Source organism: Rhodococcus sp. NPDC003383 (assembly GCF_053589115.1).
This window is the reverse complement of the sequence record NZ_JBSFRG010000024.1, coordinates 1-99,474: the sequence shown is the minus strand read 5'-3', so window position 1 is coordinate 99,474 and position 99,474 is coordinate 1. Positions and strand designations below refer to the sequence as shown.

At 68.5% G+C, this 99,474-nt stretch carries 84 protein-coding genes and 3 tRNA genes; 43 read left to right on the top strand and 44 right to left on the bottom strand.

Annotated elements, in window-relative coordinates:
* Nucleotides 1-196 precede the first annotated feature (196 nt).
* Nucleotides 197-1,432 (top strand): PucR family transcriptional regulator, encoded by a 1,236-nt coding sequence (locus ACWDTS_RS20225; protein WP_450110070.1) that lies wholly within the window; start codon nucleotides 197-199, stop codon nucleotides 1,430-1,432.
* 736 nt (nucleotides 1,433-2,168) lie between these two features.
* On the opposite strand, the gene ACWDTS_RS20220 is transcribed toward ACWDTS_RS20225, so the two are convergent.
* Both ACWDTS_RS20220 and ACWDTS_RS20215 read right to left on the bottom strand, forming a co-directional pair.
* Complete coding sequence (locus ACWDTS_RS20220) at nucleotides 2,169-5,426, bottom strand: protein kinase domain-containing protein (RefSeq protein ID WP_450110071.1); 3,258 nt, start codon at nucleotides 5,424-5,426, stop codon at nucleotides 2,169-2,171.
* A gap of 239 nt (nucleotides 5,427-5,665) precedes the next feature.
* Entirely contained in the window at nucleotides 5,666-6,262 is a 597-nt protein-coding gene (locus tag ACWDTS_RS20215; protein WP_450110072.1) for a TetR/AcrR family transcriptional regulator, read from the bottom strand.
* Nucleotides 6,263-6,308: 46 nt separating this feature from the next.
* Here ACWDTS_RS20215 and zapE point away from each other — a divergent pair, with 46 nt between their 5' ends.
* The gene (gene zapE / locus ACWDTS_RS20210) at nucleotides 6,309-7,343 is read left to right on the top strand and encodes a cell division protein ZapE (protein WP_450110073.1); all 1,035 of its coding nucleotides are present in this window, start codon (nucleotides 6,309-6,311) and stop codon (nucleotides 7,341-7,343) included.
* Nucleotides 7,344-7,422: 79 nt separating this feature from the next.
* On the opposite strand, the gene ACWDTS_RS20205 is transcribed toward zapE, so the two are convergent.
* Nucleotides 7,423-8,139: a GntR family transcriptional regulator gene (locus tag ACWDTS_RS20205; protein ID WP_197257758.1), complete on the bottom strand. Its 717-nt coding sequence runs from the start codon at nucleotides 8,137-8,139 to the stop codon at nucleotides 7,423-7,425.
* A gap of 167 nt (nucleotides 8,140-8,306) precedes the next feature.
* On the opposite strand from ACWDTS_RS20205, the gene ACWDTS_RS20200 reads away from it, so the two are divergent.
* From ACWDTS_RS20200 to ACWDTS_RS20170, 7 genes are all read left to right on the top strand, one after another.
* Nucleotides 8,307-9,299 carry a BMP family protein gene (locus ACWDTS_RS20200; protein ID WP_248676436.1) on the top strand — a complete coding sequence of 331 codons (993 nt, stop codon included), beginning with the start codon at nucleotides 8,307-8,309 and terminating at the stop codon, nucleotides 9,297-9,299.
* Nucleotides 9,300-9,329: 30 nt separating this feature from the next.
* The gene (locus ACWDTS_RS20195; protein ID WP_450110074.1) at nucleotides 9,330-10,856 is read left to right on the top strand and encodes an ABC transporter ATP-binding protein; all 1,527 of its coding nucleotides are present in this window, start codon (nucleotides 9,330-9,332) and stop codon (nucleotides 10,854-10,856) included.
* The gene (locus ACWDTS_RS20190) at nucleotides 10,853-12,010 is read left to right on the top strand and encodes an ABC transporter permease (RefSeq protein ID WP_450110075.1); all 1,158 of its coding nucleotides are present in this window, start codon (nucleotides 10,853-10,855) and stop codon (nucleotides 12,008-12,010) included. Before ACWDTS_RS20195 ends, ACWDTS_RS20190 begins: the two co-directional genes overlap by 4 nt.
* The gene (locus ACWDTS_RS20185; RefSeq protein ID WP_450118890.1) at nucleotides 12,007-12,933 is read left to right on the top strand and encodes an ABC transporter permease; all 927 of its coding nucleotides are present in this window, start codon (nucleotides 12,007-12,009) and stop codon (nucleotides 12,931-12,933) included. Before ACWDTS_RS20190 ends, ACWDTS_RS20185 begins: the two co-directional genes overlap by 4 nt.
* Before the next feature lie 27 nt (nucleotides 12,934-12,960).
* Entirely contained in the window at nucleotides 12,961-13,944 is a 984-nt protein-coding gene (locus ACWDTS_RS20180; protein ID WP_450118889.1) for an ornithine cyclodeaminase family protein, read from the top strand.
* On the top strand, nucleotides 13,941-14,417 hold the full coding sequence (locus tag ACWDTS_RS20175; protein WP_450110078.1) for a nucleoside deaminase: 477 nt from the start codon (nucleotides 13,941-13,943) through the stop codon (nucleotides 14,415-14,417). The genes ACWDTS_RS20180 and ACWDTS_RS20175 overlap by 4 nt, the downstream gene beginning before the upstream one ends.
* 134 nt (nucleotides 14,418-14,551) lie before the next feature.
* Nucleotides 14,552-15,619, top strand: coding sequence for an MBL fold metallo-hydrolase (locus ACWDTS_RS20170; RefSeq protein ID WP_450110079.1), 1,068 nt, complete (start codon nucleotides 14,552-14,554; stop codon nucleotides 15,617-15,619).
* A gap of 221 nt (nucleotides 15,620-15,840) precedes the next feature.
* Here the strand turns inward: ACWDTS_RS20170 and ACWDTS_RS20165 are convergent.
* Nucleotides 15,841-15,923: transfer RNA gene (locus tag ACWDTS_RS20165), tRNA-Leu, on the bottom strand.
* 203 nt (nucleotides 15,924-16,126) lie between these two features.
* Between ACWDTS_RS20165 and ACWDTS_RS20160 the strand changes: the two genes are divergently transcribed.
* The 7 genes from ACWDTS_RS20160 to pknB all read left to right on the top strand — a co-directional run bounded on the left by ACWDTS_RS20160 (nucleotide 16,127) and on the right by pknB (nucleotide 25,928).
* Nucleotides 16,127-17,419: a DUF3662 and FHA domain-containing protein gene (locus tag ACWDTS_RS20160; protein ID WP_450110080.1), complete on the top strand. Its 1,293-nt coding sequence runs from the start codon at nucleotides 16,127-16,129 to the stop codon at nucleotides 17,417-17,419.
* A 157-nt stretch (nucleotides 17,420-17,576) separates the two neighbouring features.
* Nucleotides 17,577-18,038 (top strand): FHA domain-containing protein FhaB/FipA, encoded by a 462-nt coding sequence (locus tag ACWDTS_RS20155; RefSeq protein WP_072809145.1) that lies wholly within the window; start codon nucleotides 17,577-17,579, stop codon nucleotides 18,036-18,038.
* Complete coding sequence (locus ACWDTS_RS20150; protein ID WP_450110081.1) at nucleotides 18,035-19,552, top strand: protein phosphatase 2C domain-containing protein; 1,518 nt, start codon at nucleotides 18,035-18,037, stop codon at nucleotides 19,550-19,552. Before ACWDTS_RS20155 ends, ACWDTS_RS20150 begins: the two co-directional genes overlap by 4 nt.
* Complete coding sequence (locus tag ACWDTS_RS20145) at nucleotides 19,552-21,000, top strand: FtsW/RodA/SpoVE family cell cycle protein (RefSeq protein WP_197257164.1); 1,449 nt, start codon at nucleotides 19,552-19,554, stop codon at nucleotides 20,998-21,000. Before ACWDTS_RS20150 ends, ACWDTS_RS20145 begins: the two co-directional genes overlap by 1 nt.
* Nucleotides 20,997-22,481 carry a peptidoglycan D,D-transpeptidase FtsI family protein gene (locus tag ACWDTS_RS20140; RefSeq protein WP_197257162.1) on the top strand — a complete coding sequence of 495 codons (1,485 nt, stop codon included), beginning with the start codon at nucleotides 20,997-20,999 and terminating at the stop codon, nucleotides 22,479-22,481. The genes ACWDTS_RS20145 and ACWDTS_RS20140 overlap by 4 nt, the downstream gene beginning before the upstream one ends.
* 1 nt (nucleotide 22,482) lies before the next feature.
* Nucleotides 22,483-24,027: a protein kinase domain-containing protein gene (locus tag ACWDTS_RS20135; protein WP_197257160.1), complete on the top strand. Its 1,545-nt coding sequence runs from the start codon at nucleotides 22,483-22,485 to the stop codon at nucleotides 24,025-24,027.
* Complete coding sequence (gene pknB / locus ACWDTS_RS20130; protein WP_450118888.1) at nucleotides 24,027-25,928, top strand: Stk1 family PASTA domain-containing Ser/Thr kinase; 1,902 nt, start codon at nucleotides 24,027-24,029, stop codon at nucleotides 25,926-25,928. The genes ACWDTS_RS20135 and pknB overlap by 1 nt, the downstream gene beginning before the upstream one ends.
* Nucleotides 25,929-26,013: 85 nt before the next feature.
* Here pknB and ACWDTS_RS20125 read toward each other — a convergent pair whose 3' ends face one another.
* Both ACWDTS_RS20125 and ACWDTS_RS20120 read right to left on the bottom strand, forming a co-directional pair.
* Nucleotides 26,014-26,676, bottom strand: coding sequence for an aminodeoxychorismate/anthranilate synthase component II (locus ACWDTS_RS20125; RefSeq protein ID WP_450118887.1), 663 nt, complete (start codon nucleotides 26,674-26,676; stop codon nucleotides 26,014-26,016).
* Nucleotides 26,677-26,697: 21 nt separating this feature from the next.
* Nucleotides 26,698-27,423: a DUF881 domain-containing protein gene (locus ACWDTS_RS20120; protein ID WP_248674575.1), complete on the bottom strand. Its 726-nt coding sequence runs from the start codon at nucleotides 27,421-27,423 to the stop codon at nucleotides 26,698-26,700.
* 101 nt (nucleotides 27,424-27,524) lie between these two features.
* On the opposite strand from ACWDTS_RS20120, the gene crgA reads away from it, so the two are divergent.
* Nucleotides 27,525-27,788 (top strand): cell division protein CrgA, encoded by a 264-nt coding sequence (gene crgA, locus ACWDTS_RS20115; protein WP_197257153.1) that lies wholly within the window; start codon nucleotides 27,525-27,527, stop codon nucleotides 27,786-27,788.
* An 80-nt stretch (nucleotides 27,789-27,868) separates the two neighbouring features.
* Nucleotides 27,869-28,312, top strand: coding sequence for a PH domain-containing protein (locus ACWDTS_RS20110; protein ID WP_197257144.1), 444 nt, complete (start codon nucleotides 27,869-27,871; stop codon nucleotides 28,310-28,312).
* Nucleotide 28,313: 1 nt separating this feature from the next.
* Here ACWDTS_RS20110 and ACWDTS_RS20105 read toward each other — a convergent pair whose 3' ends face one another.
* Both ACWDTS_RS20105 and ACWDTS_RS20100 read right to left on the bottom strand, forming a co-directional pair.
* Nucleotides 28,314-29,240: a rhomboid family intramembrane serine protease gene (locus ACWDTS_RS20105; RefSeq protein ID WP_248674574.1), complete on the bottom strand. Its 927-nt coding sequence runs from the start codon at nucleotides 29,238-29,240 to the stop codon at nucleotides 28,314-28,316.
* Nucleotides 29,241-29,251: 11 nt separating this feature from the next.
* Nucleotides 29,252-29,779: a peptidylprolyl isomerase gene (locus tag ACWDTS_RS20100; protein ID WP_307846616.1), complete on the bottom strand. Its 528-nt coding sequence runs from the start codon at nucleotides 29,777-29,779 to the stop codon at nucleotides 29,252-29,254.
* Between the two features lie 120 nt (nucleotides 29,780-29,899).
* On the opposite strand from ACWDTS_RS20100, the gene ACWDTS_RS20095 reads away from it, so the two are divergent.
* Entirely contained in the window at nucleotides 29,900-30,346 is a 447-nt protein-coding gene (locus ACWDTS_RS20095) for a hypothetical protein (RefSeq protein ID WP_248674572.1), read from the top strand.
* A 25-nt stretch (nucleotides 30,347-30,371) separates the two neighbouring features.
* On the opposite strand, the gene ACWDTS_RS20090 is transcribed toward ACWDTS_RS20095, so the two are convergent.
* Nucleotides 30,372-30,527, bottom strand: a complete 156-nt coding sequence (locus ACWDTS_RS20090) for a hypothetical protein (protein WP_197257138.1) — start codon at nucleotides 30,525-30,527, stop codon at nucleotides 30,372-30,374.
* Nucleotides 30,528-30,775: 248 nt separating this feature from the next.
* Between ACWDTS_RS20090 and ACWDTS_RS20085 the strand changes: the two genes are divergently transcribed.
* Nucleotides 30,776-32,719 (top strand): acyl-CoA dehydrogenase family protein, encoded by a 1,944-nt coding sequence (locus ACWDTS_RS20085; RefSeq protein WP_248674571.1) that lies wholly within the window; start codon nucleotides 30,776-30,778, stop codon nucleotides 32,717-32,719.
* A gap of 59 nt (nucleotides 32,720-32,778) precedes the next feature.
* On the opposite strand, the gene ACWDTS_RS20080 is transcribed toward ACWDTS_RS20085, so the two are convergent.
* Both ACWDTS_RS20080 and ACWDTS_RS20075 read right to left on the bottom strand, forming a co-directional pair.
* Nucleotides 32,779-34,074 carry a lipase family protein gene (locus ACWDTS_RS20080; protein ID WP_197257134.1) on the bottom strand — a complete coding sequence of 432 codons (1,296 nt, stop codon included), beginning with the start codon at nucleotides 34,072-34,074 and terminating at the stop codon, nucleotides 32,779-32,781.
* A gap of 140 nt (nucleotides 34,075-34,214) precedes the next feature.
* Complete coding sequence (locus ACWDTS_RS20075; RefSeq protein ID WP_450118886.1) at nucleotides 34,215-35,858, bottom strand: alpha/beta hydrolase; 1,644 nt, start codon at nucleotides 35,856-35,858, stop codon at nucleotides 34,215-34,217.
* Between the two features lie 136 nt (nucleotides 35,859-35,994).
* On the opposite strand from ACWDTS_RS20075, the gene ACWDTS_RS20070 reads away from it, so the two are divergent.
* Nucleotides 35,995-37,107 carry a hypothetical protein gene (locus ACWDTS_RS20070; protein ID WP_450118885.1) on the top strand — a complete coding sequence of 371 codons (1,113 nt, stop codon included), beginning with the start codon at nucleotides 35,995-35,997 and terminating at the stop codon, nucleotides 37,105-37,107.
* Nucleotides 37,108-37,132: 25 nt separating this feature from the next.
* Here the strand turns inward: ACWDTS_RS20070 and ACWDTS_RS20065 are convergent, their stop codons facing one another.
* The 4 genes from ACWDTS_RS20065 to ACWDTS_RS20050 all read right to left on the bottom strand — a co-directional run bounded on the left by ACWDTS_RS20065 (nucleotide 37,133) and on the right by ACWDTS_RS20050 (nucleotide 40,396).
* On the bottom strand, nucleotides 37,133-38,095 hold the full coding sequence (locus ACWDTS_RS20065) for a R2-like ligand-binding oxidase (protein WP_450118884.1): 963 nt from the start codon (nucleotides 38,093-38,095) through the stop codon (nucleotides 37,133-37,135).
* A gap of 41 nt (nucleotides 38,096-38,136) precedes the next feature.
* Entirely contained in the window at nucleotides 38,137-39,315 is a 1,179-nt protein-coding gene (locus ACWDTS_RS20060) for a Dyp-type peroxidase (protein WP_450110089.1), read from the bottom strand.
* Complete coding sequence (locus tag ACWDTS_RS20055; RefSeq protein ID WP_450110090.1) at nucleotides 39,308-39,820, bottom strand: copper chaperone PCu(A)C; 513 nt, start codon at nucleotides 39,818-39,820, stop codon at nucleotides 39,308-39,310. Before ACWDTS_RS20055 ends, ACWDTS_RS20060 begins: the two co-directional genes overlap by 8 nt.
* A gap of 81 nt (nucleotides 39,821-39,901) precedes the next feature.
* Nucleotides 39,902-40,396 carry a hypothetical protein gene (locus ACWDTS_RS20050; protein ID WP_450110091.1) on the bottom strand — a complete coding sequence of 165 codons (495 nt, stop codon included), beginning with the start codon at nucleotides 40,394-40,396 and terminating at the stop codon, nucleotides 39,902-39,904.
* 134 nt (nucleotides 40,397-40,530) lie between these two features.
* On the opposite strand from ACWDTS_RS20050, the gene ACWDTS_RS20045 reads away from it, so the two are divergent.
* The 3 genes from ACWDTS_RS20045 to ACWDTS_RS20035 are packed head-to-tail and all read left to right on the top strand — an operon-like array spanning nucleotide 40,531 to nucleotide 42,955.
* Entirely contained in the window at nucleotides 40,531-41,661 is a 1,131-nt protein-coding gene (locus tag ACWDTS_RS20045) for an FtsX-like permease family protein (protein WP_450118883.1), read from the top strand.
* Nucleotides 41,658-42,344, top strand: a complete 687-nt coding sequence (locus ACWDTS_RS20040) for an ABC transporter ATP-binding protein (RefSeq protein ID WP_197257120.1) — start codon at nucleotides 41,658-41,660, stop codon at nucleotides 42,342-42,344. Before ACWDTS_RS20045 ends, ACWDTS_RS20040 begins: the two co-directional genes overlap by 4 nt.
* A gap of 26 nt (nucleotides 42,345-42,370) precedes the next feature.
* Complete coding sequence (locus tag ACWDTS_RS20035) at nucleotides 42,371-42,955, top strand: TetR/AcrR family transcriptional regulator (RefSeq protein ID WP_197257118.1); 585 nt, start codon at nucleotides 42,371-42,373, stop codon at nucleotides 42,953-42,955.
* Here the strand turns inward: ACWDTS_RS20035 and ACWDTS_RS20030 are convergent.
* Nucleotides 42,952-43,866 carry an LLM class flavin-dependent oxidoreductase gene (locus ACWDTS_RS20030; RefSeq protein WP_450118882.1) on the bottom strand — a complete coding sequence of 305 codons (915 nt, stop codon included), beginning with the start codon at nucleotides 43,864-43,866 and terminating at the stop codon, nucleotides 42,952-42,954. The genes ACWDTS_RS20035 and ACWDTS_RS20030 overlap by 4 nt on opposite strands.
* A gap of 2 nt (nucleotides 43,867-43,868) precedes the next feature.
* Nucleotides 43,869-44,360 carry a carboxymuconolactone decarboxylase family protein gene (locus ACWDTS_RS20025; protein ID WP_197257116.1) on the bottom strand — a complete coding sequence of 164 codons (492 nt, stop codon included), beginning with the start codon at nucleotides 44,358-44,360 and terminating at the stop codon, nucleotides 43,869-43,871.
* 71 nt (nucleotides 44,361-44,431) lie between these two features.
* On the opposite strand from ACWDTS_RS20025, the gene ACWDTS_RS20020 reads away from it, so the two are divergent.
* Nucleotides 44,432-45,421, top strand: a complete 990-nt coding sequence (locus tag ACWDTS_RS20020; protein WP_248674559.1) for a pirin family protein — start codon at nucleotides 44,432-44,434, stop codon at nucleotides 45,419-45,421.
* 86 nt (nucleotides 45,422-45,507) lie between these two features.
* Here the strand turns inward: ACWDTS_RS20020 and ACWDTS_RS20015 are convergent.
* From ACWDTS_RS20015 to dnaA, 15 genes are all read right to left on the bottom strand, one after another.
* Nucleotides 45,508-45,580: transfer RNA gene (locus ACWDTS_RS20015), tRNA-Ala, on the bottom strand.
* 136 nt (nucleotides 45,581-45,716) lie between these two features.
* Nucleotides 45,717-45,790, bottom strand: a tRNA-Ile gene (locus ACWDTS_RS20010).
* 75 nt (nucleotides 45,791-45,865) lie between these two features.
* Nucleotides 45,866-47,089, bottom strand: a complete 1,224-nt coding sequence (locus ACWDTS_RS20005) for a DUF3566 domain-containing protein (protein WP_197257112.1) — start codon at nucleotides 47,087-47,089, stop codon at nucleotides 45,866-45,868.
* Entirely contained in the window at nucleotides 47,090-49,594 is a 2,505-nt protein-coding gene (gyrA, locus tag ACWDTS_RS20000; protein WP_197257110.1) for a DNA gyrase subunit A, read from the bottom strand.
* 172 nt (nucleotides 49,595-49,766) lie between these two features.
* The gene (locus ACWDTS_RS19995; protein WP_450118881.1) at nucleotides 49,767-50,576 is read right to left on the bottom strand and encodes an MHYT domain-containing protein; all 810 of its coding nucleotides are present in this window, start codon (nucleotides 50,574-50,576) and stop codon (nucleotides 49,767-49,769) included.
* Nucleotides 50,576-51,130: a GTP-binding protein gene (locus ACWDTS_RS19990; RefSeq protein ID WP_068159210.1), complete on the bottom strand. Its 555-nt coding sequence runs from the start codon at nucleotides 51,128-51,130 to the stop codon at nucleotides 50,576-50,578. Before ACWDTS_RS19990 ends, ACWDTS_RS19995 begins: the two co-directional genes overlap by 1 nt.
* A gap of 13 nt (nucleotides 51,131-51,143) precedes the next feature.
* Complete coding sequence (locus ACWDTS_RS19985; protein ID WP_072808921.1) at nucleotides 51,144-51,518, bottom strand: DUF742 domain-containing protein; 375 nt, start codon at nucleotides 51,516-51,518, stop codon at nucleotides 51,144-51,146.
* A gap of 13 nt (nucleotides 51,519-51,531) precedes the next feature.
* A complete protein-coding gene (locus ACWDTS_RS19980) occupies nucleotides 51,532-51,948 on the bottom strand; it encodes a roadblock/LC7 domain-containing protein (protein ID WP_068159208.1) in 417 nt (138 codons plus the stop codon).
* The gene (locus ACWDTS_RS19975; RefSeq protein WP_450118880.1) at nucleotides 51,945-55,580 is read right to left on the bottom strand and encodes an ATP-binding protein; all 3,636 of its coding nucleotides are present in this window, start codon (nucleotides 55,578-55,580) and stop codon (nucleotides 51,945-51,947) included. Before ACWDTS_RS19975 ends, ACWDTS_RS19980 begins: the two co-directional genes overlap by 4 nt.
* Before the next feature lie 330 nt (nucleotides 55,581-55,910).
* Nucleotides 55,911-57,947, bottom strand: coding sequence for a DNA topoisomerase (ATP-hydrolyzing) subunit B (gene gyrB / locus ACWDTS_RS19970; protein WP_450110124.1), 2,037 nt, complete (start codon nucleotides 57,945-57,947; stop codon nucleotides 55,911-55,913).
* Between the two features lie 158 nt (nucleotides 57,948-58,105).
* Nucleotides 58,106-58,996: an alpha/beta fold hydrolase gene (locus ACWDTS_RS19965; RefSeq protein ID WP_450118879.1), complete on the bottom strand. Its 891-nt coding sequence runs from the start codon at nucleotides 58,994-58,996 to the stop codon at nucleotides 58,106-58,108.
* A gap of 143 nt (nucleotides 58,997-59,139) precedes the next feature.
* On the bottom strand, nucleotides 59,140-59,706 hold the full coding sequence (locus tag ACWDTS_RS19960; RefSeq protein ID WP_197257105.1) for a DUF721 family protein: 567 nt from the start codon (nucleotides 59,704-59,706) through the stop codon (nucleotides 59,140-59,142).
* Nucleotides 59,703-60,920, bottom strand: a complete 1,218-nt coding sequence (recF, locus tag ACWDTS_RS19955; protein ID WP_450110100.1) for a DNA replication/repair protein RecF — start codon at nucleotides 60,918-60,920, stop codon at nucleotides 59,703-59,705. The genes ACWDTS_RS19960 and recF overlap by 4 nt, the downstream gene beginning before the upstream one ends.
* 25 nt (nucleotides 60,921-60,945) lie before the next feature.
* The gene (gene dnaN, locus ACWDTS_RS19950) at nucleotides 60,946-62,130 is read right to left on the bottom strand and encodes a DNA polymerase III subunit beta (RefSeq protein WP_197257103.1); all 1,185 of its coding nucleotides are present in this window, start codon (nucleotides 62,128-62,130) and stop codon (nucleotides 60,946-60,948) included.
* Nucleotides 62,131-62,699: 569 nt separating this feature from the next.
* Nucleotides 62,700-64,304 (bottom strand): chromosomal replication initiator protein DnaA, encoded by a 1,605-nt coding sequence (gene dnaA / locus ACWDTS_RS19945; protein WP_197257102.1) that lies wholly within the window; start codon nucleotides 64,302-64,304, stop codon nucleotides 62,700-62,702.
* A 622-nt stretch (nucleotides 64,305-64,926) separates the two neighbouring features.
* Here dnaA and rpmH point away from each other — a divergent pair.
* The 9 genes from rpmH (at nucleotide 64,927) to ACWDTS_RS19900 (ending at nucleotide 71,812) form a co-directional block, all read left to right on the top strand.
* Entirely contained in the window at nucleotides 64,927-65,070 is a 144-nt protein-coding gene (gene rpmH / locus ACWDTS_RS19940; protein WP_006550910.1) for a 50S ribosomal protein L34, read from the top strand.
* Nucleotides 65,071-65,091: 21 nt separating this feature from the next.
* A complete protein-coding gene (gene rnpA, locus ACWDTS_RS19935; RefSeq protein WP_197257101.1) occupies nucleotides 65,092-65,469 on the top strand; it encodes a ribonuclease P protein component in 378 nt (125 codons plus the stop codon).
* Entirely contained in the window at nucleotides 65,466-65,753 is a 288-nt protein-coding gene (gene yidD / locus ACWDTS_RS19930) for a membrane protein insertion efficiency factor YidD (protein ID WP_248674550.1), read from the top strand. Before rnpA ends, yidD begins: the two co-directional genes overlap by 4 nt.
* A 57-nt stretch (nucleotides 65,754-65,810) precedes the next feature.
* The gene (gene yidC / locus ACWDTS_RS19925; protein WP_450118878.1) at nucleotides 65,811-66,896 is read left to right on the top strand and encodes a membrane protein insertase YidC; all 1,086 of its coding nucleotides are present in this window, start codon (nucleotides 65,811-65,813) and stop codon (nucleotides 66,894-66,896) included.
* A 22-nt stretch (nucleotides 66,897-66,918) separates the two neighbouring features.
* The gene (locus ACWDTS_RS19920; protein ID WP_248674546.1) at nucleotides 66,919-67,467 is read left to right on the top strand and encodes a Jag family protein; all 549 of its coding nucleotides are present in this window, start codon (nucleotides 66,919-66,921) and stop codon (nucleotides 67,465-67,467) included.
* A gap of 112 nt (nucleotides 67,468-67,579) precedes the next feature.
* Nucleotides 67,580-68,260, top strand: a complete 681-nt coding sequence (rsmG, locus tag ACWDTS_RS19915) for a 16S rRNA (guanine(527)-N(7))-methyltransferase RsmG (RefSeq protein WP_450118877.1) — start codon at nucleotides 67,580-67,582, stop codon at nucleotides 68,258-68,260.
* Between the two features lie 679 nt (nucleotides 68,261-68,939).
* Complete coding sequence (locus ACWDTS_RS19910) at nucleotides 68,940-69,911, top strand: ParA family protein (protein WP_248674542.1); 972 nt, start codon at nucleotides 68,940-68,942, stop codon at nucleotides 69,909-69,911.
* Entirely contained in the window at nucleotides 69,908-71,059 is a 1,152-nt protein-coding gene (locus ACWDTS_RS19905; protein ID WP_450118876.1) for a ParB/RepB/Spo0J family partition protein, read from the top strand. The genes ACWDTS_RS19910 and ACWDTS_RS19905 overlap by 4 nt, the downstream gene beginning before the upstream one ends.
* Before the next feature lie 57 nt (nucleotides 71,060-71,116).
* On the top strand, nucleotides 71,117-71,812 hold the full coding sequence (locus tag ACWDTS_RS19900; RefSeq protein ID WP_450110105.1) for a GNAT family N-acetyltransferase: 696 nt from the start codon (nucleotides 71,117-71,119) through the stop codon (nucleotides 71,810-71,812).
* An 82-nt stretch (nucleotides 71,813-71,894) separates the two neighbouring features.
* Here the strand turns inward: ACWDTS_RS19900 and ACWDTS_RS19895 are convergent, their stop codons facing one another.
* The 4 genes from ACWDTS_RS19895 to ACWDTS_RS19880 form a co-directional block, all read right to left on the bottom strand.
* Complete coding sequence (locus ACWDTS_RS19895) at nucleotides 71,895-73,070, bottom strand: N-acetylmuramoyl-L-alanine amidase (RefSeq protein WP_450110106.1); 1,176 nt, start codon at nucleotides 73,068-73,070, stop codon at nucleotides 71,895-71,897.
* A 150-nt stretch (nucleotides 73,071-73,220) separates the two neighbouring features.
* The gene (gene trxA, locus ACWDTS_RS19890) at nucleotides 73,221-73,544 is read right to left on the bottom strand and encodes a thioredoxin (protein WP_450118875.1); all 324 of its coding nucleotides are present in this window, start codon (nucleotides 73,542-73,544) and stop codon (nucleotides 73,221-73,223) included.
* A 110-nt stretch (nucleotides 73,545-73,654) separates the two neighbouring features.
* Complete coding sequence (gene trxB, locus ACWDTS_RS19885) at nucleotides 73,655-74,623, bottom strand: thioredoxin-disulfide reductase (protein ID WP_450118874.1); 969 nt, start codon at nucleotides 74,621-74,623, stop codon at nucleotides 73,655-73,657.
* Nucleotides 74,624-74,885: 262 nt separating this feature from the next.
* Nucleotides 74,886-76,085, bottom strand: a complete 1,200-nt coding sequence (locus ACWDTS_RS19880) for an NADH:flavin oxidoreductase (protein WP_450118873.1) — start codon at nucleotides 76,083-76,085, stop codon at nucleotides 74,886-74,888.
* A gap of 97 nt (nucleotides 76,086-76,182) precedes the next feature.
* Here ACWDTS_RS19880 and ACWDTS_RS19875 point away from each other — a divergent pair, with 97 nt between their 5' ends.
* Nucleotides 76,183-76,737 carry a TetR family transcriptional regulator gene (locus ACWDTS_RS19875; protein ID WP_197256371.1) on the top strand — a complete coding sequence of 185 codons (555 nt, stop codon included), beginning with the start codon at nucleotides 76,183-76,185 and terminating at the stop codon, nucleotides 76,735-76,737.
* 9 nt (nucleotides 76,738-76,746) lie between these two features.
* On the opposite strand, the gene ACWDTS_RS19870 is transcribed toward ACWDTS_RS19875, so the two are convergent.
* Genes ACWDTS_RS19870 through ACWDTS_RS19850 form a run of 5 tightly spaced genes read right to left on the bottom strand, consistent with a single transcriptional unit; the run spans nucleotide 76,747 to nucleotide 85,026 of the window.
* Entirely contained in the window at nucleotides 76,747-77,442 is a 696-nt protein-coding gene (locus ACWDTS_RS19870; protein WP_450118872.1) for a hypothetical protein, read from the bottom strand.
* 55 nt (nucleotides 77,443-77,497) lie between these two features.
* Nucleotides 77,498-78,079 carry an RNA polymerase sigma factor SigM gene (sigM, locus tag ACWDTS_RS19865; RefSeq protein WP_450110110.1) on the bottom strand — a complete coding sequence of 194 codons (582 nt, stop codon included), beginning with the start codon at nucleotides 78,077-78,079 and terminating at the stop codon, nucleotides 77,498-77,500.
* 49 nt (nucleotides 78,080-78,128) lie between these two features.
* A complete protein-coding gene (gene murJ, locus ACWDTS_RS19860) occupies nucleotides 78,129-82,067 on the bottom strand; it encodes a murein biosynthesis integral membrane protein MurJ (RefSeq protein WP_450118871.1) in 3,939 nt (1,312 codons plus the stop codon).
* The gene (locus ACWDTS_RS19855; protein ID WP_450118870.1) at nucleotides 82,064-84,415 is read right to left on the bottom strand and encodes a DUF6049 family protein; all 2,352 of its coding nucleotides are present in this window, start codon (nucleotides 84,413-84,415) and stop codon (nucleotides 82,064-82,066) included. The genes murJ and ACWDTS_RS19855 overlap by 4 nt, the downstream gene beginning before the upstream one ends.
* Nucleotides 84,412-85,026 carry an NUDIX hydrolase gene (locus tag ACWDTS_RS19850; RefSeq protein ID WP_450110113.1) on the bottom strand — a complete coding sequence of 205 codons (615 nt, stop codon included), beginning with the start codon at nucleotides 85,024-85,026 and terminating at the stop codon, nucleotides 84,412-84,414. The genes ACWDTS_RS19855 and ACWDTS_RS19850 overlap by 4 nt, the downstream gene beginning before the upstream one ends.
* A gap of 75 nt (nucleotides 85,027-85,101) precedes the next feature.
* Here ACWDTS_RS19850 and ACWDTS_RS19845 point away from each other — a divergent pair, with 75 nt between their 5' ends.
* The 6 genes from ACWDTS_RS19845 (at nucleotide 85,102) to ACWDTS_RS19820 (ending at nucleotide 94,008) form a co-directional block, all read left to right on the top strand.
* Nucleotides 85,102-86,556: a CCA tRNA nucleotidyltransferase gene (locus tag ACWDTS_RS19845; RefSeq protein WP_450110114.1), complete on the top strand. Its 1,455-nt coding sequence runs from the start codon at nucleotides 85,102-85,104 to the stop codon at nucleotides 86,554-86,556.
* Between the two features lie 221 nt (nucleotides 86,557-86,777).
* Entirely contained in the window at nucleotides 86,778-90,866 is a 4,089-nt protein-coding gene (locus ACWDTS_RS19840) for a molybdopterin-dependent oxidoreductase (protein WP_450118869.1), read from the top strand.
* A 103-nt stretch (nucleotides 90,867-90,969) separates the two neighbouring features.
* The gene (locus ACWDTS_RS19835) at nucleotides 90,970-91,374 is read left to right on the top strand and encodes a TOBE domain-containing protein (RefSeq protein ID WP_248674534.1); all 405 of its coding nucleotides are present in this window, start codon (nucleotides 90,970-90,972) and stop codon (nucleotides 91,372-91,374) included.
* Nucleotides 91,371-92,156: a molybdate ABC transporter substrate-binding protein gene (gene modA / locus ACWDTS_RS19830; protein ID WP_450118868.1), complete on the top strand. Its 786-nt coding sequence runs from the start codon at nucleotides 91,371-91,373 to the stop codon at nucleotides 92,154-92,156. Before ACWDTS_RS19835 ends, modA begins: the two co-directional genes overlap by 4 nt.
* On the top strand, nucleotides 92,153-92,953 hold the full coding sequence (locus ACWDTS_RS19825; protein WP_450118867.1) for an ABC transporter permease: 801 nt from the start codon (nucleotides 92,153-92,155) through the stop codon (nucleotides 92,951-92,953). Before modA ends, ACWDTS_RS19825 begins: the two co-directional genes overlap by 4 nt.
* Entirely contained in the window at nucleotides 92,950-94,008 is a 1,059-nt protein-coding gene (locus ACWDTS_RS19820) for a sulfate/molybdate ABC transporter ATP-binding protein (RefSeq protein ID WP_450118866.1), read from the top strand. Before ACWDTS_RS19825 ends, ACWDTS_RS19820 begins: the two co-directional genes overlap by 4 nt.
* A gap of 12 nt (nucleotides 94,009-94,020) precedes the next feature.
* Here ACWDTS_RS19820 and ACWDTS_RS19815 read toward each other — a convergent pair whose 3' ends face one another.
* From ACWDTS_RS19815 to ACWDTS_RS19805, 3 genes are all read right to left on the bottom strand, one after another.
* Nucleotides 94,021-95,526, bottom strand: coding sequence for a DUF4185 domain-containing protein (locus ACWDTS_RS19815; protein WP_450118865.1), 1,506 nt, complete (start codon nucleotides 95,524-95,526; stop codon nucleotides 94,021-94,023).
* Nucleotides 95,527-95,590: 64 nt separating this feature from the next.
* Complete coding sequence (locus tag ACWDTS_RS19810; protein WP_248674530.1) at nucleotides 95,591-96,868, bottom strand: MFS transporter; 1,278 nt, start codon at nucleotides 96,866-96,868, stop codon at nucleotides 95,591-95,593.
* Between the two features lie 39 nt (nucleotides 96,869-96,907).
* Nucleotides 96,908-97,852 carry an NAD-dependent epimerase/dehydratase family protein gene (locus tag ACWDTS_RS19805; RefSeq protein WP_450118864.1) on the bottom strand — a complete coding sequence of 315 codons (945 nt, stop codon included), beginning with the start codon at nucleotides 97,850-97,852 and terminating at the stop codon, nucleotides 96,908-96,910.
* A 131-nt stretch (nucleotides 97,853-97,983) separates the two neighbouring features.
* On the opposite strand from ACWDTS_RS19805, the gene ACWDTS_RS19800 reads away from it, so the two are divergent.
* Nucleotides 97,984-98,700 (top strand): TetR/AcrR family transcriptional regulator, encoded by a 717-nt coding sequence (locus ACWDTS_RS19800; protein ID WP_197251834.1) that lies wholly within the window; start codon nucleotides 97,984-97,986, stop codon nucleotides 98,698-98,700.
* A 46-nt stretch (nucleotides 98,701-98,746) separates the two neighbouring features.
* Entirely contained in the window at nucleotides 98,747-99,355 is a 609-nt protein-coding gene (locus tag ACWDTS_RS19795; protein WP_248674526.1) for a YqgE/AlgH family protein, read from the top strand.
* Nucleotides 99,356-99,474 lie beyond the last annotated feature (119 nt).

Genomic DNA, 99,474 nt, shown 5'->3' with positions numbered 1-99,474 from the left:
GTGAACGTGTTGTGGGCGATGCTCCGCGACGAGGCGGTCTACCAGCCCGCGTCTACCGTCGCGGCGGCTTGACAACTTCATTGAGATTCCTCCTTGTCGAACGTGATGCACTTCACGTTACGGCCGGATCCATCGGAGAAGAATGTGCCTACGCTCAGTCTTTCCGGTTCGATATGTGCGATGGCACAATTTGCTCATGACCGGGGAATCCCCCGAGGTCATCGAACTGATGGGTGAGGTGGCCGAGGCGATGCTCGCCGAGCTCGACCAACTGGTCGAGGCGATGGACGCCGCCGTGGTCGACCTGACCCCCGCACTGGGTACGGATGCCGCGATCGCAGCGGACATGTCGGCGAGCAACCGCGCGAACGCACTGCGTCTGCTCACCACCCTCACCCGACGGGAAGGTGGAACCGCACCGATCGACGTCCCGCCCGAAGCGCTCGACATCGCCCGCACCGTTGCTCGACGCGGCATCGAATTCGACGTGATCTTCCAGGCCTACCGTCGCGGGCAGAACGTCGCCTGGCAACGCTACATGAAACTCGCCGCCGCGCTCGTTCCGGCGAGCCCTCTGCTGATGGAACTGCTGAACGCCTCCTCGCAACGCGTATTCGAGTACGTCGACCACGTCGTGGCCTGCGTCCTCGCCGAAGCGCAACGGGAGCGGGAACAGGTGCTCGGCGGCGCTCTCGCACGCCGCACCGAGACGGTCCGGCTGATCCTGGACGGCGCGCCGATCGACGGTTCCCGGGCCGGCGAACGACTCGGGTACGACCTCTCCCGTCGTCACACCGCGCTGGTGTTGTGGTCCCAACCGGTCGGCGAAATCCAGGGCGCTCTGGAGTCGGCTGCCACCGTCCTGGCGCGTGCCGTCGGTGCTCGCGGTCCCCTCACCCTCCCCGCGGGAACCTCCGCCCTGTGGGCGTGGCTGGGTACCGAGTCCGACGTCTCGTACGAGGCGATGCGAAACGCCCTCGCGCACGCGCAATCCCACATCCGCGTCGCGGTGGGCCCCACCCGACCCGGCATCACCGGATTCCGCCGATCACATGCCGCCGCGGTGTCCATCCAGCGGCTGCTGGCCGGTCACCCCGGCGGTGCCCGGCTCGCGCTGTACCGGGACCTGGAAGTCACCGCGTTGACCGCCCAGGACCCGGACCGCGCAACGGAATTCGTCACCAGCACGCTCGGACCTCTGGCGGCGGACACACCCGCGGCCGCCCGCCTTCGCGAAACCCTGCGGATCTACCTCGAGGAAGCCGACAACGCCCCGCGGGCGGCGGTTCGCCTGCACACGCACCGCAACACCGTCCTGCAACGAGTCGCCCGCGCAACCGAACTGCTCGGCCACCACCCCGGTGAACACCGATTGGCACTCATGCTGGCTCTCGAACTCACCCACCAACTCGGTCCCCGAATCCTGCAGTGAGCCGACCGAGCTCGAACAACCGGAGATCGACGGACGCCCTGCGGGCGGCTGCCCCCGACCGATCGGAGACCCTACGGGTCCCTGAGCTTGCTCCGGCCCCTTCCCCAACGCTGCCCGGTCGCCATGCCCCGATAGACCGTCTCGGCCAGCACTCGTAGCCCCACGTCGCGGCGGACGTGCGGCAGGTACTGGACCCGGTCGTTCGTGTCGACCCGCACGATCGGGTGCTCCACCACCAGCTGTGGAGACGAGGGTTACTGGCGCCCAGTCGGTTTCGAAACACGGGAATGGCACCCGGTTCGCAGCGTCGAAGCGCTGACGTCGGACTCTGGGAGACGAGCGACGACGCCCGCCCGATGCGCCACGGTCACCGGAACGGCCCGTGCCCACACCGAGGCAGACGGAGAACACCTCGAGCCCCTCGATCGGACCGCGGGTCGCGGGATCGAGGGGCTGCGTGGTCAGGACGTCGGATACGAACCTGGTGGCCAGGTGATGTGCGGGCCGGCGCGGAAGGCGCTCGCGGCTCGTTGCTCGTGCACGCCTCTGCGGGGCGTGTGGATAGAATCCACCGTACGGTGCATGACAGTGCCTATCTGTCGTGTGCCCAGACCCCGGTCGGTGTTGGTAGCACCTTCCGGGGTCGACCTGTATTCAGGCCGGTGCAGGGATGGTCCCACGGGTGGCGTCGAGGGTCAACTCGAACACGCGTTCGTGTCGCCGGAAAAACTCCCGATCACTCGCCGGAGTCGCGTTGCTCGGTGAACCACACCGCGATCTGGGAACGCCTGGCGAATCCGAGCTTCCCCAGAAGACGCTCGACGTGTCCCTGCGCGGTACGGAGCGAGATCGTCAGACGCTCCGCGATCTCCCTGTTCGTCAGTCCCTCGGCGACCAGCCCGGCGACCTCGAGTTCCCGCTTCGTCGGGGCACTTGCGAGGGGAGACTTCGACCCGGATCCGCCGGAGTTTTCCCCGAGCGCATACGCGACCGCGCCGGTGACGCCGAGCGCTTCGCCCTTCCGGCGAGCGGCCTCGAACGCCCTCGAACTCAGTGCATCACGCGCGGCACGCAGAGTCATTTCGTGGTTCTCGGCAAGACCGGGCACAACCACGGACGGACTTCCGATCGACTGGCTCAGGTGGTCGGCGGCCGCGGCCAGGACCACCGCGCGTTCGGCATTGCGATCCGCCATCGCGATCCATGAGAGCACCTGAAGGACCAAACTGATGTTGAGCCGTGGCGTGTACTTGCGCGCAATCCGAAGTGATTGCTGTAGAAGCTGTTCCGCGCGGTCGCGGTCGCCCTGACGCCACACCACGACCGCCAGTGCCCACTGCGCATACGATCTGTGTACGGACTCACCGCGAGCCTCGGTGATCTCGAGGGCACGCTCGTAGCAGCTGATCGCCAGGTCGGTCCGACCGACGATTTCGTAGGCCAGTCCCATGCCGATGCGGGGAACCACTTGGTAGAGGACATCGTTCAGATCCGTGAAGGTCGACAATGCGCCTTCGAACCATTCACACGTGCGCTGAAGGTCACCACTGAACAGGGTGCCGTAGGCGTCGCCGAGATCGAGATACGCCAGCAGGAGGGGGTCCGTCGTCCCTTCCGCCAACGCGCGCTCGTTCCGCATCACGATCACCGAGGCGTCCGAATCTCCCTGCAGCCCGGCCATCGCGCTTTCCACGAATGCCGCCTTCGCCCGGTCGACGCTCGGCTTCGCCACCGCCTGTTCCAGCATCCGGTGACACCAGCGACCGCACTCGCCGATGAGACTCCGCGAAAACCAATAGGGGAACAACGCCCCCGCCATCCGGACCCCGGCCTCCGGGTCGTCGGAGGCACAGAAGTCCAGCGCCTGCCGTATGTTGGCCAGTTCCGTGGTGAGCCGCTTCATCCAATCGAGCTGTCGCGGGCCGATCCAGTCGGCCTCCGCGTCCCGCGCCAGCTGCTCGTACCAGTCGCGGTACGCCCGTCGCAGATCCGCGAGATCACCTGCCTCGGATGCCTTCTCCTGTCCGTACTCCCGGATCGTCTCGAGCATCCGGAACCGCGCGACCGGACCGGACTGCTCGCGGATCAGGATCGACTTGTCGACGAGGTTGGACACCGCGTCGAAGACATCCTCCGCGGAGAACTCCGAGCCGCAGATGTGCTCGGCGGCATCGAGTTCGAACCCTCCGACGAACACCGACAGACGCGCCCACATCCGCTGTTCCAGCGGTGTGCACAGTTCGTAGCTCCAGTCGACGCACATCCTCAGCGTCTGTTGCCGCTCGGGTGCATCCCTGCTACCCCGGGTGAGCAGCGCGTAGCGGTCGCTGAGCCGCTGCAACACCTGCTCCGGCGATATCGCCCGCAGCCCGGCGGCGGCGAGTTCGATCGACAGCGGCAGGCCTTCGAGACGACGGCAGATCTTGGCGATCGTGAGCGCGTCGTCGTCACCGGCCACGAAGCCGGGCACCGCCGCGGCGGCCCGCTCGACGAACAGCGTCATCGCGTCGTTGCGGTGTCCTCGTGCCGGGAGATTCTCGAGATCGGGGATCGGCAGCGGCGCCAGCGGCAGCACCACCTCGCCGCCGATGCCGATCCGCTCACGACTGGTCGCGAGGATCCGCAATCCCGGCCCCGCGCGCAGCAGCGACTCCGCGACATGCGCGACCGCGTCGATCAGATGCTCACAGTTGTCGAGGACGAGCAGCACCTCCCGCTTCGCGAGGTAGTTCTCGAGGACCACCTTCAGCGGCGTGGTCGACTGATCGCGCAGACCGATCGCACCGGCGACCACGTCGACCAGGAGGGATTCGTCCTGCAGCTCGGCCAGTTCGACGAGGAACACACCGTCGGCGAACGCGGCGCGCATCTGATGGGCGATTCTCAGCGCGAGACGGGTCTTGCCCACCCCACCGACCCCGACCAGCGTCACCAGACGGGCGGTCGCCAGGAGGTTCTTGGCCTTCCCCAGCTCTTCGCGGCGGTCGACGAAGCTCGTCAGCTCCAGCGGAAGGTCTCGCGTGCGGCCGGTCCGCGCCGTCGGTGGCCGGGTGGCCTCTCCCGCCGTGCTCGAGGCGTAGACAGGAACTCCGGCACCCGCGCTCGCGGTCATGTCGTCCACGGAGAATCCGTGTGATCGTTGCGCCTCGCGAAGCCTGCCCCCCAGCTCGACCACGGACGGGCGGTCGTCCGGGTCGCCGGCCATTGCGGCCCCGATCAGAGCACTGACGTCGGCGGCGACCCCGTGGTCACGAGGATCCGGGACCGGCTCCGTGGCGATCCGCACGAACTGCGCGACCACCTGCTCACCGCTGCGACGTTCGAACGCGGCGTGACCGGTGGCCGCCGCGAACAGGGTGGCCCCGAGCCCGTAGACGTCGGCGGCGGCGCTCGGTGGCGCACCGTTGAACACCTCCGGTGCGGTGAACGCCGGCGAACCGGTGAGCACCCCGACGGCTGTCCGGAAATCACCCGCGACGTGAGCGATACCGAAGTCCGTCAACGCCGGCTCGCCGTAGTCCGTGAACAAGATGTTCGCGGGCTTCACATCGCGATGAATGATGCCGACAGCATGGGCCGCCTCGAGCGCGCCGGCCATCTTGACCCCGATCCGCAGGACGTCCTCCAGCGGGAGCGGGCCCTGCCGGCGAATCCGCGTCTCGAGCGAGCCCTGGGATTCGAAGGGCATCACGATGAAGGGCCGGCCGTTGGCGGTGATGCCGGCCTGCAGGATGTTGACGATGTTGGGGTGACCGGTCAAGCGGCCGGCGGCGCGCTGCTCACGCAGGAATCGGGCGCGGTTGTCCTCGTCCAGATCGGCCGTGAGGACCTTCACCGCGACGACGCGGTCCAGCGAAGGCTGAGTGCACCGGTAGACCACGCCGAATCCGCCGCGGCCGACCTCTTGCGGATCCTCGAAACCGACGTCCTCCAGCTCCGCGGAGACCGTTCCGGCCACGCCACGTTGCGTCGCGAAGGGATCTGTATCGGCCATCGTCTACTTCGGTCCTGACCTCCGAGTGCAGCTCTGCACGGTTCGGACTTCCGTCCGTTTTCGAGCTTACGTCGGGCCGGGGCACCGGGCGGTGGACTCGCGAGCCCATACGTCCCTGTTCCCGGATACGATCCGGGGCAGTTTCGTCTCGAGCAGGCTCGAAGCCCCTTTACGGGCCCGGGCACGCCGCAGCATTCTCGGTCGATAGCCCGCCTTCCGAGTGACCTCGAACGCGGATGTCATCGGCTCGTAACGAGAGTGCCTATCCACAGGCGGATCGTGGTCCGCAGCGACTCGCGATGCTCGGCGAACGAATCACCTGGTGCGAGAACCCTTGTCCCGAACGCGAAATCGGACACCATCCCTTCGAGCAGACTGATGAGGTCGCGCGCGGCATCCGGAGGTCCTGATGCGCCGAGGGCATCCATCAGTGCGGTCGCGGCGGGAAGCGAAAACAGGCACGACGCCAGACCTGTCCTCAGCTCGTCGTCGGCGGCCGCGTCGACGACGAGCGCGTATCGGGCAAGGACGTCCCTGCGTCGGTCCGTCACCAGCGTTTCGAGCTGGTCCGCGATCAGATTCCCGGCCGCTTCGATGGTGGGCGGCCGGACGATGGAGGCGGCGCTGTCGAAGTGTTCCCGGGACCGGCGCGCCAGGTGCGCGATCGCGGCGGACACCAGGGCGTGACGGGTGCGGTAGTAGTACGACGTCGAGCCCCGGGCCAGACCGAGGCGTGCATCGATGCCCTGGTGCGTGAGCGCATGGTTGCCACCCTCGGCAGCCAGGTCCAACGCGGCCTCGCAGATCAGCTCTCGACGGGAGCGACGTTCAGCCATATCCACCTCCATTCCCCGAGACTCTACGATGCTAGAGTTTCGAGCCATGCGTCGGACTCGCAGAACGTCACCGCCACGTGGTTCCCTGCTCGTAGACGGCGCTGCATTCGATACCGCTGCACAAGATCTGGGATTCACCCTCGACGGATCGCAGCTGGAGACCGCGGCCGCCCTCGCCGCCGGCGATCGGAATCTGTATCTGTGGGGTCCCGTCGGACGGGGCAAGAGCTGGCTGATGGCGACGTACTTCGCCGCGCTGCCGACCGACCGGAAGATGCGGGTTCACTTCCACGAGTTCTTCCGCGACCTGCATCTGGGCATCCGACGGCACCGCAACAACCTTGCCGCTGCTCTGGACGAGCTGTTGGGCGGGGTGGATCTCGTGTGCTTCGACGAGTTCCACGTCCACGACCCCGCGGACGGCAAGTTCATCGCCCGTCTCCTGCCCGCCCTTCTCGATCGGCAGATCCGGGTGATCCTGACTTCGAACTACCCGCCTCGATCCCTGATGCCCAACCCGCTGTTCCACGACGACTTCATCCCCTCGATCGAGATGATCGAGCAGTTCTTCACCGTCGTCACCGTCGACGGGCCTGTGGACTACCGCACCGCCTCCGGTCACGAGGCCGGTTTCGCCGCCGGATGGTGGGTCAGCCCCGGCACGCAGGAGCAGAGAGACCGACTGGGACTGCGCTCGCCGACTCCCGACGAACGCACAGTCCTCGCACCGGCCGGGCATCCCGTCCGTGCCCTGCGCGCAGCGGAGGGGTGCCTGTGGGTCGACTTCGCCGACCTGTGCGAAAACACCACGGCCCCGGTCGACTACCTCGCCCTCGCACGACAATTCGGTACCTGGGTCGTCAGCGGAGTGCCCGACCTTCGAGCCACAGGACGTGAGCCGGCGCAACGCTTCGCCAACGTGGTCGACGTGCTGTACGACTGCGACATCACCACCGTTTTCCTCGCGACCACGCCGCTGGACGCGTTCGCCGGCAGCGGCCGGTTACCCGTCGACATCGAACGAATCAAGAGCCGGCTCGGCCAGCTCGGCGAGCTCGAATTCGAAGCGGCTGAAGGATAGTCGATCCGGTCCGACCAGCACCTTCTCCGATTCATCGCGAAGGTCCCAGCGCCTTACCGGTAGTGGGCCCGCCAAATGGTCACGAGCCGCCGCGTCGCCGGCCCTTGGTGAGGTGTACCGGGTCGATGTCGACATCGGACCATTCGGCGGCCATTCTCAGGCTGGCCTCGCGTCCGGAATGCACGTGGTGGAAAGCGGATTCGGCAGCCCGGTCGGGGTCGTGGTCGGCGATGGCGGCCAGCAGCTCCTCGTGTTCGCGGCATTGCACCGTGGCGTCGCGCTCCTTGGTCAGATGGAACAGCCACTGTGTCCGGGCTTCCAGCGGTTGCAGGATCGATTCGAGTAGCGGGTTGGCGGCGAGATCGACGATGAGGGCGTGGAACTTCGCGTTCGCCGCGGCGATGGCAGCCTTGTCGCCGCGTTCGGTCGCGTCGCGTGCTGTATCCAGTTGAGCGGCAAGAGCTGCCAGGCCCTCCTCGTCGGCGCGTTCGGCGGCCAGTCGCGCTGCGAGAACCTCGAGGTTCTCGCGGACGTCGAAGAGGTCCCGGACGTCGTCGACGGTGAACGGCGAGACGATCGCACCCTGGCGCGGCACCACGACGACCAGCCCGTCCCGTTCCAATCGCTGCATCGCTTCGCGCAGCGGAATGCGCGAGACGGCCAGCTCCTCGGCAAGATCGCGCTCGATCAGACGGGTACCCGGAGCGAGGTCCAGGCCGATGATGCGGGAGCGTAGTTCGTCATAGGCGACGTCCCGTAGCGACTTCCGGCTTGCTGCGTCCACTGCGGTTGTCACGTTCGACCTCTTTCCTCTTCGTGCCTGTCACCAGCATAGACACCGAAAAATAGCGGTATACCAGTAATGGAATTCTTACAGCCTCGCAATCTGACAGAAATGGATCGGGACCACGCTTCTCGTAACGGTATACCGCTAATCGGTATCGATGAATCGGGAGAAGCCCTATGAAGGTCACCACCGCCACCAAGGTCATGTCCGTCGCAGCCACTGGTCTTCTGACAGTGGGACTGAGCGCGTGCGGAACTTCTGACGCGGACTCGTCCGACGACGTCCTGTCCGTCGGCGTCTTCCTGCCCGGATCGATCAACGACACGGGATTCATGCAGTCGGGATTCGCAGGCGTGGAACGCATCCAGGCCGAATACGGGGACAGGATCGACGTCAGTTACGTCGAGCAGGTCGCCGCCGCCGACTATCAGCAGGCGCTGCAGCGCTTCGCCTCCCAGAACGATCTGGTGATCTCGGTCGGTGGGCAGACCGACGCCGACCTGCGCGCGGTCGCCCCGCAGTTCCCCGACGTCAAGTTCGTGGAGATCGGCGGGCCCGCCGACGCCGAACCGTTGCCGAACCTGGCCTACTACGACCCGCAGCAGGCCGAGGCCGAATTCCTGTCCGGTGCCGTCGCCGCCATGTCGTCGAAGAACGGGACGGTCGGGTTCGTCGGCGGGGTGGAACTTCCGGCGATCGTGAACGCCGCCAGCGCATTCGGTAACGGCGCTCGGTTCGTCCGGCCGGACGTCAAGGTCCTCGCACCGCAGTACGTGGGTGACTTCAACGACCCGGCCAAGGCCAAGCAGGCCGCCGGTGCCGCCTATGCCGGTGGTGCCGACGTACTGGGTCAGATCGTCAACCTCGGCAAGCAGGGCATCGAGCAGGCCGCGCGGGAATCGGGCAACCGTTTCAACGGCGGGCCCATCCCGGGTGACTGCGCGAACACCGTCTACGCCGGCTTCGTGCGCACCGATATCGGCACCGAAATCGAGTACGCGGTGTCCTCGGTGCTCGACGGCACGTGGACGGCCGCGCAGGTTCCGTTCGGCGTGACGACCGACAAGGGCGGCAGCGAATTCATCGTGTGCTCGACCGATCCGGCTGTCGCCCGGGCATTGTCCGATGCGGAGGCGGCGATCGTCTCCGGCGCGGTCCAGCCCTACTGACGGCCGGAAGCCGAACGAGAGGCGATGACGATGACCACCACCACCGCGCTGCTGTCGATGAACGGGATCGGGAAATCGTTCGGCTCGGTGCGCGCCCTGGACGCGGTGACACTGACCGTGAAACCTGGTTCCGTGCACTGCATTCTGGGAGAGAACGGTGCCGGGAAATCGACCCTGTGCAACACCGTCTACGGCACCGTCTCTCCCGATACCGGCAGCATGACCCTGGCCGGCGCCGACTACCGGCCACGCAATCCGTCGGACGCTCTGCAGGCAGGGGTCGCGATGGTGCATCAGCACTTCTCGCTGATCCCCACGATGACCGTCGCCGACAATCTGCTGCTGGGGCGCGACGGCTTCCGTCCGCCGCGGGGCCGGCTGTCGGACGACCTCGACCGCATCGCAGACAACTACGGTCTGAGTGTCGACCCGAAGGCCACGGTCGGCGAGCTGACCGTCGGGGCCCGCCAGCGAGTGGAGATCGTCAAGGCCCTGCTGCGTGACCCACGGCTGATCCTGCTCGACGAACCGACCGCAGTGCTCGATCCCTCCGAGATCGACGCACTGATCGCCACGTGCGCCGCCCTTGCCGCGGACGGCAAGTCGGTCGTCCTCATCACCCACAAGCTCGGTGAAGTCGCCCGCGCCGCCGACGAGGCCACCGTCCTGCGCGGAGGCACCGTCGTCGGTGGAGGACGGCTCGCCGACGTGCCGCTGTCCTCGCTGCTGAAACTGATGCTGGGCGACAAGGAACCGATCGACCCCGCCGCCGGCCTACGACGGCGCCGCGATACCCACAGCGACGCCGATGCCGTCCTGCGGGTGAGCGGTCTCGACGTGACCCGCCCGGACGGCAGTACCGCACTGTCGGACGTGGAGTTGGGCATCGGACGCGGCGAGATCGTAGGTATCGCAGGCGTCGAGGGCAACGGACAGTCCGAACTGACCGCCGTGCTGTCAGGGTCGCTGACCGCCGACAGCGGCACGGTGACCCTGGACGGCACGGATATCACCGATGCATCGCCGGCGCAACGGACCGCCGCGGGCATGGCGGTGATTCCCGAGGACCGGCACGCCGAAGGAATGATCGCCGACCTGTCGATCGCCGAGAACCTCGCGATGCCCCGGCTGCGGCAGTACCGCCGGTGGGGGCTGCTCGATCGGAACCGGATGCGCGCCGACGCCGCCGACGCGATTGCCGAGTACTCGATCAGGGCCTCGGATCCGGACGCGCCGATCGGTTCACTGTCCGGCGGCAACCAGCAGAAGGTCGTCCTTGCCCGCGAATTGTCCACTGCCGGATTGCGTGTCGTTATCGCCGCGCAACCCACCCGGGGCCTGGACGCCGGTGCAGTCGCGTTCGTGCTCGACCGATTGCGCGACGCGGCCGACAACGGTACCGCGGTCCTGATCACCTCCAGCGAAATCGACGAACTGCTGACCGTGTGCGACCGGATCGTCGTGGCCTATCGCGGCGCACTACTGGGATCTGTGCGCACCGACTCACCCACTGCCGCAACCGATATCGGCAGCCTCATGACCGGAGTCCCCGCATGACCACCTCCATCACACCCGACCGCCGCCCGCGGCTGCGCCTCCTGCCGTCGATACAACATCTGCACCTGCGCCACCCGCTGGTGATCGCCCTCGGCGCCCTGGTCGTATCGGCCGTCGCGGGTCTGGCTCTGGCTGCCACCGCCGGAGCCGACCCCGGAACGGTCGTCGACGCGCTCGTCGACGGAACCTTGGGATCGCCGTTCGCGATCGGAACCTCGCTCAACAACGCCGCGCTCCTGATGCTGGTGGCAGCCGGATTCACCGTCGCCTACCGGGCCGGGCTCGTCAACGTCGGTGGTGAAGGCCAGATCTGCCTGGGCGGTATCGCCGCCACCGCAGTCGGGGTCTCGATCCCCGATTCGGTGCCGGTCCCCCTCGGTCTCGCCGCTGCTCTGCTCGCCGCCGTCCTCGCAGGTGCGGCTTGGGCGGGAATCGCGGCCTGGCTGCGGATCCGCCGCGGCACCAGCGAGATCATCACCACCCTGCTGCTGAACTTCGTCGGCCTGGCATTGGTGGTGCTGATGGTCCAGGAACCGTCGCTGTTGCGCCAGCCGATGACGTCCTCGGAGACCCTGCCCCAGTCCGAACCGCTGGCAGTCTCGGCGCGCCTTCCGTTGCTGGGCCTGGACAGGAACCCGGCCACGATCGCGATCGTGATCGCCGTGATCTCGGTGATCGCAGTGGGAATCATGTTGCACCACACGATCACCGGACTTCGGCTGCGGAGCGTGGGACTGTCCGGCACCGCTTCGGCCCGATTCGGCGTCCCCGTCGATCGCACCGCGTTCCTCGGGCTCGCCGCGGCGGGCGGTTTCTCCGGGCTGGCCGGAGGACTGCTCGTCGCCTCCGCACCGTTCGTCCTCGCCGACGGATTCTCCTCCGGATTCGGGTTCAGCGGACTGGTCGTCGGACTCCTCGCTCGGGGATCGATGACCGCCGTCATCGCGGTCTCCACACTGTTCGGCTTCCTGGTCTCCGGCGGTATCAACCTCCAACTCGCCGCCGGAGTACCCGCGTCCACGATCACCGTCGTCCAGAGCCTGCTGATCATCCTCATCGCCGGTGCCGCATGGTGGACGAGTACCTCCAAGCCGCAACGCAAATCCCGTCCCGAGGTCCACACCGAAGCCCCCGCCAGGGAGGTGCTCGTATGAACACCGCAATGATCACCGAAGTACTCACCGGCGGAGTGGCATTCGCCATACCCCTACTGCTCGCAGCCACCGGCGAATCGATCTCCGAACGCGCCGGGGTGCTCAACCTGAGCATGGAAGGAATGATGCTCACCGGAGCGTTCGCCGGCGTGCTCGCCTCGGTCAGCACCGGATCGGCAGTGCTCGGTGCGGTCGCCGGCGTCGTCGCGGGCCTGATCTTCGGTTTCGCCCAGGCACTGCTGAGCGTGCGGCTCCGTGCCGACCAGATCGTCGTCGGTGTCGCAGCCAACGCACTGGCCCTCGGTCTCACCACCTTCGGGGCGCGGGTCCTGCTCGACGCCGGAAAGGGCCAGAACGTGCCCGCCTTCGCCGACGTCCGGATTCCGGTCCTGAGCGACCTGCCGATCATCGGTCCCGCGGTGTTCGGGCAAACCCTCCTCGGCTACTTCTGCCTGGCGGTCATCGCCGCACTGGCAGTGATCTTCTCCCGCCGCACCATGCCCGGGATCAGGATCGACGCCGTCGGTGAAGACGCGACGTCTGCGGGCTGGACCGGGCTGGCCGTCAACCGCATCCGTGTCGCGGGGGTGCTCATCGCATCCGCAGCCGGTGGCCTCGCCGGCGCTCACCTCGCGCTCTCGGAGGTCCGCTCGTTCAGCGAGAACATGACTGCGGGTATGGGCTACCTCGCCGTCGTGGCCGTGATCGCCGGTCGATGGAAGGTGTCCGGAATCCTCTGGGCTGCATTGTTCTTCGGTGTCGCCCGTGCAATGCAGTTCGCGCTCCCCGCGATCGGGGTGAACATCCCCTACGCCGTGCTCGTGATGCTGCCCTACCTCATTGCGATCGTCGCGGTCAGCGGCTTCGTGGGTGGACGGAAAGCACCGTCCTGCCTCACCGTCCCCTACATCGGCCGTGTCTGAACATCAATCCGAGAGGCAGACAAACAGATGACCCTCGTCCTCACCCATTCCGACATCGAGGCCCTGATCGACCGGCACGCCGTCTACGACGCCGTCGAACGCGCCCACGCCGATCTGTCCGCCGGCACCGCATGCAATCCGGCACCGGCGGTCCTCCCCCTCGAACAGGGGGGAACGGTCCTGCCGATGGCCGCAGTCGCGACCCGGCAGCGAGCCAGCTCGGTGAAAGTGCTGTCCGACATGCCGTTCAACCGTGCCGCCGGTCGACCCACCCAACGCTCGACCATCCTGCTGATGTCGGATCGGACCGGCGAATGCGAAGCGGTCCTCGACGGAAGGCTCATCACCGCCGTCCGCACGGCCGCCGCGAGCGCCGTCGCCACCGCACACCTCGCACGGGATTCGAGCACGACCCTGGGCTTGATCGGTGCCGGCACACTCGCCGTCGAACACACTCGCGCGATCGCTCGCGTCCGATCGATCGACAAGGTATCGGTCTGGTCCCGCTCCGCTGCGACCATTGACGAGTTCCGCCGCCGTGTTCACGATCTGGACCTGCGCGTCGAACACGCCGAATCGCCGCGCGACGTTCTGTCGACCGCCGACATCGTCTGCACACTGACACCGTCGAAGGATCCGATCGTCCACGGCGCGTGGTTCCGGCCGGGCCTGCACCTGAACGCCGTGGGTGCACCCCCGCGCGCCGATCACCGTGAGATCAACGGTGTCGGAATGGGTTCGGCCCGACTCGTCGTCGACAGTCGCCCCACCGCACTGACGAAGTCCGGTGACGTCCTGCTCGCCATCGGCGAAGGACATCTCACCGAGGACGCGGTGGCCGTCGAACTCGGCGACGTCGTCCTCGATCGCGGGCTCGGCCGCCGCAGCGACGAGGACATCACCCTCTTCAACTCAGTAGGCATCGGCCTGCAGGATCTCGTGACCGCCCGCATCCTCGTCGACGCCGCACTCGCCGCCGACATCGGAACCAGAGTAGAGATGAGCGCATGACCGTTCCCGCACCCGAGTCCCGCTTCCTCGCACGCAGCCTCGAACTCGCCGCAGAAGCAGCAGTGTCGGGCAACCGCCCGTTCGGCGCCGTCCTGGTCGCAGCCACCGGTGAGGTGCTCGCCGAAGGTCTCAACGAAGTCGCCTCCTCCGGCGACATCACCGCACATGCCGAACTCGTCGCGATCCGCCGGGCAACCGCCGACGGGCACGACGACCGATTCGCCGGCGCCACGATGTACGCGAGCGGCGAACCGTGTCCCATGTGCGCCGCAGCGTGCGTCTGGGCCGGTATCACCCGGATCGTGTTCGCCGCGTCGACCGAAGGGTTCTCGACCATCCTCCCCGAGGGACCTCATTTCACCCTCGGTTGCGCAGACGTCGTCGCGGCGACCGATGCGGAAGTCACCGTCGTCGGACCGGTTCATGAGGAGGAGGCCCTCGAGGTCATGCGCACCGCGGTCGCGGCCCGGTAGCGCGAGGCCTGCGTTCGGTTGGCTCGTCCCGATCCACGACGCGATTCGGAAACCGCTCACGTTGTTGCATGAGCGAATTCGCATTCACCGCGTGGATTCTCGGATCAGGATCGCTGTCGCCCTAGACTGCGCCCATGTCCTCGTATGCGATCAGCCGCCGGACCTTCGTGGCTGCGGCGGCCGCCGCAGCCGTCGCCGTCGTGACCCCGGCGCGGCCGGTGGCCTCTGCCGAGCCGAATGCGAACCCGACGATCGCTGCCCGCCAACGATTCTTCGGAGCCGAGCACGTCGACCCGCGCACCGGAGGAGTGGATCCCGACAAGGTGATCCTCTCGTGGTTCGGGGTGACGAGCTTCGCGATGGCGATCGCCGGGGACGTCTTCCTTCTGGACGCGTGGGTGCCTCGCGGGGAGTTCTCGAATCGTGTGCCGACGAGCCCCACCGAACTGGCAGCGTTGGCGCCGAGCCACATCTTCATCGGGCACGGACACTTCGACCATGCCGCCGACGCAGCCGAGATCGCGTCACTGTCCGGCGCGACGATCGTCGGCACCGAGGAGCACTGCCGGGAACTCGACGAGCAGGCCGCCACGGACCTGCGGACGCATCCGTTGTCCCTGGATCGGACCGAATTCACGCTGGGCGGTGTGACCGTGCGCGCGGTGCGGCACCTGCACTCCGGACTGCGCGCACCCCGGGGCGAGCAGGCCCCGCTCGTCCTCGCGCCCGACTTCACGCCGACCGTCGAGCACCCCCCGACGCTCCAGGATCTGCAGCACCTGGCGGACCACGCCGGCGACGAGGAGGGCGGCTCGTTGCTGTATCAGTTCGAGGTCGGCGGCTTCGTGCTCACCTGGCACGACAGTTCGGGGCCGCTCGTCACCGACGCACCACAGGTCCTCGACACCCTGCGGGAGTTGCCCGCCTCATCGGTGCAGATCGGGTCGATCCAGGGCTACAACCAGTACACGAACGGCCTCGGCGACACACTCGACTACATCCGGGCGCTGCGCCCGTCCGTGTTCGTCCCCTCTCATCACGACAACTGGCTCCCACCCGTCTCCGCGCCCGCCGCCGCGTACGAGCCGCGGTTGCGCGAGGCAGTGGCGAGCCTGCCGAATCCACCCGAGGTGCGCATGCTCGTCGATCCGACGGACTATCTGCGCCCCTCTCTGCTGACGTTCGACCTGACGACGAGGTGACACCGACCCGCAATTGCTGCTGTCGCGCTCGATCCACGGCGCGATTCGGAATTCGCCCACACTGCAGCGTGAGCGAATTCGCACTCACCGCGTCGATTGCCGGATCGATATCGAACGGCCGATCGGAATCGAGCCGCTATCGACCGCACATACGAAAACGAGGTCACGACCTCTTTCGAGTTCGTGACCTCGTTCGTCGCAGTTCGTGGAACTGCTCTCTGTGGGCGAAGGGGGACTTGAACCCCCACGTCCCGAAGGACACTGGCACCTGAAGCCAGCGCGTCTGCCATTCCGCCACTCGCCCGAGCGACTGGAGAACAGTAACACATCATCCCCGGATATAACGATTCGCCTGGTCAAGGCGGGTTTCTCGGGGTCCAACGACAGGGCTCGGTACCGAGTTGGACAATCGCTCACGATCCTCCGAGCCGGATCGGACGAAAAGTCGATACCATGCAGGGGCGAGAACTGCATCGCGACACGCACAGACCTGGGAAGGGGGCCGCCATGGGTATCGCGCAGCGTTTCGAACGCAAGCTTCAAGCCGCAATCGGCGACGCGTTCGCGCGCGTCTTCGGAGGCGGTGTGGTCCCCCAAGAGGTCGAAGCCGCGCTTCAACAGGAAGCGACGGATGGTGTCCAGCAGCTCGATCGTGGGCTCATGCTCGCACCGAACAAGTACGTCATCACCATCAGCGAATCCGATCATGAGGCCCTGGCAGCAGACAGGGACTTGACGGTGAAGGCATTCTCCCGTCACCTTGAGGACTTCATTCGCGAACAAGGGTGGCAGACCTACGGTGAGATCAATGTTGCCTTCGAGTCGTCGTCGGCGCTGCACACAGGGCAGTACCGCACTCGCGGCTCGGTCGATCCCGATACCGGGCGCTCACCGGCGCGCGCCCCGGCCTCGCGTTCGCCCCAGAATCGCCCGACCGTGAAACCCGACCCAGGAGTTGCCCCCATGACGCAAAACCCCGGCTACGAACCCGGCCGCGAGCCCGCCGATCGCGCGGAGCCGCAGTACGCGCGCAACGGTCACGCGCACGTCGGTCAGGAGCAGCGCTACGCGCAGGGTTACGGCCAGCAGGGCGGCTACGGCCAGCCCGCCGGTGCCGCGGGTTACGACCAGGGTTACGCCGATCAGGGCTACGACCAGCAGGGTTACGCCCAGCAGGGCGGCTACGACGACCGCAACTACGGTGGCGGCTACGACCAGCAGCAGGCCTACAGCCAGGAGTACGGCCGCGACTACCAGCAGCCCTACGGCGACAACCGTTACCAGAACGGCTACGGCCAGCCCGGTGGCTACGACCAGGGCTACGCCGACCAGGCCTACCAGCCGCAGCCGTACGGCCAGCAGGCCTACGGCAACCAGGGCTATGCAGACCCGGGTTACGCGGATCAGGGTCAGGGTTACGACCAGCAGGGTTACGGCCAGCAGGGCGGCTACGACGACCGCAACTACGGTGGCGGCGCCGCCTACCCGCCGGCCGGTGCTCCCGCGGGTCGTGTGCTGACCGCGACCCTCCAGCTCGAGGACGGCAGCGGCCGCTACTACCAGCTCCGCGAAGGCAGCAACATCATCGGCCGCGGCCAGGACGCCCAGTTCCGGCTCCCGGATACCGGCGTGTCACGTCGCCATATCGACATCCGCTGGGACGGCGCGGTCGCGATGCTGTCCGATCTCGGTTCCACCAACGGCACCACCGTCAACGGCGCGCCGGTGCAGGACTGGCAGCTCGCCGACGGCGATGTGGTCCGTGCCGGTCACTCGGAGATCCTGGTCCGCATCCTCTGAACGGGATTCGACACCGAATCGGACCCGACTCGAGACCTGTCCGACGCGTAGCCGACGCGTCGGACGATGCGTCGAGTCGTACACAGTCCGTATTGTGGGTGACCTCAGCACACCGGATGCGAGTGCGCCGGTCGATCATGCCGAAGGAGGATGAGCCGTGCAGGGGCTGATTCTGCAGCTGACCCGGGCGGGTTTCCTCCTCCTGCTGTGGCTGTTCATCTGGGCTGTTCTGCGCACACTGCGCTCGGACATCTACGCCGGCGCCGCCCGGCCGCTGCCTCGCTATTCGGGCAAGCAGTCGGTGCTGCCGTCGCTGAGTCGCAACAAGACGGCGAAGTACCTGGTGGTGACACAGGGTGCGCTCGCCGGCACCCGCATCTCGCTGGGCACCCAGCCGGTGCTGATCGGACGTGCCGACGATTCGACGCTCGTGCTCACCGACGACTACGCCTCCACCCGCCACGCCCGGCTCTCGCCACGTGGCTCCGACTGGTACGTCGAGGACCTGGGTTCCACCAACGGGACCTATCTCGATCGTGCGAAAGTCACCACCGCTGTCCGCGTACCCCTCGGCACCCCGGTCCGGGTCGGGAAGACCGTGATCGAGCTCCGCCCGTGACCCTTGTATTGCGATACGCCGCCCGCAGCGACCGGGGTTTGGTCCGCTCCAACAACGAAGACTCCGTGTACGCCGGGGCACGTCTGCTCGCGCTCGCCGACGGCATGGGCGGCCACGCCGCCGGTGAGGTCGCCTCACAACTGATGATCGCGGCGCTCGCCCACCTCGACGACGACGAGCCGGGCGAGGACCTGCTCGGCAAGCTCGCCGCCGCGGTCCGCGAAGGCAACGCCTCCATCGCCGATCAGGTCGAGGAGGAACCCGAACTCGACGGCATGGGCACCACGCTCACCGCGATCCTGTTCGCCGGCAGCAAGCTGGGCCTGGCCCACATCGGCGATTCGCGCGCCTACCTGCTGCGCGACGACCAGCTGACCCAGATCACCCGCGACGACACCTTCGTGCAGTCCCTCGTCGACGAGGGTCGCATCACCGCCGAGCAGGCGCATTCGCATCCGCAGCGGTCGCTGATCATGCGGGCGCTGACCGGCAGTGAGGTCGAGCCGACCCTCACGGTGCGCGAGGTGCGCGTCGGCGACCGTTACCTGGTGTGCTCGGACGGTCTGTCCGACGTGGTCAGCGACGAGACGATCGCCAACACGATGCGCGAGGGCACCCACGACGAGTGCGCCGACCGCCTCATCGAACTGGCGTTGCGCAGCGGCGGCCCGGACAACGTCACCGTCGTCGTCGCCGACGTCATCGACCTGGACTACGGGCAGAGTCATCCGATCGTCGCAGGCGCAGCGTCCGGTGAGGACGAGGACACTCCCCCGCCGAACACCGCAGCCGGTCGCGCCGCGGCGATGCGCCCGCCGCGTGCCACCCCGAAGCGGGTGATCAGCGCGCCCGAACCCGAACCGAAGCGCAAGCGCAGCCGCCTGTGGTGGATCATCGGGGCGATCGTCGTACTGGCGCTGCTCGCGGCCGGCCTGGTCGTGGGTCGCACGATGATCCGCAACTACTACTACGTCGGCGCCGACGACGGCCGGGTCACCGTGCTGCGGGGCGTGCCCGGCAACGTGCTCGGCTACTCGTTGCAGGAACAGGCGCTCGTGGGATGCGTCACCGACGAGGGCATGCTGACGCTGATGGAACCCGACCACGCCAACTGCCGGGTCATGGTCGTCGACGATCTGCAGCCCGCCGCGCGCGAGCAGGTGCGGGCCGGTCTCCCCTCCGGCAACCTGGACGACGCGAAAGCGCAGATGGGCCGGCTCGTCGACGGTGATCTGCTTCCGGTGTGCATCGAGGAGAAGCCGGCACCGGCACCGGTTCCCGCGCCCGCCTCTGCGGCGCCGGCTCCGGACGGCACGGCTGCCCCGGCACCCGCGCCGGACACCCCGACGACCCCCGTTGCCCCGCCCCCTGCCGAGGCCGCAGCGCCCGCACCGGTAGTTCCGGCGCCGGGCCAGACACCCGTCACCGCCGCCCCGCCCGCTCCGGAGCAGACACCCTCCCCGACCCCGGCCGTACCGCAGGTACCGGGCCAGAACTGCAGGGTGGGAGCCTGATGTCGGTGTCTCACGTCGCGGGGGCTTTCCCGAGCCCACCGGGTGGATTTGCCCCTGCGCCACTGCAGTCCACCCGCCGCAACACCGAACTCCTGCTGATTCTCGCCGCGATCGGCATCACGCTGGTGTCGCTGATGCTCGTCGAGGCCAGCCAGGAACAGGCTCTCACCTGGGACCTCGCCAAGTACGGGCTGACGTACGCCGCGCTGTTCCTCGTCGCGCATCTGGCGGTGCGTCGATTCGCGACGTACGCCGACCCGCTGCTGCTGCCGATCGTGGCGCTGCTCAACGGACTCGGCCTGGTCCTGATCCACCGCCTGGACCTCGCCGACGCGGAGAACGCCCGGTTCATGGGCAATCCCATCCCGTCGCCCGACGCGAACCAGCAGGTCCTGTGGACCGCGCTGGCCATCGCCGGGTTCGTCGCGGTGCTGGTGCTGCTGCACGACTACCGGCTGCTCGCCCGCTACAGCTACACCCTCGGCCTGATCGGCCTGGTCGCGCTGGCCATCCCGGCGCTGCTGCCGTCGAGCCTGTCCGAGGTCAACGGCGCGAAGATCTGGATCCGGCTGCCCGGTTTCAGCATCCAGCCCGGCGAGTTCTCGAAGATCCTGCTGATCATCTTCTTCGCGTCGGTGCTCGTCGCGAAACGTGACCTGTTCACGACCGCCGGCAAGCACTTCCTCGGCATGGATTTCCCGCGCGCCCGCGACCTCGGCCCGATCCTCGCCGCGTGGATCCTGTCGATCGGCGTCATGGTGTTCGAGAAGGATCTGGGCACCTCGCTGCTGCTCTTCACGACGGTGCTGGTGATGCTCTACATCGCCACCGAACGGGTGGGCTGGCTGCTCATCGGCTTCGGTCTGCTCGCCGTCGGCTTCTTCTTCGCCTACCAGATGTTCGGGCACGTGCGGGTGCGGGTGCAGACCTGGCTCGACCCGTTCGCCGACTACGCGAACACCGGCTACCAGATCTCGCAGTCGCTGTTCGGCATGGCGACCGGCGGTGTCGGCGGCACCGGCCTGGGCAGCGGCCGGCCCGCTCAGGTGCCGTTCGCGAAGACCGACTTCATCGTCGCGGCGATCGGTGAGGAACTGGGCCTCATCGGCCTGGCCGCGATCCTGCTGCTGTTCCTCGTCCTGATCGTGCGGGGGCTGCGCACTGCGCTGGCGGTGCGCGACAGCTTCGGTAAACTGCTCGCCGCAGGCTTGTCGTTCACCCTCGCGATCCAGCTCTTCGTGGTCGTCGGCGGTGTCACCAAGCTGATTCCGCTGACGGGCCTGACCACCCCGTTCGTCTCCTACGGCGGATCGTCGCTGCTCGCGAACTATCTACTGCTGGCGTTGTTGATGAAGATCTCGCACTCGGCCCGCGAACCCGTCCTCCCCCGCAAGAAGCCTGCGCCCCCGATCGCGGACGCGCAGACGGAGATGATGGGGCGCGAATGAACGGTCCTCTCCGCAAGGTCGCGATGGCCGTGATGTTCCTGGTCGCCGCTCTCCTCGCCAACGCCACGTACGTGCAGGTGATCAAGGCCGACGATCTGCGCACCGATCCGCGGAACTCGCGGGTGCTGATCGACGAGTACTCCCGCCAGCGCGGCCAGATCTCCGCGAGCGGGCAGGTGCTGGCGGTATCGGTGCCCACCGACAGCCGCTACAAGTACCTGCGCACCTATCCGGCCACCCCGGAGCAGCCGATGAGCCCGCTCGCGTACGCACCGGTCACCGGCTTCTACTCGATGCAGTACGGCAGCACCGGCCTGGAACGGTCCGAGGACGCCGTCCTCAACGGGTCGGACAGCCGGCTGTTCGGGCGCCGCTTCTTCGACCTGGTGTCGGGACGCGACCCGCGCGGCGGGAACGTCGTCAGCACCATCGACCCGATGATGCAGCAGGTCGCCTACGACGAACTGACCGCCAAGGGTTACACGGGTGCGGTCGTCGCGATCGAACCGAGTACCGGCAAGATTCTGGCGATGGTGAGCACACCGAGTTACGACCCGAACCGGCTGTCCGGGCACGACGGGGCCGCCACCAGCGCCGCCTGGGACGAACTCAACGCCGACCCGGACAAGCCGATGCTCAACCGCGCGGTGTCGCAGACCTACCCGCCGGGTTCGACGTTCAAGGTCGTGGTCACCGCCGCTGCCCTCGCGAACGGGGTGAGCCCGGAGGACCGGTTCACCGCCGCCCCGAACATCACGCTTCCGGACACGACAACGACACTCGAGAACTACGCCGGTTCGACGTGCGGTTCCGAACCGACCGCGACGCTGCGCGAGGCGTTCGCCCGCTCGTGCAACACCGCGTTCGTCGAGATGGGAATCAACACCGGCAGGGAGGCTCTCGCGGCGCAGGCCGAGGCGCTCGGAATCGGCGAGGACATGTCGATTCCGCTGTCTGTGGCAGAAAGCACAATCGGTCCGATTCCGGACGGTGCGGCACTCGGACAGTCCAGCATCGGGCAGCGCGACGTGGCCCTGACTCCGCTGGAGAACGCGGTGATCGCCGCGACCGTCGCGAACGGTGGGGTGCGCATGAAGCCGTACCTGGTGGAGCAGTTGCAGTCCCCTGACCTGTCGGTTCTCGCCGAAACGGTGCCGGAGTCGGCCGGCCAGGCGATCGCCCCGGAGGTCGCCGCGACCCTCACGGACCTGATGATCGGCGCCGAGAACTTCGCGGGCGGCGCGGGCAAGATCCCCGGCGTCCAGATCGCGTCCAAGACCGGCACGGCCGAGCACGGCAGCGACCCCCGTAACACTCCGCCGCACACGTGGTATATCGCCTTTGCGCCCGCGCAGCAGCCCACGGTTGCGGTAGCGGTGATCGTGGAGGACGGCGGCGACCGGGCGCTCGCGGCCACCGGCGGCTCCGTGGCCGCGCCCATCGGACGGGCCGTCATCTCGGCCGGATTGCAGGGAGGCTGACATGGCTGTGAACAGCGGCGCCATGATCGCCGACCGCTACCGACTGCAACGGCTCATCGCGACCGGCGGCATGGGCCAGGTGTGGGAAGGACTCGACACGCGGCTCGACCGCCGGGTCGCGGTGAAGATCCTCAAGGCGGAACTGTCGGACGACCCCGACTTCCTGACCCGCTTCCGGTTCGAGGCCCGCACCACCGCCCAGCTCAACCATCCCGGTATCGCCGGGGTGTTCGACTACGGCGAGATCCGCGACGCCGAAGGCCAGTCGATCGCCTACCTGGTGATGGAGCTGGTGCACGGGGAACCGCTCAACGCGGTGCTCGCGCGCGTCGGCCGCCTGTCGCTGGGGCACAGCCTCGACATGCTCGAGCAGACCGGCCGCGCGCTGCAGGCCGCGCACAACGGCGGTGTCGTGCACCGCGACGTGAAGCCGGGCAACATCCTCATCACGCCGACCGGCCAGGTCAAGATCACCGACTTCGGTATCGCGAAGGCCGTCGACGCGTCCCCGGTGACGCGTACCGGCATGGTGATGGGCACCGCCCAGTACATTTCGCCGGAGCAGGCTCTCGGTCAGGAGGCGACCTCCGCGAGCGACGTGTATTCGCTGGCCGTCGTCGGCTACGAGGCCCTGTCGGGCCGGCGGCCGTTCCTCGGCGACAGCGTCGTCACCGTCGCGATGAAGCACGTGCAGGAGGTGCCCGCGCCGCTGCCTACGGATCTGCCGGCCGGCGTGCGCGAGGTCATCGAGATCGGCATGGCGAAGGACCCTGCGCACCGCTATTCCAGCGGCGGCGAGTTCGCCGACGCGATCGCGGCGGTCCGCGCGGGGCGTCCCGTGCCACCGCCCGGCAACGTACCGCCGATCACCAACGCCAACCGCGTGCTGCCGCCCGGGGTGCCGGGCACGGCGCCGCCCACCGCGTCCACCCGGGCCATGACGACGCCGCCGCAGGCCTACACCGGCGACGTGTATTCGGGGGCGACCCCGCCGCCGCAGACCCCGTACACGGGACCGAACTATGCGACGGGCACGCAGCCCCCGATCGGCGATTCCGGGAACGGCCGCTCCTCGAAGGCGCTGCTGTGGGCCGCGGGTATCGCGCTCGTGCTCGCAGCGATCGCGCTCGGCGTCGTGCTGTTCGACCGGGCCGGCTCGGACGAACCGGTGCCCGGTCCGTCGCCGACGACGCAGATCACCACGACGCCCCGGCCGACGACCACCACGACGCGGCCACCGGTGACCACGACGACCGAGGAGCCGACGATCCCGGTGCCACCACCGGTGACGACGATCCCGCCGACCACCACACCGCCGCCGCCGACCACGACCCCGCCGATCACCACGACTCCGGAACCGACCACCACGACTCCGGAACCGACGACGACAACGACCACGACCACCACCGCCACGACGACCACGACCACCACCACGACCGCACCGGCCGGCGGTGGCGGTACCGGGGGTGAGAACGGTGGCGGGGAAGTCGAACCCGGGGCCAACGACAATACGAATTCGAACACCGAGCCGGAAACAGGAACGTGATGACCACACCGCGCAAGCTCTCCTCCCGCTACGAGCTGGGTGAGATCCTCGGCTTCGGTGGTATGTCCGAGGTTCACCTGGCTCGCGATCTCCGGCTCGGTCGCGACGTGGCGATCAAGGTCCTGCGCGCCGACCTCGCCCGCGACCCCACGTTCTACCTGCGGTTCCGCCGGGAAGCGCAGAACGCGGCGGCCCTGAACCACCCGGCGATCGTCGCCGTCTACGACACCGGTGAGGCCGAGACCGAGACCGGCCCGCTGCCGTACATCGTCATGGAGTTCGTCGAGGGCGAGACGCTGCGCGACATCGTGCGGGGCACGGGTCCGATGGCGCCGAAGCGGGCGATGGAGATCATCGCCGATGTCTGCGCGGCCCTGGACTTCAGCCACCGCAACATGATCGTGCACCGCGACGTCAAGCCCGCGAACGTCATGATCAACAAGGCCGGCGCCGTGAAGGTCATGGACTTCGGCATCGCCCGCGCCATCTCGGACGCGGCGAGCCCGATGACGCAGACGGCCGCGGTGATCGGCACCGCCCAGTACCTGTCGCCGGAACAGGCGCGGGGCGAGCAGGTCGACGCCCGCTCCGACGTCTACTCGGTGGGCTGCGTGCTCTTCGAGATTCTCACCGGCGAACCTCCCTTCAAGGGTGATTCGCCGGTCGCGGTGGCCTACCAGCACGTGCGGGAGGATCCGCCGCTGCCGTCGTCGGTGAATGCCGCGGTGCCGCCGGAACTGGATTCGGTGATCCTGAAGGCCATGGCGAAGAACCCCGCCAACCGGTACCAGAGCGCCGCCGAGATGCGCAGCGACCTGATCCGGGTGCTCAGCGGGCAGCGGCCCAGCGCACCGATGGTGATGACCGACGACGAACGCACCACCTTCCTCGGTGCCGTCGACACCGGCTCGAACTACCGGGACAGCGCGGCACCGGCCGGGGCGGCTTCGTCGGGTGGTTCCGGTGGCGGCGGCGCGGTCGCCAAACGCATCCTGCTGGGTGTGGCCGCGGCGGTCGTCGTCGGCATCGTCGGGGTGTTCCTGTGGTCGCTGGGGCCCGGATCGTCCGCGGCTCAGGTTGCGGTGCCCGACGTGCGAAATCTCGCGCAGCAGGTCGCCGAGGCCCAGCTCCAGGACGCGGGTTTCCGCGTGGCCGTACAGCCGAAACCGGACGCGGTGGTCGCGACCGGCAACGTCATCAACACCCGCCCGGTCGCCGGCTCGCAGGTCGAGGAGAACTCGACGGTGACGCTGGAGGTGTCCAGCGGGCCCGAGCAGGTCGAGGTCCCGAGGCTGAGCGGGATGAGCCGGCAGGAGGCCGCGGAGGCACTCGCCGACGTCGGGCTCCGGCTCGACACGAACGTGCTGAAGGCACCCTCCACGGAGGCGCAGGTCGACACGATCGTCAAGCAGGAGCCGTCGTCCGGCAGCAGCGTCGACCGCGACAGCGCCGTCACCATCACCCTGGGTTCCGGACCGGAGCAGGTCCGGGTGCCGAACGTGGCCGGCCAGACCCTCGACGTCGCGCGGGAGAACATCGAGAGCGCCGGCTTCACCGTCGTGGTCGAGCAGGTCGAATCCGGTCAGACCGAGGGCACCGTCGTCTCGACCAGTCCGACGGGCGGCGCCAGCGCCACGAAGGGCCAGAGCGTCACGATCCAGGTGTCCAACGGTGACCGCGTCGAGATGCCGGTGATCACGAACCGGTCGGTGTCCGAGGCTCTGGCCGCGCTGCGGGCCGCGGGCTGGACGGGATCGGCCTCACAGCTGCAGCAGACCCGTGAGGCGACGCTCGCCCCGGAACTGGTCGGCATGGTCATCACCCAGCAGCAGCCTCCGGGCTCGGAGATCTCCAAGACGGAGACCATCACGGTCGGGGTCGGGGCCCTGGGAATCCGGTAACGCTGTCCGGTAGCAGCTTTGAACGAGCAGGGGCTCGGGCGTGGTGCCCGAGCCCCTTCGTTCGTTCCGGGACGGTTCCGTCCGGTCAGGCCGCTCCACCGTCGAGAGCACGGGCCATCTCGGCTTCGAGCTGCGCGACGAGCCCCTCCTCCGGGGCCTGTCCGCACACCGTCAGCCAGTTGGCGAGCATCCGGTGACCGCCCTGCGTGAGCACCGACTCCGGATGGAACTGGACACCGTGGATCGGCAGCCGGGTGTGCCGCAACGCCATCACCACACCGGATTCGGTGTGTCCGGTCGGTTCCAGCTCGGCCGGCATCGTCTCCGGCAGCACCGTCAGCGAGTGGTAGCGGGTCGCGGTGAACGGATCGGGCAGGCCCGCGAGGACCCCGGTGCCGTTGTGGTGCACCAGGCTGGTCTTGCCGTGCAGCAGTTCGGGGGCCCGGTCGACGGTCGCGCCGAACGCGACCCCGATGGACTGGTGCCCCAGGCACACCCCGAGCAGCGGCGTTTCGGTGTCCGCGCACGCCTTCACGAGGTCGATGCTCGCTCCCGCCCGTTCCGGGGTGCCCGGGCCGGGGCTCAGCAGGATGCCGTCGTAGTCCTTCGCGGCGGCCGTGAGGGCGCCGGGCGCGGTGAGGCGTTCGTCGTCGTTGCGCCAGACGTCCGCTCGCGTCCCGAGCTGCCCCAGATACTGGACCAGGTTGAACACGAAGCTGTCGTAGTTGTCGACCACGAGAATGCGCATGGGAGGAAGCGTACCGACCGGTCAGCGAACGGTCGCGCTGCCGGTGTAGGCAGGGACGGTCAGATCGTCCGACGCCTGCTGCGTGTACCCCAGCCCGAACCGCGCCGCGTACTGCTTGTACACGTTGATGCCCGGTTCCGCGGCGAGTGCTGCCTCGAGCCGCGCGCGGTCGCCGAGCGCGGTGATCACGTACGGCGGGGAATAGGTGCGACCGTGCAGCAGCAGCGTGTTGCCGATGCAGCGCGGCGCCGACGTCGCGACGATCCGCTGGTCCTGCATCGCGATCGCCTCGGCACCGCCCGCCCACAGGGCGTTGAGCACACTCTGCACGTCCTGCTGGTGGACCACCAGGTCGTCGGGTGCGGCGTCGGTCGGATAGCGGCCGTCGGGTCCGCGCGGTGCGTCGGTGAGGGTGACGGTGATTCCCGGCCCCCGGCGGGCGGTCAGTCCCGCCGGATCCGCGAGGGCGTCCGCCTCGGACAGCACCTCCGCGACGTCGCCGTCGGTGGCCGCGGCCTGATTCTGCAGGGCGGCGACGCGGTCGGCGAGATCGTCACGCAGTTCGCCGAGCTCGTCGACCTGCAACTGCGCGGCCCGGACGAGATCGGACAGGCGGGTGGAGTCGGAGGCGCGCAGTTCGTCGCCGTCGGAGACGCCGCGAGTGGTACCGAGCAGCAATCCGGCGACCAGGGACACGGCCAGGACCGCGGAACCCCAGGCCAGCGTGCGTATCCGCCCGTCGGGCACCCGAGCCTCCCCTCGCCGGTCTGCGTTAGCGTGTACTGGAAACGTAGCTGCCCAACCTACTCTGCCCGCCACGCGGGCGGTTCCGCACGAGCGAGGACATCATGCCCAAGTCGAAGGTCCGGAAGAAGAGCGATCAGCCGCTCAAGTCGGTGAGCCGCACTCCCGTCAAGGTCAAGGCCGGGCCGTCCAGCACCGTGTACGTCGCGGTGATGCTGGGGCTGATGATCCTGGGCCTGCTGTGGCTGGTCGTCTACTACCTGGCCGCCGAACAGATCTCGTGGATGAACGATCTGGGCGCGTACAACTTCCTCATCGGATTCGGTCTCATGGTCGTTGGGCTGATCATGACCATGAAGTGGCGCTGAGATTACACAATTGTGATTCATCCCCAGCTGTGGAGAAACCTGTGCACTAGCAGTGCATCCGTACATACGGGGACCCGGCGGTGAGCGATCCGCAGTGGTCGACACCGCCCGTCGCGGTCGCCGCACTCGTCGTCGGCGGCGGGGTGCTCGCGTCGGCCGCGGTGTTCACCGCGGACCCGGCGGGGCGTTTCCTCGCGGGGGCGGCCGCGCTGCTCGTCCTGGCGACCGCCGCGCTCGCCGTCCGGCAGCGGCCGCGGCTCGCGGTGACCGAGCACGGTTCCGGGCTGGCCTGCACGCGACTGACCGGACGCCGCGTGTTTCCCCGCGAGACGCTGACCCGGGTGCGGATCGTCGAGTATCCGCGGTTCGGCCGGCGGGTGCCGATGCTCGAGATCGACGCCCGCGATCCCGACGGCACCGAACGCCTCATGATCTTCGGCCGCTGGGATCTCGGAGCCGACCCGCGGGACGTGTACGACGCGCTCGTGCTGCGCGACCTGGCGCCCGATCAGAGCCCGAGCTGAATCACAGCCCCAGCTGAGACCGCAGCCGCAGCACCCCGAGCACGATGACCAGCACGACCGCGACGGCGACCGCGACGAGCGCGATCCAGCCGGTACGGACGACGCGATCACGGTCGGTTCCGGCGCCGAGAGCCTGCGGACCGTAGAGGAACGCCGCGGTCGCCGCGGCACCGATCACCAGGCCGCCGAGATGTCCCCACAGGGAGATGCCGGGGATGGTGATGCTGATGAACACGTTGAGGGCGACGACGGTGAGCACCGGCGCGGGGCTGCGCCGCAACCGCAGCAGGATGACGGCCTGCGCGCCCATGAGCCCGAACACGGCGCCGGACGCGCCGGCGGTGACCGCATCGGTCTGCATCAGCACGACCGCCGCGGAGCCGCCGAGCAACGACAGCAGGTACACGGCGAGGTAGCGGGAGCGACCGAGCACGATCTCGGTGTCGCGGCCGATCACCCACAGGGCGAACATGTTGACCGCGAGGTGGATCGGGCCGAAGTGCAGGAAACCGCTGCCGAGCAGCCGCAGGTATTCGTCGTTGCCCGCGATCATCGGCGGCCACAACGCGAGGTCGCGGAACAGGCCGGACCGCAGCTGGTTGTTCATCACGCTCGACGACTGCGCGGCCGTGATCGCGAAGACCAGGACGTTCAGTCCGATGAGGATGTAGGTGACCAGCGGCGTCGGATGCGCGTTGCGCACGGGGGCACCGGCGACGGTGCGGGCCTGCGGGGTGGCGCTACGGGCTGCGGCGACGCAGTCCACACACTGTTGTCCGACCGACGCGTCGCGCAGGCAGTCGGGGCAGGCAGGCCTGCCGCAGCGGGTGCAGGAGAGCAGGGTCGGACGGTCGGGATGGCGAACGCACCGCGGCTGGGGCGTCCGGCCGCCCCCTTCGGCCGCCGGGCCCCAGCCGGGGTTCGTCATGGAGTTCCTTCTCAGGCGATGGTGATGCTTTCGATGACGACGGCGTCGAGCGGGCGGTCGGCCCGGTCGGTCGCGGTCGTCGCAATCGCGTCGACGACCTTGCGCGAGGCCTCGTCGACGACCTCACCGAAGATGGTGTGGCGACGGTTGAGGTGCGGCGTGCGGTCGACGGTGATGAAGAACTGCGAGCCGTTGGTGCCCGGACCGGCGTTCGCCATGGCGAGCAGGTACGGACGGTCGAACTGCAGCTCGGGGTGGAACTCGTCGCCGAACTGGTAACCCGGGCCGCCGCGGCCGGTACCGGTCGGGTCGCCGCCCTGGATCATGAAGCCGTCGATGACACGGTGGAAGACCGCGCCGTCGTAGAACGGACCGCTGGTCTCGCCCTTGGCGTTCTGCGTCTTGTATTCCTTGGTGCCCTGCGCCAGGCCGACGAAGTTCTCGACGGTCTTGGGAGCGTGATTGCCGAACAGCGAGATCACGATGTCGCCGCGGTTGGTGTGCAGCGTGGCGGTGGCGGTCTGAAGAGGTGAAGTCACCTCTCCATCGTGCCATCCGGACATCTCGCGCGGGAGGAGTGCCCGAAGTGCGCGCCGCGCCCGTGCCGGGCCTCGTTGTGCCGTCGCAACTTGTGTCGCACCTTGTGTCACAGTGGAACGATGACGCGTTCGAAAGAGTCCGGAAGCCATGGTGGATCCCACACCGCGCTCGCACGTCCGCTGCTCGTGAATCCGCTGAAGGAATCGACCAGCCTCGGTGGTGCACTGCAGGTGGTGGGTCAGGGTGCGCTCGCGCTCGCGTACGGTTCCCTGAGTGCGGGAAGGCTCGTGGCCCGCAGGTCGGCGGACCTTGCGAAGACGGTGCTGAGTCGCACGCGTCGTACTTCTCCTGCCGGGGTGGTGGCGTTGGCGTCGACCGACGGCACCCGCACCGGCCGCGGTCGCAAGGCTTTGGTCGTGGCCGGCGCCGTCGGTGCGGTCGTGGCCGGCGGTGTCGTGTTCTTCCGGGCGCGGCGTTACGAGCATCCGCCGGTGGCGCCGGAGCCGCCGCGCGTCGATCAGGCTCGGCCGGTGTCCGAGGGCACGGTGTCGGAGGGCACCGACTGATTTCGAGTTCGGAACGACGGCCCGGTCACCCGGTGGTACAGGTGGCCGGGTCGTCGTTTGCTGCCTGCCGGTCGATCTCGCGGGCGGCGACGCGGATCTGACGGTCGACGATGTAGCAGGACAGGGCGTAGACCACTGCGAGGAGCACGAACAGGATCGGTACTGCGGCAAGGATTTCCATGTGACGACTCCGTCGGCGACCCGGGATCACCGGGGGAAGGGGGACGGTCGGGGGTGTCAACGTCGACATGATCAAGAGTACGGACCCACCGGCCGCCCGGCAGGCTCACATCCACTCAGTGGACGTGATTCCGTTCACATGCCACAACGACCTCAGGTTACCGGTCGGTACCGATATTCCGGATCGTGTGTTTTACCTCACATCGGCGTGGATACTGGCCAGTAGCAACCCGATCGTGGAGGCCCGCGATGTCAGAACCCATTCAGATCAGTGAAGAACAAGCCCGGGCGGTGGCCGAGGAGGCCCGCGAATCCGGGTGGGAGAAACCCTCGTTCGCCAAGGAACTGTTCCTCGGCCGACTCACCCTCGACCTCGTCCACCCGTTTCCCCGTCCCACACCCGACGAGGACGCCCGCACCGAGGAATTCCTGGCGAAACTGCGCCGGTTCTGCCTCGAGATGGACGGTGCCCGCATCGAACGCGATGCGCGAATCCCCGACGAGTACGTCGCCGGGCTGACCGAACTGGGCTGCTTCGGCATGAAGATCTCGCCGGAGTACGGCGGGCTCGGACTGTCGCAGGTGGCCTACAACCGTGCCCTGATGCTGATCGCGTCCGTGCACCCCAGCCTCGGGGCGCTGCTGTCGGCGCACCAGTCGATCGGCGTTCCGGAACCGCTGAAACTGGCCGGTACCCCCGAACAGAAGCAGGCGTTCCTGCCGCGCTGCGCGCGCGGCGCGATCTCGGCGTTCCTGCTCACCGAACCGGACGTGGGCTCGGACCCCGCCCGGCTCGCGTCGACCGCGACCCCGGTCGAGGACGGCTCTGCGTACGAACTCGACGGCGTGAAACTGTGGACCACCAACGGCGTCGTCGCCGAACTGCTCGTCGTGATGGCCCGGGTGCCGCGCAGCGAGGGTCACCGCGGCGGCATCTCCGCGTTCGTCGTCGAAGCGGACTCGCCGGGCATCACCGTCGAACGCCGTAACTCGTTCATGGGTCTGCGGGGTATCGAGAACGGGGTGACCCGCATGCACCGGGTGCGGGTTCCGAAGGAGAACCTGATCGGCCGCGAAGGCGACGGGCTGAAGATCGCCCTGACCACGCTGAACGCGGGACGCCTCGCGATCCCCGCGATGTGCGCGGGGGCCGGCAAGTGGTCGCTGAAGATCGCCCGCGAATGGTCCGCGACCCGGGTGCAGTGGGGCCGGCCGGTCGGCGATCACGCCGCGGTCGCCGCGAAGATCTCCTACATCGCCGCCTCCACCTACGCGCTCGAGTCCATGGTCGAGCTGTCCGGGCAGATGTGCGACGAGAACCGCAACGACATCCGGATCGAGGCGGCTCTGGCGAAGCTGTGGTCCAGCGAGATCGCCTGCCGGATCGCCGACGAACTCGTCCAGATCCGCGGTGGTCGCGGCTACGAGACGGCCGCGTCGCTGGCAGCACGGGGTGAACGGGCGGTCCCGGCGGAGCAGCTGATTCGGGACCTGCGCATCAACCGGATCTTCGAAGGCTCCAGCGAGATCATGCGGCTGCTCATCGCCCGCGAGGCCGTGGACGCGCACCTGAAGGCGGCGGGCGAGCTCGCCGACCCGAAGGCGAATCTCGAGGAGAAGGCCAAGGCCGCGGCGAAGGCCAGCGGCTTCTACGCGAAGTGGCTGCCCAAGCTCGTCACGGGCAAGGGCCAGTTGCCCACCTCGTTCTCCGAGTTCGGGCAGCTCGCGCCCCATCTGCGGTACATCGAGCGCAACTCCCGCAAGCTCGCCCGCTCCACGTTCTACGGAATGGCCCGGTGGCAGGCCGGTCTCGAGAAGCGGCAGAACTTCCTCGGCCGGATCGTCGACATCGGCGCCGAACTGTTCGCGATGGCGGCGTCCTGTGTGAGGGCCGAACGGCAGCGGGCCGACGGCCACCCGGATTCGGCGGGTGCCTTCGAGCTGGCGGACGTGTTCTGCCGTCAGGCCCGGCTGCGCGTCGACAAGCTCTTCGACGAGTTGTGGACGAACACCGACGACGCCGACCTGCGCCTGACCAGCAGCATTCTCGAGGGCCGCTACGCGTGGCTCGAGCACGGCGTGCTCGATCCGAGCGAGGGCACCGGGCCGTGGATCGCGGCATGGGCGCCGGGACCGTCGACCGAGGAGAACCTGGCACGCCACTTCACCGAGACGCGGCATCGAACCCAGTAGATCCCCCGCAACGGCGAACGGCCCGCACTCGAAGAGAGTGCGGGCCGTTCGTCAGCAGGTCAGAACCCGCCGCAGTTCGACGGTGCCGGCACGCCGTTGAACCGGTCGAGCAGGTACGAGACCGACTCGGGCATGCCGACGAGCATCGGCGACAGGTGGTTGACGACGAAGCCCGGCAGGATCGGCGGGGTCAGGTTCTGCGAGAACTGGACGGTCGCGCCCTGGGCACACCAGTCCAGTGCGAGCTGACGGCCCTGACCGAAGGGCACGGCGTCGTCCTGGGTGCCGTGCTGCAGCAGCACCGGGACCTGCGGCTTCAGGCGGCCGATGCGCTGCTCGTCGACGATGGCCCGCGCCTTGGGCAGGCGCTCGAGGACGACGGAGAGCGGTTCACCGGTCCGGGTGTAGTCGCTCGTGCGCTGGAAACCGTGGCGGAAGATCGTTTCGGGGACGCACTCGTTCGCGACCTGGGCCAGCATCTCGCGGCCGTAGTCGTTGATCTCGGCGTCGATCTCGTCGGAGATCTCCGGGTACGCGTCCTGCAGGCCGTTGATCGTGTAGCCGATCACGCCGGTCAGCGCGGTGCCGTCGATCTGGGCCAGGGTTGCGGCGAGATCGGCCGGCGGAGCACCCGCGTAGACGCCCTGCAGGTCGAGTTCGGGGGCGTAGCTCGGAGCGAGTTCGGCGGCCGCCGCGGCGGCACCGCCACCCTGCGAGTAACCGAAGATGCCGACCGGGCCGTCGTCGGGGATGGACGTGCCCGGCAGTTGCTGGGCGGCGCGCGCCGCGTCGAGTACCGCGTGGCCTTCGGCGAGGCGGTTGACGTAGGTGTGGTGTCCCGGGGTACCCAGACCGTCGTAGTCGGTGACGACCACGGCGATGCCCTGCAGCAGCATCGCGTTGATGGAAATCAGTTCGTACTCTGTGAACAGATCCAGCGGCGGGTTGTAGTCCACCAGGTAGTTCAGGGCCTTCGACGGCGCGCAGCGATCGCCCTGGCCCTGGGTGCCGGGGGCGAGCACGACCAGCGGTCGCTCACCCGGACCGGACCAGGGGGTGGACGGCTCGAGGTAGGTGCCGCCGACCGCGTTGGGAACCCCGTTGGCGTCGTGGCTGCGGTACAGCAGGCGGGTGCCCTGGGCGGGGAACACGCCGTTCGTAGTGGGCACGCGGATCGCGAGATCCGAAGGCTCGCTGCGCAATACGTCGCCCGGGTTGCCGGCGGACAGCGGGCTCGGCGGTAGGTAGAAATCGCCCTCGGCATTGGCGATTGCGGGAGCCGCGAGCACGCTCCCAGCCACCGCGGCGGAGGTCACCGCCGCGGAGAACCAGCGTCCGACCCTGCCGATCGCCATACTTCCCCCAGATGTTCTGTGTCCTGCATTCGAAAGCGGGATGCGTGTGCCCCATCGCACAAGCGGTACGGACTGTAACACGTAACTTACCCATGCGTAAGGTCCAACCTCTGCGGCGCACCGCTCGACGAATCCGCAGGTCAGCCCTTCAGCGCGGCGCGCACCGCCTCGATGTCGGCCTCCGTCCACCCGTCGGGGTCGAGGATGTCCGACCACAGATCCGCGGCCTCCGGGCCGTAGGAATGCCCGTAACCGTCGGGCACCTCGGCCGAGAACACCATGTCCAGGGTCACCTGCCAGAACGTCACGAACGGCATCCAGCGCATCCCCGGATCCACATCGGGCCCGAGGGGTTCGCGCAGCCAGTCGGGCTTGTGCAGCAGCAGATCGAACGACCACCAGGTGATCGGATCACTGCCGTGCTGCCAGAACACGATCCGCGGAAGTTCCCACGGCTCAGGCAGATTCACGTCGTCCGGGCTCGACGCGAAGCGAATGTTCCGACCCTCGTCGACGATCGGCAGACGTTCGGGCGAACCCGGATCCCGCTGCTCGGTGATCCGCCCCCACGGTTGCGAGAAGTTGGGGGTGCCGACGAACAACGCGCCGTCGGTCCGCGCGACCAGGTCGGAACCGGACGCGAACGCGGACTGCCCGCCGTACGACCCGAGACTCTCGCCGAAGACCACGAGCTTCGGCCGGGCATCCTCCGGAAGACTCAGCCACACCTCGTAGACGGCCTCGAACAGTGCCCGCCCGGCCTCCATCGGCGACTCGCGGTCGGCGATGAACGCGAGCGGGCTCGGCAGGTACGAGTACTGCATCGCCGCGATCGCCGAATCCCCGCCGTTGAGGTACTCGAAGGAGTCGGCGACGCTGCCGTTGACCCAGCCGCGACCGGTCGTGGTCACGACGGCGAGCGCCTTCCGGTCGAATCCGCCGGTTCGCTTCAGCTCGGCGACAACTCGCTCGGCGATGCCCTCGATCGTGTCCGCCGAGACCCGGCCCGCGTACACGCGGATCGGTTCCCGGGCGGGCCGTCCCGTCACGGCCTCGATCTGCGCGGCCGACGGTCCGCCGGCGACGAACGTGCGCCCCTCCCGGCCGAGGGTGTCCCACGCCTCCGCGGATTCCGGCGACCCGGAACGTTCCGGCGCGGCCGGCTGCTCCACACCCTCCTCGGTGCCGGTGTCCGCGACCGCGGACGCCTCCTCCGCAGCGCCGAGAATCCCCCGGTACAGCGCACCGTTGACGAGCACGACGAGCAATGCCACGACGACCACGAGCGCGGTCACCCGCGCGACCGGCGCCGGCGTGTAGCGGTCGACGAACCGCGCGAGCTTGTTCGTCCCCGCCCGCAGGCCCCGCCCGATTGCCAGCAGCAGCAACGCCACCACCAGGGCGATCAGCAGAACCGGCAGGTAGAGGGACCGTTCGACCCGCTCCATGGTCACGAGGTCGCGGACGATCTGCTGCCACCACGAACCGAGAATCAGGAAGGTCGGAACCACCACGGCCGCCACGGCCGCGAGCACCCACCAGCCGATGCGGCGCGTTTTCGGCGACCAGTCCGGGTGCACACCGCAGCGCCGCAGTGCCCACGCGATCAGGCAGCCGACGCCGTACCCGGTCGCCACGCCGATTCCCGTCGCGACTCCCTGCAGGTACCAGGTGCGCGGCAGAAGGGACGGGGTCATCGACCACACGAAGAACAACAGTGCGAACGCGAGACCGACCGGGTGGAACGAGCGCGCGAAGGCCCGGGCGCGTGTGGGGGCACTCATCCTCGGGAGTGTAGGGGCGAAACCGTCCTGTACGTATCGACACGCCGTACACGGCTACTGTCCGGTATGGGCCCGGATGAGCAGTTTCGGTAGCAAGATGTAGGCGGTTCGTTACCTGCGAGGCGAGAGGGCTGTCATGGCAATCGGGGTCGGGCTCCGGATCGGCAGAGTCGTGTCCACCGCAGTGGTCGCGTCCAACGAACCGGGCACCCAGGATCCCGTGGTGATCGCCCGGGACACGGTCCTGCACATCGACGAGGACGGCACCACCACCCTCGGCTCCTACTCCTCCGGCAACGAAGCACGCACCCTCGCCGGGTTCCTCGCCCGGGTCGGCGACCCCGCGGGTGTCACCGCCAGCGACGGTCGCGTGTACCGGGCGGAGGACGCGATGGCGACCGCGATCCAGTGCCTGCTGAACGAGACCGAACCGCTGCCGAAGTTCGGGGGCGCCGACGACGGATCCGAGCCCGGCTACACCGCGACCTACCCTTCCCACTGGGATTCCGATGCGGTCGCGTCGCTGCGCGCGGCCCTCGACTACGCGGATCTGCGGCACGTGGACCTGGCCTCGGACGCCCAGGGTGCCGCGACCTGGTATGCCTCCGAGATTTCCGAGACCCCCGGTCAGCTCATCGGTGTCTTCCACATCGACGACGCCGGTTCGACGGTGACGCTGGTGCGATCCGGGGTACCGGCGGGCAAGGCGTTCCGGATACCGACGAAGGGCGCACCGTCACCCGCCTCGCAGCTCGCGACCGCGCTCGGCTCGTTCGGGTGGCTGCCGCCGAACCTCGACGCGGTCGTCGTGATGGGTGACGGGATCGTCGCCCGCGACCGCTCGTACATCCAGGAGATCGCGAACAGCATCGCGACGAAGCTGATGGTCCGCACCCTCGTCGGTCCCGGCCCGGAGCAGACCGCCGCGCTGGGTGCGGCGATTCTGGCCGCCGGTTTCGTGCCGGCCCGCGAGACGACGCGTGCCCGCATCGGGCTTCCGCCGTCGTACGACGAGACGGACGTGCTGACCGGTGGACTCGCGCGCATCCGGGCACAGGAGATGCTCGAGGCCGGGAAGAACGACGTCGTCGCGGCGCGGTTGCTCGCCGTCGAGCCGGACGACGAGGACGACCGCGAACCGGACACGACCGAAAACGACGAGACCGAGAAGCGGTCGCGCAAGCCGCTGATCCCGATCGTCGCCGGGGTCGCACTGGTCGCGGTGCCCCTGCTCGTGTTGCTCCTGTGAGACCCATTGCCTGTGAGACGCCGGGTCAGGCGTCGTCGGTGAGCGACGCGAGCTCGGCGGCGTCCTCTTCGCCGAACTTCTCCTCGAGCGCCTCGGGCGTGTAGTCCAGGTCGATCTCCTCGACGGGACGGCCGCGCGCGGACTCGATCGCACCGAGCCGACGCTGGGCGCGATCCGCCGCGTACGCCACGAACTCGTCCGGGTCCAACCCGAACGGCTGTTCCTCGAACTGATCGTTGATCCACTGGATCACCCCGAGCGCGTGCGGGAGCAACTCCCCCATACGTTGTTGCACCACATCCCAATTCGCGTCGTCGGCAGCGACGTGCCGGCGGCACGTGAACGTTCCCCACGCCATGTGGCGGCGCTCGTCGTCGCCGATCCGGCGAATGAGCTCCTGCATGCCGGGCAGGATCCCGCGGGTCGTGCACACCTTCTGCCACGCGTAGTAACCGGTGAGGGCGAGGCTGCCCTCGATGACGTGGTTGTAGGTGACGCTCGCGCGCACCTGGTTCGCCGGACTGGGGTCGCGTTCGAGAATCCGCAGGGAATCGGGAAGCTCCTCGTAGAACAGCGCGCGGTAGTGCGGGTTCTCCGCGACGTACGGCAGCAGGTCGCCGGTCAGTCCCACCGCGTCCATCCACAGCCGGAACACCTGGGTGTGCTTGGCCTCCTCGAAACAGAACTGCGTCAGGTACAGCTCGTCGCCGAGCCGGTTCTCGGCGGCCATCGCGTGCAGGAACGGCTGGATGTCCTGGGTGACGGCCTCCTCCCCCGCCGCGAAGTGCGTCACCAGATAGGCGGTGCTGCGTTGCTGTTCGCTGTTCAGGTCCGCCCAGTCCGCGACGTCCTGCGAGAAATCCAGGTCGAGGGGATCCCAGAACTTGGCGTTGCCCTTCGCGAACAGGCGCAGCGGGAAGGCGTCCCAGTTCAGTCCGCCTTCCCGCAGCGACGCGAATCCGTCTCGCCGCCGTGATACCTCGGTCACCCGTCCAGGCTAACCCCGTATCACCACCCCGACCTGCGTTTTCAGCCCTCGAACAGCGTCTCGCCGGGATAGCCGCCGGCGCCGAACCCGGGTGGGATCGCGAACACCGCCGAACCGATCGGGGTGATCCACGGGTTCAACGCGTCGTGGTCCGCCAGACGCTGCTGCACCGGCACGAACTGACGGTCGACGTCGGCCTGGTAAGCCGCGAAGAGCAGGCCCGCGCCGTCGGCGTCGTCGTAGTTGTAGCCGCGCCGCAGGAACTGCTCGTCCGCGTTGCGCGGCCGTGCCCGCGCCATGTGCGATTCCGGTGGGATCACCGGGATGCCGTACCGGTCGACCGCGTCGAAATCGGGATCATCGTGTTCGGCCGTGCCGGTGAGCGGCGCACCGTTCGACAACGTGCGCCCCACCGTGAGTTCCCTTGCCGGACGGTCCAATTCGTCCCAGGTGTCGAGTTCCATCCGGATCCGCCGCAACACCAGCGAGGAACCACCGGCCAGCCACGGGGGCGACCCCGGATTCCACACCCGGCCTTCGAATTCCGTGCTGCCCGCGGCGGGATTGACGGTGCCGTCGACCTGGCCCATGAGGTTGCGCATGCTCGCACCCTCGGGGCGGGTGCCGGGGGCGTGCCGGAAACCGCGCTGCACCCACCGCGCCGACACCTGCGAGCGCACCGTCCGGGTCAGCGTGCGCACCGCGTGCGCGACCGTAACGGGATCGTCGGCGCACACCTGGAGCATCAGATCGCCTCCGCTCCAACGGTCTTCGAGCCGGTCGATGCCGAACGCGGGCAACGGTCGCAGCCATTCGGGCCGAACCTTCTCCGCGTCGGCGGACGCGAACACCGCGGGACCGAACACCCCGGGGCCGAATCCGACCGTGACGGTCAGGTTCGCCGGGTCCTGCGCGAGTTCGGGTTCGGTGTCGCCGAGGCCCCCGGTGCCGGTGGTGAGCCGATACGAGTCCTGCGCCCAGACCTTCAGCACGCCGACGAGCGCGCGCCGATCGGTGCCGGGCAGCAGGTCCAGCGCCACGAACGACGCGAACGCCTGCGGTTCGGTCTCGATACCGGCCTGGTGGGTGCCGTGGAACCCGACGATGCGCGGGTCCTCGTCACGGGCCGTGACGCGGCCGATTCCGGCGGCGCCGAGCCCGACCACGCCGAGCGCGGCGGCGCCGCCCCCGAGCAGGCGCCGCCGGGTGAGCTCAGCCACCGTGGTTCGCCCCCTCCTCGGCGCTCGGCACGTAGTTCTCGCGCGCCCCGGCGAAATCGCGGACCTGCGAGGTGAAATCGATCGACGAACCGTCGCTGAAGGTCAAGGTGAACTCGATGTCGGTGCCGGGCGTGACGGGTTCGATCAGATCCATCAGCATCAGGTGATCGCCGCCGGGAGCGAGGCTGTGCCGGCTACCGGCGGCGACGGTCAGCCCGCCGTCCATCTCGCGCATCGCCATCGCGCCGTCGGCGGCGGGAGCCATCTCGTGCAGTTCGGTCCGACTCGAGACCGGACTCGAGACGGACACGATCTGGACGGCATGGTCGCCGGTGTTCTCCAGTTCGGCGAACGCACCGGTCATTCCGCTCTCGGCGGCCTTGGTCCACGCCGACGACACGACGATCGAGTCGGCCGCGGTCGCGGGGTCCTCGGATCCGCACCCGGCGGCGGCGAGCGCCGCCGCTGCGATCGCGGCGAACGCGAGGAACTTGGTCTTCTTCATGGGGGTCTCCCGTACAGGTCTGAGCGCACGCGGGCGCGCGATCGCCTCATGCGGGCGATCGTGAAAGGAAAGGAATCGGGGTCAGACCGTGACGGGTGGGCCGCGCGGGACGATGCCGGCGGACCGGGGAAGACCGCGCAGGACCGGCGGCCGGGGAGCAACGAGCACTGCGCCGGGCACGCGGAGTGGCGTGAACGGGGTCGGCGCGACGCGACGCAGCGCGGCGAGCACGAACCGGCATCCGCGTTCGGCGGCCACGACCAGCAGTGCCGCCACCGCGATCGCGACGGCGTGGCCGGCGATCATCGCGGGTCCGGGAACGTGGAAGTGGCCGGTGTCGAGGGAGAGCACGAGGTGCCCGAGCACCTGACCGGCGACGAGAATCGACGCGACGGGAAGCCGGGTGCCGGCGGCCACCACACCCACGGCGAGCGTCGTCGCGATCAACAGCGCGACCGCGCTCTGGGAGGGAGTACCGCCGCCGCCGAGTGCGTGCGCCGCAATGCTCACGGCTCCGGAAACGGCGCCGGTCAGCCCACCGCGCAGGCGCGCGACGAGGGCTTCGGCGGTACTCATGACGACAGGATACGACTTTCTACGACTGCCAGTAGTAGTGGTCCGCGGGAACTTGTCGACAGAGTGTCGATATGATTGCGACAAGACGTCGACAAACCGGCGCATCCCATCGACCTCGCCTGCGAAGGACCAGCATGTTCCTGACCCTGCGCGAACTGTGGTTCGCGCGCACCCGATTCCTCCTGATGGGTGCCGTCGTCGCACTCATCTCGATCTTGATGGTGATCCTCTCCGGCCTGTCCTCCGGCCTGGTCACCGACGGCGTCTCCGCGCTGCAGCGCACGCCCGTACAGGCGTTCGCGTTCGCCGAAGGCACCAAGACCGACTCCGCGTTCTCCCGTTCCGTCGTTACCGACGAGCAGGTCGCCGCCTGGCGGGAACGGCCCGACGTCGCGGCGGCCGCCCTGTTCGGCAACGCGATCGTCAACGCCAAGACCGGCGACGGCATCCCCGTCGACCTCACCCTCTTCGGCATCGAACCCGGCTCCTTCCTCGAACCGGCCGCCGCCGAGGGCCGCGCCCTCCAGCAGGCCACCGACATCCTCGTCAGCGACAGCGCACGCGCCGCCGGCATCGAACTCGGTGACACGGTCGTCGTCGACCGTCTCGGCACCGAACTGACCGTCGTCGGCTTCACCTCGGACAAGCGCACCTTCGGGCACGTCGACGTCGCCTACGTGCCGCTGTCCACGTGGCAGGAGATCCACGCCGGCGTGAAGGTCGGCGAGCAGCCGCAGCCGGACATCTACCGCGAGGCCAGCGTCGTCGCGTTGCAGGGCGTCGACGGTGGTCTGCCCGACCTCGCCGCCGGGGATGCCGCCGCGGGCACCGTGTCCAAGACGCTCGAGGAGTCGTTCGACTCGTCGCCGGGTTACTCCGCCGAGATGATGACCATGTCGATGATCAAGGCGTTCCTGTACGCGATCTCCGCCCTCGTCGTCGGCGCGTTCTTCAGCATCTGGACCGTGCAGCGCAGCCGCGAACTGTCGGTGCTGCGCGCGATGGGTGCGTCCACCGGTTTCCTGCTGCGCGACGGGCTGCTGCAGGCCGTCGTCGTTCTCGTCGCCTCCGTCGCCCTCGGTGTGCTCATCGGTCTCGGGCTCGGTTCGGGCCTCGACGGCTCCGGCATGCCGTTCGCCCTCGAGAGCGGACCGATCGTGCAGGGTGCGGTGCTGCTCATCGTGCTCGGCCTCGTCGGAGCCGCCGTCGCCGTCGTCCGCGTCACCCGCGTCGACCCCCTCACCGCACTGGGAGAAAACCGTTGACCGCCGCCACCTCCACCCGCGCCGGGCTCGCCCTGACCGACACCTGCCTGAGCTTCGGCGACGGCGACAGCACCGTGCACGCGCTCGACCACGTGACCCTCGAGGTCGCGGCCGGGGAACTCGTCGCGATCGTCGGCCCGTCCGGCGCCGGCAAGTCCAGCCTCCTCGCGGTCGCGGGCGGCCTCACCCGGCCGACCTCCGGAACCGTGACCGTCGACGGCGTCGACATCACGAACCTGAAGCCGCGCGAGCTCACCCGGCTGCGCCGCGATCGCATCGGGTTCGTGTTCCAGTCCGGGAACCTGATCCCGGCGCTCACGGCCCGCGACCAGCTCCGGCTCGTCGAGAAGATCACCGGACGCGAGGGCCGCGACCCCGACGAACTGCTCGCATCCGTCGGCATGAGCCACCGCGCCGACCGCCGGCCGGGACAGTTGTCGGGCGGCGAACGTCAGCGCGTCGGTATCGCACGGGCGCTGATGGCCCGGCCGGCGCTGCTGCTCGTCGACGAACCGACGGCCGCGCTGGACCGCAAACGCAGCCACGAGGTCGTCGAACTGCTCGCCCGTGAAACCCACGAGGCGGGGGTCGCTACGATCATGGTCACCCACGACCACGACGTGCTCGACCACTGCGATCGGGTCCTCGAGATGGTCGACGGCGGGCTCGGGCCACACGACTGACCCGCCGGGATACGAGAGGAGGGTCCGTGCCGAAGATCTCCGCGGCGACGGTCGTCGAGCACCGCGCCGCGCAGCGGCGGGCCCTCCTCGACGCCGCGCGCGACCTGCTCGCGGAAGCCCCGGACCGGGTCCCCTCCCTCGCCGACGTGGCCGTGCGGGCCGGTCTGGCCCGGTCCAGCGTCTACCACTACTTCGGGTCCCGCGACGACCTGTTGCGCGCCGTCGTCGAGGACATGTTCCCGCGCTGGAACGCCAGGATCGTCGCGGCGATGAACACCGTCGACGATCCCGCGGAACGCGTGCTCGCCTACATCGAGGTGAACCTGCGGCTCGTCGCGGAGGGTGAGCACGCCGTCATCGGTGTCCTCGCGACCTTCACCCCGCAGGCGTTCACCAACGAACGGATGCACGCACTGCATCAGGAACTGGTCCTCCCCCTGCTCGACGCGTTGCGCGAGCAGGGGCGGCCCGACCCGGAACTCACCGCGGAGTTCATCAACGCCCTCGTCTACAAGGGCACCGAACTGATCGAATCCGGCCGCAGCCTCGACGAGGTGCTGGACACCATCCGGAACCTGGCCGCGTTGGGATCGGAACGCACGAGCTTCTAATCGCTTCGTGTTTCACGTGAAACAGTGCGTTCGTTTCCGACGCGCTCGCGCACTGCCGGCGCAACCTCTCCGGCGAACCGTTCGAGGTCGGCAGCGGTATCCGAACCGAGGAGGAACGTGCTGGTGCCGTGGAGCAACGTCAGCGCCGCCAACTGCTCGGCCCACACCTCCGCAGGTCCGTGCAGGAACGTCCCGTCGGCGGTGTCGTCGAACCTCCCGGCGATGTTGTAGAGCCGCCGGATCGCCGCCGGATCACGCTCGGCCTCGGTCGCGGCCGCATCGACCCTCGCGGTCATCGTGCCGAGCGCGTCCGGGGCCGCCGCGAACGAACTCGGCAGCCAGCCGTCGGCGTACCGGCCGGTGACGGCCAGCATCCGGTCCCCGTACGCCCCGAGCCAGATCTCCGGCTCGTGGGCGGGGCGCGGCCCCCGCTTCGCACCGTCCAGCCGGTAGTACGTGCCGTCGAGCCGCGCCGGCCCGGCGTCGTCGGACCACAACGTCCGGATCACCGCGATCGCCTCGACCAGCGCATCGACCGACTCCCGGGGACTGCGCCGCGGCCCGCCGTTCGCGGCGACCGCATCCCAGAACGCCCCGGCGCCCAGCCCCAGCTCGACGCGCCCACCGCTGAGCCGGTCGAGCGAGGCCGCGCTGCGGGCCAGGATCACCGGACCGCGCAGCGGCAGGTTCGCGACGTTCGGAGACAGGATCAGCGACTCCGTGCGGGCCGCGATCCAGGTCAACAGCGTCCAGGTGTCGAGGAACCGCGGCTGGTAGGGGTGGTCCTGGACGGTCACCAGATCCAGTCCTGCCCGTTCCGCGACGAGTGCGAGTTCGACGACGGCGTCCGGATCGGCGGCGGTCGGGGTGAGGGATACCCCGAATCGCAGTTCGTGTCCGTAGTCCGGCACGGTCAGGACTTCCAGGACTCGGGATCGACGCGGTGCCGGCTGACGATCGACACCCGGTTGAACGCATTCATCGCGATCGCGACCCACACGATCGCCGAGAACTGGTCGTCGGTCAGGTGCCTGCGAGCCTCCGCGTAGACACGATCCTGCTCGTCCGGCGACGGCAGATCCGTCACCGCCTCCGCCACCGCGAGCGCGGCCCGCTCGACGTCGCTGAACAGGTCGGTGTCCCGCCACGCCCGCAGCACCGCGATGCGTTGCGCTTTCTCACCGTCCTTCAGCGCCTCGCGGGTGTGCACGTCCAGGCAGTAGGCGCACCCGTTGATCTGCGAGACCCGCAGGTTCACCAGTTCGACGACCGTGCGGTCCAGACCCGCCTGCGCCACCGCGTCCCGCACCGCCACCGCGACGGCGACCTGTGCCCGGTACACCGGACGGGTCTGCTTGTCGATGGGGATGCGCTCGGTGCTCGCCACAGAACGATTGTCGGCCATCGGGGCCGACGCGGCCGGCCGATTCCGGAATCGGCCGGCCGCGCGCACGCGATCGGTGGCACGCTCTGAGCATGAGCAACACCGACGTCCATCCGGTCGAGACAACCTGCGAGACCGGCCCGTGTCCCCGCGACGAGGCAGGTCATCCCTACGTCGAGATCCTCACCGCCCGCGAGGTGCCGCTCGGCGGTCCCCGCGCGATGCCGGTCCGGCGGACCCTCCCCCAGCGGCAACGCTCCCTCATCGGCGCGTGGTGCTTCGCCGACCACTACGGTCCCGACGACGTCGCCGCCACGGGCGGCATGGACGTGGCACCCCACCCGCACACCGGACTGCAGACGGTGAGCTGGCTGTTCACCGGCGAGATCGAGCACCGCGACAGCCACGGCGTGCACGCGTTCGTCCGGCCCGGCGAGGTCAACCTGATGACCGGTGGCCACGGCATCTGCCATTCCGAGGTGTCCACCCCGGACACCACGACGCTGCACGGTGTCCAGCTATGGGTCGCGCTGCCGGACAGCGCCCGCGACGCACCCCGCAACTTCCAGCACCACGCGCCCGCGACCACCTACCTCGACGGCGGTTCCGCGAAGGTCTTCCTGGGCTCTCTCGCGGGCAGCACGTCGCCGGTGGAGACGTTCACGCCGCTGCTCGGCGCCGAGATCACCCTCGACGCGAACGCCGAACTGCACCTCGACGTCGACGCGTCCTTCGAGCACGGTGTCCTCGTCGACACCGGCACCGTCCGTCTCGCCCGCACGGAGCTGTCGCGCGGCACGCTCGGCTACGTGGGCACCGGCCTGACGGCGCTGACGCTCACGAACCTCACCGACTCCCCCGCCCGGGTCGTGCTGCTCGGCGGCACCCCGTTCGGCGAGGAGATCGTCATGTGGTGGAACTTCGTGGGCCGCAGCCACGAGGAGATCGTCCGTTTCCGCGACGCCTGGGAGAGCGAATCCGATCGGTTCGGCCGGGTCGAGGGTTATCAGGGGAAGGTCGCGAGGCTGCCCGCGCCCGCGTTGCCGAACGCGCAGCTGCGTCCGCGCCGGAATCCGCTGTAGGGGCCACAAGCAGAAAGGGCGCCTTCCCTGATCCGGGAAAGCGCCCTCTGCTGTGTCTTCGATTGTGGAGACTGTGTTTTCTATTGTGGAGCCTAGGAGATTCGAACTCCTGACATCTGCCTTGCAAAGGCAGCGCTCTACCAACTGAGCTAAGGCCCCGTCCGCCGTCAGCGGCTGGTGACCTCGTGCCATTCGTCTTCGCTCCGAAGCATCCGAGCGATTCCGATGGCCACCAGCACTGCAGCTCCCACGAATGCGAGAACCTTCATGCTGGCTGCCCTTTCGGCACGGGGAGTGGGCCTAGGAGGACTTGAACCTCCGACCTCTTCGTTATCAGCGAAGCGCTCTAACCGCCTGAGCTATAGGCCCTCGAACCGATTCGGAACACTACCCCACCGAACCACGAACGACAAAATCGGTTCGGCGGGGCAGCGTTTTCCCAGGTCAGTCGGGGTCAGCGAGAGTGACCTGCACACCGCCGACCAGATCGGTGCAGAGGTTGTAGATGAACGCCCCGAGCGTCGCCATGGCCGTCAGCAGGATCGTGTTGGCCAGGCCGATCACCGTGGCGTAGCCGAAGACCTGACCTGCGCTGATCAGGCCCCCACTACCGGATTCGGACACGATGTCGGTGAAAGCGCTGTTCAGGCGCTCCCACACGCCCATGCCGGCGAGGATGCCGTAGAGCAGACCCACCGCGACCATCCACACGAAGAAGAGTGAGAGGGAAATCACGGAGGAAATCTTGAGCATCGACCACGGATCGATGCGACGGACCTGAACGGTCGCGCGCAGCGGCTCCCCGGCCATCGGCACCGCCGCGGTCACAGCCGTGGCGGACGACGCGGCGGGAGCGCCCGCAGAGGCCTCCCCGGCCACCGGTGCCGAAGCCGGAAGCGGGTGCTTCACCGTCGACAGGTCCGGCAGGTCCTTCGCGAGGTCCTTACGTTCGATGTGCCGCGTCGGCCCGTCGATGATCGCCGACTTGGCCTTGACGGACGTCCGATCCGCACCGCCGGTCAGCGACGCCGCCGCGGTACCGGTCACGACGGGCCGTGTCGGAGGCGTCGGGGCACTCTGCGGCCGTGCGCTGGCGGGCTGGGCCGAGGCGCGCTGCGGAGCAGCGTTCCCGGTGACCGCCCGGTCGACGCCCTGACCACGACCCGGCAGGTTCGTCTGCGGAGTGTTCTGGTGCGCGGCCGGGGTCTGCTGTCCCCGCTGCCACGGCGGGACCTGACCGGCGGCAGCCGGGCGCTGGGCGCCGGACTGCGCGGGGTTCACGCCCTTGTCCGCGGCCGGACGGACGGTCGGTGTCGTCTGTGCGGTCGGATTCGGTGCGGGCTTGTCCGCAGCGCCCGCCGCAGGCTTGTCGGCACCGGCGGCCGGCTTGTCGGCACCCGTAGCGGGCTTGTCGGCACCGGTCGCGGGCGGATCCGACGGCTCGGACGGTTCCGGCTTCGCCGCAGCCTGGGCCGCCGGGCCTGCGGGGGCCTTCGGAGCGTCGGGCGACTTCGGAGCCGCCGGAGCCGATGCGGCCGACGGAGCCTCTGCCGACGACGGCTTCGCTGCGTCCGGCTTCACCGGCGCATTCGCCGTCTCCTGCCCATTAGGCCCCTTCGGTGCCGGCGACCCCTTGTCGGCACCGTTCGGTCCTTGGGGAGTGCTCACTTACGACTCCTTCGCATCTGATGTGGCGCCCTCCTCGGGCTCATCGGCGTTGCGTGCGATCGCCAGCAACGTGTCGCCCTCGGCCAGGTTCATCAACCGGACGCCCTTCGTCTGGCGGCCGGCCTTGCGCACCTGCTTGGCGGCGGTACGGATGACCCCACCACCGGAGGTGATCGCGTAGAGCTCGTCGTCATCGTCCACGATGAGCGCTCCGACCAGGGTGCCACGCTTGCGGTCGTACTGGATCGTCAAGACACCCTTACCGCCACGGCCCTGGACCGGGTAGTCCTCCATCGGCGTGCGCTTGGAGTAGCCACCGGACGTCGCGACCAGCAGATACGTTCCCTCGCGGACCACGTTGAGGGACAGCAGCTTGTCGTCGCCGTTGAACCGCATGCCCTGCACACCGGACGTCGCGCGGCCCATCGGCCGCAGCGCCTCGTCCGTCGCCGAGAACCGGATCGACTGGCCCTGCTCCGACACGAGCAGCAGGTCGTCGTCGGCGGAGCACAGCACCGCACCGACGAGTTCGTCCTCGTCGCGCAGGTTGATCGCGACGATGCCGCCGGACCGGTTGGAGTCGAAGTCCGCGAGCCGCGACTTCTTGACCAGGCCGTTGCGGGTGGCGAGCACCAGGTACGGCGCGTCCTCGTACGACTTGATCCGGATCACGCCCTGGATCCGCTCGTCCGGCTGGAACGCCAGCAGGTTCGCGACGTGCTGGCCGCGCGCGGTGCGGTTGGCCTCGGGCAGCTCGTACGCCTTGGCCCGGTAGACGCGGCCCTTGGTGGTGAAGAACAGCAGCCAGTCGTGCGTCGACGTCACGAAGAAGTTCTTCACGATGTCGTCCTGCTTGAGCTCGGCGCCCTTGACACCCTTGCCGCCGCGCTTCTGCGACCGGTACAGATCGGTCTTCGTCCGCTTGGCGTAGCCGGTCTCGGTGATCGTGACGACGACGTCCTCGCGGGCGATGAGATCCTCGTCGGACACCTCGCCGTCGGACGCGATGATCTTGGTGCGTCGCTCGTCGCCGTACTTGTCGACGACTTCCTTCAGCTCGTCACGGACGATCGCGCGCTGCCGTTCCGGCTTCGCCAGGATGTCCTTGTAGTCGTCGATCTCGCGCTCGATCTCGGCCAGTTCGTCGATGATCTTCTGACGCTCGAGGGCGGCGAGGCGGCGCAGCTGCATCGCGAGGATCGCGTCGGCCTGGATCTCGTCGACTGTGAGCAGGTCCATCAGGCCCGTGCGGGCGATGTCGACCGTCTGCGAACGACGGATCAGGGCGATGACCTCGTCGAGCGCGTCGAGCGCCTTGACCAGGCCGCGCAGGATGTGGGCGCGTTCCTCGGCCTTGCGCAGCAGGTACCGGGTCCTGCGGACGATGACCTCGATCTGGTGGTTGACGTAGTACCGGATCATCTGGTCGAGGCGCAGCGTGCGCGGCACCCCGTCGACGATCGAGAGCATGTTGCAGCCGAAGCTGGTCTGCAGCTGCGTGTGCTTGTACAGGTTGTTGAGCACGACCTTCGCGACCGCGTCGCGGCGGACCGTGATCACGATGCGCATACCGACGCGGTCGGAGGACTCGTCGTGGATCTCGGAGATGCCGGCGATCTTGCCGTCACGGACCTGCGTCGCGATGGACGTGATCAGGTTGTCCGGGTTCACCTGGTACGGCAGTTCGGTGACGACGATCGTGGTGCGCCCCTTGGCGTCCTCCTCGATCTCGACGACCGCGCGCATCCGCACCGAACCGCGACCGGTGGTGTACGCGTCGTGGATGCCCTGGCTACCCACGATCAGACCCGCCGTGGGGAAGTCCGGGCCCTTGATGCGTTCCATCACGGCCGCGAGTGTGGTCTGCTCGTCCGCCTCGAAGTTCTCGAGCGCCCAGTAGATCGCCTCGGCGACCTCGTTGAGGTTGTGCGGCGGAATGTTCGTCGCCATACCGACGGCGATGCCGTTGGACCCGTTGATCAACAGGTTGGGGATACGGCTGGGGAGAACCGTCGGTTCCTGCGTGCGGCCGTCGTAGTTCGGCTGGAAATCGACCGTCTCGTGGTCGATTTCACGCAGCATCTCCATCGCGAGCGGCGTGAGGCGGCACTCGGTGTACCGCATCGCGGCGGCACCGTCGTTGCCGGGGGAACCGAAGTTGCCCTGACCGTCGACGAGCGGGTACCGCATCGACCACGGCTGGGCGAGACGCACGAGCGCGTCGTAGATGGAGGAGTCGCCGTGCGGGTGGTAGTTGCCCATCGTCTCGGCAACGGCGCGGGCCGACTTCACGTAACCGCGGTCCGGGCGGAAACCGTTGTCGTACATGGCGTACAGGACGCGGCGATGCACCGGCTTGAGGCCGTCGCGCACATCGGGCAGCGCGCGGCCCACGATCACGCTCATTGCGTAATCGATGTAGCTGCTCTGCATCTCCTGCTGGATGTCGACGGGCTCGATGCGGTCGTGCCCCGGCCCCTCCGGCGGCAACGTGGTGTCGGTCATGAGCTCCTTCTTCTACTCGGCTCGAACGTCTACCCGGAACCGTCGCCCGGTGGACGTCTCGCAACCACCCGAGTCTATAGGTGCAGGTCAGCGAACACCCAGAAGGACGGCACTTTCCTTCCATCACGTTGCGCACAGGACGGCCGTGCCGGCGGGGAGGGCCGGGACCGGTCTAACCGAGCCGCGCGCCCTCGTCGTTTCCGCCCTGTTCGGCGACCCACTGATCGACTTCCCGTTCGAGTTGCGCCGCAACACGATCCGGGTCCATGAGGGTCAGCACGATGGGCAGGGTGATGACCACCGTGCCCACGACGAACACCGCGAACAGCACCGAGAAGAGCTCGATCCCACCGGGCATCGCGATCGAGGCATCCGGTGTCACCTCCACCGACGCCATGCCGAGGAAGTAGACACCGAGGACGGCCGCGCCCGTCACGACACTTCCGCAGATACGCAGGAGCGTGCGGTCCGCGACCTCCACGAGCCACAGGAAGGAGAACGCCACGACCAGCGACACCGCCGCGGTCGCGATGACGAACGGGGTGTCGAAGGTGAACGTGCCCTGCAGCCGCACGGACCACATGAGGGACAGGAACACCACGCAGATCCCGGCGCCGAACAGCGCCCCACCGGCGAGCAACCGGCCGGGTGAATGCCCGTCGCGGCTGATCGAGACGACCAGCGCGACGAACGAGCTCACCAGCGCCACCGCCAGCGAGAACGCGATGGTCACCAGATCGTGGCGCACGATGCTGTCGGTGACCCCGAATCCCGCGACGGCGAGAAGCAGGGCAAGCCACGTCCCTACTCCCCCCGCGCACGCGGCCGCCAGCAGCATCCACAACAGCCCTTGCCGATCGGTGGTGGCGAATCGTGCCTTCCTGGCGCTCACGAGGCCGACCAGCAGACCGATCGACGACGTCGCGAACGCCAGGACCACCACCCAGGCCCCCATCGAGAAGAGCTGGATGTCGGCGTCCACTACCGGGCCACCGGCTGGTGCAACTTCCTCAGTGCATATTCGGTGACGGTCACCAGAGCGGACTTCGCCGATTCGCGGGCCCGGGCGTCGATCGAGACGATCGGGACCTCCGCCGAGACGGCCAGCGCCTGCCGGATGTCCTCCACGGGGTAGCGAGGCGCATCGTCGAACTCGTTGATCGCGACGATGAACGGGAGGTTCCGCGCCTCGAAGAAGTCGACGGCGGCGAAGCTCTCGTCCAGGCGACGAGTATCGATCAGCACGATCGCCCCGATGGCACCGCGGATGAGGTCGTCCCACATGAACCAGAACCGATGCTGTCCCGGCGTACCGAACAGGTACAGCACGAGATCCTCGGCCAGGCTGATACGACCGAAGTCCATGGCGACGGTCGTCGTGGCCTTCTGGGGCGTAGCGCTCAAGTTGTCCACGCCGTCGCTGGCGTTGGTCACCAAGGCTTCCGTGCGCAGCGGGACGATCTCCGACACTGCCCCCACCAACGTGGTCTTTCCGACACCGAAGCCGCCGGCGATCACGATTTTGGTCGAGGTCACCCGCTTGGGGTCGTTAGAGTTCGCGAAGTCCACTGAGGACCCTTTCAATCAGCTCACGACGCTCCGCGTCGCTCGAATCGTCTTTGAGCGTGGCCAAGATCTGGACGTGTCCGGCCTCGACGAGATCCGCGACGAGGACGCGTGCCACCCCGATTGGCACACCCACCCGAGCAGCGATCTCGGCTACCGACGGGGACTCCTTGCACAACTCCAAAATGGTGGCGTTGATGTTGTCCAGGTCCCGGGCCCGATCGTCGGTGCCCGGGATCGCCTGGATCAACGCCTCCAACGCCAGTTCGACTGCGGGGTTCGTTCGCCCCGAAGTCAGCGAGTACGGGCGGACCAGACTGGGTTGGTCCGGCACCGACTCAGGTTTGCGCGATTCCATGGCCACCTCGACGTCAGGACCCCTGGCCGACCCGCGGGGTCGCCTCGACCGACGCTCCCACGCGGTCGACCAGGAGTGCCATCTCGTAACCGACCTGTCCGATGTCGCATTCCGAGGCGGTCAGGGCGGCCAGGTGAGAGCCGTCGCCGACGCTCATGAGCAGCAGGTAACCGTGCTGCATCTCCACGACGGACTGCAGCACGCCGCCGCCGTCGAAGAGCTGCGAAACACCGTTGGACAGGCTGGCGAGACCGGACGTCACCGCAGCGAGCTGCTCGGCGCGGTCGACCGGAAGGTGTGCGCTGGCGGCCATGAGCAAGCCGTCGGCGGACACGAGCACGGCGTGGGAAACACCGGGAACCTCGCGCGCGAAGTTCGATACCAACCAGTCCAAAGGACGAGTTACATCGGATCCGTGGTCAATATTCATCGAACTCCCTGTTCGTTGTTCTCACGTGTGGTCGCGTTCACCGTAGACCGGCCGTTGCGGACACCCTGCTGGTGACGGCTGAGGTTCGCCCGGATGGCTTCCGGATCGCGCCGTCGGATCGTCGGCCGTTCCACGGGTGCCACGGGTTCGACCGCACCCGGCACCAGACGGTGACCGGGGGCGCGACGAGGCAGACCTGCAGTGGTGTGGTCCTCCACAGGAACCTCGGCCGCGCGCTGCGCTGCTTCCCATCCTGCATCGGCCGCCGACGTCCATTCCCGCTTGCGCCGATCCTCCGGCAGGCTGGTCGGGTCGACGAGCCAGTCGGACATCACGTCGTTGAAGATCGGCGGTGCTGCGGCCTGGCGGCGGAGGGCTCCGGTTTCGCCCCGAGGCTGGAAGAACGAGGCGGTCTTCGCCGAGTTCGTCCGGTACCGGTGCCGTGCGGCCTGGCTGGCCTCACTGTGCGGCGAAACCGAGTCGCCGTTGGCGATGCTCGGCGCAGTCTGCGCGGGCGCAGCGGAAGCTGCGGCTCCGACGGTCGCGGCCGGCTGCGGTGCATCCGACTGCGCGGGCCGCTGCGGCAGGCCCGGGGTGGCACCCGGCTGACGCTGCGGCAGACCGGGAGTCGAGGCCGGCTGACGCTGCGGCAGGCCGTTGACCTGCGCCGGGGTTGCCGTCTCGACCGGAGCTTCGGCGACCGGTTCAGGCCGCCGCGCCGGCTGCTGGGCGTGACGCTGCGGCAGACCCGGCGTCGAGCCCGGCTGACGCTGCGGCAGACCCGTGACGGGTCCACCGACCGGCGCGAGCGGTGCAACCGGCGCGATCGGCTCGGAAGGCGCCGGAGCACTCACACCGGAACTTGCCGGAGCGGGAGTCAGACCGGGCGTGGCACCGGGCTGACGCTGCGGCAGGCCCGGCGGGGGCGACTGACGCTGCGGAGCAGGCGACTGCGAGGCACCCGGCTGTGACGTCGAGGGCTGTGACGTCGAGGGCTGTGACGTCGAGGGCTGTGACGTCGAGGGCTGTGACGTCGAGGGCTGGGGCGCGGGCTGCTGGGCGTGACGCTGCGGCAGACCCGGGGTGGCACCCGGCTGACGCTGCGGCAGACCACCCTCCTGCGGACGCCGTGCCGTACCTGCGTCCTGCGGACGCTGTGCCGTACCTGCGTCCTGCGGACGCTGCACCGGACCGGAGTCGACGCTCGGCGTGACCACCGTGCGTTCGGAATCCGACTCGACCGCAGGCCGCTGACGCGACGGAAGCGCGGAGGCCAGAGCCGCGGCAGCGTCGGGCTGCACCCGGGGCGTCGGCGTCGACGCGGCCGGAGGCGTAGCCGGCGACTGCGGGACCGGCAGACCGGGGGTCGCGCCGGGCTGGCGACGCGGAAGACCCGGGATCGCACCCGGCTCACGCTGCGGCAGACCCGGAGTCGCACCCGGCTCACGCTGCGGCAGACCGTCCACCGGCCGGCCGTTCGGCGCCCGGTGGTGGCCGTTGCGTTCCGGCAGCTGATGACCGTTCTGCTCCGGCTTCTGCAGCGACTGAGGCTGGGACACGGGCTGGACCGGTGTGACCGGAAGCTCGCCCGAGATCTCGGGACGGGCCTGACGCGGCACCTCCGGGATCTCGCCCGACTGGTAACCCGGCCGATCCTGCTGTGTCGCGGCCGGAAGCTGCGCCACCTCCCGCTCCACGCGCGGCAATGCCGGCTGCTCCTGGGCATCGTTCGGCATGTCGGTGCCGCGCCAGGGCTGCGGACCGGTGTGGGACAGCGCGAGCGGCGAGACGAGCAGAACGTCCGGGATGTGCACGCTGGCAGTGATACCGGGGTTGCGTGCGGTGTCGAAGGTCGGACGCAACCGCACGGTGAGACCGTGCCGGTCCGCGAGCCGCGACACCACGAACAGACCCATGTGGCGGGCCGAGTCGGGACCGACCTCGCCGCCCTGCGACAGGCGGTGGTTGATCGCTTCGAGTTCCTCGGCGGGGATACCGATACCGCGGTCGGCGATCTCGACGAGCAGGCCACCGTCGACGGCGCGAGCGAAGCTGAACGTGACGTTGCTGTCCGGCGGCGACGCGCGCAGCGAGTTGTCGACGAGCTCGGCGAGCAGGTGGACGATGTCGGTCGCGACGGCGCCGCTGAGGGCACCGTCCGGCGTCGAACCGATCTGAACGCGCTGGTAGTCCTCGACTTCGGACATGGCCGCGCGGAGGATGTCGCCGAGCTGGACGGGCGCGGAGTGACCGCGACGCACCCGCGTACCGGAGAGAATCAGAAGGTTGTCGCCGTTGCGGCGCATGCGGGCCGCGAGGTGGTCCAGACGGAAGAGGCTCTCGAGTCGGCTCGGGTCCTTCTCCTCGAACTCGAGTCGTTCGATGAGGCCGAGCTGCTGCTCGACGAGCGACTTGCTTCGCCGGGCCAGCGTCTCGAACATCTCGTTGATCTGGAGGCGGAGGTGCGCCTGCTCACCGGCGAGACGCAGTGCCTGCCCGTGCATGTCGTCGACGGCGCGGGCGAGCTGGCCGATCTCCTCGGTGGTGTGCACCGGAACGCGGGTGAACTCGATGTCCTCGATGTTGTCGCCGAGCTTGATGCGGTCGACGGCTTCGGGCAGTTCCTGACGCGCGACCTTGAGTGCGCCGTAACGCAGCCGGCGGATCGGTCCGACGAGGGACCGCGACACGAGCAGCGCGAGCACGAGAGCGGCGAGCAGCGTCGCGAGAACGATCGCGGTGTCGCGCAGTGCGGCCGAGCGGGTTTCCGCGGCACGCTCTTCGACGGTGCTGGTGATGCCCTCGGTGGCCTGCTCGATCAGCGACCCGTAGATCTCGAGGCTTCGCATCATCGAGGTGCGCAGGTTCAACAGTGGCAGCGGACCGTCGCCGGCAGCGTCGACCATGTCGGAGCGGGTCTTCACCGCGGTGCGCAGTTCCTCGATCTGGCCGTCGGCCAGCGGGTAGGAACGCGCGAGCGTCTCGAGCATGGCGAGCTCGGCACCGGACGCGGAAACCAGCTGCGTGCCGGGCTGATCGGGATCCCGCAGGATCGAGACGATGCCCATCACCTGGTCGAACAGGTAACGCTGGGTGGCCCACGCGTCGACGAGGCGGGTGCCCTCGAGCAGCACCTCTTCGTCCTCGATCGGGTCGACGATCGCGCTCACGATGTTCGACATGTCGCTTCGCACTTCGGTGGTGCGCTGATTCAGGTCGGCGATCGGAACCTGGCCGGCCTTCATCTGGTCACGGAGTGCTTCGGCGCTCGCCAGCACGCGGGTGAGGTCCGCCGCGACGACCGGATCGAGCTCCGGATTCAGCGCGACGGTGCGGACCTGCTCGAGTGTTTCGTCGAGTCGAGCGACTTCTTCCGGCGTGCTCAGACCCGCCGCGGTGGTACCCGCGAGGGTACCGAGCGCGGTACCGAAGTCGACGAGATCAGGGACGTGCGCGACCTGATCGGCAGCCTGCGAGAAGTGAACAGCGTTGGTGAGCTCTTCCTGGATACGCAGACCACCGAGCACCATCGCCACCGTTACCGGAATGGCGAGTACTGCAGTGACCTTCCAGCGAAGACCCCACCCCTCGATGTTCCACCACCGCTGCCGGGGCGGCGAATCGTCACTCATGGATCAAGCTCTCCTTCCACCCCGATCACGACTCTGCACTGCACTCCACCCGACCCGATCCGACGACCGGGCGCGAAGCACCGCGTGGAAGCAGTCGAATGAGGCGTTCCTGGGTGAGGGCACCTTAGCGGGACATACAGGGAATACGGAAGAACTTTCCATTTCCCCCGGCACCGCCGTCCCCCGATCGACAATCGCGAACACACGATCGCAGCAGATAGTACTCACCGGTAATGTGCCCGCGCTATTACGTGCGCCACCGACACGCGAAAACGGCAGGGCAAAAGCTGTGATTTGCAACACAACTCGTGCCCTGCCGTCACACCGGCATCACACGTCGAGGAACCTGACGTCCTTCGCGTTCCGGGTGATGAAGCTCCGGCGAGCCTCGACGTCCTCGCCCATCAGCACGCTGAACAGCTCGTCTGCCGCGGCGGCGTCGTCGAGGCTGACCTGACGCAGGACCCGCACACTCGGGTCCATCGTGGTTTCCCACAGCTCGGTGGCATTCATCTCACCGAGACCCTTGTAGCGCTGGATGCCGTCGTCCTTGTTGATCTTCTTGCCGGCCTCGAGACCCGCCTTGAGCAGTCCGTCGCGCTCGCGGTCCGAGTAGGCGAACTCCGGCTCGGAACGCTGCCACTTGAGCTTGTACAGCGGCGGCTGAGCGAGATAGACGTGGCCGTTCTCGACGAGCGGGCGCATGAACCGGAACAACAGCGTCAGCAGCAGCGTCGCGATGTGCTGGCCGTCGACGTCGGCGTCGGCCATGAGCACGATCTTGTGATAGCGCAGCTTCGAGATGTCGAACTCGTCGTGGATGCCGGTGCCGAACGCCGTGATGATCGACTGGACCTCGGCGTTCTTGAGGACACGGTCGATGCGGGCCTTCTCGACGTTGATGATCTTGCCGCGGAGCGGCAGGATCGCCTGGTACATCGAATCGCGACCGGACTTGGCGGAACCACCTGCGGAGTCGCCCTCCACGATGTAGATCTCGCACTTGCTCGGGTCGTTGGACCGGCAGTCCGCGAGCTTGCCGGGCAGGCCGCCGAGGTCGGTGGCGCTCTTGCGGCGCACCAGCTCGCGGGCCTTGCGGGCCGCGACGCGGGCCTGCGCCGACGACACGGCCTTGGTCACGATCGTCTTCGCGTCCGCAGGGTTCGACTCGAGCCAGTGCGTCAGGTGCTCGTTGCACGCCTTCTGCACGAACGACTTGACCTCGGTGTTACCGAGCTTGGTCTTGGTCTGGCCCTCGAACTGCGGTTCCGAGACCTTCACCGAGATGATCGCCGCGAGGCCCTCGCGGATGTCGTCACCGGTGAGGTTCGGGTCCTTGTCCTTGAGGAGCTTCTTGTCCTTCGCGTACTTGTTGACCACGCTGGTCAGCGCCGCACGGAAGCCTTCCTCGTGCGTGCCGCCCTCGTGGGTGTTGATGGTGTTGGCGAAGGTGTGGACGGACTCGGAGTAGCCCGAGTTCCACTGCATCGCGATCTCGAGTTCGTGGCCGGTACCGCGCGCGGTGAAGCCCACGACCGAGTTGTGGATCGGCTGCTTGGTGCGGTTGATGTGGCGCACGTAGTCCTCGAGACCACCCGGGTAGTGGTAGACGCGGGACTTGACCTTGTGCGGCGCCTCCGGAGACTGCTCGGTCTCCTGCTCCTCGGCGGTCTTCGGCGCCTCGGCGAGTTCGCTGACGACCTCTTCGGTGACTTCCTCGGGGGCGACGCGCTCGTCGGTGAGCGTGATCGTGAGGCCCTTGTTGAGGAACGCCATCTCCTGGAGGCGGCGCGCGACGGTCTCGAAGTTGTAGGTCGTGGTTTCGAAGATCTCCGGATCCGCCCAGAATCGCACGGTGGTGCCGGTGGTCTTCCTCTCCTCACCCCGGATCAGCTCACCGGGCTTGGACGCGGTGTACGTCTGCTCCCAGTGGTAGCCGTCGACGTCGATCTCGACCTCGAGTTTCGTGGACAGCGCGTTGACGACGGAGATACCGACGCCGTGCAGACCACCGGAGACGGCGTAGGCGTCCGAATCGAACTTGCCGCCTGCGTGGAGCTGTGTCAGGACGACCTCGACGGTGGGGGCACCGGAGGCGTGCATTCCGACGGGGATGCCGCGGCCGTCGTCGACGACCTGGACGCCGCCGTCCTCGAGGAGGGTCACGTCGACCTTGGTCGCGTATCCGGCCATCGCCTCGTCGACGGAGTTGTCCACAACCTCCCAGATCAGGTGGTGCAGACCGCGTTCCCCGGTCGAGCCGATGTACATGCCGGGGCGCTTGCGCACCGCCTCGAGTCCCTCGAGAACGGTGATGGACGAAGCACCGTAGTCACTCTTGCTCTTGTTCGACTTCTGGGCAGCCACGGGTGGGTAGCTCTCCTTCTCCGCCTCGGCCTCGCGCGCGTTCGCGCCACGCATGTCCACCCATCCTACTTGCAGCGACGACAAGCGCCGGGGACGACACAGGACGGGCTTACCGCCCCGCTCATTGCCACGCAGCGGCGATCACGCGGCCCGTCGCATCAAATTTGCCGCGGAGACTCCCGCTCGGCCGTCTGCCGGACGAAGTTCCCGGTCAGGCGGGCCAGCTCGCCGGGGTGGGTCCGCGGCGACCAGTGTCCCGCATCGAGCCGTTCCCGGTGCAGGTTCGGCACCCACCGTTCGGTGTCCTCGTATCCCACGGGCCGCACCGCCCGGTCGCGGCCGGCCAGCACGAGCTGAACGGGCACGTCGGTGACGCGCTCCCGCGGCGAGTCCAGCCGACGCCGGATGTTGGCGCGGTAGAGCTTCAGGCCGTGCACCATGTCGTCGGCGAGGGTGGGCGCCGGCGACACGACGGACGGATCGGCGCGGTCGAACAGGCCGACGAAACGCGCCCAGTTCGGGGCGAGCACCCACCGCAGGACGGGGACCGGCACCCCGGGGAGCTGGAACGCCAGCGTGTACGCGGACGCGACGGCCTGGGCGAGCGGGCCGGCGAATCGGCCCGAGCGCAGGCTCCTGCGCATCCACAACCCCAGATGGTCCAGGTTCGGTCCGGACACCGAGGTGTAGGAGGCGATGCGGCCGGCCGCGCCGGGCTCGCACACCGCCTCCCAGCACACCACCGCACCCCAGTCGTGGCCGAGCAGGTGCACCGGTCCCCCGCCGACCGCGTCGACGACCGCGTTCAGATCCCGGACCAGTTCCCTGAGCCGGTAGTCCCGCACCCGCGGCGGAATACTCGAGGCTCCGGCACCGCGGTTGTCGTAGCGCACGACGCGGAATTCGTCGGTGAGCAGCGGCACGACGCGGTCCCACAGCGCGTGCGTGTCGGGCCAGCCGTGCACGAGCACGAGCGTCGGGCCGTGCGGATTCCCCTCGACGACGACCTCGAGACGGATCGAGTCGCGGGTGACGGTGAGTGTGGACACAGAAACCTCCCGAGTGACAGGAAGCGACGAAAACCGTTGAACAACAACAGTTTCCAGCGATCCGCCGATGGCCGTGCGAGACCCTTTCCGGCCTGGGCGAATTTAACGTAACACTCGGTTATAGATAAATCTACGGTTGCGGCTCAGCCGTACGTGTCGCGCGGTCCGCGACCGCGGATGTGCCGCTCGCCCTTGCGCCAGCTCGGCGCCGTCGGACCGGTGATCCGCAGTTCCTTGACCACCCCGTGCCCGACCGCCGCGGCGATCTTCGCGAGGATCTGCGCCTGCATCATCCGCAGCTGCGTCGCCCACGCCGTCGACTCCGCGGACACGTGCAGCACGCCCTCGCGCAACGTCGTCGGGGATGCGTGCGCGGCGATGTCGTCGCCCACCACACGCGCCCAGCTGCCCAGCACCGTGCCCTCCGACACGTGGCCGGACCATCCGCGCTGCTTCGCCAGGGCGTTCACGAGCGCACCGAACGGCTGCGGATCGCGCTCGTCGGGGCCGGGCCCGGACCATCCACGCCGACGACGACGCGGCCGCACCGGTCCCCGCGACGCACGCCCCTGCCCGACGGACTTGCCGCTGGCCTTGGCGGCCGCTCGAGCCTCCTCGAGAGCACGACGCGCAAGATCGATGCCCCGCAACGGTTCCTGTGGATCATCCTGTGGATGATGTGGAGAAACGCTTCCGTTCTCGTCGTTCACGGCCGCACCTCCTCGACCTCGGTTCGGGTCAGCACCGACAACCGGCCCCGCTCGGTGTCCTCGGCGCGCACCGAGAACCGGGTCCCCGCAAGCTCGGACGGCACGTCCTCCGGGACCGCCGCGGTGATCAGCACCTGCTCGGCCGACGCCGCGACCGCCGCGAGCGCGGTACGCCGCCGCCGGTCCAGCTCCGCGAACACGTCGTCGAGCATGAGCACCGGATCGGTGCCGTCGGACCGCAGCAACTCGAACGCACCGAGCCGCAACGCCAGCGCATACGACCACGATTCCCCATGGCTGGCATAGCCTTTCGCCGGCTGATCACCCAGCACCAACTCGAGTTCGTCGCGGTGCGGACCCACCAGGCAGACGCCCCGCTCGATCTCCCGGGTCCGGGCGGCGGCCAGCGCCGCGACGAACGCCGCCTCGATCGTCGCGCGGTCCCCGGGTTCGGGGCGGCGCGCCGGGTCCGCGAACTCCGGGGGAAGGGCGTCGCCGAGACTGCTGCGATAGCGCAGCAGCGCCGGTCGCGACTCCGGGGCGATCGAGCGGTACGCGGCGACCACGTGCGGCGCCAGATCGTGCAGCAGCGCGATACGCGCCGCAAGTAGTTCGGCACCGTGCGACGCCAGGTGCCCGTCCCACACGTCCAGCGTCGCCAGGGCCCCGGCACCGTCCGCCGAGCGGGCACCCCGGCGCAGGGCACCGCCGGCGGTCTTCAACAGCGCCGACCGCTGCCGCAGCACCTTGTCGTAGTCGGCACGAACGCCCCCCAGCCTGGGGGTACGGGTTGTGAGTAGTTCGTCGAGGAAGCGCCGGCGATCGCCGGGATCGCCGCGGACCAGCGACAGGTCCTCCGGGGCGAACAGCACGGTCCGGAGGATTCCGAGGATCTCCCGGGGCCGCCGCGTCGGCGACTGGTTGATCCGGGCGCGGTTGCTCTTGCCGTCGTTGATCTCGACGTCCAGGGCCAGTTCGCGGCCGGCGTTGACGACGTGTGCGCTCACCAGCGCCCGTGACGTGCCGGCGCGGAGCAGCGGCGCATCGCCGGACACGCGATGCGAGGTCAGGGTCGAGAGGTAACCCAGCGCCTCGAGCATGTTGGTCTTGCCGTGGCCGTTGCGCCCGAGCAGCACCGTCGGCCCCGGAACCAGGTTCACCGAGACGGCGTCCCAGGACCGGAAGTCGCGCAGTGAGAAGGTGCGAACGTACACGGGCCGCTCACCTCGTCCGTGCCGGTCAGCCCGGCAGACGCACGGGCATCAGCAGGTACGTGTAGTCGCTCTCCGGCGCGGCGAAGGTGCCCGACGCGTCCGGCTCCGGCTCCTCGTCGAGAGCCGGGCGCAGCACCGCCGGACGGCTCGACGTGGTGAAGCCGAACGAGACCTTCTCGGTGTGCAGCGAACCGAGCCCGTCGAGCAGGTAGCCGGGGTTGAACGCGATCACGAGCGGCTCGCCGTAGAACTCGGCCGGCAGCGATTCCTCGGCCCGGCCGGCGTCGTCGCCACCGGCCGACAGCAGCAGGCCACCGTCGGCGAACTCGAGTCGCACCTGGGCACCGCGCTCGGCGACCAGCGCGACACGCTTGATCGCGTCGACGAGCGGCGCGATCTCGACGGTCGCCATCGCGGTGTGCTCGGTCGGCAGCAGCTGACGGAACTTGGGGAATTCGGCGTCGAGCAGGCGCGTGGTGGTGCGGCGGCCGTCGGCGACGATGCCCAGGAGCCCGTCCGCACCGACCGCGGATCCGCTGCCCAGCGCGAGCTGGACGGGCGAATTACCGGAACCACCAACGGTTTTTGCCGCCTCGGAGAGAGTCTTGGCGGGAACCAGCACCGCCGAGCTGGTGGATTCCGCGGTGGGCATCCACTCGACCTTGCGCACCGCGAGACGGAACCGGTCCGTGGCCGCGAGGACCATGTCGGTGCCGTCGATCTCGACGCGGATGCCGGTGAGCATCGGCAGCGTGTCGTCCTTGCCGGCCGCGACCGCGACCTGACTGATCGCTTCGGAGAACACGTCGACGGGCAGCGACCCGGTCTGCTGCGGCAGCTCCGGCAGCTGCGGGTAGTCCTCGACGGGCATCGTCGGCAGCGAGAACTTCGCGCTGCCGCAGTTGATGAGCACGCGGGTGCCGTCGAGCACGACGTCGACGGGCTTGTTCGGCAGCGCGCGGGTGATGTCCGCGAGCAGCTTGCCGGACACCAGCACCTGACCGGGCGTGATCACCTCGGCCGAGACGTGCACCTGCGCGGAGACCTCGTAGTCGAAACCGGAGACGGTCAGGCCCTGCTCGTCGGCCGCGAGCAGTACCCCGCCGAGGACCGGGACCGGAGGACGCGACGGGAGGCTGCGAGCCACCCAAGCGACAGAGTCGGCGAAGTCCTCGCGAGCAACACGAAACTTCATGGTTCCAAGCTCCATCTGCCGGTGGATCCTCTCGTCCGAGCTGACGTGCTCCAGTGCACGTCGGGGGGCTGCCAAGTCCTTAGAAGTCTGACACAGGGCCCCGACACCGAAAGGTGGCATCGGGGACGTCGCTCCACGGTATGCCTTCGACTGCGGCTTGGAAAGCCGAGGGCTCGAGCGAGTCGGCGCTCTCGAGAGGCCTGTGGACTCGAGTGCTCCACACCCCCTGTTTTCAAAGAGTTTTTCTTGAAAGAAACTCAAAAGCAGTAATAGGGGGTGTGGAATCTGTGGAGTAACGACCGTCTACGCTGGTGACGCGCGGTCCGACGGGGTGGATGACTCGAGGATGAACTCGAGGACTACTCGAGGATGAATGTGAACATCTCGAGACTATCCACGATCGGTGCACCGTTCGTCCACAGAGATTCCACGTTCTGCACATGCTAGTCCACAGGTGTGAGGATGTTTTCCGATCTCGAGATTCGGGATACCTCACAGGTGTGCAGAGCCTGTGCACGGACTGTGGACGAACGAAAACGGGCCCGGACTCGAGAGTCCGGACCCGTTCGATGTGAGTGTCTCCTTCAGCGCTTGGACCGCTGCTTGATGCGTGCCGTGAGCTCCTGCACCTGGTCGTAGACCTTGCGCCGCTCGGTCATCTCCTTGCGAATCTTCTTGTCCGCGTACATGACTGTCGTGTGGTCGCGGCCGAACGTCTGCCCGATCTTGGGCAACGACAGGTCCGTCAGCTCCCGGCACAGATACATGGCGATCTGCCGTGCCTGTGCCAGTGGCCGTGCCTTGCCGGGGCCGCACAGGTCGTCGATCGACGTACCGAAGTACTCCGCGGTCACGGCCATGATCGTGGCCGAGTTGATCTCGAGAGCCGTCGAGTCCGGGATGAGATCGCGCAACACGACCTCGGCGAGGGTGAGATCCAGCGGCTGCCGGTTCAGCGACGCGAACGCCGTCACACGGATGAGGGCACCCTCGAGTTCCCGGATGTTGCGTTCGATCCGGCTGGCGATCAGCTCGAGTACGTCGTGCGGGACATCCAGCCGGTCCATCCGGGCCTTCTTGCTGAGAATCGCGATGCGGGTCTCGAGTTCCGGCGGCTGCACGTCGGTGATCAGGCCCCATTCGAACCGCGTGCGCAGCCGCTCCTCGAGGGTCGCGAGCTGCTTCGGCGGACGGTCCGAGGACACGACGATCTGCTTGTTCGCGTTGTGGAGGGTGTTGAAGGTGTGGAAGAACTCCTCCTGGATACCTTCCTTGCCCTCGATGAACTGGATGTCGTCGACCAGCAGAATGTCGGTCTCGCGGTAGCGCTTCTTGAATGCCACCTTGCGGTCGTCACGAAGGCTGTTGATGAAGTCGTTCGTGAACTCTTCGGTGGAGACGTACTTGACCCGCATGCCCGGGAACAGCCGCTGCGCGTAGTGGCCGGCGGCGTGCAGCAGGTGGGTCTTCCCCAGGCCCGACGCACCCCAGATGAACAAGGGGTTGTAAGCGCGGGCGGGTGCCTCCGCGATCGCGACCGCCGCGGCGTGGGCGAACCGGTTCGACGCGCCGATGACGAACGTGTCGAAGGTGTACTTGGCGTTGAGGCTGCTGCTACCGCCCGACGGCGCCGGAGTGCTCGGCGCGGGCGGCTGGGTGAAGTACGACGGCCACGACTCGCGGACGGCCGTGATGGCCTCCCGATCGTCGTCGACCTCCTCGAGTTCGCCGGCCTCCACCTCGAGCACCTCGTGGTCGAGGGACGACAGACGACGGTGCCGGAAGGGCTGAGCCATGTCGCGTGGGCTGGGCTTGCGGGTGCGGGGCTCGGCCGGCCGGGCATCGAGCGGCAGCCCCTCCAGGGGCAGGGTGTCGCGCGGGACCGCGTACGGGTCCTCGCCGGGGTCGCCGGTCTCCTCGGTCGCTTCGATCCGCACGCCGAGGCCTTCCACACGATGGCCCAGATTACGGTTGAGCGAGCGCAGGATCGGCTCGCGCAGATCCCGCTCGATGGCCTCCTGCGCGAACGACGACGGGACCGAGAGCAGGGCGAATCCCTGTGCGAGGGTCAGCGGTTTGACCAGCGCAAGCCATGCTTTCTGGCCTTTGGTCAGCGCACCGCCGTCGGCGGTGAGTTCGGCGACGACGTCCGACCACACATCGGCCAGCGCGTTCGGCTCGTCGGTCACGTAGCTGTCCTCCACAGTTCCTGGGTTCGAGTTTCCACACAATTATCCACAGGTGTGGACAAGCATCGTGTCACGCCCTGCTGCGGGTCGCGGAGGTCGCAGGGCGCTGGTGAACGATCTGTTCGAGTGAACCGGCGGGTCCGGGTGACGCCCGATCGGCGCCGGGGTCGAGTCATCCCTGTCGATGAACCCCGTGGGACCGCGGCTTACCGCTTCGGTCAGGGTCGTTCTCGAGTGAGGCACGAAACCGGCGGGCGGGCACATCGCCGGTGGCACGGCAGCGCACATCGCCGGTGACCCGGCAGCGACAACAGTCGGTGGTGCGCGTGAACCTTCGTCCCCTGCGAAGCCATGAGGGGAGCCTACACCGCAGGTGACCGTCGTCACATGCATTGCGTGACATGGGGAACCGCAGGCAGGCGGCGTGTCGGGTTGCGTCCGCCGAGGTGGCGCGGTTTGATTTCGCACCCCGCTCCGAGTAGCCTCGAACAGTCACTCATACGGCAGTGACGGATCCGTGCTGCGTCGCTGCACAGCCGCGTTCGGTACGGGTCATGCGATTTCCGAAAATGTTAGACCGCTGACGCCTGCGGGCGTCACAGAACTTCGAGGAGTGTCGACCGTGGCCAAGGGCAAGCGGACGTTCCAGCCGAACAATCGCCGCCGCGCGCGCGTTCACGGCTTCCGTCTCCGGATGCGCACCCGTGCGGGTCGCGCGATCGTGTCGGCGCGTCGCCGCAAGGGCCGCGCCTCCCTCACCGCCTGATCCCGGTAACGGGAGCTCGGGGTGCTGCCTGAGCCGCACCGCCTGCGCCGTCGCGCGGACTTCTCCGAGACAGTCCGCCACGGGCGCCGGCAAGGTCGGCGCGATCTCGTCGTACATGCGATCGAGAGGGATCGGTCCGAGTTCGTGGTGAACAGCGACGGCCCGCGTTTCGGGCTGGTCGTGAGCAAGGCTGTCGGGCCGGCGGTGATTCGACATCGAGTCGCCCGCCGGCTTCGTCATATCTGCGCCGGCATCGTGAACGATGTTCCGTCCGACGCCGACATCGTCCTTCGTGCTCTGCCCGGTGCGGCCACCGCGACCTCCCGCGATCTCGAGCGTCAGGTCCGTTCGGGCCTCACCAAGCTCGGCCTGTTCGCGGATTCGGGGCAGTCGGCATGACTGCCGCCTGGTCGAAGATCCGCTCGGCGCCGGCCCGGGCACTGATCTTCTGCATCGAGCTGTACCGCACGTACGTGTCGCCGACACGGATGCCGACCTGCAGATTCACTCCCACGTGCAGCGAATACGCCGTCGAGGCGTTGCGCACGCGAGGAGTCGTCGTCGGATCTTGTCTGGCGATCGTGCGACTGCTCAAGTGTGCGCCCTGGCACCCTGGTGGGTGGGATCCGGTGCCCGAACGTCGGCCCCGCTCGCCCGGCCGAGTTCTGGACGGGCGAGCGTAGACCTGAGACCGACGCCGTGGGTGGCGATCATGGACGACCAGAGGAGTACACAGAGCCGTGCTCGACTTCATCTACTATCCCGTGTCCTGGATCCTGTGGTTCTGGCACAAAATTTTCGGCGCCATCCCCTTCCTCGGTCCGGACAGTGGTGTCGCATGGGCCTTGTCCGTGGCGTTCCTCGTGTTCACGCTGCGGGCGATCCTGTACAAGCCGTTCGTCAAGCAGGTCCGCACGACGCGGCAGATGCAGGAGCTGCAGCCGCAGATCAAGGCGCTGCAGAAGAAGTACGCCAATGATCGCCAGCGGCAGGCGCTCGAGATGCAGAAGCTCCAGAAGGAGCACGGCTTCAACCCGCTGATGGGCTGCCTGCCGGTCCTGCTGCAGGTGCCGGTGTTCATCGGTCTGTTCCACGTGCTGCGGTCCTTCAACCGCACGGGTACCGGTGTGGGGCAGCTCGGTCTGGACCCGGTGACCAACGCGCAGATCGGTAACTACGCGTTCAGCCCGGAGGACGTGCAGTCCTTCTTGAGCGCTCGCCTGTTCGGCGCCCCCATCTCGGCGTGGATCACCCAGCCGATGGCCTCGCTCGAAGCGTTCGCACCGTTCGGTGGTATCCCCACCCGTTGGCAGATCGCCGCGGTCGCGATCCCACTCATGGTCATCGCCGGTATCGCCACGCACTTCAACTCCCGCGCGTCGGTTGCGCGGCAGAGCGCCCAGGCCGCTGCGAACCCGCAGGCCGCGATCATGAACAAGCTGGCGCTGTACGTCTTCCCGCTCGGTGTGCTCGTCGGTGGCCCGTTCCTGCCGATCGCCATCCTCATCTACTGGGTGAGCAACAACATCTGGACCTACTGCCAGCAGCACCTCGTCTTCCGCAAGATCGACCAGGAGGAAGCCGAGAAGAAGGCGGCTGTGGTCGCGCGTCGCAACGAGAACGCGCCGAAGCCGGGCGCTCGGCCGGATCGTGCGAAGAAGAAGGGCGCGAACCCCGCCATCGCCGACAATCCTGGAAGCGACGAGAACGAACTGTCTCTCGAGAAGCCTGTGAGCGACGAACCGGAGAAGCCCGCGGGCGGATCCGGGTCCGCGACGGCGAAGAAGCAGGGCGGCTCCAAGAACTCCAAGCGCAAGCGGCGCTGACCGAAGTAGAAGAGGGCGAACCATGGCCAGTGACCTGGACAAGGCACAGGAGGACATCGACGTGACGGCCGATTCCGCGAAGCTCGACGCGGACCTCGACACCGAGGACGACGACTACCTGGTCGAGGAAGGCGAAATCGCCGGCGACTACCTCGAACAGCTTCTCGACGTGCTCGACTTCGACGGTGACATCGACCTCGATGTCGAGGGCGATCGCGCGGTCGTGAGCATCGACGGCGGCGCCGACCTGACGAAGCTCGTCGGCCGGCAGGGCGAGGTGCTCGACGCGCTGCAGGAACTGACCCGGCTGGCGGTGCAGCAGGCCACCGGTGAACGCAGCAAGCTGATGCTCGACATCGCCGGTTGGCGTGCGGGCAAGCGTGCGGAGCTGACCGAGCTCGGCACGGCCGCCGCGAAGCGCGTCCTCGAGACCGGTGAGCGCGAGTCGCTCGCACCGATGACACCGTTCGAACGCAAGATCGTGCACGACGCCGTGGCCAAGATCCCCGGGGTGTCCAGCGAGAGCGAAGGCGCCGAGCCGCAGCGTCGCGTCGTCGTCATCAAGGACTGAGCGCCACCGGCATTCGGTGAAAATCGACAGCGGAGGGGCACCGACGGTCACGTCGGGCCCCTCCGTTCGTGTGTGACCCCGGTGTTCCGGGGCAATGGGCGGTAGGGAGAGGATGTTTCACGTGGAACATGACGAGGAACGCGTCCTCGAGGTCGCGCATCAGGTATTCGGCGAGCGGTTCGCTCTCGCCCAGGAATACCACCGGTCCTTGTCGACCGACGGCGTCGAACGGGGTCTCATCGGACCCCGTGAAGTCCCGCGGTTGTGGGACCGCCACCTGCTCAACTGCGCGGTGCTCGGTGAGCTCATCGAGAAGGACGAGAGCGTCGTCGATGTCGGCAGCGGTGCCGGACTCCCCGGCATTCCGCTTGCGATCGCGCGTCCGGATCTGCACATCACGCTCGTGGAACCGCTGCTGCGTCGCTCCGTCTACCTCGCGGAGTTCGTCGAAACACACGGACTCGCGAACGTTCTGGTCGTGCGCGGGCGCGCCGAACAGCCCGGGGTTCTGCAGGAGGCGGGTGGCGCGGACGTCGTCACGTCCCGTGCGGTTGCCCCCCTCGCGAAGCTTGCCAAGTGGTCGCTGCCCCTGATTCGGGTGGGTGGCCGGATGCTCGCCCTCAAGGGAAGCTCCGCTGCCGAGGAAATCGAACGCGACCGGGACGAACTCGAACGACTCGGTGCCGGCCATCTCGAGGTGCTCGAGTGTGGCGTCGGATTGCTGGAGACACCCACCATCGTGGTGAAGGCCGAACGGATGGCACGCCAGCCGCGGCGGCGCAAGAAGAAATAGACGCGCACGTTCCACGTGAAACATCGACCCCTCCCCTACCCCACCGGGTGGCGGAGGGGTCTTTTCGTGCCACCGAATTCCTGTGGTTCGTGTTGCTACCGAACTCGAGGTTCGACACATACGAGAAAACCTCGAGTCCCTCGAGCATCTCGAGCTCGAGTAATTCTCTCGAGATCTTTCGGGACGACTTCGGAACGCCGAATGAGGCGAAAACGGTCGCGTGCGCGGTGGTACCGGGAGGTCGATTTCATTTCGTCACTGTGACGCCACTTTCGGGTGCTGCAACTCCGGATCGCCATGTTTGTATACCGAAATCTTTGAAAGCCAATAGATTTGGCTAGATATCTGTCGAAAGTTGTTCCTGCAAAGAGGCTTTCGATGGATCGTCCTATCCGCCCGCGGTGGAGCGGTGACGGGCACCTCGGCGACAGCTCTCGGAGTGTCGTGTTTCACGTGAAACACGGGCGCGGCCCCGCCATGTTTCACGTGAAACAGAAAAGTCGGCAGTGTCACCGTGTGGCCCTAGAATGCGGGATGGAATACTGAACGAAAAGAGGGGACCAATGCGACGGCGGTGGTTCGACGGACCTCGGGCGTCGCATCGAGATGTGCAATCTCGCGCCTCAACCACGTCAACGCCGACCGTCCCGGGTGCGGGTCGACGATAAAGGAGCGTTCAATGTCGGGTGGATCCGAGTCTGCTGTTTCACGTGAAACCGAAGCTATCGACGACGAATTCTTCCCGGTGCCGTTCGACGGAATCTCCGCGGCGGACACTCCGATCGGGGCCGCAGCCCATCGCGCGAGCCAGGTCCTCCACCCGAGCGCCGCAGACTCTCTGCCGAAGCCGACCGAACGACGGATCTTCACCGTCGCGAATCAGAAGGGCGGCGTCGGCAAGACCACGTCGACCGTGAACCTTGCCGCCGCGCTCGCGGTCCAGGGGCTGACGGTGCTCGTCGTCGATCTCGATCCGCAGGGCAACGCCAGCACCGCGCTCGGTGTCCCCCACTACTCGGGGGTCGCGTCGAGCTACGAGGTGCTGCTCGGTGAGGTGAAGGCGTCCGAGGCGGTCCAGCAGAGCCCGCACAGCGAGAGGCTGTTCTGCATTCCCGCGACCATCGATCTGGCCGGTGCGGAGATCGAACTGGTGTCGATGGTCGCCCGCGAGAACCGGCTGAAGAACGCGCTGACCGCCGCTGCTCTCGGTGATCGCGACTACGACTACATCATCATCGACTGCCCCCCGTCGCTGGGTCTGCTGACCGTCAACGCGCTCGTCGCGGCGAAGGAAGTGCTCATCCCTATCCAGTGCGAGTACTACGCCCTCGAGGGCGTCGGTCAGTTGCTGCGCAACATCGAACTCGTCCAGTCGCATCTCAACCCGGAACTGCACGTCTCGACCGTGCTGCTGACCATGTACGACGGTCGCACCAAGCTCGCGGATCAAGTCGCGGCCGAGGTGCGAGCCCACTTCGGGGACGCGGTCCTGCGGTCCGTCATTCCTCGCAGCGTGAAGGTTTCCGAAGCTCCCGGGTACGGAATGACCGTGCTCGACTACGATCCAGGTTCGCGCGGTGCGATGAGCTATCTCGACGCCGGGCGCGAACTGGCGGCGCGAGGTCACGACAAGAATCAGGGGAACGAATGAGCGCGACACGCAAGGGAGGTCTCGGACGGGGTCTGGCGGCGCTCATCCCGACCGGGCCGGTCGAAGCACCCCCGGTACCCGCGACGGCTCCTGCCGGGACCGCGACGGCACCGACGGCACCCGCTCCCTCTGCGCCGGCTCCCGCCGGGAATGCGCCGAGCAAGAACAACACCACCGGCAAGACCGCCGCGGCGCGTAAGGCGAGCGGTGTGTCCGGCATGACGATCCCGTCGAGCGGCCTCGGATCCGCCGCCGCCGACGTGATCATCGGCGACGGAACCACACACGCTGCGTCCCCGGCGACTGCTTCGACGGAGCAGCCCCTCCCCTCCCCCACCGGAGCGGTGTACGTCGAGGTGCCGATCGACCGGATCGAGGCCAACCCGAAGCAGCCGCGTCAGGTGTTCGACGAGGAGGCCCTCGCCGAGCTGGTCCATTCGATCCGCGAATTCGGGCTCATGCAGCCCATCGTGGTCCGCCGCACGGAGGGCGACCGCTTCCAGCTCGTCATGGGCGAGCGCCGCTGGCGGGCCTGCCAGGAGGTCGGCCTGGAAACGGTCCCGGCCATCGTCCGCGACACCGACGACGACGCGCTGCTGCGCGACGCGCTGCTCGAGAACATCCACCGCGTCCAGCTCAACCCGCTCGAGGAAGCCGCCGCGTACCAGCAGCTGCTCGAAGAGTTCGAGGTGACCCACGAGGAACTGGCGTCGCGCATCGGACGGTCGCGGCCCGTCGTGACCAACATGATCCGTCTCCTCAAGCTGCCGGTCGCGGTGCAGCGCCGGGTCGCCGCCGGAGTCCTGTCCGCCGGGCACGCGCGGGCGCTGTTGTCTCTGGAGGCCGGTGCCGACGCTCAGGAGGCCCTGGCGGCCCGCATCGTCGCAGAGGGCATGTCGGTGCGTGCCACCGAGGAGGCGGTGATGCTCGCGAACCGCGGTGACGGTCCCACCGCCGCGCCGCAGCGTCGCAAGCCGATCCAGATGCCCGGTCTGCAGGATGTCGCGGAGCGGCTGTCGAACTCCTTCGACACCCGCGTCACCGTGAGCCTCGGCAAGCGCAAAGGCAAGATCGTCGTCGAGTTCGGATCGGTCGACGATCTGCAGCGCATCGTGACGATGATGGAGTCCCAGGTCGATCCTTCTTGACGGGCCGCCCATGCAGGACGACAGTCGAGAATACGGACGTGGAGGCGAAGTAGACCGGTGTCGACTCGAGTCACATCACTCACGCTGAGTGGAATCGACCAGTTGCCGGCGCACGCGCGGCGCTGTGTGTTCTGGGAGATGGATCCGGGGGCGGTCCGCGGTGCGCGCGATTTCTGCGATCCGGAGTTCGAAAAGGAAGCGTGGCTGTCGATGGTCATGCTGCAGTGGGGTTCGTGCGCGCAGCTCGCGACGGTCGACGACAAGCCGGCCGGCTGCGCGTTCTATGCTCCGCCCAACATGGTTCCGCGCGCGCAGCTGTTCCCGACCTCGCCGGTCAGCGCCGACGCGATCCTGCTGACGAGCATGCGGATCGAGCCGTACGCCGACGACCTGGATCTGGGCAGTCAACTGATCCGCGCGGTCGTCGACGATCTGGTCCGGCGCAATGTGCGCGCCCTGGAAGCGTTCGGGATCCGGGCCACCGAGGATGCCGAGCAGAACAGCGGGGTGCCGACGGCGACGGCGGCACTCGACTGCTCCCCCCTCGAGTGCATGATCCCCGCCGATTTTCTGGAGGACATGGGCTTCGAGGTGGTTGCCCCGCACCCGCGCTTCCCCCGGCTTCGCCTCGAACTGAATCGGGATCACGGGTGGAAGGAAGAGGTCGAGGCCGCGCTCGACCGGCTGATCGAGGCCGCGTCGATCACCATCGCGGAACTCGACGGGTCCCGCACCCCGGTCGGAGCGCGCTGACGCGAACGCACTGTTTCACGTGAAACAAACACCCCGCCGGCCCGAGGCCGGCGGGGTGTTTCGTGTTCGGGGTGGACCGCGCTCAGCGGGTCTCGGTGATCGACAATTCCTCGGCGAGCAACTCGGCGAACGTGTAGGTGCCCGTCGGCTGGTCGTCCTGTCCGAGCAGATACAGACGCTTGACGGCGATGAGGATCGCCTCGGCGATGACGTCGCGCGATCGCGGATCCGAAAGCAGCGCCGCGTCCTGCGGGCTGGTGAGGTAACCGAGGTCGATCTGCACCGTGGGCATGTTGGTCAGTCGCAGCAGGTCCCACGTGCGGCCGTGGCTGCGGCAGTCCTGCAGCGAGGTGCGGGCGACGATCTCACGCTGGATGTAGCCGGTGAGGACCTGACCGATCATCGACTCCGAGCCGTGCGCGTTGCCGTAATGGAAGCTGGCGATGCCGCGCGCCGCCGGGTTGGGGCTCGAATCGCACCGCAGCGAGATCATCAGGTCCGCGCCGAACGCATTCGAGGTGCCGGCGCGTTCGATGTCCGTCGGGTTCGCGTGGTACGGCCGCGACAGGAACGTCTCCATGCCGGTGGCGGCCATCCGCCCTTCCAGCCGGCGGGCGAGGTCCCACAGGATGTCCGCCTCGGAGATCACACCGTGGCGGCTGCGCACGATCACGCCGTGATCCTTGCCGCCGAGACCGGGATCGATCACGATCCGCTTGCCGCTGAGTTGCGGGCCGGAGCGGCGGACGATTTCCTCTTCGCTGATCGCGTGCGGTGAACCACCGGAGACGCGGGTGCCGAGCAGTTCCAGCGCGCGCAGTGTCTCCGGGCCACAGATGCCGTCCGAGGCGAGGCCGATCTCCCGCTGGAAGGAACTGAGCGCTTCGTGGGTGCGGGGCCCGAAGTAGCCGTCCACCCGGTCCACGTAGAACCCGAGGTCCTGCAGACGGGTCTGCAGCGCGGCAACGTCGTCCCCGTACAGCGGAGCCGACAGTTGGTAGATGAGTGTGCGGGCGCCGAGCCGGTACGACGCCTCCTTCAGCGACCGGTAGGTCGCGGGGCCGACGATCCCGTCGACGAGCAGCCCCCGCTGCTGCTGGAAGGCGCGCACGGCACCGTCGAGTTCACGGTCGAAGACGACGTCGGAGCCGACCCAGTCCCGCGAAGCGGTGGCGTCGTGGAGGAAGCCCAAACCGGCAAGAGTGCTGCGGATCTCGGCGACAGCGGGGCCGTGGTCGCCGTGACGCAGTCGGTGCATGTCTCGGGCCTTTCCGTGCTGACCTGATGGTGCCCGCAGGGCAGGCCGCATCGCTCGATTGTCGCAGATGCGCCCGGAACAGGAGAAATCCGGGCGCATCCGTGGCGAAGGTGTCGTGTCCTTCGCCGGGCGTCGATCGGTGGGACGCTACTACAGAACGTCACCCAGGTCGCGCAGAAGCGCCGCCTTGCCCTTGGCGCCGACGATCGTCTTCACCGGCTTGCCACCCGAGAACAGGATCATCGTGGGAATCGACATCACCTTGTAGTCCTGGGCCGAGGTGGGGTTCGCGTCGATGTCGAGCTTCGCGATGGTCAGCTTGTCGCTGTGCTCACCGGCGATCTCCTCGAGGACCGGGGCGACCATCTTGCACGGGCCGCACCAGGTGGCCCAGAAATCGACGAGGACCGGCTTCTCGGACTGCAGAACGTCCTCGACGAACGAGGAATCGGTGATGGTGATGGTGTTGGCCACGATGTCTCCTAGAAATTCGGATGGGCGAAGCGGGGGTGTCAGGCCTCTGCCGAGGCTGTCGCTCAGGCCTCTGCCGAGGCTGTCGCTCAGGCCTCTGCCGAGGCTGTCGATCAGGCCTCTGCCGAGGCTGCGGACAGGTCGGCGGCCGCATGCTCGGCGAGCCAGCGCTCGGCGTCGATGGACGCGGAGCAGCCGGTGCCGGCCGCGGTGATGGCCTGCCGGTAGGTGCGGTCGACCAGGTCGCCGGCGGCGAACACGCCCGGGACGGACGTGGCCGTGGTCGGCGACTGCACGAGCACGTAGCCGGCTGCGTCGCGGTCGACCTGACCGGCGACGAGGGAGCTGCGCGGGTCGTGTCCGACCGCGACGAACAGGCCCGTGACGGCCAGGTCGCTGCGCTCGCCGGTCACGGTGTCCTCGAGGACGAGGTTGGTGACGCTGTTCTCGCCCTGCACCTCGACGACCTGCGCGTTGGTGACGAAGCGGATCTTCTCGTTGGCGCGGGCACGCTCGAGCATGATCTTCGATGCGCGGAACTCGTCGCGGCGGTGGATCAGCGTGACGCTGCGCGCGAAGCGGGTGAGGAAGGTGGCCTCCTCCATGGCGGAGTCCCCGCCGCCGACCACGGCGATGTCCTGGTCGCGGAAGAAGAAGCCGTCGCAGGTTGCGCACGCACTGACGCCGCGGCCGAGCAGCCGCTCCTCGCCCGGGACGCCGAGGTAGCGCGGCTCCGCGCCCATCGCCAGGATGATCGCGCGGGCCTGGTAGGTCTCACCGTTCGCGACGACCGTCTTGACCGGACCCGTGACGTCCAGTTCGTCGACGTCCTCGGTGCGGATGTCGGCGCCGAAGCGCAGCGCCTGCTCACGCATCTGCTCCATGAGCTCGGGGCCCATGATGCCGTCCTTGAAACCGGGGAAATTCTCGACCTCGGTCGTGGTCATGAGGGAGCCACCGAACTGGGTGCCTTCGAAGACGAGGGGCGCGAGTTCGGCGCGGGCTGCGTACACCGCGGCCGTATATCCGGCCGGTCCCGAACCGACGATGATGAGGTCGTGAATCGTGGGCGGAGTGGTCATTCGGGCCTTCCGGTTCGTCTGTGACTGATGGTGCGATGCGCGTCGGTGTGCAGCAACGAAAGAAACAACACCAGGGTAAAGGGTGTTGTTCCGCCCGCGCCGTGCGTCACACCACACTCTGTCCGTTCGGGCCCGTTCGTCGTCCGCTGCCGGGGCGGAACCACTCCCCTCCCCCACCGTGCAGAGACACCGCTGCCACCGTGCAGTGACACCGCTGCCACCGTCCGCAGGCGGGCGGTGGCAGCGGTGTCGCGGGAGCGGATCAGACCGTCTGGGGTGCCTCGCGGAGCGCTTCGCGGATCACGCAGTGGGTGCCGGAGTAGATGGTCGGCATGCACTTGTTGCAGTGGATGCACAGACCTTCGTCGGCCTTCTCGTCCCGGAACTTGTTGACGACGTCGGGGTCGCGCAGCAGTGCCCGGCCCATCGCGACGAAGTCGAATCCCTCCTCGAGGGCGTTCTCGATGGTGTCGAGCCGGTTGATGCCGCCGAGCAGGATGATCGGCAGTTTCAGTTCGGAGCGGAACTGGCGCGCTTCCTTCAGGAAGAAGCCTTCCTCGAAGGGGTAGGTCGGGAAGATCTTGGGACCGTAGAACTTGAGACCCCAGCCCACGATCTTCGGCTGCGAGGCCACGAACTCCTTGAGCGGGACCTCGCCGCGGAAGAAGTACATGCCGTTGAGCAGCGAGCTGCCGCCGGTCAGTTCCATCGCGTCGATGTGGCCGTCGGCTTCGATCATCTTGGCGATGGGCAGCGACTCGTCGAGCCACAGGCCCTGGGGGACGCCGTCGGTCATGTTGAACTTCGCGATGACCGCGACCTTGTCCCCGACGGCCTTGCGCACGGCTTCGAGCACGCGGCGCGGGTACGCGCTGCGCTTCTCGAGGGATCCCCCGTAACGGTCGGTGCGCTTGTTGAGGTTGGGGCTCATGAACGAGCTGAGCAGATAGTTGTGCCCGAGGTGCACCTCGACGGCGTCGAAGCCGGCCTCGACGGCGTTGCGGGCGGCGTTCTCGTAGTCCTCGACGACACGGTCGAGCTGTTCGAGGGAGGCCCCGCGGACCAGGCCCATTCCGGGCGCGCTGATGCGGGTGGACGGGGCAAGCGATTTGGTGCCGTTGGAGATCTGGTTGGCGACGAGGCCCGCGTGGCCGACCTGGGCGGAGGCGAGGCCGCCTTCGGCGTGCACGGCGTCGGTGAGGCGGCGCAGTCCGGGGATGCTCTCGCGGTCGAGGACGACGGTGTCGCGATGGACGCGACCTCCCGGGGAGACCGAGCAGTAGGCGACGGTGGTCAGCGCCGTGCCCCCGCGAGCCACCTCGGCGTGGAATTCGACGAGTTCGTCGGTGATCGCGCCGAGCGGCATGACCCCTTCGAAGGTGGCCGCCTTGACGATGCGGTTACGGAGCGTGAGTGGTCCGAGTCGAGCCGGTTCGAACACTTGGGGTCGCGACGGAGACATGGCCCTACTTTCGATGCCAGTGGTATCGTAATTGCCGTTCAACTATAGCCCTGCGCGATGGTCTGGATCACATCGCATACGGAAAGATACAACCTGTATGTCGCTGGCCGCACCCGGACGCCCCCGCGAACCCCGAATCGACGCCGAAGTCCTGGCCGTGACCCGAGAAATGCTGGTCGAGGTCGGCTGGGAACGTCTGAGCATGCGGGGCATCGCCGCCCGCGCCGGCGTCGGCCGCGCCGCCCTGACCCGCCGCTGGCCGAGCAAGGAACACCTCGTGCTCGACGCACTGCTCGGTTCCGCGCCGGATCTCGAACCGTACGACGGCATCGATCGGCGCGGATGGATCGAATGGGTGGTCACCGGCAGCGCCGAACTGTTCTCCCGCCCGGACGTGCGGGCCGCGCTCCCCGGACTGCTCACCGCACTCCGCGACCACGAAGATCTGCGGAATACGTTGTGGCGCACCTTCAGTGGCCCGAGCACCGCGTTGTTCTCCGACGGTACCGACCGGGACCCGCTCGATGCGCTCGCCGTTCTCGTGATGGCCGCGGGCTCCGCGTTGTTCAGCAGCCTCATCGCCGCGGAGGACGATACGCCCGCGCTGCGGGCCCGGATCCTGGAACTGCTGCTGCCCGTGGCGGATCGCTGATCCCCGACCTCACCCGATCGAGGTCACGTACAGAGTTTCGGGATGTGTTGCGTCGCAACCTGTTCCGACGACCACAGCGGTGAGCTGCGGCGGGACCTCGCCCGGCACCAGCAGCACGACCGCGTCCCGGTCGCCGTACTCGATCGTCCTGGACCCGAGCACCGGCCCCGCGGGGTCGATGCCGTTCGCGGCCAGGCAATCGGCGAGCGCGCGATCGTCGGACAGCGGCCCGAGATCGGTGGAACCGACCAGGCTGCGCAGGGTGTCCGGTTCGAGCGCCGCGGCGTCGTCCGGGCCCTCGGCGATCGGCGTGACCGGTCCCTCGGTCGAGGAATCCGGGCCCGGGAAACCCACTCCCCCGACGACCACGACCGCGACCACCGCGACGACGGCCGCGGCAGCACCGACCACCGCACCCGCGAACATGCGACGACGGCGCCGGTGGGCCCGGACGGCACCGAGGACCGCGTCGTCGAGTCGCATCGCCACCTCGGCCGGCATCGGCTCGCCGGGCGCATCCGGATCCGCGAGCCCGCGCAGGCGCTCCTGCACGGCGTCGAGGGCGTCGAGAACGGCCATGGCGTCGGAGTCCTCGCGCACCAGCGGCCACAGACGCTCGGCAACCTCCTCGTCGAGCGCGCCTGCGTGAAGGTCGGCGAGCAGGTCCGCAGGGTACGGCGGACGCAGCAGTTCGCCCTCGTTCATGCGAAGTCCTCCTCGGCGGTTCGGTGCCCTCTCGAGACAATTAGACGGTCCGGACTCAGGTTCGGTTCCCCGGGTCCTGCAGATCGCCCAGAAGTACTGCCAATTTGTAGCGTCCGCGTGCGCAGCGGCTCTTCACGGTGCCCTCCGGGACACCGAGGCGCCGGGCCGCCTCCCGAATCGAGTACCCCTCGATGTCGACCGTGACCACCGCGACCCGCTGATCGTCGGGAAGAGCCTCGAGAGCGGCCTCCACATCGAGTGCGGTCTCGACCTCGGCGATGTGGTTGCGTTCGGTTCTCGGTTCGTCCCCGTCCTCGAGATAGAGAGGAACCGTGGGCCGGGCCCGGTTCCGGCGGATCCGATCGAGACACGCATTCACGACGATCGTGTGCAGCCAGCTCCGGACCGCCGCGTCCGCCCGGAACGACGAGGCGGTGCGGTGCGCCGACAACAGCGCCTCCTGCAGTGCATCCGCCGCGTCCTCCGGCGAATAACTCGTTCGCCGGGCGACTTTCCACAGATGGTCGTAGTGTCGGCGCAGCAGTGTTGCGAACGCCTGGTCGTCCCCGGCCGCATGCGCTGCCAGTAACTCGGCATCGGACACGGCGATTTTTGCGATCCCCCCGAAAATTCGCACGCGCGGATGGTATCCGATCCGCCCGCGGAATCTGCGGTGAGCGAAGCGGTTATTCGCTTGCGGTGAAGGTGACCTCGGCGATCGTGCTCTTGTTGCTGCCGCCGCTGGTGGCGAGGTCGGTGATCCACAGCAGCACGTTCGACGTCCTGCCCTCCGCGCTGATCGGGATTTCCGTGGTACCGGAACCCAGAGTGGCCGAACCGATCACCTGCGTCTGATCCAGCGACGCCTGATCCGAAGGCGCACTGCGGATTTCGACGACGGTGCCCGGATCGTCCGTGGTGACCGAGACCGATTGCAGCGCTACCGGATCGGCGAGACCGAACATCAGGCCGACGCCGTTCTTGAGCGACGGGAACGGATCGAAGTACGCGTCGGTGCTCCACTGTGTGCCGGGATCACCGTCGATGGCAAGGGCCGCCGTCGCAGGCGAGTCCGGAGTGCCCTGCGGCGAGAACACCTCGACCGAGGTCGCCGAGACCGGGCCGGCCGGGGCCGGTTCCTCCGCCGGTGCCGCCGCTTCGGGGGCGGGCGTCTCCGCGGTCGGAGTGAGCCCGAACTCCTGACTCGTGAGCGGTTCGTCGGAGCTGCCGCCGGCCAGCAGATTCGCGATCCACCAGCCGATCAGCGCGAGCAGCACCACGGTCGTGATGCCCAGTCCGACGAGCGCCATGAGCATCCGCTCGGAGCGCTTCTTCTTCTCGGCGAGCGCTTCCGGATCGGAGAGTGCGTGTGCCTCGGCGGCCGCCCGCTGCCCCAGTCGCAACGCCGGGATCATGTCCGTCTTCTGGTCGACGACCGAAGCCTGGTCGAGGATGTGCTGCACGGTCGCCGCGGTCCGGATCCCGCCGTCGTTCTGCAGCGCCCGCACCGCGACCGCGGAGATCTCGAAGGGCACCTCGGGCCGCAACGCGCGCGGCTCGACGAGCGCGCCGTCGGCACCGTGGTCGGCCGGCGCCATGCCGCCGATGGTTCCGCCGGCCGGTGCGGGGGCTCCCGGCGCCGCCACGTCGGGCAGCGGCCACCTGCCGGTGATCAGCCCGTACAGTCCGGCGCCGAGGCCGCGCACGTCGGACACCGCGTCGGAGTCGGCGAACGTGGCGGGGAACGCGAGGACCGCGTCGCCGGCGACACTGATGCGGATGCGGTCGGGATGGTCGATCGACAGGGCGCTGCCGGCGCGGTGGGCGGCCTCCGCGGCCGCGGCGAGCGCGCGCACGGCACGGGCCGCGCCGATCGGGGACGGCTCGGTCCCGGACATCTCCCGCAGCGACCGGCCCGGCGTCCACTCGGAGACGACGATGCCGCCCGAGCTGCCGCGGACCACGTCGAGGACGCGGGCCAGACCCGGCGAGCTGATCCGGCCGAGACGCAGCGTGCGGGACAGGATGGCCTGCGGTCCGTCGGGGCCCGTGACGTTCGCGGACTGCTGCTCGGCGTCGACGAACGTCAGCGCCACCTCGCGGTCGAGCTTGACATCCTGGGCCTGCCAGAACCGCAGCCCCCGGGCACCGCCGTGCGGGGCGAGCAGTCGATAGCGGCCACCGGCGACCGAGGCACCCGGAATGAGCTCGGGTCCACGCATCGGCGCCCGCGGTGCCGAACCGGAGACCCGCAGCGGGGGAAGCTGCGGCGACCCGATCGGGATGACCCCGGTGTCGTAGTTGGGGTCGCGTTTCGGACGGGCGGCGCTCTTCGGCGCGGGGGGCTGGACCCGGTCGGTCGACGGGTTCGGCTTCGCGACACCCTCCGGCGGCGTGGCCTGCGCGTTCTTCGCCGCGGCGGACTCGTCCGCCGGTGCAGCGTTCGCCTCCGGGGGGACGGCAGCATCGATCGTGGACTTGCCGGCAGCGTGGTCGTCGCTCACCCTGACTCCTTCTTCTTCGACTCGTCCACCTGGCGCGCGGAAACGGGCACCGCTCGGACCCGGGAACCGCTGCAACCCGTACCGCGAGGGCCGAACCTGCTGGTGACCAGGGTACGGGAGGTGCTGCTGAGCATCGAGTTCCCCAGGCCGGTCCCGGATGACAGGGATGACTTCTGTGATCGCGTCGTACGGGGAACCGCCGTACGAGAGGTAATCGAGGCGCGGCAGTACGACGGTCTTCTCGGCGTCGCTCTCCGGGTAGCGGCGGCGGGGCGCGGCCGGGGGATTCGCCGGCAGCACCCGGGTCGGGTCGGCCTCGGGGACCTCGGCGACCTCGGGGGCGCCGCGACCGCGCAGCGCCTCGACCTTGCGCCGGACCGCGGCGACGATCGCGAGCACCTCGGGCACCTTGAGCACCCACATCACCGTCAGCGCGACGAGGATCATCAGCACCCCGGTGATGCCCACCCGGACGATCGATCCGATGCCGCCGAAACGCTCGCTCAACGCGTCGAGCTGCAGCAACCGGTCCGCGAGCAGGATCGCCGCGGCGGCCGCGGCGGACGCGATCACCACGTTCCAGACGGTGCGGCCGACGTTCGACATCTGCAGATTGCCGAGCGTCCGATGCAGCAGGAAGCCGCCGATGCACGCGCCGACCGTGAACGCGATGCCGGTGGCGACACCGAGCAGCAGCACCACGTGCTCGTTGTCGCTCGCCAGGACCGGTGCGAGAGCCGACAGGACGACCTTGACGGCCGTGATCCCCAGGATGATCCACGTCGGAGTCCACGCCTGCTGGCGCGCGTAGAACACCCGCAGGTGGATCAGGACCAGCGAATACGGGATCAGCGTGAACGCCGACCAGCTCACCGCCTGCCCGAGCAGGTCGGCGTTCCCGGAGCCGAAGCTGCCGTACCCGTACAGGGCGGTGCCGATCTGAGGTCCGGCGATCGTGAAGAACGTGACGATCGGGATCAGCGCGATCATCGTCAGACGCGTCGCGACGGACAGGTCGTCGACGACGGCCGGGGTGTTGTCGTCGGCGGCGTTGCGGCTGAGCCGCGGCATGATCGCGGTCAGCAGCGTCACGCCGAGCACGCCGTACGGCAGCTGCAGCAGGGCCCACGCGTTGTTGTAGATCGCCGGACCGGCCTCGTCGGCACCGGAGGAGATGTGGGTGGCGAAGACCGTTCCCGCCTGGCTGATCAGCACGTACAGCACGATCGCGGCGGCCATGCCGCCGAACTGCCGCAGCCGGTCGTCCAGGCCCCACAGCGGCTTCAGGCTGATCTTCTCGCGCCGCAGCGCCGGCACCAGCGACAGTGCCTGGGTGACGACACCGAGCGTGACACCGATGCCGAGCAGAAGCAGCTTCGGATCGCTCATCCGCACCGGATCGAGCGTGATCTCGCCGGGCAGCACGAAGTACAGGACCAGCACCACGAGCACGACGAGGTTGTTGAGCACCGGCGCCCAGGCGCCCGGTTTGAACACCTGCCGCGTGTTCAGGATCGCCGTGAGCAGCGCGGAAAGGCCGTAGAACAGGATGGCCGGCAACAGCAGATAGGTCAGTGCCGTCGTCAGCGTGGTCGAGACCTCCCCGTCCGCGTCGAGGAAGAACCGGGTCACCAGGAACGAGGCCGAGGCGGTCGCGAACAACGCGGCGACGGCCAGGACCGTCAGCGACATCGTGAACAGACGACGGACGAAGGCCGCACCGCCGTCCGGGTCCTCCCGTTCCGCGCGGACCAGCACCGGCACGACGATCGAGGTGAGCACGGCGCCCAGCACCAGCTCCGAGATCATGTTCGGGATCTGGTTCGCGACCGTGAACGAACTCGCGACACCCGCACCGAGCAGAGTCAGCAGCAGGACCTGCTTGAAGAACCCGGTGATGCGGCTCATCAGTGTCGCGATCGCGATGGAGCCGGATGCGGCGAGCAGACCGGAGGTCTTCCGTGACTCGGAAGCGGCGGACTCGGAGGTGGCGCCGGAATCCGCAACATCGGCCGACACGGCCTCGGTCGACACAGCTCGGGTCGACACGGCCTCTGCCTCGGCCGACGCGCCGCCGGGCATGGGCGTCGCGCGACCGTCGCGGGTCGGGTTCCCGGTCATCGCTTCTCGTACCCTTCGTCGGCTGGATCCGGTTCACCGCGGAACCGGTGCAGGAGTCGCCGCCCTGCAAGGAACAGCAGGAGCGCCCCCGCACAGCCGGTGACGATGGCGAGGATCTGGCCGTACGCATTGGAACGTACCGTCACACTCGTCGGCGTGCCGAGAGACAAACCGGACTCGGTGGTGAGCGCGAACTCCACACCGAGCTTCCGCGAGTCGCTGATCTGCGTGGGCACCGTGAGAGTGCGGCTCCCGCGCGGCGGCAGCTGGGTCGGCCCGATGTCGGTGATCTCCATCTCCGGGGGCGCGTCCACGTGCAACCGCACGGTGATGCCCACGGGCAGATCGTTGCGCGCGACCAAGACTAGGGGACTCTGCTCCGAGGTCAGCGTGTAGACACCGCCGGGTGAGAGGACCGTCACGCCCGCGAACATCCCGTCCACGGCGTCGCTGACGGCCCTCGACCGCGTGTAGGCGGCGTGTTCGGCCGCTCCCGGATCGGGTCCCCGGCGACCGGCCAGGCTCATCGACCGCAGCAGGTCCTCGCGCAGCGGAGCCATGAACATCTGCGGGGTGAGCTGGGCCTGCGGGTCCTCGACCAGCGCGAGTTGCAGCGCGTCGAGTCGCCCGGCCTGTTCGGCGGCGTGCCCCACCACCACGTTCGACGCACCGTCGACGATCGCCTGCTCCGGGTACGACAGCAGCACGGTCTCCGGGGCGTTCACGGTCGCCGCCGCGGCCCCGACGACCTGCTCGAACGGACGCGGCACCGCGAGCCCCGCCCGGATGAGGGTCTCGAGCAGCGACAGCATGTCGGTGGCCTCGTCCTCGGTCGGGGTCCACGTCTGCGGCGGCGCGAACAGCACGGAACGGTTCGCCGTGCCGTCCTCCCACCCGTTCGCGTCCGATCCGTTCAGCGCCGGCCACGCCAGAGCGCCCAGCGCGTCCTGCAGGCGAGCGGTCGCCGAATCCTCCCCGAGTTCGTAGCGCGCGGACTCGGGCACGAAGGACGGCGTCGACGGGCGGTCCCCGACGGCGGCGAGCGCCGCGGCGGCCGAGCTGTCGAAGAGTGCGGCGGTGAGTCCGTCCACGCCCGAGACGCGCGTGACGGACGGTGTGGCCGAGGAGGTGTCGACCCCGCTGTCGGCGAGAAGTGTGGTCACCGGGCCGTCCTGGGCCAGCAGCAGCCCGGCCTTCTCGGTGAGGACACCGGAATCCGGCCACACGACGCCCCGCATCGACGTGACGCCGAGGATGTTGTCGATGATGTCGGCGGGCGCGGTGAGCCCCGCCGCGGCGAGCGTGTCACCCGCGGGCGACGCCGCGGCGACATCGGCCAGCGCGACCGGATCGACCTGGGCGAACGGCACCGCGACGGTGCACGTCGACGATGCGAGGGCGCGCAGCCGGGCCAGCCAGTCGATCGCCGCCTCGGTGCCTGCGCCGTCGCTCGCGTCACCCAGCGGATCCGCCGGGTCGTCGACGACGAGGTAGCCCCGCGTCATGTTCGCCACGGTCACCAGCAGGTCCGGGTCGATCGCCAGGCACAGGGCCCCGCCGAGCCGGCCCTGGTCGGCGCCGGCCACCGATTCCGCGGCCCTCAGCAGACCGTCGAGGCGGCCGCCGGACGCGAGGGACGTGGCCAGTTCGTCGTCGACCAACCGCACCGGGTCGGTGACGGATCCCGCCACCCCCGCCGCGAGCCGCGGCTCGTCGGCCAGCGGCCACAGCATCGTCACGACGGCGGGCTCGCCCTGCGTCGGCGACACCGGCGGAAGGTCCTCGCCGTCGTCGGGCACCGCGAGGACCGGGAGCAGGAACCGGGCGTCGTCGAGCCGCGCCTCCCCGCCGTACTCGGGGGTGCCGTTGACGTTCACCAACAGCGGATACACGCCGGGCGTGTCGATGCCGAGCGACGGTTCGGCCGCCGAGCGCAGCGGCATCTCCAGGCTGAAGTGTTCTTCCTCGCCCTGTTCGAGCAGGTCGTCGACCGCTTCGAATTCGCCGACCGTGTCGTAGCCGCTCTGGTCGAGGGTGAGGGAGGTGCGCAGTTCGGTCGTATCGGCGACCATCGGTGCGCGCTGCAACCGCACGGCGATGTCCGAGACGTCCCGGTCGCCGATGTTGCGCACGGTCCCGGACACCTTCACCACCGGTTCGCTGCCGTCGGTCACGACGGAGGGGGTGACTTCGTCGACGAGCAGTTCCAGGAATCGGGAGGACTCGGTGTCGGCGCGTGCGGTCGCTCCGCCGAGCGTCCCGAGGATCACGGTGCCGCCGATCGTCGCGAACACGAGTGCGAGCACGACAAGCACCGCAGCACCGGCCCGGTGCATCATCAGGGTCATCCGAGACGGGCCTCCGGTCCGCCGGTGCCGAGCCGCCACGCGGAGGTCATCTCGGCGATCAGTTGATCCGCGACGTCGGCGAGTTTGCGTTCGTCGGCATAGGCGAGCCGCGACCGCAGCTCGGTCAGGGGCACCCACGCGACCTCGGTGACCTCGATGTCCGCGTCGGACAGTTCGCCACCGAGGTAGCGGAGCAGATAGTGATGCACGGTCTTGTGCACGCGGCGGCCTTCGGTGACGAACCAGTAGTCGATACTGCCGAGCTCGGCGAGGACCTTGCCGCGGATGCCCGTCTCCTCGTGGACCTCGCGCATGGCCGTTTCCTCGGCGGTCTCGCCCTTCTCGATGTGCCCCTTCGGCAGCGACCACAGCAGCCGGCCGCGCCGGTCGGTCCGGCCGATCAGCGCAGCGCACAGCTGCTCAGGGGGTCCACCGAGCCCGTCGACGACCAGTCCCCCGGCCGACGTCTCGCGCACCGTCCTCAACTGGGGTTTGGCAGGATTCGCCGTGGATTTGGCGGGGTTCGCCCCCGAGCGGACGGCTGATCCGCCGCTGCCGCCACGCCGCCGCGAGCTGCGGCGGTTCCGGTTGGCACGTTCGGCGGGTGACACCTTGTCGATAGTAGTTGGCGTGAGGTGGCTGCCGGCCGAACCACGCGTTTGCCCGCCTCGGTAAGGTTCGAAGACGTGAACTCTCCCTCCGCAGATGCCGATCGGCGCACCCGGTTGCTGGCCGGCGCCGATGTCACGCTGCGTGCCCTGTCCGACGTGCTGGCGCCGCTCGGTGAGCGTTTCGCCGCCGCCGGCCACGAGCTGTACCTGGTGGGTGGCAGCGTCCGCGACGCCCTGCTCGGTCGCCTCGGTACCGACCTCGACTTCACCACCGATGCGCATCCCACCCGGGTCCAGGAACTGCTCCACGGATTCGTCGATCATCAGTGGGACACCGGCATCGATTTCGGGACGGTCAGCGCCGTCAAGGGTGTCGAGCAGATCGAGATCACCACGTTCCGGACCGACGCGTACGACCGCGTCTCCCGGCATCCCATCGTCGAGTACGGCACGCGACTCGAGGACGACCTCGTCCGCCGAGACTTCACCGTCAACGCGATGGCAGTGCGCATCGGACCCGACGGCGTCGGGGAGTTCGTCGACCCCCTCGGCGGAATGGAGTCGCTGCTCGCCGGGGTCCTGGACACGCCGGCGTTGCCGCAGGACTCGTTCCACGACGATCCGCTGCGGATGCTGCGCGCGGCCCGGTTCGTCTCGCAACTCGGCTTCACCCTCACCGAACGGGTGCACACGGCGATCGAGCAGATGGCCGACGAGATCCTGCGTATCAGCCCCGAGCGGGTGCAGGCCGAGCTCGACAAGCTGATTCTCGGCGACTATCCGGTCGACGGCATCGAGTGCATGGTGGAGACCGGACTCGCGGACCGGGTGCTTCCGGAGATCCCCGCGATGAAACTCGAGATCGACGAGCACCACCAGCACAAGGACGTCTACTGGCATTCGCTGACGGTGCTGCGGCAGGCCATCGACCTCGAGGACGGCGACCCGGACCCGGTGCTGCGCTGGGCGGCGCTGCTCCACGACATCGGCAAGCCCGGCACCAAGCGCAACGAGCCGGGAGGCGGGGTCAGCTTCCACCACCACGAGGTGGTCGGCGCGAAGCTCGTACGCAAGCGCATGAAGGCCCTGAAGTATTCGAAGCAGATGGTCGAGGACGTCGGGCAGCTCGTCTACCTGCACCTGCGGTTCCACGGCTACGGCAAGGGGCAGTGGACGGACTCGGCGGTGCGCCGGTACGTGCACGACGCCGGGCATCTGCTGCCGCGGCTGCACAAGCTGGTGCGCGCGGACTGCACGACACGCAACAAGCGTCGCGCGGCCGCGTTGCAGGCGACCTACGACGACCTCGAGAAGCGGATCGTCGCGCTGGCGGAGAAGGAGGACATGGCCAGAGTCCGTCCCGACCTCGACGGGAACGCGATCATGGAGATCCTCGGGATTCGGTCCGGTCCGCAGGTCGGCAAGGCCTGGAACTACCTCAAGGAACTGCGCCTGGACCGCGGTCCGCTCGGGCCCGACGAGGCGGAGGCCGAGTTGCGGCGGTGGTGGGCGGAGCAGACCGCCGGCTGAGCCGGGCGGTCGCGACTCCGGCCGAGCCGGACAATTACGACTCCGGCCGAGCCGGACAATCGTGACAGTTCGGGACTGTTTCGGGTACCTCACCCGGTCTCCCCTGATTTCGTGAGCCAGATGTCACGGGGGACTCATCCCTGTTAATGCCCCCGCAACACCGCATCAGCAGCATGGAACGCGGCCGGAATCGGACGGCCTGTTCACTCGAGGGCGGTGCAATGCGGGGCGACATCACGACGGTCAAGACTGCCTGCTCCTACTGCGGTGTCGGCTGCGGCATGGTGCTCGACGTCGAGACCGACGCCGTGACGGGCACACGCCGTGTCCTGAAGGCGTACGGCGACAAGGACCACCCCACCAACTTCGGCCGGCTGTGCACGAAGGGCGCCACCAGCGCCGAGATGCTGGCCGCCGGTGGCCGGCTCGAGACCGCGTACCGCCGCGGCGAACGCGGCGCCGACCCCGTGCCCGTTCCGGTCGCGGCGGCGATCACCGAGACCGCGCGGCGTCTGCGGAGCATCGTCGACACGCACGGCCCCGACGCGGTGTCGCTGTACGTGTCCGGCCAGATGTCCCTCGAGGCGCAGTACCTGGCGAACAAGCTCGCCAAGGGGTTCATCGGCACCAACCGCATCGAATCGAACTCGCGGCTGTGCATGGCCAGTGCCGGCACCGGCTACAAGCAGTCCCTCGGCTCGGATGGTCCGCCCGGTTCGTACGAGGACTTCGACCACGCCGACGTGTTCTTCGTGACCGGCTCGAACATGGCCGACTGCCATCCCATCCTCTTCCTGCGCATGATGGACCGCGTCAAGGCCGGCGCGAAGCTCATCGTCGTCGATCCGCGGCGCAGTGCGACCGCGGAGAAGGCGGATCTGTTCCTGCAGATCAAGCCGGGCACCGACCTGGCTCTCCTCAACGGGCTGCTGCACCTGATCGTCGAGAACGGGCACGTCGACGAGCAGTTCGTCGCCGAGTTCACCGACGGCTGGGACGCGATGCCCGAGTTCCTCGCCGACTACCCGCCCGCGACGGTCTCGCAGATCACCGGGATCCCCGAGGCGGATCTGCGCACCGCCGCGCAGTGGATCGGAGAGGCCGGCAACTGGATGAGTTGCTGGACCATGGGGCTGAACCAGAGCACTCACGGCACCTGGAACACCAACGCCATCTGCAACCTGCACCTCGCGACGGGCGCGATCTGCCGGACCGGCAGCGGCCCGTTCTCGCTGACCGGCCAGCCGAACGCCATGGGCGGGCGCGAGATGGGCTACATGGGGCCGGGTCTTCCGGGGCAGCGCACCGTGCTCGCAGAGGCCGATCGGGAGTTCGTCGAGGATGTCTGGAACGTTCCGCGCGGCACGCTGAGCACCACCGTCGGTGGCGGCACCGTGGACATGTTCGAGAAGATGGCGGCCGGCGAGATCAAGGCGTGCTGGATCATCTGCACCAATCCCGTTGCCAGCGTCGCGAACCGGAAAACCGTTCTCGAGGGTCTCGAGAAGGCCGAACTGGTCGTCACACAGGACGTGTTCCTCGAAACCGAGACCAACGCGTATGCCGACATCCTGCTTCCCGGTGCCCTGTGGGCCGAATCCGAGTACGTCGCGGTGAACTCGGAACGGAACCTGACCCTCCTGCAGCAGGCCGTCGATCCGGTCGGCGAGGCCATGCCGGACTGGGAGATCATCGCGCGGGTCGCGTGCGAGATGGGTTACGCCGAGGCTTTCACGTACTCGAGTGCCGAGGAGATCTTCGAGGAACTCAAGGCCTTCTGGAATCCGCGCACCGGGTACGACCTGCGCGGCGTCACCTACGAGCAGTTACGCAACACGCCCGTGCAGTGGCCCTGCCCGCCGAACGCCGACAGCGACCGCAACCCCATCCGCTATCTCAACGACGGGAACACCCGATCGCTGGTCGTCCGGGAGGACGGTTCGGTGCCGCGCCTGGCGTTCGCGACCGACAACGGGCGAGCGGTGTTCTTCCCGCGCCCGCACATGCTGCCCGCCGAGATGCCCGACGACGACTACCCCGTCGTCCTGAACACCGGGCGCGTGCAGCACCAATGGCACACCCTGACCAAGACCGGGAAGGTCGCCAAGCTCGAGAAGCTGAATCCGAATCCGTTCGTCGAGATCAATCCCGTTGATGCGCAGCAGTATTCGATCGTCGACGGCGATCGGGTGGAGATCGCGTCGCGTCGCGGCCGGGCCGTACTGCCCGCCGTGGTCACCGACCGGGTGCTGCCCGGTACGGTGTTCGCGCCGTTCCACTGGAACGACATCTACGGCGAATACCTCGCGATCAACGCGGTGACCAACGACGCGATCGACCAGGCCTCGCAGCAACCCGAGTTCAAGGTGTGCGCGGTGTCGCTGACGAAGGTCGCCTCGGCTCCCGAACCGGAGAAGCCCGAGGTGCAGACGGCACCGGCCGTGGATCGTCTCGCCGCGGCCCTCGGAATCGACGAACAGGCCGTACCGGTCTTCGACGGCAACGAGCAGCTCTATCTGGCCGGGCTGCTCGCCGGACTGCGCAACGCGCCGGCCGAGGTGGTGCCGGTGCTGCCGGAGTCCGCGCCGTTCCCGGCTGCCAAGCGGGTGTGGCTCGACGGGCTGCTCGCGGGCCTGTTCTCGCACGCTCCCGTCGCGGTGCGGTACTCGAATTCCACGGTCCTGGAGGAAGATTCGTCCTCCGCGATCGTCGTCGCCTGGGCCTCGCAGACGGGCAATGCCGAGGAGTTCGCGCAGCTGTGCGTGGACCGTCTCCGGGCGGCCGGCCGGGCCGTGACCCTGATGGGGATGAACGACATGGACGTCGCCTCGCTCGCAGAGATCGAGGATCTGCTCGTCATCACCAGCACGTTCGGCGACGGCGACGCGCCGGACAACGGAAGCGCGTTCTGGAAGGCGCTGAGCCGGGAGGACGCGCCGAAGCTTCCCGGAACACGTTATGCGGTGCTCGCTTTCGGTGATTCCAACTACGACGACTTCTGCGGGCACGGTCGCCGGATCGACGAGCGGCTCGCCGAACTCGACGCGACCCGGCTGACCGAGCGCGTGGACTGCGAACCCGACTACCAGGACGCCGCTTTCGCGTGGCTCAACGGCGTCGAGGAGATGTTCCGGGGAACAGGGACGTCGGGAATCATCTCGGGCGGCGCGCCGGTCGCGGTGCGCGAACCCGTGTTCACCCGCAAGTCCCCGCTCGTGACCCGGCTGACCCGCAACGTGCCGCTCAGCGGTCCGGGATCGTCGAAGGACGTGCGGCAGTTCGGATTCGAACTCTACGACCCGGCGTTCGAATACGAGGCCGGTGACGCCCTCGGCGTGATGCCGACGAACGGCCCGGGCACGGTCGACGAGTGGCTGCAGGTGACCGCGCTCGACCCGGAATCGCCGATCGAACTCGGCGACATGCCGACGATCCCGTTGCGTGAGGCCGCCACCCGATTCCTCGACATCACCCGCGTGACGAAGGACCTCCTGCGTTTCGTCCAGAAGCAGAGCGACAGTGCGGAACTGGGCAAGCTGCTCCGTCCCGGCAACAAGATCGAACTGCAGCAGTGGCTGTACGGCAAGCAGGCGATGGACGTGATCTCGGAGTTCCCCTTCAAGGCCCCGATCGAGGAGTGGATGCCCATCCTCACCCGGCTGCAGCCGCGCATGTACTCGATCTCGTCGAGTCCCAGGACCGATCCTCGCGAGGTCCAGCTGACCGTCTCGGTGGTGCGGTACGCATACGAAGGGCACGAGCGTGCCGGTGTGTGCTCGAGTTTCCTCGCCGACCACAGCAAGGGCGTCGACATCCCGATCTTCGTGCAGCGCAGCCCGCATTTCCGCCCGCCCTCCGCCTCGGACACCCCGATGATCATGGTCGGGCCGGGAACCGGCATCGCCCCGTTCCGCGCGTTCCTGCACGACCGGCGCGAACTCGGGCACACCGGCGCGAACTGGCTGTTCTTCGGCGACCAGCGCTCGGACACCGACTACCTGTACCGCGACGAGATCGAATCGATGCACTCCGACGGTTTCCTGACGAACCTCGATCTGGCCTTCTCCCGCGATCAGCGGCAGAAGGTGTACGTGCAGGACCGCATGCGGGAGCACGGTGCCCGGTTGTGGAAGTGGCTGCAGGACGGCGCGCACTTCTACGTGTGCGGGGACGCGAGCCGCATGGCCAAGGACGTGGACGCGACGCTGCGCGAGGTCGCGCAGACCCACGGCCGTCTCGACGCCGATGCCGCCGACGCGTTCGTCGACAAGCTGGCCTCCGAAAAGCGCTACGTCCGCGACGTGTACTGAGCGGAATCCACCGTAGTCGCATCCACGGGTATATCCTCTGATCCGTGACGTACATGCGGATCAATGAGCTCGTGTTTCGGGCAGGTGCGGATCGGAGCCGACGGTGACGGTCCTCCGGATCCGCGATGCCGCGGCGCTGCTCGGGGTCAGCGACGACACCGTCCGCCGCTGGATCGACCAGGGTGTGCTCGAGGCGAGCAGGGACGAATCCGGGCGCAAGGTCGTCGACGGCAAGGTCCTGGCCGAATTCGTGCGGCATCAGGCGGACGCCGCCCCGGATCTGCTCGGCGTCGGCAGTTCGGCCCGCAACCGGTTCGTCGGCATCGTCACCCGCGTCGTCGCGGACACGGTCATGGCCCAGGTCGAGATGCAGTGCGGCCCGCACCGCGTCGTCTCGCTCATGAGCACCGAAGCGGTGAACGAACTCGGCCTCGAACCGGGCAGCATCGGGGTGGCCGTCGTCAAGGCGACCACCGTCATCGTCGAAACCCCCGGAGGGATGTCGTGAGGCGCGCGAGAATCGTTGCCGCCCTGATCGGTACAGTTCTGACACTGGCTGCCTGCGGCACGAGTGACGACTCGGCGTCGGAGACGACCGCGTCCGCCCCGGAGAGCGCCGAGACGATCACGGTGTTCGCCGCGGCCTCGCTGAAGGCGACATTCACCCAACTCGGCACACAGTTCGAAAGCGCCTACCCGGGCAGCACCGTCGAATTCAACTTCGCGGGATCGTCCGATCTCGTCGCGCAGATCACCCAGGGCGCACCCGCCGACGTGTTCGCCTCCGCCGACACCGCGAACATGGACAAGGCGGTCGAAGTCGGTGTGGTCTCGGGGGACCCGGTGAACTTCGCGACCAACACCCTCACCATCGTCACCGAACCCGGAAACCCCCAGGGCATCACGTCGTTCGCGGATCTGACCCGCCCGGGCCTGAAGGTCGTCGTGTGTGCACCGCAGGTACCGTGCGGCACTGCGACGAGCAGGATCGAAACCCAGACAGGGGTCGACATCCAACCGGTCAGCGAGGAATCGTCGGTGACCGACGTGCTCGGCAAGGTGACCTCCGGTCAGGCCGACGCCGGACTCGTCTACGTCACCGACGCCACGAACGCGGGCGACAAGGTCACCGCGGTGCCGTTTCCGGAATCCGCCGACGCCGTGAACACCTACCCGATCGCGCTGCTCGAGGAATCGCAGAATCCGCAGCTGGCGTCGAAGTTCCTCGAGTTCGTCACCGGCGACGACGCGCGGACGGTCTTCGCGGAAGCCGGTTTCGGAGCGCCGTGACCTCGAGGCCGGAAAGCCGGGCGGGCCTGCCGGGGTGGATCTATCTGCCGGCGGCCGTCGGGGGCGTGTTCGTCATCCTGCCACTGGTGTCGATGGTGCTGACCGTCGACTGGTCGCGGTTCCCCGAACTCGTCACCTCCGAGTCGTCGCTGCAGGCGCTGGCGCTCAGTCTGCGCACCGCGACCGCCAGCACCGTTCTGTGTGTGCTGTTCGGGGTTCCGATGGCAGCGGTCCTGGCGCGCAGCACGTTTCGGATCATCCCGGTCCTGCGGTCGCTGGTGTTGCTGCCGCTCGTGCTGCCGCCGGTGGTCGGCGGTATCGCCCTTCTCTACACGTTCGGCCGTCGTGGGCTGCTCGGCGAATACTTCGAGGCGTTCGGTCTCCGGATCGCGTTCTCCACCACCGCCGTCGTGCTCGCCCAGACGTTCGTCGCTCTCCCGTTCCTCGTAATGAGCCTCGAAGGTGCCCTGCGTACCGCGGGCCGTCGCTACGAGGCCGTCGCCGCGACCCTGGGTGCGCGACCCACCACCGTGTTCCGGCGCGTCACCCTGCCACTCGTGCTCCCGGGCCTCGTGTCCGGCGCGGTCCTCGCGTTCGCTCGCGCGCTCGGCGAGTTCGGTGCGACCATCACGTTCGCGGGCAGCCTGCAGGGTGTCACCCGCACCCTGCCGCTGGAGATCTACCTGCAGCGCGAGACCGATCCTGATGCGGCGGTGGCCCTCTCGCTGCTGCTCGTGCTCGTCGCGGTCGCGATCGTGGTCGCCGCGCGGGGACGACGCATCGCAGGTGCACTGTGAGCGCCCTGCACCTCGAGGCCCGGATCGCGGCGCGCAACGTCGGCCTGAGCGTCGACGTCGAATCCGGTTGTGTACTCGCGGTTCTCGGACCCAACGGTGCCGGGAAATCGACGCTGCTGAACCTGGTCGCCGGGTTGTTGTGCCCCGACACCGGGCGCATCACCCTCGGCGACCGCGTCCTTACCGACACCGAAGCCGGCATCGACGTGCCGCCACACCGCAGGTCCGTGGCCCTGTTGGCGCAGGAACCGTTGCTGTTCCCCCATCTCACGGCGATCGCGAATGTGGCTTTCGCGCCGCGCAGCACCGGCACGCGCCGGCGGCGGGCCCACCGCGAGGCGATGCGCTGGCTCGAGGCCGTCGATGCCACGGAATTCGCGGATCGCCGGCCGCGCGAGTTGTCGGGCGGTCAGGCCCAGCGCGTCGCGATCGCCCGTGCACTCGCTGCACAGCCGCACCTGCTGATGCTCGACGAACCGATGTCGGCGCTCGACGTCACCGCCGCTCCCGCGATCCGCTCGTTGTTGCGGCGCATCCTGCGCGACCAGGACCGCACCGCACTCGTGGTCACCCACGACCCGCTCGACGTGCTGGCGCTGGCCGACCGGGTCGCGGTGATCGACGGTGGTCGCGTCGTCGAAACAGGTTCGGTGCGTGAGGTTCTCACCCGTCCCCGGAGCGCGTTCGCGGCGCGCATCGCCGGTGTCAACCTGGTCGCGGGCACCGTCACAGCCGACGGTCTCGACACCGAGTTCGGTCCCGTCCACGGCACCGTCGACGAGGGGTGCCGGCCCGGCGACCGCGCGGTCGCGGTGTTCTCACCCGTCGCGGTGGCGGTGTATGCCGAGGAACCGCACGGAAGTCCCCGCAACAGTTTCCGGGTCACCGTCGGTGATCTCGAGGCGCGCGGAGCCACGGTGCTGGTCCGTGCCGCCGGCACCGGTCTCGCCGCCGAGATCACCGCCGCCGCGGTCGCGGACCTGGCCCTCGAACCCGGTGCTCAGGTGTGGTTCGTCGTCAAAGCCACCGAGATCGGCATTCACCGCTCCGCGTGACGACGCTTCCCGTCACCCGCCGACGTGGGCGCGCATGAGGTAGACGTTGTAGCTGTCCCACTCCGACATCGTGAAGTACAGGTCGTCACCGCTCGACCACGGGTGGATGAATCCGCCGTAGGCCTTCGGGTAGTCGGAGGTGCGGACCAACACGGACGGGTCGGACCACTCCCCCTGCGCGACGGTGGCCTGGCGCAGCACGATGCTTCCCGCGACCGGGTCGAGGTAGCTCATCTGCCAGCGGTCGTGCTCGTCGTCGTAACGCACCGACAGTTCGGACGCGACGCCCGCGAACAGCGGCGTCGCGACATGTTCTGCAGCAGGCATCCATTCGCCGGCGACCCAGTACTGGTACGCGGTCGGGTTCAGGACCTCGGCGGTGGGAACCCGGGCGAGCCCGACGGTGCCGATGCGCCCGTTGGGGGTACCGAACATGTAGACGTGATCGCCCTGCGGCACCATCGTCGCGACCTGGAACCGGCCGACGCCGAAGAAGTTGTCCCACCGGGCGTGCTGGTCCTTCGTCCACGTCTGCCCGTGGTCGTCGGACCAGGCGATGCCGCCCAGGTTCGTGTACCACATGCCGGGGATCTTGCTCCACCGCCGCACGGACATGTAGCTGAGGTACTGCCGGTCACCGATGGCGAATCCCGACGTGGGGATGACGGTGGTCTCGTAGTTGTGCACGTGCCGCGAATCGAGGATCTCGGCGGCGTGGCAGGGGCTGTCCTGGACCATCGAATCGATGGTCATGCCGTCGGACAGGTCGGTGTCGGTGCTGAAGGCGAGGACGTTGCTGCGCCAGTCACCGCCCGCACCACCCGGGGGCTCCCATTCGTGGCCGAAGGTGTCGCCGAACGCGACGGCCACCTCACCGGGCGCCGATTCCCAGAAGATCCCGAGATCGGTGCCGTCGACCTGCCAGCGCGAGTCGGTGCGGTTCTCGGAGCCGTGACCGGTCAACTGCGACACCAGGGAAACCTCGCCCACTTCGGGTGCGTTCAGGCGTGCGACGGCCGCCCCGGGCTCGACCGGCGGGGCGACCGGATCCGGCGCCGGCTGCGGCGGCGGCGCCTCGCCACCGGGAACCGGGACGGGGATCGTCTCGGGCTGCGGATCGATCTCGATGCGCGGGAGGAAGGAGGACCCGCTGCTGGATCCGCTCGAGCCGCTGGAGCCGCTCGAGCCGCCGATCGGGCTGTCCGGTTCCGGCAGGGTCTCCGGGCACGGGTCCGCGCACGGATCCGCCGGCAGCGGTGCCTGCGGTACCCGCGTGGTGTCCGGGGCGGCCCCCGGCACCTCGACCTGCACGAACTCCGGGTACGGCACCGGCAGTTTCAGGACGCGCGGAATCTCGATCGGCGGCGCGCCGGATCCGGGCTTCTCGGCGGCCGGATCGAAACCGGTCTCCCCGCACGAGTTCACCGGAGCTGCGCCCTCGGCGCTCGCGGGCACCGCGAGAAGCGGCAGCGTCAGCGAGACGAGTGCCAGCGACGTGAGCACCGCGCGACGGGACATGGGCGCCTCCTGACGGAACTGCACTCGAGTGCTGAACCAGGAGAACCTAACAAATCGGACCCATTCACATCCGGAGGCGGCGCACGGCGAGGACCCCGGCGAGTCCGGCCAGATAGATCCCGACACCCGCGACGGCGAGGGCGGGCGAGCGTCCGTCGGGTGCGACGAAGACGGCGGCCGCGGCGATCGCGGCGAGGAAGGCGATGTTGAACACGGTGTCCTGGAGCGCGAAGACCTGGCCGCGCCGGGCGTCGTCGATCTCGATCTGCATCGCGGCGTCACCCGAGAGCTTGACGACCTGCCCGGCGAGACCGAGGAGGAACGCGGCGACGAGCAGCGCCGTCTGGGTGAGGAGCGTGACGAACAGCAGTTGCACGATCGCGGCCGTCAGCAGTGCGCCGGTGATCGTGCGCGGCCGTCCCGCCCGGGGCAGGAGGATCGGGGTGACGATCGCGGCCACGAGCATGCCTGTCGCGGTCGCGGCGACCGCGACCCCGAACCCGGTGAGCCCTTCGGCCGCGGAGCCGTTCCCGCCCTCGCGCAACACCAGAACCATGATCAGGGTGTCGATGCCGAAAACGATGCGGTGGGTGCCGATTCCGATCATCGCGACGGTGACGCCGGGTGCCTGCCAGACCGCGACGGCGCCGGTGTGCAGTCCGTCGAGGACGGATCGCACGGCGCTGCGCGGCAGAATCTCGTCCGGACCGAGACCGTGCCGCGGGAAGCCGCCGGCGGCGACCGCCGCGATCACCGATCCGGACGCTCCCAGCGCGACCGCGATTCCCGATCCGGTGTCGCCCGCGCCGACGATCCCGATGGTGCTCACCGCGACCGCGGCACCCGCGGCCGACACCCCCGATCCGACGGTCGCGAGCACGGAATTGACCGGTACGAGCCAGGATTGGGCCACGGTGTGCGGTAGCGACGCGGATACCCCGGCGAGCACGAACCGGCTCACGCCGACGGCGGCGAGCGCCAGCAGGAGCAATGCGGTCTCTCCCCCGCCGGTGAGCAGCACCGCGGCCGCGGAGAGGATGAATGCGCCGCGCAGCATGTTGGCCCACAGCAGCACGAGGCGCCGGTCCCAGCGGTCGAGCAGCGCACCGGCGAACGGTCCGACGACCGAGTACGGCAGCAGCAGAACCGCGAACCCGGCGGCGATGGCGGCCGGATCGGCGTGCCGTTCGGGGTTGAACAGGATCGCCCCGCCGAGCGCGGCCTGGAACAGTCCGTCACCGAACTGGCTCGCGAAGCGGACGGTGGTGAGCCGGGCGAGGTCCGGTGAGTGACGGAGAGCCGTCGCTGTGGATCGCCATGCCTGCCGCTTCGACTCCTGCACGACCCGACACTATCCCCCGCCCGAGAGGCGGTGGGAACGTCAGGCCGCCGCCCGGTGCTCGCGCCACCACCGCACGGTTTCGGCGGCGGCCACCGGCAGCGGTGTGGCCGTCACGCCGAGTGCCTCCTCGCTGCGGCTCGAGTCCATGACGAACGGGTCGGTGAACTGGTAGAGCATCTCCGCGAGCTCGCGTGCGTCGCGGTTGACCAGGGCACCGCCGCGCAGCACCCACGCGGGGATGGTGCCGACCTTCGGTACCGGTATGCCCGCGGCGGTCGCGAACGCGGCAACCATTTCGCGCTGCGTGACGGCCGGTGCGGTGGGTGCGTGCACCACGGTGTTCCACACGGCGGGGGTGTCGGCGGCGGCGATCATCGCGGCGGCCAGGTCCGGCACGTAGGTGAACGAGTGCGGGACGTCGGCCGAGCCGAGCACCCGCGGGGTGCGTCCCGCGAGGATCGTGGGGACCATGCGCTCTCCGGCGTGGGCGTTCAGCGCGCGCGGGCCGAAGTAGTCGGACGCGACGACGCTGACCGTAGGCGTGGTGTGCGCGGCGCGTTCGGCGAGCAGGCGGGTACGGACGCCGCGCTTGCCGGTGGTGGCGTTGCGCGGGGAGTCCTCGCGCATGACCCGGTCGGGCTCGCTGTAGGAGTAGAGGCTCTCCGGGAAGATCACGACCGCTCCGGCCTTTCCGGCCGCGTCGAGGACGGTGCGTTCGGCGGCCGGAAGTTCGCGTTCCCACGCCTCGGCTCGATAGGCGGAGCCGTGGATGCACATGTGGACGGCGGTGATCGTGTCGTCACCGAACGCGGCGGCGAGGGCGGCCGGATCGGAGACGTCGGTGCGGACGCGTTCGACGAGCGGATGGTCCGGTCCGCTGCCGGAACGGGTGAGGACGCGGACGCGCCGGCCGCTGTCGGCGAGTTGCCGGACCACGGTCCAGCCGATGGGTCCGGCACCGCACACGACCTGGAGATTCGACATGGTGTTCTCCTCTGCATCGAAATGTGAGCACTGCTCTCGTTTGCATCGAGCATGCGCTTCCGAACGGCCACTGTCAAGAGCACTGATCACTTTTGTTGACAGTGCTCACTGATGAGGGCAGGCTCGACGGCATGGCAGCAACGACTCCCCGCGCCCGGGCCCGGGCGCAGACGATGGCCGACATCCTGCGCATCGGACGCGAACACCTCGCCGTGCACGGCGCCGCCGCGCTGTCTCTCCGTGCCGTCGCACGCGACCTCGGCGTGGTGTCGTCCGCCGTCTACCGCTACGTCGCCAACCGCGACGAACTGCTCACGCTGCTCGTCGTGGACGCCTACGAGGAACTCGGCAACGCCGTCGACAACGCCGTCGTGGTCGTCGACCCGCACGACGCGCCCGAACGCTTCCGCGCCCTCGCCCGCGCGGTCCGCCGGTGGGCGCTGCGCGAGCCCGCCCGCTACGCCCTGCTGTTCGGCAGTCCCGTGCCCGGTTACCGCGCGCCGGCCGAGCGCACCACCGAACCCGGCACCCGCGTCGTGACCCGGCTCGTCGAGATTCTCACCAGCGCGTACGCGGACGGCACGCTGCGACTGCCCGAGCCGGACGGGATTCCCGGCAGCCTGCACGCCGACCTCGACCGGATCCGCAGCGAAACGGGCACCGATCTGCCCGACGCGGCCCTGGCCCGCGGCATTCTGCTGTGGTCCTCGCTGTTCGGTGCGGTGAGTTTCGAGGTGTTCGGGCAATACGGCGAGAACACCTTCGCCGCCCCCGACGACCTCTTCGAGCACCATCTCACGGTCCTCGCCGAGACGGTCGGTCTCACGGCCGCACCGCCAAAATCGTGAGCGGGGCTTACGGGCGTCCGGGTGGCGACAGTGGGATGATGTCCGGGTGGCGCAACACCAGGACGAACCCGAGGACCGAACGGCAGCAACAACGCCGAACGTGCGGGCCGGGAGCCTGCTGGTGTCGGCCACCGACCTCGTCGAACCCACCTTCCGCCGCACCGTCGTCTACATCATCGAACACAACGAATCGGGCAGTTTCGGTGTCGTACTCAACCGCCTGAGCGACACCGCCGTCGGGGCGGTCCTGCCCCAGTGGGTACCGGTCTCCGCCGAACCGAAGGCCCTGTTCGTCGGCGGCCCGGTCCGGCGCGACTCCGCGCTGTGCCTCGGCACCCTCCGAATCGGCACCTCCGCCGACGGAATCCCCGGAGTGCGCCGCGTCGACGGACGTGTCGTCATGATCGATCTCGACACCGACCCGCAGGTCGTCGGACCCGTCGTCGAAGGCGTCCGGATCTTCGCGGGCTACGCCGGCTGGAGCGCCGGCCAGCTCGAGGGGGAACTGAGGAACCGCGACTGGATGGTCCTGTCGGCACTGCCGCAGGACCTTCTCGCCCCGGCCCGCCTGGACCTGTGGGCCCGCGTCCTGCGCCGCCAGCCTCTGCCGCTCGCCCTGCTCGCGACGCACCCCATCGAGGTCGAGCGCAACTAGGTGGGCCTTCGGCCCCGGTGTGGGGTTTTGGGGGGGGCCCCCCCCCCCAAAGCCCACCCCGCCGGGGGGGGGATGGGGTTTGGGGGGAATGGTTAGCAGTGCGGGGGGAAGCAGGGGCG

Bases quoted from the DNA above. Each gene is read 5' to 3' on its own strand.
- ACWDTS_RS20225 (WP_450110070.1), top strand. From the start codon at position 197: ATGACCGGGGAATCCCCCGAGGTCATCGAACTGATGGGTGAGGTGGCC.
- ACWDTS_RS20220 (WP_450110071.1), bottom strand. From the start codon at position 5,426: ATGGCCGATACAGATCCCTTCGCGACGCAACGTGGCGTGGCCGGAACG.
- ACWDTS_RS20215 (WP_450110072.1), bottom strand. From the start codon at position 6,262: ATGGCTGAACGTCGCTCCCGTCGAGAGCTGATCTGCGAGGCCGCGTTG.
- zapE (WP_450110073.1), top strand. From the start codon at position 6,309: ATGCGTCGGACTCGCAGAACGTCACCGCCACGTGGTTCCCTGCTCGTA.
- ACWDTS_RS20200 (WP_248676436.1), top strand. From the start codon at position 8,307: ATGAAGGTCACCACCGCCACCAAGGTCATGTCCGTCGCAGCCACTGGT.
- ACWDTS_RS20195 (WP_450110074.1), top strand. From the start codon at position 9,330: ATGACCACCACCACCGCGCTGCTGTCGATGAACGGGATCGGGAAATCG.
- ACWDTS_RS20190 (WP_450110075.1), top strand. From the start codon at position 10,853: ATGACCACCTCCATCACACCCGACCGCCGCCCGCGGCTGCGCCTCCTG.
- ACWDTS_RS20185 (WP_450118890.1), top strand. From the start codon at position 12,007: ATGAACACCGCAATGATCACCGAAGTACTCACCGGCGGAGTGGCATTC.
- ACWDTS_RS20180 (WP_450118889.1), top strand. From the start codon at position 12,961: ATGACCCTCGTCCTCACCCATTCCGACATCGAGGCCCTGATCGACCGG.
- ACWDTS_RS20175 (WP_450110078.1), top strand. From the start codon at position 13,941: ATGACCGTTCCCGCACCCGAGTCCCGCTTCCTCGCACGCAGCCTCGAA.
- ACWDTS_RS20170 (WP_450110079.1), top strand. From the start codon at position 14,552: ATGTCCTCGTATGCGATCAGCCGCCGGACCTTCGTGGCTGCGGCGGCC.
- ACWDTS_RS20160 (WP_450110080.1), top strand. From the start codon at position 16,127: ATGGGTATCGCGCAGCGTTTCGAACGCAAGCTTCAAGCCGCAATCGGC.
- ACWDTS_RS20145 (WP_197257164.1), top strand. From the start codon at position 19,552: ATGTCGGTGTCTCACGTCGCGGGGGCTTTCCCGAGCCCACCGGGTGGA.
- ACWDTS_RS20140 (WP_197257162.1), top strand. From the start codon at position 20,997: ATGAACGGTCCTCTCCGCAAGGTCGCGATGGCCGTGATGTTCCTGGTC.
- ACWDTS_RS20135 (WP_197257160.1), top strand. From the start codon at position 22,483: ATGGCTGTGAACAGCGGCGCCATGATCGCCGACCGCTACCGACTGCAA.
- pknB (WP_450118888.1), top strand. From the start codon at position 24,027: ATGACCACACCGCGCAAGCTCTCCTCCCGCTACGAGCTGGGTGAGATC.
- ACWDTS_RS20125 (WP_450118887.1), bottom strand. From the start codon at position 26,676: ATGCGCATTCTCGTGGTCGACAACTACGACAGCTTCGTGTTCAACCTG.
- crgA (WP_197257153.1), top strand. From the start codon at position 27,525: ATGCCCAAGTCGAAGGTCCGGAAGAAGAGCGATCAGCCGCTCAAGTCG.
- ACWDTS_RS20105 (WP_248674574.1), bottom strand. From the start codon at position 29,240: ATGACGAACCCCGGCTGGGGCCCGGCGGCCGAAGGGGGCGGCCGGACG.
- ACWDTS_RS20095 (WP_248674572.1), top strand. From the start codon at position 29,900: ATGACGCGTTCGAAAGAGTCCGGAAGCCATGGTGGATCCCACACCGCG.
- ACWDTS_RS20090 (WP_197257138.1), bottom strand. From the start codon at position 30,527: ATGGAAATCCTTGCCGCAGTACCGATCCTGTTCGTGCTCCTCGCAGTG.
- ACWDTS_RS20085 (WP_248674571.1), top strand. From the start codon at position 30,776: ATGTCAGAACCCATTCAGATCAGTGAAGAACAAGCCCGGGCGGTGGCC.
- ACWDTS_RS20080 (WP_197257134.1), bottom strand. From the start codon at position 34,074: ATGGCGATCGGCAGGGTCGGACGCTGGTTCTCCGCGGCGGTGACCTCC.
- ACWDTS_RS20075 (WP_450118886.1), bottom strand. From the start codon at position 35,858: ATGAGTGCCCCCACACGCGCCCGGGCCTTCGCGCGCTCGTTCCACCCG.
- ACWDTS_RS20070 (WP_450118885.1), top strand. From the start codon at position 35,995: ATGGCAATCGGGGTCGGGCTCCGGATCGGCAGAGTCGTGTCCACCGCA.
- ACWDTS_RS20055 (WP_450110090.1), bottom strand. From the start codon at position 39,820: ATGAAGAAGACCAAGTTCCTCGCGTTCGCCGCGATCGCAGCGGCGGCG.
- ACWDTS_RS20050 (WP_450110091.1), bottom strand. From the start codon at position 40,396: ATGAGTACCGCCGAAGCCCTCGTCGCGCGCCTGCGCGGTGGGCTGACC.
- ACWDTS_RS20045 (WP_450118883.1), top strand. From the start codon at position 40,531: ATGTTCCTGACCCTGCGCGAACTGTGGTTCGCGCGCACCCGATTCCTC.
- ACWDTS_RS20025 (WP_197257116.1), bottom strand. From the start codon at position 44,360: ATGGCCGACAATCGTTCTGTGGCGAGCACCGAGCGCATCCCCATCGAC.
- ACWDTS_RS20020 (WP_248674559.1), top strand. From the start codon at position 44,432: ATGAGCAACACCGACGTCCATCCGGTCGAGACAACCTGCGAGACCGGC.
- gyrA (WP_197257110.1), bottom strand. From the start codon at position 49,594: ATGACCGACACCACGTTGCCGCCGGAGGGGCCGGGGCACGACCGCATC.
- ACWDTS_RS19985 (WP_072808921.1), bottom strand. From the start codon at position 51,518: ATGGAATCGCGCAAACCTGAGTCGGTGCCGGACCAACCCAGTCTGGTC.
- ACWDTS_RS19980 (WP_068159208.1), bottom strand. From the start codon at position 51,948: ATGAATATTGACCACGGATCCGATGTAACTCGTCCTTTGGACTGGTTG.
- ACWDTS_RS19975 (WP_450118880.1), bottom strand. From the start codon at position 55,580: ATGAGTGACGATTCGCCGCCCCGGCAGCGGTGGTGGAACATCGAGGGG.
- dnaN (WP_197257103.1), bottom strand. From the start codon at position 62,130: ATGGAGCTTGGAACCATGAAGTTTCGTGTTGCTCGCGAGGACTTCGCC.
- yidD (WP_248674550.1), top strand. From the start codon at position 65,466: ATGACTGCCGCCTGGTCGAAGATCCGCTCGGCGCCGGCCCGGGCACTG.
- ACWDTS_RS19920 (WP_248674546.1), top strand. From the start codon at position 66,919: ATGGCCAGTGACCTGGACAAGGCACAGGAGGACATCGACGTGACGGCC.
- rsmG (WP_450118877.1), top strand. From the start codon at position 67,580: ATGTTTCACGTGGAACATGACGAGGAACGCGTCCTCGAGGTCGCGCAT.
- ACWDTS_RS19910 (WP_248674542.1), top strand. From the start codon at position 68,940: ATGTCGGGTGGATCCGAGTCTGCTGTTTCACGTGAAACCGAAGCTATC.
- ACWDTS_RS19905 (WP_450118876.1), top strand. From the start codon at position 69,908: ATGAGCGCGACACGCAAGGGAGGTCTCGGACGGGGTCTGGCGGCGCTC.
- ACWDTS_RS19895 (WP_450110106.1), bottom strand. From the start codon at position 73,070: ATGCACCGACTGCGTCACGGCGACCACGGCCCCGCTGTCGCCGAGATC.
- trxB (WP_450118874.1), bottom strand. From the start codon at position 74,623: ATGACCACTCCGCCCACGATTCACGACCTCATCATCGTCGGTTCGGGA.
- ACWDTS_RS19880 (WP_450118873.1), bottom strand. From the start codon at position 76,085: ATGTCTCCGTCGCGACCCCAAGTGTTCGAACCGGCTCGACTCGGACCA.
- ACWDTS_RS19875 (WP_197256371.1), top strand. From the start codon at position 76,183: ATGTCGCTGGCCGCACCCGGACGCCCCCGCGAACCCCGAATCGACGCC.
- ACWDTS_RS19870 (WP_450118872.1), bottom strand. From the start codon at position 77,442: ATGAACGAGGGCGAACTGCTGCGTCCGCCGTACCCTGCGGACCTGCTC.
- murJ (WP_450118871.1), bottom strand. From the start codon at position 82,067: ATGACCGGGAACCCGACCCGCGACGGTCGCGCGACGCCCATGCCCGGC.
- ACWDTS_RS19855 (WP_450118870.1), bottom strand. From the start codon at position 84,415: ATGACCCTGATGATGCACCGGGCCGGTGCTGCGGTGCTTGTCGTGCTC.
- ACWDTS_RS19840 (WP_450118869.1), top strand. From the start codon at position 86,778: ATGCGGGGCGACATCACGACGGTCAAGACTGCCTGCTCCTACTGCGGT.
- ACWDTS_RS19815 (WP_450118865.1), bottom strand. From the start codon at position 95,526: ATGTCCCGTCGCGCGGTGCTCACGTCGCTGGCACTCGTCTCGCTGACG.
- ACWDTS_RS19805 (WP_450118864.1), bottom strand. From the start codon at position 97,852: ATGTCGAATCTCCAGGTCGTGTGCGGTGCCGGACCCATCGGCTGGACC.
- ACWDTS_RS19800 (WP_197251834.1), top strand. From the start codon at position 97,984: ATGGCAGCAACGACTCCCCGCGCCCGGGCCCGGGCGCAGACGATGGCC.